A 114,649-nucleotide genomic window follows, 5' to 3' on the forward strand; every position below is an offset into this window, starting at 1 on the left:
TTGCAATGCTCCAACAAATTTATATGAACAAGATATAACATTTAATGGCGTAACTGATATTTTGTTGTCAGGCATTAGTATTGATAGAGCCTATAAAAGCGTAAAATTTAGAATTTCTCATCTTGATCCAGTGACAAATACTACAAAAGTTGAATGCGAAAAATTAGATGATTTTGCCATAAGACCAAGCCACTTTAGAATATGGGATACTAAGAAGAATACGATCAATAATAACAATGTTTTAATAGGCGGCAAAGTTTATAATAACATTGCTCTTGCGGCTATGAAACCTCTTGATAGTGGCTTAGCAAATGGTTATATAAATAACATAAGTGGCTCAAATGGAGAGATAAAACTTGTACCAGCATATAGTGCGACTTGTGATCCTAGCATTATAGAGAGTGAGAACAAACTAAGCGTAGATTTTAACGATCCAAATAAAGCATTGGGTAAAATTTTCCGTCACACATCAAGTGGACCTGTTGGCTTTTCTTACTCAGATATAGGCGATACATATTTTTATGTATTAGACAAAGACTATACAATAACTGATCAACATGGGCCATCAAGAGCTGATGATTGTGTAAAAAACTCAATTAGCAACGATCCATCACAAGATACTGCTCAAGAAGGAAGGATCGGATGTAGTATAAAGCTAGAAGGCAATAGAGATTATCTATTTAGGCCAAAAGATATACAAATAAGCAAGTTAAAGATAACAAAAGATAGCGATATAACATACCTTGATAATGAAGGCATACAAAAAGCAAAGCTTGACTTTGAAGTAACTGCTAGGTTGTTTAACGATGACCCTGCAAAACTTTATAATGAAGATTGCTATGCAAAGAATATGAACTTTGACATAAAGCTAGATAGAGTTCCTTTAAATTTTACAGATAATGATGGTAATGCCGGCACATTAGCAAAAGCAAATGAAGAAATTTTGTTTTTTGAAATTCCTGGCTCAAATACTCGAAAAGCGATAGATCCAAGTGCCACAAAATCAACATTTTATGTAGAGAAAAACACTTTTGTAAATGGCGTAGGCAAAGGTGAAGTATATTTTAATTTTGAAAGAAAAGTAAATCATGCTAAAAATCCTTTTACTATTTCAAGTAATGATTTTAGCTTTAGCGGCATGTCAGATAGCACCGATACAGTAAAAAAATATGAAAAACCAGCAACAGAAACAACGGCAAAATTTTACTTTGGTAGGGTTTATGCACCATTTTATGAAGGGCTTTATAGTGGCTTTTACGCCAAAATTTATTATGGTGCCTACTGTGATGGATGCAATAAAAATATCTATATGAAAGATAATGGCAAACTATGGCAAGACTTTCCAGCTGCACCATTTTGGGCTACCAATCCAAAACACAATGCAGGAGTACTTAACTATCATGACTTTAGCTTTACAAATACTTACAGCGGTACTGTTTTAAGAAATGATGTAAGTAGCATAAGCAATGGCAAGCAAATAATTTTTATAAGAAACCCTTCGGCAGTTACTGATGTGGCTAAAATGAGAGCACCTAGTTGGCTTCTTTATAGTGAATTTGATGAGAAACCTGAAACAAATAATTTCAATCTAAATTTTCTAGTACCAAATGGCGAATGGGCTGGTAAAGTCCTAAAGAGCAATAATATAGAGGATAAGACAAGCGGCGCAGTTGGAGGTTTTATAGGAGTAAAATCTAATAGTGATAGTAACCTAGATATAAGCGACAAGACAAACAGGAGAATAGAGTGGTAAAAAGGGGCGGCTTTTCATTGATAGAGCTTATCTTGTCAGTGCTTGTAGTAGCCATAGTAAGTGCAAGCCTGCCACTAGCGGTAAGAACTACTTCAAATTTAAGCGAGCAGTCCTTAATGCAAGAAGGACTAATGAATGCTAAAACTTATATGTCATTAATATTAAAAGCACCATTTAGCGATCAAGTCTTAATAGCCGGTAAAAATACCATGCCATCATCTATAACCACTCAAGAGGCTATAATTTTTCCTCTTATTATCTGCGATCAAGGGGCAAATCCGGATTTTTATGAAAAAAGCGGTGTAAAAGGAGAGGGACATAGGATACTTGCATATCCAGTGCAAAATTCATCTGCATGTGCCACAAGGCCTAATGATTCAAAGCTTCCAGAATCAATCAAAAGCGTAAATTTTAAAGTAAAATCTATCAAAAATTTTAATACCCAAAAATCCATCTCACCAACTGCTAGCACTACTAAACGCGACTTTATCATAGATACAGAGACGACTCCAACTATAACAAATGGAGCTGATAAATTTGTAGTTAGCACTCCTTTAAATGATAGTGACGTTTTACAGATAAAGCTAGATACGACTATGAAAACTACAAAAGAGAGCAAAAGCGTACTTTATGGATATGCCTTTAATATAGGTGAAAGCAGTACTCTAAGTGTAAAAGAATGGAAATGAAAAAAACAAAAAAAGCTTTTACATTAATTGAGCTAATAATAGTCATCACCGTACTTGGTGTTATCTCACTTATGAGCTTTAACACGCTTATGAATTTATATCAAAACTATTTTCAAAGCAAAGTAATAAACGAACTAGAAACACAAAGCGAAATCGCTCTAGAGCAAATTTCAATACTACTTAGCCACAGAATCAAACAAAGCGTTATCGCTAGAAAAAAAAATGGAGATTACCTAGCTCTAAATGATAGTGGCGTAAATTTAAGTAGCGACTTTGAAATTTTAGAATTTATCCCAGCTGCTTATGAGCTATTTGATGGCATCAACGAATATAAAGGAGATGATACTAACGGAGATCCTATCATCGAAGAAGGCATATATAGCGGATATGTAGATCTTGCAAATAGTTCTATTGCAAATGGATTAAAAAGCCCTGGAAGCAAATTTAATGACGCTTTTAGAAACGGCGTAATGGACTTGACCTGCGAAAATGATAGCAATGAAGAAGATGTAAATAGCGGCTCTAGGTGTATAAACGCCGATAATGAAAATGGTGGTTTAGTGGCGATATTTTCTAGCATACTTTATAGAGTTGGTAGCAGCTTTGGCTATCAAGAAAATTTAGACCAAAGGCACTTAGATATTGCAAAAGTTGGCATACAATCAATCGATACGCTTAAGATTTCAAGTGATTTTAAAAATAAAAAAATTTCAGAGCAGTATAAGCTAGCTTACACAGCTATTGCCATAGCGCCAGCTGAGCAAAGTGCCGAGGATATACAAAATGGCTCTTTTGACCTTAAAATTTACTACAACTATAGGCCATGGCTAAATGAAAGCTTTAAAAAATTTAGCTCAACATCTACAAAGGATATCAAAGCCGAAAGTGCAACACTAGCTAAACACGTAACAAGATTTGTCTTCACGGAAAAAAATGGTGTCATCGCGCTAAAGCTCTGCCTTAAAGCAGAAAAATTAGAAATAACCATTTGCAAGTCAAAGGCGGTTTATTAATGAGAAAAGGATTTACGTTAATAGCAGCGATATTTTTTCTAGTTGTAGCAGCTTCTATAAGCACTCTTGCCCTTTCGATAGCTAGCACATCAGCTAGACAAAGCAGTGAAATTTATCTAAGAGAGCAAGCACAACTCGTTGCTCAAGCAGCAGCAGAGTATGCAATGTTTGAAATTTTTAGAACCGATTTCTCAAATAAATGCCTAGATAAAGTAGATGGAGAATTTAACGATATGTTCGACTTTAAAGTAAAAATAACTTACTTTGGCGATATCGGCATATGCACTCCACCGACCATCATGCCAGGAACAAACGGAGTCGCAAGTACTGGCAACATGATCTTTGATGTTTTTGTAACATCAAAAGATAAAAAAACGCCAAATCCTATAAATTTTTACAAACGAACTCTTCAGAAACTTTAAAATTTTATAAAGATTTTAGTTTAATTTGTTTTTAGTTTTAGCGTGTTATAATCATCTTACTTTCTATAAAGGAGATTACGATGAACATAAGCATTGTAGGAAAACAATTTGAGCTAACAGAGCCAATCAAAAACTATATCCAAGACGCTTTTGATACGCTTGGCAAATACAATCTCGATATCATCTCAGCAAGATGTGTTGTAGCAGCCGATGAAAAACAAGGAAAAAAAGGCTTTAATGCAGAATTTTCTCTAAATATGGCCCATAAAGACACCATAGTCGTTCGCCAAAAAGATAAAGACCTTTACGCTGCGATCGATCTTGCTATCGAAAAAGCATCAAAAGTTTTAAGAAGAGAGCATGATAAGAAATTTACTGTTAAAGGCAAGGCTGACGACAAAGAATTTCGCTCAAGAATAGGCGAAGAAAAGATCGAAGGTGTTGAAGAAATCGTGCCTATGGAGCTTGAAATTTATAAACCACTTGAAGTCGAAGAAGCACTTGAGAAACTAAAATCAAGTGATAAACAATTTTACGTATTTAACGATGTTGATGCCAAAATGCGTGTGATCTACAAAAGAACAGACGGAACTTTTGGTCTTTACTAAAAATAGGGGCAGCTTTGCCCCTAAAATTTAAGCTAATTCACTATAAAATTTCTTTCTGAAATCTAAGAAATCTTGTTACAAAAACTGCTACGCCAGCAAATGGCTTTAAATTTTCAAAAATAGAATAGATATCCTTGCGTGAGATAGACGTAGATACAAGAAGGCTTCCCTGTAAGCCATTTTAAGAAGATCTTGGCGAACCAATAAACTAGGTTGTAGCTAGTGAAGAGCGTAGCAAAAAAGTATATGCCATAAAAAAGTGGGCGATTTTCTTAAAAATAATTGCAAGCATCAAGATGTGGAATTTTACTTTACAAGCTGGAAAAACGTAGATGAATGTGACAAATAATACAACAGAGCAAACGAGCTAAAAATGCTTGATATTACTAGAAATTTTTAAAGATAAAAGAGAAACAAAGCTCTCTTTTTGATTTTTAAAATATCAAATAACTAAAACAAATGCTATCTATTTCTCTAAATTTTCACTAGTTTTTGGTCTAAAGGCCTTATTTATCTTTCTTATCCAAATGATTAGTGAGATAAACAAGATAAAGTAAAATACATAGCTAGCTACCGGCCAACTAGTATCTGTGCCGCTTTCTTTTAGTGAGATGACATTTCTAAACTCTTGAAGCATAGAAATTCTATATCCATAATATTTTACAGTTACGTTTTTATCGCTATTTGCAAAGCCTTGAGCCTTGGCTTGTACATCAGCTGAGTTAAATTTAAAATAAAAAGGAAAACCCCATGCAGTATCTTCATTTCTATAAGCCATGACTTTATTTGAATTATTAGAATCTTTAGTGTAGATAAAATAAACATCTCTGGTAGGGCCATCAGCCGGATTTTTAGCATCGATGATGCCATCTTTGTCCATACGTTTGACATCGCCACCTGTGATTTGCACATTTGCATAGTGTGGAAACGAATAATCAACTACAAGAGCCAAAAAAGAGTGTAAGAGTACGATAAAAATAACGCAAATTCTTTTAAAAAATGTAATCATTTCTTTCCTTTTAAATTTGCGTTATTTTATGAAAAGATAGCTTAATAAAGGGGCAAAATACCCCTTTAGTTTTAAGCTTTTTTATTAAGCATAAATTTTAGAAGTTGCGCAAGGAAGCTGATTCCACCGATTATTAAAATCGTGTCGCCAATCATTCTTACCCATCTTAAATTTTGTAAGTGTGATTGTTGTAAAAGCTCAGCGCTTCTTGCATACCACATACCATGCTCTAGGCTTGCAAATGCTTGATAAATTCCTATTGGAAGTAGTGAAAGCACGATCATTAGCATAAGGCCTATATTTAAGCCCCAAAAGCCTACTTTCATAAGTTTCTCATCAAATTCTTGACCTTTGAATAGATAAGTAGCTACTAACCAAACAAATCCAAGTGCCAAAAATCCATAAACACCAAATAGTGCTGCATGTCCGTGAACTGGAGTCGTATTTAGGCCTTGGATATAAAATAGTGAGATCGGAGGATTGATTAAAAATCCAAATACACCAGCGCCTAACATATTCCAGAAAGCAACTGCGATAAAGCAGTAAAGTGGCCATTTTAATGTCTTAGCCCAAGTTTGAGCAAACTGAAGTCTATAATGCTCATAAGCTTCAGCTCCAAGCAATACAAGAGGAACTACCTCAAGTGCTGAGAAGCTAGCGCCAACTGCCATTATCGGTGTTGTAGTGCCCGCAAAATATAAGTGGTGGAAAGTTCCTGGAATTCCGCCTACTAAGAAAAGTGATGCACTCGCAAGTGTTGAAAATGTAGCAAATCTCTTTGAAACAAGACCAAGACTAACAAATACAAAAGCAAGTGAAGCGGTAGCAAAGACCTCAAAAAAGCCTTCAACCCAAAGGTGTACAACCCACCAGCGCCAGTATTCCATCACTGGAAGTGGACTTCTTTGACCGTAAAATAATCCTGCTCCGTAAAATAATCCAACTGCAACGGCTGAAGCTGCAAAGATAGCAAGTAAATTTTTGTCACCTTTGTTCTTAAATCCGCCGATAAATCCGCGAAGCAAAAGTAGCATCCAAATGACAAGGCCAACAAATAAAATAATTTGCCAAACACGTCCAAGCTCGATATATTCATATCCTTGGTGTCCAAACCAGAAGCTTAAATTTATAGGCATAATATTTGCGATCGCTAAATACTCGCCAGCAAAACTGCCAACTACAAGGATTAGTAGTGCGTAAAATAATAAATCTACGCCAAGCTTTTGGAATTTTGGATCTTTGCCACCATTTATAATAGGTGCTAAGAAAAGACCGCCTGCTAAAAATCCTGTCGCAATCCAGAAGATACTAGCCTGAATGTGCCATGTTCTAGCAAGTGAATAAGGAATATAAGCTGATAAGTTTATACCGTAAAATTCTTGTCCTTCGACTGTATAGTGAGCCGTAAAGCCACCTATTAAAATTTGGAATGCAAAAAGAGCCAAAGTTACAAAAAGATATTTTTTAAGAGCTTTTTGAGATGGAGTTAAGCTTAATTTACTAAGTGGATCTTCGCTAATAGCTTCCAACTTTTCATCATCTTTTTTACCATAAAAAGAGCTAAACCAAACAAGAAATCCAATACCAGCAATAAGTATTACAACACTTGCGATTGACCAAAAGATATTTTCGCTTGTTGGTACATTATCGATTAGTGGCTCGTGTGGCCAGTTGTTTGTGTATGTAGCATCGCTATTAGGTCTGTTTGCTGCGGTTGCCCAGGCTGACCAGAAGAAAAAGTTATTAAGATCATCTCTATCAGAAGCATTTGGAAGAGTATTTTCTTTCATCGCATAAGCTTCTCTTAAAGATTTAAACTTAGGGTCATTTCCAAAAAGTGATGAATACTCTTGGCTTACTTGTTTCATAGCCTTTAATCTATCGCTGCTAAGTACGATTTTATCGTCTTTTACGCCATTTTCTCGGTACTCTTTTTTAAGTAGAACTTTTAGATTTGCCTTTTGCTCATCATTTAAGTCAGCATATTTTGAGTGGTAAATTTCATCTGCTTTTAACTCTAAAAATATAACTAACTCTTTGTGAAGCCAGTCCGCGCTCCAATCAGGTGCTTGATATGCGCCGTGTCCCCAAACAGAGCCAACTTGCATACCTCCTATGCTTTGCCAGGCCTCTTGACCTTTATAGATGCTCTCTTTGTCGATCACGACATTGCCATTCTCATCTGTAAAATTTACAACTGGTGGCGAGCTTCTATAAACTTCAACGCCGTAGTAGCCTAAAATACTAAAGCAAATTACTAGTACTGCAACAAGTGCTAGCCAATACTTTTTGTATTCACGCATTGATTCTCCTTTTTTTAAAAATTTTAAGGCTAAGTTTATCTCATTTTAAAAAAGCAGCTAATGATATATGTCAATAAAAGATATATATTGTCTTAATAAAAATTTTAAAAAATTTATGAAATTGGCGGAATTTTACATAGAATTAACCTAAAAATTATTAATATACAACTTTATATTTTTAAAGTAAAGGAAAAAAATATGCAAAGAATTTTTTTGCAAAAAATGGCTAAATTTAGCCTTGTTGCTTCACTTTTTATGGCTCTTAGCCTAAACGCAGCTGAGTCTGCTAGAAGCATAACAGATATGCAAGGCGTCAAAGTAGGCGTGCCTGAGAAGGTTGAGAAGATCGCTGCTCTTTGGCACGCAAACAACGAGATCATCCTAGCGCTTGGCGGTATGGATAAAGTTGTAGCCACAACCGATCAGATCAAGAAAAACAAGTGGTTCGCCCTCGTCTATCCAAGACTTAAAAATTTACCAGCCGCGCTTGATGGCAAAGATCTTCAGATCGAAGAGCTTGTTAAGCTTGCTCCTGATGTTGTCGTAGTCTCAAGCAAAAACTATCAAGATGAGCTTAGTAAAAATGGTTTTAGCGCTGTAAATTTAATCTTTAGAGACTATCCAGATATGGAAAAAAGCATCTATGCAACAGCTGAAGTGATCGGTACTGACAAGGCTAGAGCTATGGCTGATAAACTTACAAAAAATATCCAAGATAACACTAAATTTGTAACTGATAGGACAAAAAACATCCCTGATGCTAAACGTCCAAAAGTGCTTCACTTGCTTGGCGGAGCAAATTTATTAAAGGTTGATGGCACAAAAACTATCATAAATACTTGGATAAATTTAGCTGGCGGCAAAAACGCAGTCTCAAAAGAAGGCTCTATGATCGAGCTAACAGCTGAAGAGCTCATCAACGCAAACCCAGATATCATCATCGTTGGCGGTGCTGATACAGACGCACAGATCAAAAGCATAAAAGAAAACCCTGCATACTCAGGCTCAAATGCTGTTAAAAACGGCAAAGTTTATGGCAACCCAAAAGGCGTTTTTGGTTGGGATAGATACGGTGCAGAGAGTGCTCTTCAAATTTTATGGGCAGCAAAGACTATCCAACCAGATCTATTTAAAGATGTAGATATAAAAGCTAAGACAAAAGAGTTTTACAAAGAGTTCTTAAACCACGATCTTAGCGATACAGAATATGACTATATCCTAAAAGGTCTAAACCCAGACGGTAGCAAAAAATAATATATGAAAAACGCAAATTTTTCATTAGTTACCATTTTTTTAGCTCTGCTAACGCTTCTTTGCGCCTTTGTCGCACTTTGTGTTGGCAGATTTTACATATCATTTGGCGATGTATTTAGCGTACTAGCTCATAGCATTGGTCTAGGAGATGGCGCAGCTAGCAACATCACAAACGTAATAGAAAATTTACGCATCCCGCGCATCATCGCAGCTATACTTGTCGGAGCCGCTCTTAGCGTGAGTGGTGCTGCTTACCAAGGCGTCTTTAAAAACCAGCTAGTAAGCCCCGATCTTCTAGGCGTCTCAGCTGGTGCTTGCGTGGGGGCAGCAACTGCTATCATCTTTGATCTATCGCTATTTTGGATACAAATTTTTGCATTTGGCTTTGGCCTAGCAGCCGTTGCTATCACACTAGCCATACCTAAAATGATGGGGCGCTCAAGCACGCTTATGCTAGTTCTTTCTGGTATCATCGTAAGTGGTCTAATGGGCTCAGTGATCGGCTTTTTAAAATATGTCGCTGACCCTGAGACTAAGCTTCCTGACATCGTCTACTGGCAGCTTGGAAGCCTAGCAAAGCTTGATAGTGAGAATTTAAAATATATAGCACCTGTGATGATCATCTGCGCCATTTTGCTAATCGCAATGAGCTGGCGTATAAATTTGCTCTCTCTTGGCGACGAGAGTGCGGCTAGACTTGGCGTAAATGTGGCTTACGAGCGCTCTATCATCATCATCTGCGCCACGCTTCTTACGGCTTGCAGCGTCTGCATAAGCGGTATAGTGGCCTGGGTGGGACTTTTAATGCCTCACTTAGCTCGCATGCTAGTTGGCGCAAACAACATAAGAAGCATGCCTGCAAGCATATTTATGGGCGCTATGTTTTTGCTTTTTGTTGATACCTTAGCACGCAGCATAAGCGTGAGCGAAGTGCCTCTTGGCGTGCTTACTGGCTTTATCGGCACGGTATTTTTCGTCTGGGTCTTGTGGCGAAATAAAAAGGTTGCATGATGCTTGAAGTTAGAAATTTAAACTTTAGCTACCCAAATGGGGCTGGCAAACTAGAAAATGTAAATTTAAAGATAGGCACTGGAGAAATTTTAACTATTCTTGGTCGAAATGGAGCTGGCAAATCAACCACTCTTGGGCTAATAAGCGGCTCGCTAAAGCCAGTTTCAGGAGAAATTTTCCTTGATGGCAAAAACGTAGATAGCCTAAGCAACAAAGAGCGCGCTAAGATCATGGCGTATGTAGCTCAAAGCGAGGTAACTGAGTATGAATACACCGGACTTGAGTTCATCACGATGGGACGTGCGGCACACCTTGGTATCTTTGCAAGACCTAGTAAAGAGGATGAGCAGATCGCTAAAATTTACACCAAAAAGCTTGAGATCGAGCACCTTGAAGATAAATTTATCACTCAAATGAGTGGCGGTCAAAAGCAGATGTGTATGATCGCTCGTGCGATGGCCGCGCAACCAAAGATGATCATATTTGACGAGCCAACAAGTGCGCTTGATTTTGGCAACCAGTATAAATTTTTACGCACACTCAAGTGGCTAAAAGAGCTTGGCTACTCGGTCGTGCTAACCACTCACAACCCTGACTTTGCCGTGCTTCTTGGCGGATATGTCGCACTTGTAAAAGGTGATGGAAATGTTGAGTTTGGTACGGTTAATGAGATTATCAGAAGCGAAAATTTAAGCAAGCTTTATGGGCTAAGCTTAAACGTAAGCTACATCGACGAAGTAAAAAGAGAGTGCTGCTTAACATATCCTCTTTAAATTTATCTGCTTTCAAAAGAATTTATCCTTTTGAAAGCACTTTTGTATTTTTGCTATTTCATACATACTGCCTTTGGAGTAAAAATAAAAAAAGTAGTTTTGATTTTATTTTTTGCATTGATAGCAAATGCGGCGGATAAATTTAATTGTTTTAAACGCTACTGCAAAGAGATGAAAAGTTGCGAAGAAGCATATCACTATCTAAGAAAATGCGGACGCAGTGGCTTTGATCGTGATCGTGACGGCATACCATGCGAGAATGTATGCAAAGAGCGAAGAGTAGAAAAATAATTTTATTAAAATTTACTCCGCTAAATTTTAAAGCCAACAAAATCAAAAATTTAGATTAAGCCAAAAGCAACTAGGCATTATTTTTAGCAAGTGTCGCCACTCTAGCCTTTGCGGCCTGCGTGATATCATCCTCGTAGTCGTAGAAGTTAAAGGTCGCCCCGTGCTGAAAAAAGCCATTTAATATATCACCGCTTTGGCGGTTTTTCAGATCAAGCTCCGCCACCTTAAAGCCGTCATTTGTCGCACAAAATTCTTTTAGTCTTGCTGGCGTCTCTTTTAGCTTGGTAAATAAAAAGCAGTATCCATCGCCGCCGTTTCGCCCCACTCTGCCGCGCAGCTGATGAAGCGTGGCAAGCCCTAATCGCTCAGCGCCCACTATGACGATGGTATTTAGCCTTGGCAGCGAAATTCCGACCTCAACAACGGTGGTTGAGAGCAAAATTTCGCCCTCTTCTCTAAATCGCCTTAAAATTTCCTCTTTCTCTTTATCCTTGCCGTGCGTGACGAAGACATTTTTGAAATTTTTTAACCAAAAGCCCTGCGCCTCGCTTAGACTTTGGTAATTTGAGCTCTCGCTGCTCTCAACTAGCGGATAGATGATAGCCACTTGAAAGCCGCCCGCAAGCTGCTTTTTGATGTGAGTTAGTAAAAAGCCAAACTCGCTAGCGCCTAAAATTTGGCTCGTTATATTTTTCTTAAATGGCATCTGCTTTAAAAAGCTAAAATTTACGATCTCAGACTGGATTAAACTTAGCGTTCTTGGTATAGGCGTAGCTGAAAACTGCACGAAATTTGCTCGCTCATCCTCACTTGAAGCCAGCTCCTCTATCTTTTTGCGCTGGTTTGAGCCAAAGCGGTGCTGCTCATCGACCATGACAAGCGGCGAGTTTGGCAGCTCGTGAAAGAGTAGCGCATGCGTGCCAACGATCAAATTTACCCCGCTAAAGTCTATCTTTTTCTCCCCGCTTCGCACCAGCATCACATTCATAAAAGGCGGCAGCAGCCTCTTTGCTTCATTATAAATTTGCTCGCTTAAGATGCTTGTTGGCGCCATCAAAACGGCACTTTGCGGATAGACACTAAGCGCAGCTGCTAGGATCACTAGCGTCTTGCCGCTTCCCACATCGCCCATTATGACGCGCCTTTTTGCCTGCACGGCGCTAAGGTCGTCTCTGATGTCATTTATGGCGTTTATCTGGTCGTTTGTCGGCGTAAATGGCAAGCCCTTAAGCCAAGAGCTTATGTCAAAAAGCTTGATCTTTGGACTTTTAAAGTAGGTTTTTTTGGCACTTAGCTTTTTTATGTAGTTAAAAATTTCTACAAATTTTAAAATTTCTAAGCCCTCGCCCTCGTTTTTTAGGCGGTATAAAATTTGCACGCTTTGCTCATCTAGCCTTTGCAGATCAGCTAAAAATTTAGCCTCTTTTTCGTTTAAACCTTCGGCCATTAAATTTTGTAAATTTAGATATTTTAAGATGAGTTTTTTTAGCTCTTCGTCTTTTAGCTCGGTCTTAAATTTAGGCACGATCTGGCCTATTTTTGTGGTTATTTTAGGATTAACGATCTGCCACGAGCCAAAGGCGTAGGAGCAAAGCCCATATATCGCCATCTCTTTACCCGTCTTAAAAGCGCCGTAGTGCCAAGACTTTGCGTTAAAAATGACGATCTTTACGCTACTTTGCCACTGCTCGCAAAAGGCAAGTGCTGTAAGCATGCCAGGGCGCGAGGCGAGCGATGTGATCTTTACATTTATGCAGACCTGCCCCTCTCTTGGGCTCTTGGCGATCGTCGTATCCTCAAAGCCCTTTGGTAGCACAAGAGCAAGGTCAAGCAGGCTAAGCACGCCTATTTTTAGAAGTTTTGCTCTGTCGCTTGCTTCAAATTTCATTTTTTAGGACGCAAAAACTTAGCTGATTGATCTCTGCGTGGGCTTTTATGAAGCTATTTAGCTCGCTTAGCGAAAGGGCTGAAATTTTATCCAGATCCTTTAAAAATGCCCCAAGCTCGCCATGCTCATAAAACTCACCTTGTGCTATGTCAAGGCGCTTAAATAGCGTCTCAAGTCTAAGTGGCAACGAGCCAAGTAAAAATTTCTTCGCCTGCTCAAGCTCAGCCTTGCTAACGCCTTTTTTACTAAATTTTAAAATTTCCTCTTTTATAACGGCGATCGCCTCATCTTTTTTCTCATTTTTTGTCTGCATGTAGCCGTAAAGCTGGCTGTAAGAGAGATTTAGCAAATTTCTAGCGTAGGCGCTGTATGCAAGCCCTCTTTTCACGCGGATCTCCTCCATGAGCCTCGAGCCAAAGCCACCTTCGCCCAAGATAAATGTCGCCACTGCGGCCTTGTATTTTTCTTCAGGTTTTACGTTAAATGGCGCACCAAAGTAGATGTAGGCCTGCTCGCTTTGTCTGATGATCTCGCTACTTTCGCACTTGTCACTTGGGCTAAAGCGCTCTAGTTTTCGCACCTTGCCAGGTTTTAAAATTTCTAAAACGCTAGCAAGCTCTTTTGTCTGCTTTTCGTCTATGTCGCCACCTAGCACGCAAAGCAGATTTGAAAGGTCTAAATGCTCGTTTAAAAATTTGCTTACATCTTCAAGCGTGATCGCTTTTATGCTCTTTTTTGTGCCGATGCTTGGCTGAGCAAGCACACTTTTTGGGTACAAAAGCTCAAAAAGCCCCTGCCTTGCCACGTAGTCAAAGTCGTTTTCATTTGCTGCGATCTCGCCAAGTGTGACGGTTTTGCACCTATTTAGAATTTCTTTTGTTAAATTTGGAGCGCTTATAAGCTCTTTTAGCTTGCCACACGCAAAGGTAAAGTGCTCTTTTAAGCAGTTTAGATCGATGCAAAATGTCTCAAAGCCACAGCTTGCATTTAGACTGATCGCTCTTACTTCAAGCTCTTTGGCAAATTTAGCCGAGCCTAGCTTTATATCGCCTTCGTTTAGTAAATTTGCACTTAGCCTTGCAAGGCCCGCTAGCTTGCCATTTTGTGAGCTACCAGCTGCTTTGAAAACAAGTCTAAGGCTCACTACTGGCATCGCTTTTGAGCTTTCAAAAACGACTGGAATTTTTACGTTTTTTACATTGATATCTAAAATTTTCATCTAAAATTTCTCCAAAATATCATAGTTTGTGTTACGCTTAGCTGGAATTTCTCCGACATCTTTTATAAGCTCGATCATCTGCTCTTGATTCATCCTAAAGCTTGCACCTGCCGCCTTTACGACGTTTTCTTCCATCATCGTGCTACCAAGGTCGTTTGCGCCAAAAAGAAGCGCTAGCTGGCCTACGTAGCTGCCCTGCGTGACCCAGCTGCTTTGGATATTTTTAAAGTTATCCAAAAAGAGCCTTGAAACCGCAAGAAGCCTTAGATAGACGTTTGAGCTTTGCTTTTTGATCTCAGGGAATTCTTGCATGAGCTTTGTGTTTAGCCCTTGAAAACTCCAAAGTATAAATGCCCTAAACCCAGCCGTTTCATCTTGTAAATTTCTGATGTGCTCCCAGTGCTCCACGATCTCACGAGTGCTCTCAACCGTGCCAAACATCATTGTCGCAGTCGTTTTTATGCCAAGCTCGTGCGCCTCTTTGTGTATGCGAAGCCAGTCTGCGGTGTCGCACTTTTTAGGGGCGATGATGTCACGCACTCTATCGCTTAAAATCTCCGCTCCAGCCCCTGGCATCGAGTATAAGCCCTTTTCGTTTAGGCGTCTTAAGACCTCTTTTGTAGAAATTTTTGAAACTCTTGCGATATAGTCGATCTCAACGGCTGAGAAGCCATGTATCGTGATGCTTGGATAGTGCTTGCTGATGTAGCTGACAAGCTCCTCGTACCACTCGATCTTTAGCTTTGGATGAACGCCACCTTGAAATAAAATTTGCGTGCCGCCAATGGCGATAAGCTCCTCGATCTTCTTGCCGATCTCCACAAAACTTAGCACGTAAGCGTCTTCTTCTTTTGCGTGGCGATAAAATGCGCAAAATTTACAATCCACCCAGCAGACGTTTGTATAGTTAATATTGCGATCTACGATGAAGGTCGTTATATTATCTGGATGAAGCTCTTTTTTTCTAGCTAGCGCCATCTTGCCAAGCTCGTGAAGCGGTGCATTTTCTATAAGATCGATGGCTTCATTTACACTAAGTCTTTTCAAATTTAACCTTTTATTTTGCTTATTTTTGGGCGAGAGTTTAGCCAAAAATGCTTTTAAATATGATAAATCAGGCGTTATGAAAAATTAATTTTTAAAGGCTAAAATGTGAGAAATTCTTTAAAGGAGCGAGTTATGAAAAAGATAGTATTTGCCGTTATTTGCGGACTATTTTTAGTTGGTTGTGCTAAAAATGAGCCAAAGCCAGCTGAGCCGCAAGGAGCAAGTTGTGGATGTGCTCATCATCAAAAAATGATGCAAGAAAATATGCCAAGTTGCCCTCATCACGGCATGCAAGGTGCTATGCACGAACAAATGCCAGCAGGCTGCCCAGCTCACGCAAAATAGTAAAAGTGCCAAAAAGGCACTTTTATTTTAATATTACCTTGTCACCTTTGGTGCCAAGAACCGTAACCTTCTCTCCGTTAGCTAAATTTCCGTCATATTTCCAAAGTGTACCTTTGAAATAGACCATATTTTCTCTGATCTCGCCAACTCCGGCTTCGTCTAAAAATTCCTCGTTAAAGCTCTCTTTTCTGGACATAAATTTACTCTTTAACGGCGCTTTTAAAAGCACAAGAAGTACAATCGCAATCGCTGCTGTAATTAAAATTTGATAGCTCCAAGCAAAACTAAAACCAAAATTTATAGCTCCAACTACGATAAAAGCTATGCCAAAAAATAGCAAATAAAACGAGAAAAAGATAAACTCGGTGATGCACAAAACCACACCAATTGCTATCATTATAAAAGGGCTGATCACGTCTTATCCTTAGCTAGGAAATTTTTCAAAACACTAAGGGAGCCAATAAGCTCAGTCGCCTCATAAGGGACTAAAATTTTATCTTTTGAGCTATTTTTAGCTAGCTCGCTAAATGCCCCAACTCTATCGCGCGCGAGCAAAAATTCTGCTGCATTTGCGTTTTTGCTCATGCTGTCATTTATCATATCCATAGCCTCTTTTTGAGCCGTTGCTATGGCGATTTGCTCGTATTTTTTCGCATCAGCCATACGCTCTATAGCCTCTGCTTGAAGTACTTTTTCTTGTTTTAGTGCTTCGGCGTTGCGTATTAGTGCCTCTTTTTCAGCCAAGGCTTTTAGCTCGATCGCACGTTTTTCACGCTCAGCTTTCATCTGCATATTCATCGCCTCTTCGATGCCAAGTGGGACAGAAATTTCAGAAATTTCTACACGCATGATCTTTACGCCCCAGTTGCCAGCAGCGTCGCCAAGAGCCACTTGAAGTGCGGCATTTAGGCGATCACGTGAGCTTAGTGTATCGTCAAGATTCATCGCGCCTATCTCACCACGAAGCGTTGTCATGGCTAAATTTGCAATGGCACGCTTGTAGTTATCTACGTTATAAACTGCCATTTTTGCGTCAAATACCTTTAAAAAAACGATACCATCGACGCTTATATTAACGTTATCTTTTGTGATGACTTGCTGTTTTGTAATATCTACAAGCTGCTCTTTTACGGTGATTATCGCTCTTATTTGATCGACAAATGGGATGATTATGTGAAATCCGCCATCAAGCACTTTGTTAAATTTGCCAAGTCGCTCGATGAGTAGATTATCAGCTTGTGAGACGATCTTGATGCCAGCCTTTAAAAACAAGAACGCAAAGATAACCAGAACTACGACTAAAACGCCAAATGCTTCGATTTGCATTTTTACTCCTTTAATTTATAATTTGTTATTTTCTTAAGTATTATAATACATTTTAAATTTTATTTTCAAAAAGGATTAGCATGAAAAATTTTATATTTGCACTAAGTGCGGCCCTACTTTTAGCAGGTTGTGCCCCATCTAGCCAAAATGCAAACGTCCCACAAGGCAAATGTGAAGTAAAAAGCAGCTGCGAAGCTCCAATTAGCAGCATCGAAGGCACTTATAAAGCATTTTTACCTTGCGCTAGTTGCATGGGTGTTGATTCACGCTTAACATTAAAAAAAGATGGCACATTTGAAAGCGTGATGGACTACAAGTCAAAAGACAACTACAAAGCCGTTAGCAAAGGCAAATACTCAATCAAAAATGGTGTGATAACAACGATTGATGAGTATAAAGAAAAAAGCTTTTATAAAATAGAAGGCGAGAACCTAAAAATGCTAGATATGGATCAAAAAGAGGTCACTGGCGAGTTAAAAGATAAATACATCTTTAAACGCGTAAAATAAATTTTAAAGGCAAAATGATATAATTTTGCAATTTTTAAGGAGTTGCAAATGAAATATCTTTTTGCCATACTTATCTCATTTTTCATCCTTGGCTGCGCAAAAAATGAAAATTTAGAGCCAAAACAAAGCACACAAAATACAGTAAAAGAAGACAAGCCACTAGTTCAGGCAAATACACCCAAAAAGCCAGAAAAGCTAATACTTCCAAACTCAATTTATAGTAGTTTTCACACTATTTTGCCTTGCCCAAACTGCGAAGGCATAAAAACTATCATTACGCTAAATAAAGATAAAACCCACACAAAGACAATGCTTACTATGGATAAAGAAGTAAGCTTGGTTGAAAAAAATGGCACATTTGATGTTGATGATAGTGCTATCATTTTAAAAGATGAAAATGGCAATCTTAGCTACTTTGCACCAAATAAAAATTCCCTTCTTCAACTTGATGATAAGAAAAATAAGCGAGTTGGCGTACTAGCTCAAATTTATAATTTTGAACCGGTAAATAAATCTTACAAAGATAGTTTTTTTGCTAAATTTTATAAATTTAAAAACAAAGATAACTTTTTAGATATCGTAATCGTGCCAAGCAAAAATGGTGCGAAAATAAGTTTTTATTCATCATTAAAAAATGGCTCGCCACTTTGCGAGTTTAGCTCTGAGCTACTTTACGACAAAGGAATTTTTTACCTTTTAGATGAAAAAGGTATTGCCCTAAGCATACACAGAATAAATAATGCAATTTTTCTAGTAGCAAATGACAAAATTTGTAAAAATGCTCACATAAGCGGGCGATATAAAAAAGATAAAGATCAAAAAAATCTCTTTGGTAAAGGCTTTTTTGCAGAGCTGACAAACGAATCAGCAAATAGAGATGTGATAAAAATTTACGGCTCAAAAAACATAAAACGGGATAACACAAAAAAAGAAAACAGCCACATCGTAACAAACAAAAATGAAAGAATTTTTGAATACACCTTGCTAAATGGCATCATCACAAGCATTGAAATTTATTCAAACGAGTTTAAAACTCCAGAAAATATCAGCCTTAAATCAAATTTCAAAGATATAAAAAATTCTCTCGTTATCTCTAAATTTAGTAGCGATAAAAACAATATCTATCTAAAAATAGATAGCCACGATATGCTAATCACACTAAAAAATACACTTGCCAAAGAGATAACAAGCCTAAACGATATACCAGATGAAACAAAGATAGAGCAAATAACGCTAATGTGGAATCAATAAGTTGAAAGAATATCTTAAACTTTTAAAAGAAGAGAAAAATTTTCGCCTCTTAAGTATCATTCAGCTTATATGCTATTTTGGCGTATGGTTTTCGCACACAGGTATTTTTACCCTTCTTATTAAGCTTGACGCTCCTGTTTGGGCGATTACGCTAAGTGCAGCGATGGCATTTATCCCAGGTGTTGTCATAGCTCCTTTTAGTGGAATTTTAGTTGATAAATTTAGCCCAAAACCGATGCTTGTCATCATGATGGCAGTTGAGACGATAAGCGTTTTTATGCTTCTTTTTATAGACTCACTTGATTTTTTATGGCTACTTTTACTCATCATTTTTGTTAGAAATGGCACTGGCGGAATGTATTTTCAAGTAGAGATGAGCGTGCTGCCAAAAATTTTAAGCAAAGAAAATCTCAAACTCGCAAACGAGATCCACTCTATCATCTGGGCAGTCTCATACACCGCTGGTATGGGGCTAGCTGGAGTTTATATACACTTTTTTGGTATTAAAAGCGCATTTTTGCTTGATGGCATACTATACATTTTTAGCTTTGGATTTTTATATTTTTTAAATTTACAAGGTCTAAAGCCAGAATTTATAGAAAAACCACTAAAAATGCTAAAAAATGGCCTTGTGTATTTAAAAGAAAACAGGCTTATCGTGCATCTTATATTTTTGCACGCCTTTGTTGGCATTACCGCTTATGATGCATTGATCGCACTTTTGGCTGATTACAAATACGCAAATTTACTCTCAACATCGCTAGTTATAGGATTATTAAATACTTCAAGATCCATTTCGCTTATGTTTGCTCCAGCCATACTTAGTAAATTTATAAATAAAAATACGCTTATTTTCGTATATATCGGTCAAGGCCTTGGTATTATTATTTGGGCTTTATCGCTTTGGAATTTTTATCTATCGCTTATTGGCATTATCTTTGCTGGATTTTGCACATCAAGTCTTTGGAGCTACACTTATACAATGCTTCAGCAAAACTGCAAAAAAGAATTTTATGGCCGAGTGATTGCATATAACGATATGGTTTTTCTTGGCTTTAGCGCTCTCATTTCATTTATCATTGGTCTGCTTTATGATATTGGACTTAGCGTTGAGATGATTGCAAGTTTTATGGGAAGCCTCTTTTTTATAGGGGCTTTTTACTATCACATCGTATTAAAAAGCTACAAAATAAGGTGATTGATTTTAAATTAAGTCGCCTAAGTTAAAAGGCGACTTGGCAAATTTTTATTTTTTTAGATAGTATGTAGTTCCATTTGAAAAGCGCTTTTCATAAGCTGGAGTGTAAGGCACAAGATCAGCGTGCCCAGCGTAAAGCCTACCATCTGGCTTAAGCAATTTATGAAGCCTCTCAACACATTTTAATCTAAAATCATCATCAAAATAGATCATCATATTTCTTGAAAGCACGATATCAAATTTTCCTAGATTAAAAATAGCATCATCAAAAACATTTAAAATTTTAAACTCACACCTTGGTAAAATTTCTTTTTTTATCTTAAATTTATCATCGACTTTTGTAAAAAATCTCTCTTTTTGAAAATCGCTTAATCTATGTAAGCTCCTCTCACTAAAAATACCATTTTGACAGCTTGCTATGGCTTCTGAGTTTATGTCTATACCTACGATTGAAATTTCATGCTGTTTAAATCCCATCTCATAAGCAAGCATTGCAAGCGAATATGACTCATCTCCAGTAGAGCAAGGAGCACATAAAATTCTAGCTCCTCCAAGCTCCTTTGCGTAATAGATCACATCTTTAAGTTGAGGTAACTCTCTATAAAAATAAGTCTCATTTACAGTTACTAGATTTAAAATGTCTTGTCGCAAGCTTGAGTTATATCTTATCATCGAAACAAGATCTTTAAAGCTTTTTATCTGGCGATCTCTAATAAAAATGGTAATTCGTTGCAATGTAATATCTCTTTTTGGCTCAAGATCAACTCCGCAAAGAGTTTTGATAACGTTCATAAATTCATTAAAACTATCCATATCTTGTGAAGTATTTGTTTGCATTGTTTTTGTATCTTTTGCGTCATTAGTTAATAGCATTTAAAAAATCCTCCAGCTCTTTTTTTATCATAGTTAGATTTAATGATTTTAAGCTTTGATTTAGCTCTTTTGCACGTTTTGGCATACCATAAACTATCGCGCTCTCTTCATTTTCAGCTATACATTTTGCTCCAGCCTTATAAAGCTTATCAAGCCCAGATGCACCATCGTCTCCGATGCCAGTTAGCAAGATAGCTAGGACATTTGCGCTTTTGCAAATTCCTACTCCAGATTTAAACAACACATCAACATTTGGCGTATATATAGTCTTTTCTTCTGTATTTGGCTTTGCACTGATTGGTAAATTTGGTGATACCACTACATTTTGTTCACAGACATATACGGTATTTTCTTTTAAAATTTTCCTCTCATTTAAAATTTCAACATCTAAGCCACACTCTTTTCCGATTTGCATAGCGAAAGAGTTTATAAACATTTTATTCATGTGCTGGGCTATCACGATGATAGCTCCATTTAGTTTTACGTTTTTTAGTAACTTTTTTAAATGCCCAGGCCCGCCAGTAGATGCCCCTATTAATATTAATTTTTGTGCCACAAATAGCCTTTAAAATTTTAATTTAATATTTAGCTTACGCCACTTTTTGTATATCGTCAATATCCCTGCCACTCTTTATATGCCTTGCTAATTTTTAAGCAAATTTATAGATTATTTCTTTGTGATCTTATATAAAAAGCTAAAAATTTCAGCAACAGCTTTATATAAATTTGGTGGAATTTCTTGATCAACTTCAACCTTGCTTAAAATTTCAATAAGATCAGGATCCTCTTTGATCGGTATATCATGCTCTTTTGCTAGATCAATTATTCTATTTGCTATCTCACCAGCACCACTAGCCAGCACTCTTGGAGCATTGTCTTTAGATCTGTTGTAGCCAAGAGCTACTGCTTTTTTCTTATTTACTTGCATTAAATTTTCTTATCAAAGCCCACATCAAGGCCACCAAATTTTTTAAATCTATCATTTAGCTTCACTTTTGACAAAGTTTTGATATTAAAGTTTGAAACTATAAGCCCAAGCTTTGATATTGCTTGTTTTAATTCGCTAGAGTTTGAGAGGATTAGCTCCTTAAACTCATTTGTTTGCGTAGCTACCGAAAGATCAATATACCTTTTATCAATAAGTCCAACCATCACATTTATCTGTCCAAATTTCTTAAAATTCAGATCGATCTGAGCGTAAAATTTATCCTTTTTGCCTTGCTTAAATGCGATATTTCCACCCTCGACGCCGTCCCAAATATAAGGCATATAAGTTTGGATCCCGCCTTGAAGGCTTGATATCATTTGATGCATCTCGATCTGCGAAATCATCTTATTTGCAGCATTTACGCTTTGCGGGTTTTGACTCTTTTCACTGATATTTAAAAGCGTACTTTTTATATCTTGGCTTAGCACCTTTGAAATTTCGCCACTATTTTTAGTCGTAATATTATTTATATCATTTGTAGCGAGATTTAGTTGTTTCAAAAGTTCCTTGCTCTCACTTAGCTCATTTTTAGCCAAACTTGCCTTAGCATCAGCAAGACTTAGGCTATGAGCAAGACGTCTCGCCGCACTTTGGAGCTTATCTTGCAAGCTACCATCCTTTGAGATATCGCTCATCTCATTAAACGCTTTTACAAGCCCTGCTTCATCGCCTATATTATTTAGCGTTTTTAGATCGTTTTTTATGCTATCAAGGATAGTTTTTAGCTCTTTGTGATTTTGGCTAAAACCAAAATTTTGATTTAGTTTTTCATTTGCTAGGCTTGCGACTTTCTCGCTTAAATTTGAGATGAAATTTTGCATTTTGCCTATTTGATTTTTTACTAGCTCGCCATTTTGATCTTTTGAAAAATTTTTATCTAAAAATTTAACCACATTATCAAGCTTATCAACATCTTTTAAAAGCGTTTTTATGTTTGAGTTATCAAGAATGTTTTTTGCGCCATTGCTCGCTTTTTCAAGTATAGAAGCAAGCTTTGAAAAAGAGTTTTGATTGTCTAATTTTTCATCATTTAGGGTTAAAATTTGATTTAGCAAATTCCCGCTTGAGAGATTTTTTATATCACTTAGTAGCTTCTGAACCGAGCTTGGAAGCTTCTCTGGACTAAGTGCATCTTTTAAATTTGCTTCAAGCATTACGCCTGAGTTTTTGATCTGATCATTTAGCGAGCCGGCTTTTAGATCGGCTATTGGTTTTAGAAATTCTTTTAGTTTTAGTGCAAGGCTCTTTATCTCAGGGCTTTCATTTTGGGTTGCTTCAGCCTCTAAGCTTTTTGCAAGGTCTGATAGCTCACTGGCTAAATTTGGAGCGATTTTAGTATCTTTTGCCTGAGATAAAATTTGTTCAGCCTTGCTAAGACTTGAAGCACTTTTTAGATCATCAAGCACTCTTGCAACGAGTTTTCCAACATTATCAAGTGTCTCTGAAACGCTTTGCTCACTAGGCGTTTGTACGCTTGGCTGATTTTTAAAAAGCGAGCCTTCATTTTTACGAACTGGCACATTTTGAGTAGCATTTTGCCCTGTTTGAACCGAAGTATTTGATATATTCAAAGAATTTCCTATGTCCATTTTTCACTTTTTATTTTTTCTATCGGCAAAATTTCCATTTTGCTCAATAGTAGCTATGCCAGCCGTCCTTGCAACGAGCCTATCGTTATACTCTTTTCTCATGTGCTGTGGTATTGTCTTTTGCGTTAGTGCAAATAAAATAAGCCCAGCAAAAAGCACCAAATAAACATAGATAAAGCCAAATGCTCCAAAAATTTTCATCGCATAGCTCATAAGAAGCGGTGAGAAAAGCGAAGCCAAAGAGTAGCTAAATAGCAAGGCACGTGCGACTTGTACGCTTTTAGTTTTATCTGTGATCTCATCATTTGCTCTAGCTAAAGAAAGTCCATATGTGCAAAAAATTCCAGCCCCAAAAAAGAATGAAAGCATATATTCAACCATTAAATTTTTGCCATTTAGCAAAAACAAAACCGCACTTATTAAAGCCACGCTGCTACAAAGCAAAATAGCTGGCCTTCTGCCATATCTATCAGAGAAACTACCGATAAAAACTTGAGCTAAAAAGCCTCCGATCATCGCAACCGTCATAAAAAATGACGCCTCTTTTGTGCCGTATCCTTGAAGCAAGACAAAAAGGCTTGCCATCGAAAAAAAGCCATTTATTGCTAAGCCCGCAATTAGCGCTCCAACAAGAGCGAGCGGGACGATACCAAAAATTTTTGGGATATTTATGGGCTGACGCTCTGGGATTTGAGGCTGATTTATACGGATCAAATTTAATGGAATGCTTGAGAGCATGATAAAAGCTGCACTTATGATGAAAATTTCAAAGGTATTAAGATTAAGCGCCAAGATCAAAATGCCAAGTCCAAAACTCGTGTAAAAAACGCCTTCATAAAAGGCTATCACACGAGATCTTATTTTGTTTGGAATTTTCGCATTTAGCCAGCTTTCTATAACCATCAAAAGCGCGTAGTAGCAATATCCCAAAAATGCACGCAATATCGCCCAAAATACTAAATTTTGATTTACCGCATGAAGCATAGCTGAGACTGCAAAAATGGCTGAAAAGATGGCAAATGCTCTGATGTGGCCAGTAGTTGAGATGACTCTGTGAGCTGTAATGGTGCTAATTAACGCACCCACAAAAAAGCCTGTATTGATTAATCCAATCTCTAGCTCGCCCACTCCATTTTGCTTAAGAAGTGCGCTACAAGATGCGATGACTAGGCCATTTCCGATAAAAAGCAAACTCATGCCCAAAAATAGCGGTCCCATCGAGCGGATGATCCTAAAGCTACTTGCCATCAGTGTCCTTTGCAGTATTAAATTTATTCTCCATAAGTCCAAAAACAAATGCACCAATAGGCATCGGAGCAAGCCCCACTAAAAAGCCAGACACATTTAGTAAATTTTCATTTTTTAAAAAAATAAATCCAAAAAAAAGTATCGCATAAGCTACCAAGCGGTAAGGCATAAAGGCTGCTACAAAACTCTTATCTTTAAATGAAAATTTCTGCTTTTTTAGCCTTGCTTTCTCATCCTTTAGGCTAAAATCTTTTGCCTCATTTTGGGACAAAATTTCTTCGTCCTCTTCGTCCTCTTCTTCTATCTTGGCTAAAATTTCATCTCTAGCATTTTCTAGTCTAGAATTTATGCGGTTTTTATATGCAAAAAAGCTAGCCGTTAAGATGATAAGCGAAGCAAAAAATGAAATTTGTGAGCTTATAAAAAATGAAAATGATACAAATTTGCCAATCACGCTAAGAGCTAACCAAAGCACAAAATAGCAAATCAAAAGCCTACTAATCGTCCTCATCATCGTCTTTTGTGTAGCCTTTGTATCTGCTTTCATCTTTTAGCTCATCTAAGCTTTTTATCTGTGCTTTGTAAGCTTTATAGACATTTAAAATAGCAGCTGCGATGCCAATAGCAAAGCCTATCCAAAGAGCTGGCGTAAAATTTGTAGCCCTTTTTACAAAATACCCTAGTCCAGTGCCAAGCAAGATCGCAACTACGATTGAAACGCCAAGACTTAGCTGCTCAGCACCTGCTACGATATCTTTTATCTTAAATTTTGCCATTAAGCTTTTATCTCCAAAAACGCCTCTTTAGCTGCGCTTACCGCTAGATCGATATCCGCTTCACTCATCGCATCGCAGACAAATCCTGTCTCAAACTGACTAGGTGCAAGATAAATTCCACGCTTAAGCATCGCTTGGTGAAATTTAGCAAATAGCTTTGTATCGCTCTTTAGCGCATCGTCGTAGTTTTTCACAGCATGATCTGTAAAAAAGTAGCCAAACATCGAGCCACGAACATCAGTTTGGATGGTGATGCCAGCGCTCTTTGCAGCATCTTTAAAGCCAGCCATTAGTTTTAGGGCAAGCTTTTCGAGTCTGGCGTATAAATTTACGTCGTTATTTATCTTAGAAATCGCCGCTATACCAGCACTCATCGCTACTGGGTTGCCACTTAGCGTGCCTGCTTGATAGACAGCGCCATCAGGACTTAAGCAGTCCATTATCTTAGCCTTGCCGCCAAATGCAGCGACGTTCATGCCTCCGCCTATAACCTTGCCAAATGTGATGAGATCAGCGTCCACCTCATGAAATGAATATGAGCCAAGGCGTGACGCTCTAAAACCGCTCATAACCTCATCAAGGATAAGCACAGCGCCAAATTTATCGCAAAGCGCTCTAAGCTCCTCTAAAAATTTCTTATCAGCTGGCACAAGCCCCATATTTCCTGCAATTGGCTCGATTATGACGACGCCAATTTTGTCTTTATTGTTTTCAAAGATGGCTTTTACGCTTTCTATATCGTTATAAACTGCTAGATAAGTATTTTTCACAACATCTTGTGGCACTCCGCTGCTTGAAGCGTTGCCGTATGTCGTTGCGCCACTTCCTGCTTTGATAAGAAGTGCGTCGCTGTGTCCGTGGTAGCAGCCTTCAAATTTTATTAGTCCATCTTTTTTAGAATATCCTCTAGCCACTCTGATAGCGCTCATGGTAGCCTCTGTGCCAGAGCTAACGAAGCGAATTTTATCTATTTGTTTAAACTCATCGCATATTAGCTTTGCAAGAGCTGTCTCTTTTGGAGATGGCGCGCCGTAAGATACGCCTTGTTTTACAGCAGAGATGATCGCTTCTTCGATATCTTTGTCGCAGTGACCAAAGATGAGCGGTCCCCAGCTTTGGATGAAGTCAAGGTATTTTTTACCCTCGATGTCGTATAGATAAGCTCCCTTTGCGTGATCGATCATTACAGGCTCACCACCAACGCTTCCAAATGCGCGAACTGGTGAATTTACTCCACCTGGGATATATTTTTTGGCTTCGCTAAATGCCTCTTTATTTGTCATTTTTTATCCTTTTGATTTTGTGTTTTTAAATTTATTTTTTGATTATCTTTTGGGTTTGCAGCTGGTTTCACTACTGGCTTTGATGCTTGCGTAGTAGCGGTTTTTGCTGACTCAGCTGGCTTAGCTGTGGTAGTTTTAGCTGGCTCTGCTGGTTTTGTAGCAGGGGCGGCTTTGGCAGATTGCTCTGGCTGTTTTTGCGTCGTATCAGCAGTAACAGGCTTGCTTAAATTTTGTGCTTTTACTGCTTTTGAAGGAGTATTTATCTTATTTGTAATGTACTCATAAAGAATAGTTGTCTCCTCGTCTGTCAAAAAGTAGCTTGGCATGACGCCTTTTGGCTTAGTTAAAGCGGCTTTAAAGCTTTCAAAATCTATATCATTTATCTTTGGCGCTCTAAGCTCATCGTCAACCGTTTTGTTTGCCTTTTTATCAAAGTGTTTGTATTTAGAGATTAGACTGCCCTCGCCCTTTGTGCCGTGACATTTATCGCATCCTATGCCACGTGGATTTAGGTAGAGCATCTTGGCATATTCGGTCTTTGTGATAAAATCAGCACCAAAAATCGCCACACAAAAAAGCAAAAACAAAAAAACAGACCGCATAAACCTCTCTTTAAAATTTTTAATTTAATTTTAGGTATGATACCACCCTTGTGATTAAAAAAGCTTTTAAATAAGGATCCAATATGAAAATTTTAGACGGCAAAGCCGTATCTTTAAAGGTCAAAGAAAGCGTAAAAGTAAGAGCTGAAGAACTAAAAAAATTTGGCATAGAGCCAACCCTAGCTGTCATCTTAGTAGGCGAAGATAAAGCATCTCAAACATACGTTAGAGCCAAAGAAAAAGCCTGCAACGAATACGGCATAAAAAGTGTAGCTCACCGTCTAAGCGAAAATACAACCCAAGCAGAGCTTCTAGCGCTTATAAATGTGCTAAATTTAGACGATAGCATCCATGGAATTTTAGTACAATTGCCACTTCCAAAACATATAGATACAAACACCGTTTTAGCAACGATCGATCCACAAAAAGATGTAGATGGCTTTCATGCTGTAAATGTTGGCAAACTTGTTAGCGGACTTGATGGCTTTGTGCCTTGCACACCGCTTGGTGTGATGGAAATTTTAAAAGAGTATGACATTGATGTGGCTGGACTAAACGCGGTAGTGATTGGCAGAAGTAATATCGTTGGCAAGCCTATGGCAAATTTGCTTTTAAACGCCTCGGCAACCGTTACCGTGACTCACAGCAAAACTAAAAATTTAAAAGAAATTTGCAAAAATGCCAACCTCATCGTCGCAGCCATTGGCAAGCCATTTTTCTTAAAGGCTGACATGGTAAAGGATGGCGCAGTAGTCGTTGATGTGGGCATAAACAGACTTGATGATGGCAGGCTTGTGGGCGATGTAGATTTTGACGAGGTTGCACCAAAATGCTCATACATCACGCCTGTCCCTGGCGGCGTTGGTCCGATGACGATTGCGATGCTTTTAAATAACACAATCCTTGCAGCCCAAGCTAAGATAGCTAGCCACAAAAGAGCGTAATAATGAAAAAAATTTTTACTAAATTTTATGACTTTTGCTCGAGCTGGACTGGCACAGTCATCATCGTGCTTTTTGTTATATTTTTCATAGCTCAAGCCTTTGTTATCCCGTCTGGTTCGATGAAAAACACGCTTTTGGTTGGTGATTTTTTATTTGCAAAAAAATTTGTTTATGGCATACCAACACCAAGAATTCCATGGCTTGAGGTAAAAATTTTACCCGAGCTAAATGACAATGGGCATCTTATTACAGGTGGTGGCCCAGCAAGAGGCGATATAGTCGTCTTTCGTTATCCAAAAGATGAAAAAACCCACTTTGTAAAACGCTGCTTTGCCACAAGCGAAGATGAGATAGTATTTACCGAAAAAGCCTTATATTTGCGTCCAAAAGAGGGAGATAACTTTATAAAGGCAAACTGCCGTGAAAATTTAAACGGCAAAGAGAGTAAATTTGGCTACTCATGTAGCGATATAGCCGAGCTTGATGGCAAACTTTTCATAAAAGAGCCATATAGATTTAGCGGCATCCACTATGACGAAAATGTAAATTTATTTGAGCAGATGATTTTCATGCTAAATACAAATAAAGATAGTGTTTTTATGAAGCCAGTGCTAATTAGCTCACTACCGCAAAATCCAAATTTTAACCTTAATGCATTTTACGTCAAAGTACCAAAAGATGAATACTTCATGATAGGTGACAACCGCGATCACTCAAACGATAGCCGTTTTTGGGGAAGTGTGGCTTACAAGGACATAGTCGGTCAGCCTTGGTTTATATATTTTAGCTGGGACAAGAACTACAATGTGCGCTGGGAGCGTATCGGACGCTTTGTAGATACGATAGAAAATGACGAATTTTTCACTAACAAAGCTCTAAAAGAAGGCGAAGTAGATGGGCTTCATTGATAACATGGACATAGTTAAAATCGCCACTATCGTCATCTCTCTAATAATCGCCATCGTCGGCCACGAGATCGCTCATGGCTATGTCGCTTATAAATTTGGCGACAACACCGCAAAAAACCTTGGCAGGCTTAGCATAAACCCTATAAAACATATTGACCCAGTTGGCACCATCATCGTACCGCTGGTACTTTACCTAAGCACTGGTATGATGTTTGGCTGGGCAAAGCCAGTGCCTGTAAATACCTACACAGTCGTGCGAAATGGCGGCTACAAGGCAGCTATATACGTAAGTCTAGCTGGCATTTGCTACAACGTCATCTTAGGCATCTTGTCGCTTTTTGTGTTAAAGGCTCTGCTAAATATAGAAACCTTTGAAATTGTACTTCAGTTTTTATTTACGCTTGCGCTTTTAAATTTGATGTTAGCCATCTTTAATCTCTATCCGATCCCGCCACTTGACGGCTTTCACGCGCTCGAGTACGCACTTAGAAATTTTGGCTTTCACGCACTGGCTGAAAAGCTTGAGGGCATCTCAAGATATGGCTTTGTCATCCTTATTATCATCCTTGTTTCGCCGTTAAAAGATACTATCTTTTATCCGACAAGATACGTTTTAGATATCGCAAGTGCCTTTATAAATGGCTAAATTTAGAGCAAATTTGCTCTAAATTTTTGGCTTTGTGATCTTGTAAGAGTACTCTTTTTTAAATTCCTCTTTTGGTGCAAGGCTAAATTTAAGTTCCACCTTGCCATCTTTGCTGATATCTTTTTTGTCAAAGCCCTTTACCTCGACCTTTACCGCCTCATCAGCAGATACTGGCACGCGCTCCACCAAAGTGACATCAACGCTCTTACTTGAGTTATTTTTGACACTTATCTCATAGCCCTCTTCGCTTATGCGCTCCTTACCAAGAAGCGAACTCTTTTTAAATTTATTTAAGCGCTCTTTTTTAAGTTCGATTAGCTCGTTTTGTCCTAAAAAGAGCTGAGATGGCTCATCTTTAGCTTTCATCTCAAACTCACTTGGACTACCAACACTCACGCCATTAACGTAAAACTGCGTTTTAGCTGGAGTTAGATCATCATTTAGCTTAAAACTAGCTACGTTATATGCCTTTAGCGAGCCGTAAAAATCAGCAAAAACACTAAAATTTGCATCCATTTTTTGTGTGTCATAAGTTATATATTTGCTCTCACCTTTTGCTAAATTTATCCCATCTATCTTCCAAATTTTGGCAAACTCATTCTCATCTCTTTGCACACGCATATCAGCGACCTCAGCAGTGACTTTCGCGGCTTTTAGCATATTTTTTGAAGCGCCGTAACCATCAGCCTCCGCCTCACTCTCCTCGTACCAAGGGTAAAACTTGCTTGGAGCAAGCGCCTTTTGATATCTGGTCGGATAGATGGCGAGCTTTAAATTTTTAACTTCACTTGCAAAAGGATTAGTGAGCAAAATTTCTTGTTTTATCAAGATATTTTTGTTTTTTGTGTCTGCATAAATTTCATTTAGCGTCTTTGGGGCCTCATCATCCATGTATGATAGCGTCGCCTCTTTTGGGTCGCAAGCAAATTTCATATCAAGCTGCAAAAATCCAGCCATCTCGCTCTTTGGCTCATTTTCTTTAAGCGCTTCAAGCTCACTTTTAGCAGCTGAAATTTTCTCGATATTTTCTAGGCTAAATTTATAAAACTCCTCAGCTCTTTTTGTCACATCGTTACTTTTGTTTTCTTCTACCAAAGCTTGTTCTATAAACCTACCTCTTGCATTTAGCGCCTCAAGCTTATTGTTTAAATTTGCAACTTCTTGCTTCCATTTTATGTAACTTGGGCTATTTTCTTCGCTGATCTTTTTTAGATAAGCATTCGCGTCACAATCCCCATTTATAGTGATGTTCTCACTCTGCACACCCTCTGGCACAAAGGCGCTAAAAGAGCTATTTGCGTCGCTAAATTTTTGAGTGATGATGGTTTGATCTGTGTAGATCTCTATTAGATTTTCATTTGCAAAGGCTAGCGTAGAAGCCGCTAAAAAGAGCGCTTTTTTCACATTTTCTCCTTTAAATTTTTGGTAAATTATAGCTTCATTTTGGCTGAGAGTAAAATTTTATTTTAATGCAACTTTGACTATAATCAACAAAAAATTTAACGGACTTTTCATGAAGATAGACAAAGTTTTCTTAGCTAGCGATCACGCTGGTTTTGAGCTAAAAAACGAGCTTAAAGAGGCTATTAAAGGGCTTGGATACGAAGTAGTTGATCTTGGCACAAACGATAAAAATAGCGTTGATTACCCTGATTATGCGCATTTGCTAGCGAGCAAGCTTGAGCCTAACTGCTACGGCGTGCTAGTTTGTGGCACAGGCATAGGCATATCAATAGCCGCAAACAGGCACGAAAACGTAAGGTGTGCCCTTTGCCATGACGAATTTACCGCTAGACTTGCCAGAGAGCACAACGACGCAAACGTGATCGCTCTTGGCGCAAGAGTTATCGGCGCTGGCGTGGCTATCTCGGCGGTTGAAGCCTTTTTAAAGACTGAGTTTGCAGGCGGCAGACACGAAAGAAGAGTCAAAAAAATAGAGCTTGAGGAAGCCAAATGATAGGCGAGTGGATCGTTTTTACCGCTCTTGTTTGTGCTGCGATCTACCTAACCGTCATGGTTTTTTACTTCAAAACGCTTCTAAAAAAAGAGCGTGCTACAAAAGATTTTATGAAAAATAACCTCCAAGACACCGAGGTCGTCATAAGAAAATTTCAGATCCAACTTCAGCGAAGCCTCGGTAACATCGACATCTTGACTGACGAGCTAAACAAAACCAAAAACGACGTAACCTCACTTCGCACAAGAAACTCCCAGTACCGCTTAGAAAACGACAAGCTAAGACAACGCATCCGTGAGCTTGAAGGCAAGATCGAAGCGCTACTTTAACATCAAATTTAAGGAAATTTATGAAAATTTTAGATCAAAAAGGCAAAGAATTTTTACTAAACTCTATTCGCTGCATAAACGACTTTCCAAAGCCTGGCATAGTCTTTCGCGACATCACGACGCTGCTAAATAACAAAGAGGCATTTAACTTTTTGATAGATCATTTGGCTGATAGATATGATGGTGCTAGCATCGACTACATCGCTGGTATCGAGTCACGTGGCTTCATCTTTGGTGCAGCGCTCGCGGCAAGACTTAGGCTGCCTTTTGTGCCTATTCGCAAGCCAAAAAAACTGCCATATATCACGCTTTCTCAAAAATATAGCCTAGAGTATGGCGTGGACGAGGTGCAAATTCATATCGATGCCTTTGGCGAAAAAGCAGGCGCAAGAGTGCTTTTGATGGACGATCTCATAGCCACTGGAGGCACTGCAAAAGCATCAGTTGAGCTTATCAATCAAACTAACGCAACCTGCGTAGAAGCGTGCTTTCTCATAGATCTAGTCGATCTAAAAGGTAGCAAAAAGCTAAAGTCGCTTACTAAAATTTACAGCGTTTTAGAGGTTTAGAATGGAAGAATTTTTTATAGAACTGCTTAAAGAGTACGGCTACATCATACTTTTTGTCTGGTGCATCATGGAGGGTGAGATGGCCTTAATAATGGCTGGAATTCTCGCTCACACCACGCATATGCATATAGCACTTGCTATCTTTGTGGCTGGACTTGGAGGCTTTGTGGGTGATCAAATTTACTTCTACCTTGGCCGTTACAATAAAAAATACATCGCAAAAAGGCTTCACACGCAGCGGAGAAAATTTGCAGTGGCGCACATAATGCTGAAAAAATACGGCTGGCCGATCATCTTCTTGCAACGCTATATGTACGGCTTTCGCGTCATCATCCCGCTTTGCATAGGGCTTACTGGCTATGACGCTAAAAAATACGCCTTTATAAATTTGATCAGCGCTTGGTGCTGGGCGGCGATCACCACCATACCTGCTTGGATACTTGGCGAGCATATATTAGTGCTTCTTCAAAAGGCAAAAGAGCATTGGTATGTCGCTATCCCAGTGGTTGCCATATTTATGGGGCTTTTGATCTACACATTTAAGCGCATCGAAAATAAAATTTTAAATGAAAGGAGAGACAGAAGACATGCAGTTTCAAATAGTTGATAAAAAATTAAAAGATATAAAAGCTGATATTGAACTAATTTTTGTAGTAGATAAGGACTTAAAACATAAATTTATAGGCGATAAAGAGGCTATTAAATTTAACAATTACAAAGGCGATAGCGTCCTCATCCTAAGCGAGGCAAAAAGGGCTTACGTGCCACTTTCTAAGCTTGATCTTGACGAGCTTAGAGTTGCAGCTGCGAAAGCTTATAACGCGCTAAAATCGCTAAACATCAAGAGTATAAAGCTAGCTTCTTACGTAGCGGAGTGTCAAAAACTAAGCTTTGAAGCGCTAGCTGAGGGCTTTTTACTTGGAAGCTATGAATTTAACAAGTATAAAGAGAAAAAAGAAAAATACACCCTAAAAGAGATCATCTTTTCTACTGAAGAATTTTCTGGCAAAAAGGTCGATCTAAAGGCAGCAAACGAGGGCTTTAAAGAGGCGGAGATAATAGCAAGTGCTACAAATTTCACAAAAGATATCGTAAATGAAATCCCAGAAATTTACACACCGCAAAAGATGGCCGAGGATGCGCAAAATTTAGCCAAAAACATCACAAGCATAAAGTGCGAGGTCTATGACGAGAAATTTCTAGCAAAAGAGAATATGAACGCATTTTTGGCGGTAAATCGTGCAAGCGTGCATAAACCAAGACTCATCCACCTAACCTACAAGCCTAAAAAGTCTAAAAAACGCATCATCTTTGTCGGCAAAGGGCTAACATACGATAGCGGCGGACTTAGCTTGAAGCCGGCTGATTATATGCTAACAATGAAGTCAGACAAAAGCGGCGCAGCAGCAGCTCTTGGCATCATAAAGGGTGCGGCGGAGCTAAATTTACCATTTGAAATTCACGCCATTTTAGGTGCTACTGAAAATATGATAGGTGGCAATGCCTACAAACCTGATGACGTGCTTATTTCAAGAAGCGGCGTTAGCATAGAGGTTAGAAACACCGATGCAGAGGGACGCTTGGTGCTAGCTGACTGCCTAAGCTACGCACAGGACTTCAAACCAGATATCTTAATCGACATGGCAACCCTAACTGGCGCTTGCGTCGTGGGGCTTGGCGAGTACACGACTGGCATCATGGGCAACAGTGAGAGTCTAAAAAACGAGTTTAAAAGCAAGATAAAAGATAGCGGCGAGCTAGCGACTACGCTTGATTTTAATCCTTATCTTAGCGAGCTTATCAAAAGCCAGATCGCAGATGTTAGCAACTGCGCTTCAAGCAGGTATGGCGGTGCGATCACAGCTGGCATGTTTCTAGCTAAATTTATCAAAGATGAGTATAAAGATAAGTGGCTACACCTCGATATCGCTGGCCCAGCATACCGCGAAAAGGCTTGGGGATACAACCAAGCAGGTGCGAGCGGAGCTGGCGTTAGGATGAATTTATACTTTTTACAAGCACTTAGCAAGGAGAATTGATGGGACTTTCAGTTGGAATCGTAGGCCTACCAAATGTGGGCAAATCAACGACATTTAATGCACTTACAAAGGCGCAAAATGCCGAGAGTGCAAACTATCCGTTTTGCACTATCGAGCCAAATAAAGCCATCGTGCCAGTACCTGATAAACGCCTAAATGAGCTTGCAAAGATAGTAAGTCCTAATAAAATTCAATATTCAACCATCGAATTTGTAGATATCGCTGGTCTTGTGAAGGGTGCAAGTTCTGGTGAGGGACTTGGCAATAAATTTTTATCAAACATCAGAGAGACCGAGCTTATTTTACACATAGTTCGCTGCTTTGAGGATGAAAACATCACCCACGTCGAGGGTAGCGTCGATCCAGTAAGAGACATCGAGATCATCCAAACTGAGCTGATACTAGCTGACATCGAGCAGCTAAACAAAAAGATAGAAAAGCTCACAAGAGAGGCGAAAGCAAATGCAAAAGGTGCTAAAGAGGCGCTTGAGATAGCAAATTTACTCCTTGCTCACCTAAATGAAGGCAAAAGTGCAAGTAGCTTTGAGCAAAGAGATAGCGAGGCATTTTTGGCACTTAACAAAGAGCTAAGACTTCTAAGTGCAAAAGAGGTAGTTTATGGCGCAAATGTCGATGAAGAGGGACTTAGCGAAGATAATAAATTTGTAAAAGCGCTAAAAGAGTACGCAAAAGCCTCAGATCACGAGGTAATCAAGCTTTGCGCCAAAGTAGAAGAGGAACTAATCGGACTAAGCGACGAGGAGGCTCACGAGTTTTTAGCCTCTCTTGGCACGAGCGAAAGCGGTCTTGAAAAGATCATAAGAACGTCTTTTGCAAAGCTAAATTTGATAAGCTATTTCACCGCTGGCGTCGTTGAAGTAAGAGCTTGGACGATCACAAAGGGCTGGAAAGCACCGAAAGCAGCAAGCGTCATTCACAACGACTTTGAGAGGGGCTTTATTAGAGCTGAAGTGATAAGCTATGACGACTATATCGCACATGGCGGTGAAAACGGAGCCAAAGAGGCTGGCAAGATGAGACTTGAGGGCAAAGACTACGTCGTGCAAGATGGCGACGTGATGCACTTTAGGTTTAATGTCTAAATTTAGCCCTTTTTTGGGCTAAATAGTCAAAAAATATTTAATCCTTGGGCTGTATAAGGTAAATTAAAACCTCCTTATTATAAGTCAATAAAAATTCTTTTGAAAAATATACTAAGTTATCTTATATCTTATTAATATCTTTATTGATACATAAGCTTCTCTATACAAGCAATGATGTAAATACCATCTCGGCTTTGTGATATAAATATGGGCTTTATGGGTAAGCCAATTAAATCTTAGGACAAAGTACTAAGTCGAGAGAAATTTCGATAGATAAAATAATGTATTCATCATCTTTTACAAACTTTTAAATCTATAATATTTTTTTAAAGACTATATAAAACTTACAACCAAAGTCTGAGCAATAAGACACCAGCCAAGTAAGGTATAAAAATTTTACTTATATGCCAAGCGTATTTATTTTATAAGCCCGATAGTCTCAGCAAATTTAAGCTCTTTGTTTTCAAAAAGATTGTATTCGATCGTATCTTTTTCGCTAAGTATCACAATAGTTGAGCCAAGTTCGAAATTTCCAAGTCGCTCACCTTTTTTGATATGTAAATTTTCATACTCGTAAATTTGTGTGAAATTTGCCATCGCATTTGTCTGAATACGCTCATCAAAGCTAAATTTCATCTTTCCAACGTTTAGCGCACCTACAAAAACAAGCCAAAGTTTTTTACCATTTTTCGTCTCACAAGATAGCGCTACGCGTTCGTTCTTTGTATAAAGGCTGTCTACTTTTGCAAGCCATTTTGCAGCCACGCTGTAAAGTTTACCCGGAATATATATGGCTTTTTTAATGGCAATATCGCAAGGCGCATGATAATGATGATAATCTTTTGGGCTAAGATAGATATTTGCAAAGTCATATTCGCCCTCAAGCTTGTTCTGCCCCAATAGTTCACTTACACTATACTCCATACCTTTTATGCTAAAGGCCTTTAGTTCCTTTGTGCTGCCAAAACTAAGACAAGTACCATCAACTGGGCTTATAAACATCTCATCTGCTGCATCAAAATCTCTTGGTTTTATGAGCCTTCTAGTAAAAAGCTCATTTAAATTTTTATATTCATTTGCTGACTTAAACTCGCTCATATCTATCTTAAATAGCTTTATGTAAAAAGAATTTATGGCCTCTTGAAGTGGTTTGTAAAAGTTAATCCTTGCAACCTTTCCAAAAATTTGAGAAAACAGATTGTCTTTATTCATTTTATTCCTTACTTAAATTTAATATTGCAATCTCGCTTGGAGCAAAAATTCTAACAGGAGGCCCCCAAAATCCAGCACCACTGCTAACATAAGCTTGCATTTTATCATTAATCTTATAAAGGCCATGTAAAAATCCCTGATCAAGTAAGACCAAAAGGCCAAAAGGAAAAATTTGACCAGCGTGTGTATGACCGCAAAGCACCAGATCAACGTCTTGCTGCATTGATTTTATAAATTTTGGCTGATGAGAGAGCAAGATAGTAGGTAGCGATGGGTCACGTCCTGTCAATGCCTCATCTAAATTTGGCTCTAAATGTTTAAACCTAATGCCAGCCAAATCGTAAACGCCAGCTAGATTTATACTCGCAATTTTTTTGTTTTTATTACCTAAAATTTCTATGCCAAGAGAACTGATCTTTTCTAAAATACCATCTACCCCGTGATAATACTCATGATTGCCAGGGACATAAAAAGTCCCATAAGTGCTTTTAAGACTTTTTAATGGCTCCAAAAAATCTCCTATAAAAGCAACATTTACATCAACTAAGTCGCCCACTATCACTACGATGTCAGGATTTGCCAAATTTATGTCATTGACGAGTTTTTTCATAAAATCTTTCTGCAGAAATTCTCCTATATGCACGTCCGTTATCATGGCTATTTTTAAGGTGCTTTGTAAATTTTTTATTTTTATATCTACTTGTCTGATCTTTGGTGGTGTTAAAGCATTGAAAATACCTTTTAAAAAACAAGCAATTACAAAAATAACAAATGTAATATCAAAACAAAATTTTATAAATTTTCGTCTTGTTGGACTAAAATTACTCTTAGAAAAAATACTACGTAAAATATCGTAAAATAGACTAACAGCAAACAAAAATAGTGAAAATCCTATAAGCGTGCCAGCGATCAAATAAAGCTCAATGCTTAAGAATGAAAACCTGATCTGAAGAACAAATATAAACTCAAGAATACAAATAACATATAAAAGTATCCTGATTTTTGCAAGATGTGGTATAAAAAATGAAACCTTTTTTATGAAACGGTTATATGAATAAAAATTTATAAGAAAACTAAATATAAATGCTCCAATAATAATTCTCAAAAGTCCCAAAAATTCTCCTTGTAAAAATAAAAAATTATATTTTATATTTTTAAATTTGTACTATAAAAATTAATATCTTACTTTTAATGTTATTAGTCTTAAAAATTGTATAGTTTTGAACGTATAAAAAATGATTTAAGTTGAGTAAATCTAATAGTTATTTAAGAAAGTAAGGTGGGAGAAAACCCACCTTATAAAGAATTATTTAACTTTACCAGTTTCCATTCTTTGTTTGTGTATCTCACGAAGTTTTCTAATATCATTTTTAACTTCGAATACACCATGCCAGTGTGAGTAGTCAGGACCACCCATTAGAGCGCCTTGTCTCATACGACGACCTTCGTGGTGCCACATATGATAGTAAACATCTTGGAATTCATCTTCCCAAGCGTCTGCGAGTAGTAAGTTTTTAGCTTTCAACTCTTCAAGCATCTTAGTTGCTTCAGCATTGTAAACGTTATAAAGCTCTACTTGCTTATCACCCATAATGAAGAAGTTATCTGTATGAGTTGATGTATGGCAAGCTTTACAAACTAGCTTCATCTCAGCTCTTGCTGCTTCTGGTCCATTTGGATGACCTGCAAGTGGCGTTCCTATGGTTAGTTTGCCAGTTTTTTCGTAAACAACAGCAGCTTGTTCATCACCAGCTGTTCTTAGCTTACTGCTGACGCCCCATAGGTTCCATTTTAGTCTTCTTGAAACATTGTGAGTTGTTGTTGTTTCACCAACACCACTCATGTGGCAAGCTGCACAAGTTGGAGCTCTAAAGTCTGGTACATCCCATGTATCAGGAGCAGCATCAAAATTCCATTTGTGAGCTTCGCTATTATAGATATGTCCGTGCATTGAGTTGTTAAAGATCTCAATATCTGGGTGATCAGGTCCAAGGTGGCAAGATGCACAAGCAGCTGGTTTTCTAGCTTCAGCTATGCTAAATGTGTGTGCGCTGTGGCATGATTTACATCCGCCTACGCCACCATCAGGATAAACATTACCTATACCGTAGTTTGGCCAAGTCTCTTTTGTAGGTTTGTGATCAGCGTCTAGTTTGATGACGGTTCCGTGGCACTGTGTACAACCAGTAGCGTCTGGAGCCATTTTGTATTCTGGATGATCCATACCTTCATAGTGATACATTAGTTTTACCATCGCAGGGTTAGCATACATTTGCATAGCACCTCTTGCGTGACCACTCTTAACAAATTCTTCAACCTCATTTTCGTGACACTTAGCACAAGTTTTTGGGCTAACTAGCATTGAAACATGGTTGTTAGAATCTTTTGGATGCACCTTAACTGAAGCCATAGGATTATCTGCATTTACAGAGTGACAATCCATACAACTTACGCCAACGTGAGCGTGGCGACTATTTTTCCAATCGGCAACTATGCCGGGTGTCTCTTTAGCGTGGCACTCAACACAGCTTTTTGATAAGTCTGACATTTTGTGAGCAACTTTAATGTTTTTTACAACATTAAGGTTTAAAGCGTCAGATTTATTTGCATCCATGTTTGCGGCAAAGCCAAAAGACATTAGACAGGCTAATAACATTAGCGACTTTTTAAACATCTCTCCTCCTTACTTGGTTTTATTGTTTTCTTGTTTTTTAATTGCTTCAAATTTATCGATTTGTAGTCCTAAATTCTTGTGACCAACGTGCTCGTGGCAGTCAACACATGATTTTTTATTAGGATTTCCAAGAACGAAATAATCTCTATGTGGCAAGAATGATTTACCAGCTTGAATAACATTTTTTAAATTTGAGTGGCAAGTTAAACATCCACTATCATAGACAAAGTGAGATGCATGCTCGCGTTTTTTGCGCCAGTCGATCTTGTCCGTATCTGTAAAAAATGTCTTATAACCATCATTTATCGATACTTTAAGTTTTGTAAGTACATAGGTATAGGCACTTGTATGATTTAGGTGACAGGCTGAACATTCAGCTTTTATGCCAAGCTTGTTATTGCCACCGTGTACATCTTCATGATATGCAGCATTCATAGGATCCATAGTGTGGCAAATGGTACAGATGTAGCCGCTACCAGTTGCATGAAGTGCATCAGCAATACCCATAGACGCAATAAGTCCGATCACAATGCCGATAATAACAGATGACCAAACAAAAAATTTCTTCTTAACTTCAGCCAAAATCTCCTCCTGAATTTATCAATATATCGTAAATTTTTACGAAAATTTTAAGTGAATGTTATCTAAAAAAATATAAATTTTTTCTTTAAGTAAATAAAAATATTTATTTGATATTAACTTTCAATAAGAATAAATTTCTTGTAGGCCACCTACATCTTTTTCCAGAATTTGGTTCTTCTCATCAAGTTTAACCAAACCATTTGTTTTAAATTTATTTAAAATTCTCGAAAAAGTTTCTGGCGTCATATTGAGTATTGATGAAATTTTTGTATGCTTTAGCTCATTAAATAGATCTTCATGATTTAAAATGAACCTAGCCACCTTCTCTTCGGAGCTTAGTATTAGTTCTTGGTGGAGTAAATTTGTTGTTATTCTTATCTTTTGCGCCATTGATTTTAGAAATTTCATGCAAATTTCTGGCTTTGTTAAAAATTGTGCTTCAAATTTTTCATAATTTATCTTTAAAACCTCGCCAGAGATAGTAAAAATGGCGCTTGCTGGATAAGGGATATTTTCAAAATTTACGACTTCAGCTACAAAATTCATAGGCGCAAGCTGATGGATAAAAATTTCTTTACCATTTGCCGTAGTTTTATAAAGTTTAACCGAGCCAGTTATCAAAAATGTAAGCCACTTTGGCTCCTCGCCCTCTATAAATAAAAACTCGCCTTTTTTGTATTTTTTAACAACACTTATTGCTTCAAGTTTGGCTAGATCCTCGGCGCTAAGACCTTGGAAAAATGGGATTTGTTCTATCATATTTCACTCGCTTTTAAGATAAAAAAGCATTTTAGCATAAAAAATAGGACAAAATTTAACGGATTTCAAAGGGAGCTTTATCCCTTTAATTTAAGAATTTATTTTTTAAGAAGATCTCTGATCTCAGTTAAAAGTGCAATGTCGGCTGGAGTTTCAGGCTCTGCAGGAGCTGCCTCTTCTTCTTTTGGTAGTTTATTTTTAAGTGTATTTAAAGCTTTGATAACGCAAAAAATACAAAATGCAATGATTAAAAAATCAACCATTGTTTGTATAAATGAGCCATAGTTTATCGTAACAGCAGGCGCACTATCAACTGCTTCTTTTAGTGTTAGCTTAAGATCAGTGAAATTTACACCGCCTGTTATAACGCCAACCACTGGCATAATAATATCACCAACTAGCGATGAAACGATCTTTCCAAATGCCCCACCGATAACAACACCAACTGCCATATCTATGACATTTCCGCGCATCGCAAATTCTTTAAATTCGCTGATAAAACTCATTCTTTCTCCTATAAATAGTTAAATTTTCGTGCGGATTTTATAAAAAATATGCTTTGCTTAGCCTAAAAATTTAAAATTACATAACTTTAAATTTATCAAGCGAGTGTTATAATCCAAACTTCAAATTTAACGTAAGGAATGAGCTTATGTATCGTTTTGCACCCTCTCCAACAGGAGATATGCACATAGGAAATTTACGTGCTGCTATTTTCAACTATATTTGTTCTTTGCAAGATAAAAGTGGTTTTATTTTACGCATAGAAGATACCGACAAAGAGCGAAATATCGAGGGAAAAGAGAAAGATATCTTAGAAATTTTGAGCAAATTTGGCATAAAACCAGAGCAAATTTACATCCAAAGTGAAAATTTAAAATTCCACAGACAGCTTGCATCAAAGCTTCTCATCGATAAAAAGGCATTTGCTTGCTTTTGCACCGAAGAAGAGCTCGAAGCAAAAAAACAAAAAGCAAAAGAGCAAGGCGTGGCATATAGATATGACGGCACCTGCGAGAGGCTAAGCGACGCTGAAGTTTTAAACTGCGAGAAGCCATTTGTCATCCGCATGAAAAAACCAACACGTACGATGAGTTTTACAGACGCGATCAAAGGCGAGCTAAGCTTCGAGCCAGACGCTGTTGATAGCTTTGTCATCATGAGAGCAGACAAAACTCCAACTTATAACTTCGCCTGCGCGGTTGATGATATGCTTGAGGGCGTAACCTTTGTCATACGCGGCGAGGATCACGTGAGCAACACACCAAAGCAAGACCTCATACGTGAGGGGCTTGGCTACACTGGCAAGATGAACTACGCGCATTTGCCTATCCTTTTAAATATAGAGGGTAAAAAAATGAGCAAACGCGAGAACGAATCAAGCGTAAAATGGCTCTTTGAGCAGGGATTTTTACCTGAGGCGATCGCAAACTATCTGATACTTCTTGGCAATAAAACTCCAACTGAAATTTTTACGATCGAAGATGCGGTAAAGTGGTTTGATATAACCAAAATTTCACGCTCGCCTGCTAGATTTGACGTGAAAAAGCTTGAGCAGATAAATAGAGAGCACATCAAGCTTGCTTCAAAAGAGCGCATAAAAGAGATCTTTGGCGTGGATGATAGCAAGGTTGAGCTAGTTAAATTTTACACTCAAGAAAGCTCGCTAGTGCCTGAGATAAAGGCAAAAGTAGAGGCTATATACTCACCAAAAATAGCTCCAGATGAGTACAAAAACGAATTTGAGATCATCAAAAAAGCAGCTCATAATTTAAAACCGTGCGAGAGCTTTGATGAGTTTAAAAAAGAGCTTATGAGCGCTACAAATTTAAAAGGCAAAAACTTTTTCATGCCGCTACGTGCGCTGCTTACAAACGACCTTCACGGCCCTGAGCTTAGCGAGCTCTATCCACTCATCAAAGATGATCTAGCAAAAATTTTAATCTAGGAGCAAAAATGATACTTTCCACTCTATTTTCAGCGATTGCAAACATTTTGCACCTTATTATCACGGTCTATACTTGGGTCATCATCGCAGCAGCTCTGATTAGCTGGGTCAGGCCAGATCCTAGCTCGCCGGTCGTGCAGCTACTTTATAGGCTAACTGAGCCGGTTTATAGCTTTATTAGACGCTATATAAAAACAAATTTTAGTGGTATTGACTTTACTCCGCTTATAGTACTTTTAGCGCTTCAATTTTTAGATCAATTTTTAATAAGGCTTTTGTTTGGTTTTGCTGCGTCACTTTAGTATTTTCTCTCTTGCCTGTGTTGCTCTTTTGGGTAAAATTTACACCTACGAAGAGCTAAAAAAAGAGCCAAAAAGCCTAGCAAAAGACTACTACATCAACCGTCTTATTAACGAGGGCAGCTATACAAAAGAGCAGATCGCAGATCTTTCGCGTGATGTGTTTAGAAAAGCAGGCCTTGTTCAAAAATCAATCGATAAAATTTTACCTCCAAAAGTAGCTCCTAGCAAATGTCCTGGTGTAAATGCAAAAAATATCACCCAGGCAAATCTAACCTGCCAAAATTTGCTAACAACTATTGCTTTTAGCCTAAAGCTTGATAATCACGCTCGTGAAATTTTGGCAGCTAATCTTGCAAAGACAAATCCAGAAAAATCAAAAATTTTACTCGCATTAAATGAAACAAATCCGGCTAAAGCTTTTGCAAATTTAAACGATACAAAGAGCTTTTTAGAGCTATTTAACGCCTCTAGCCCGCAAAATAAAAGTATACTTTTTAGCGAAAGTTTTGATGCAAATTTCATGACCAAGCTCTACTCACAAAAGGGCTTTACAAATTTATTAAACGATATTGTTTTTAATAAAAAATATGAAGGCTTTAGGAGAAATTTGCTAAGCATCGATCCAGCCATCACTGAGAAAAATGACGCTTTTACACTTGGATTAAATGCGATTCTGCTAGGACAAGACGATATCGCTTTTAGTCTTTTTGCAAGGGCCAAGAGTACATTTGAAAGGGCGTGGCAAAGAGATAATGCGACCTTTTGGCAGTACCAGATAAGTAAAAACGAAAGCTTTTTAAAAGAGCTAGGTGCCAGCAAGGATGCAAATATCTACTCGCTTTACGCAAGAGATTTGATCGGTGGCGAACCACTTGAAGTCATCGTGCCAAGGCCTAGTAAGCAAAATATCGAAAATTTTGACGTGAGCGATCCGTTTTTATGGAACAAAACTGCAGCCCTTGCAAAAGATATGAATGCCACGCAAGCAAGCGAATTTGCGAAGAAATTTTATACAAACGAAAGCATCGGCGCCTATGCATACTTCATGCAAAAGGCGAATGGCTGGGGGAAGCAATACTTCTTGATGCCAAGTTCTCCTGAGCTTGATGGCATCAGCAACGAGAGAAAATCGATGATCTATGCTCTAGCTAGACAAGAGAGTCTCTTTATCCCAAGCGTAGTTTCTACTTCATACGCCCTTGGTATGATGCAGTTTATGCCATTTCTCGCAAATGCGATCGGTAAAAAAGAGCTAAAAATCCCAAATTTTGACCAAGACGATCTTTTTAAAACAGATATTGCATTTAAATTTGCAAATCACCACCTAAACTATCTTGATAAATTTCTCTACCATCCTCTCTTTACCGCATACGCATATAATGGAGGTATCGGCTTTACTAAAAAGCTTATCACAAGAGATGATATGTTTAAAGAGGGGAAATTTGAGCCGTTTTTATCGATCGAGCTTGTCCCAGTCGCAGAGACTAGAAACTACGGCAAAAAGGTGCTTGCAAACTACGTGATCTATATGGCGCTTACTGGTTCCAATATAAAGATTTCGCAACTTTTCGAAAATTTAACAAAACCGGCTTTGACTGATAAATTTCGAAACTAAGAGTGAGATCATCGCTTTGCTTGCTTGGTGCGGTCACTTCATAATAGAGCGCCCAAGGCATCGAAAATCCAGCAAATTTTAACATCTCATCATTTTCATCAAGTAGCCTTGCATTTGTGGCATTTGAGTCATTATTTACCTTGATATTATTTAGCTCGCTAGCGTGCTCTTTTGGGTTTATAGCCACCAAAAAGTGCTCTTTGCTTGCATCTAAATCTGAGTTATAAATAGGATTTAGATAAGTTGCTACAATTAGCGTTCTATCGGTGCCGTCAATGATCTCGCTCTTGCTTGTGTAAGCCAAAAGCTCGTTTTTTAAGGGTTCATGCACGATTACTTTTTCACCAGCACAACCAAATATCATCAAAATCAGGACAAAAAAAGATATAAATTTACTCATAAGAACTCTTAAATTTCTAAAATTTCTGCCATTTTAGCATTTTAATTTTTAAATTTCACTCATAAATTTTAAAGCCAACATAAGTTATAATCGCGAGAAATTTTAACAAAAAGGTTCTTATGAAAAGACTTGCTATCGCTTTTTCTGGCCCTTCAAATAGCGGAAAAACGACTCTTATTTTAAAGGTAGCAAAAAAATTTATAGATGATGGTTTGAAAGTCGCGATAGTAAAGCATGATCCAGGCGACAAGGCCAAATTTGATGTTGAAGGCAAGGATAGCTTTAGATTTTCTCAAACTGGAGCAGATGTGGTGGTGATGAGTCCGACTAGAACAACTTATTTTTCACAAAAACCACAAGAAATTAACGATGTCATTAAAATGCTAGGCGAGTTTGATATGCTCTTAGTTGAGGGTTTAAAGACGCTTCCACTACCAAGGTTAAGTGTTTTTAAAGATGAAATAGATGAAAAATATCTTAGCTTTTCAGATGCGATCGCAACATACAAAAAACAAATTCCTTACGAGATAAAAAATATAAATTTAGACGATATAGACGCTATTTGTGCGTGGATAATCAAAAATGCAAAGGCTGTATAATGCAAGAATTAAACCAAATTTTTAACACCATAAAAGAGATCGCAAAAGAGATAAGCGAAGTGATAAAATATGCCGATCTTGGCTACACAACTCACGAAAATGCAACCGGAGACACACAGCTAAAGCTTGACGTAAAGAGCGACGAGATCATCACAGCTAAATTTAAGGAGCTTTCCTGCGTAAAAGCGCTAATTAGCGAAGAGAAAGAGGACGAGCTTGAGATAAATAAAAATGCTAAATTTATAATCGCTTACGATCCACTTGATGGCTCAAGCTTAGTTGATGTAAATTTTGCCGTTGGCTCGATCTTTGGTATCTACGAAAATGAAGTAAAGCCAGAAAATTTAATAGCCGCAGCTTACAGCATATATGGCCCAAGACTTGAGCTTGTAATTACTGAGAAAAAGGGCGCTTTGCCTAAATTTTATAGGCTTGGCAAAGATGGCGAGTTTAAATTTGTAAAAGAGCTTGAGCTAAAAGAAAAAGGCAAGCTAAACGCCACAGGAGCCACACAAAAAGGCTGGAGCCAAACGCATAGAAATTTTATAAATGAGCTATTTAACGAGGGCTACAGGCTAAGATACTCAGGTGCGATGGTGAGCGATCTGCATCAAATTTTACTAAAAGGTGGCGGTCTTTTTAGCTACCCAGCAACGAGCGATCATCCAAACGGCAAACTAAGAGTAGTCTTTGAAGTGTTGCCATTTGCCTTCATATATGAAAACGCAAAGGGCGCAACGACAAACGGCAAAAACCGAACGCTTTTTGATATAAAAATAGAAAAAATTCACCAAACAACGCCATGCTTTTTTGGCTCACGTGATGAAATTTCTCTTTTACATAAATTTTACGAGCAAAAATAATGCAAGAAACACAAGCAAGCGAGTCACTTGACGCATTTGAACTAGCCTTAAAGCAAAAAGCAAAAATTTTGCAAGAGTGCCAAAGCCAAAAAGGGCAAAAAAGCTGCTTTAACTGCGAAGTATTTTTTGACTGCGAGACAAGAAAAGAGTACGTAAATAGCTGCTACAACTCGATGTCAAAGGGCAATACTGGCAGCGATGGCGGATTTGATTTTTAAAATTAAAGGAAAAATATGAAAGAAAAAGCTTATATAACGACCCCAATATACTATGTAAACGACGTGCCACACATCGGCCATGCCTACACGACTATCATCGCTGATACGCTTGCTAGATTTAACCGCTTGCAAGGCAAAGAGACCTACTTTATGACGGGCACAGACGAGCACGGACAAAAGATCGAGCAGGCAGCTCGTGCTAGAGGCAAGACTCCAAAAGAATATGCTGACGAGATCAGTGCGAAATTTAGGTCACTTTGGGATGAGTTTGAGATAAGCTACGATCATTTTATAAGAACGACCGACGAAGAGCATAAACAAACCGTACAAAATGTCTTTGAAAAGATGCAAGCAAATGGCGACATTTACAAAGGTGAATATGAGGGATTTTACTGCGTTAGCTGCGAGACATTTTTCAATCAAAGAGACCTGCTAGAAGACAATCACTGTCCAGACTGCGGCCGCGTGACGTCTTTGGTCAAAGAAGAGAGCTACTTTTTCAAGCTTTCAAAATATGAAGACGCGCTTTTAAAATGGTATGAAAATGACGAGCTTTGCGTCATCCCAAAAGGTAAGAAAAACGAGGTCGTAAGCTTTGTAAAAGGTGGACTAAAAGATCTTTCAGTAACAAGAACGAGCTTTGACTGGGGCATAAAGCTACCAAAGAGCGCAAACGATGAAAAGCACGTTATGTACGTCTGGCTTGACGCGCTTATAAACTACCTAACAACACTAGGATATTCAAGAGATGACGCTAGAATGGATCTTTGGCCATATACTACTCACATCGTTGGCAAAGATATTTTACGCTTTCACGCAGTTTACTGGCCGGCATTTTTGATGAGTCTTGGATTGCCATTACCAAAACATGTAGCAGCGCATGGCTGGTGGACCATAAATGGCGAAAAGATGAGCAAAAGTAAGGGTAATGTTATAAACCCAAGAGAGGTTGCAAATGCTTACGGACTTGAAAATTTCAGATACTTTTTGCTTAGAGAGGTGCCGTTTGGGCAAGATGGCGATTACAGCCAAAAGGCTTTGATTGAGCGTATAAACTCAGAACTTGGCAACGGACTTGGCAACCTGCTAAGCCGCATTGTTGGCATGAGTGCAAAGTATAGCGACTATAAAATCGACTCAAAAGATGTACTCAAATTTCATAAAGCCGAGCTTGATGAGGCGAAGGGCTGCCTTGATGAGGCTATTAAAAATTTAGAAAATTTAGCGACAAACCGCTATTTAGAGGATCTTTGGAAAGTCGTAACGCTTGCAAATGCAGCCGTTGCGAAGTATGAGCCATGGTCGCTTATCAAAGCTGGCAAAACTGACGAGGCAAACGCGCTTGTAGCACTTTGTGCGAATTTGCTAGCAAAAGTGGCGATACTGCTTAGTCCAGCCATGCCAAAAACTTGTGCTAAGATAGCTGACACGCTTGGCTTTAGCATAGATACGGCATCTTATGAAAGTCTTGTTTTGAAAAATGAAATTTCAAATTTTGTAGCAAAAGCTACCGAGCCGCTATTTCCAAGGATAGAAAAAGAGCTAATGAGCGAGGCAAATGAGCCAAAGGTTGAGGCAAAAGCTGAGCCAAAAGAGGAGAAAAAAGAGGACGAAATCATTAGCATTGATGACTTTGCAAAGGTAGTGATAAAAGTAGGCGAAGTGCTAGAGTGCGAGAGAGTCGAGGGTAGTGAGAAACTGCTTAAATTTAAGATAGATCTTGGCGAGGGGCAGCCGCGTCAAATTCTTTCTGGAATCGCCAAATACTACGAGCCTAGCTCACTTATTGGCAAACAAGTTTGCGTTTTAGCAAATTTAAAAGAGCGAACGATGATGAAAAAATATGTCTCACAAGGCATGATCCTAAGCGCATCTGATGGCTCGCTAACGCTTCTTGGTACGCAAGGCAAAGTTAAAAATGGTGCGATCGTTGGCTAAATGACAATAGAAAATTTAACACGCCTAATAAATGCCGAGGCTCTAAACGCGCCGACGATAACTAGCGTAAGCGAGTTTGTTTTCGAGCTAAAGCATGTAAGACGTGGCTTTGCGTATATTTGCTTAAACGCGAACGATAGCGACATAGAAACAGCGATTAAACAAGGCGCATACGCCATAATTAGCGAAGATAATGTGCCAATTATCGACAAAGAGATCGCCTTTTTAAAAGTTAGTAGCTTACAGACCGCCATGATAAAACTCATGAGATTTGAGGCTACTCACAAAGATTTAAAATTTTGCGCCGTAAATCCTTTTATAAATGACTTTTTAGAAAAATCAAAACTTGGCTCTAACGCACACGTCATGTCAAAAAATATCACTGAGCTTTTTAATCAAATTTTTCACGCAAAAGTCTTTGATGTCTTTTTCGGCGATGATACAAGAACACTTCAGCGAATATCGCCTCTTTTTGAGACCATTTACACAGATACGACTATGCGCGAGATAAATCCAAGCTCGATATTTTTTACAAGCACAGTCTTTAAGCAAACATACTATCAAAACTTAAACATACCACGAGTTTTTGCTGGGATGTTTTATGGGCTTTTAAAATTTCTTGATAGCAATAAAATTTCATTTAAGCCTTACGAAGGTAGGATTCACGGGCATTTTGATCCGATTTTTATAGATAAAAATTTTCTTCCTACTAGTTTTGGAAATAGCTTTAGAGCCATAATTACTGAAAGCGATGAAGATTTATACATAAGCCAAAGTATATTTTTAAATAAAAAATTTAGCCATGATGAGATAAAAATTTGCTTACCAGAAGGCTCGCTATTAAAAGTACAAAACGCAATCTACTTTAAAAATTTAAGCGAGATAAAAAAGCTTAAAAATTTTATCTATATATTGATTTTATGCCAAAAAGAGGAGCTTTTAGAAGAGCTTCACAAAACATCTGAAGAAAATCTACTCTTTTAAATTTTTATTATTTATAAGATCAATTAGCCTAACATCCTCACTTCTTACGATTAGACTTTTAGGCAGCTCAAATTTCTTGATAACCTCGCACTCTTTTTCTCTCATTTCGCCATCATCTTTTTCATGATCAAATCCCAAGATATGAAGTAATCCATGTGTAAAAAGTAGTGCGGTTTCGGCCTCTTCACTATGATTTAGCTCAGTGGCTTTCTCTTTTACCATATCTTTGTTTATAACGATTGAGCCAAGTGGGGCGTGAATGACAAGTTCAAGCGGAAAGCTTAAAACATCTGTCGTTTTATCAATGCCTCGCTCAGTTTTATTTAGTTCTCTCATTTCTTCCTTATTGACAAAAACTAGCTCGATTTCTCCTAGCGTCAAATATTCACAAATTTCATCTAAAATTTTTGGATAGCTCTCTTCGCAAAGTATCATTTTAGGCTCTTTCCTTAGTAACTTTTTGTATAATTCTAGCAAAAATAAAAGGCAAAATATGAAAAAAGCGGTTTGTATAATGAGTGGCGGCATGGATAGTACGCTTTGTGCTGTAATGGCAAAAAAGGCTGGATATGATATCGTAGCGCTTCATTTTGACTATGGCCAAAGAACGATGAAACGCGAAAAACGTGCATTTAACGAAATTTGCGAAAGACTAGGTATTACAAAAAAGATGAGTTTAGATGTTAGCTTTATTGCCCAAATAGGCGGAAATTCTTTAACCGATGAAAGCTTGCAAATAAGAAAAGATGGAGTAGAAAAAGATGTACCAAATACTTACGTGCCTTTTCGAAATGGCATTTTTATCTCGGTCGCTGCCGCACTTGCTGAAAAAGAAAATGCACAAGCTATATATATCGGTGTCGTAGAAGAAGATAGTTCAGGCTATCCTGACTGCAAAGAAAGCTTCATAAAAAGCATAAACGAGGCTATAAATTTGGGTACATCGCCTAGTTTCTCATGTGAGATAATTACTCCACTTGTAAATTTAAGTAAGGCTGACATCGTAGCAAAATCTCTTGAGCTTGGCTCGCCGCTAGAGCTAACCTGGAGCTGCTACGAGAGCGATGACGAGGCATGCGGACTTTGCGATAGCTGCAGACTAAGGCTAAATGGCTTTAAAAAGGCAAACGCCACTGATAAAATCGCATATAAAAATCAAAAATTTTCCTTATGAGTCTCTAAAACAAGGGCATTTAGTAAATTTAAAGATATATCAACGTTTAGACTCTTGCTACCTATCAAAAACATAAATTCTTAGTCAAGCTTGCCAAAATTTAATAAAGAAGATTAAAAAGTAGTTAATAAATTTAGCCAAGGGTACAGTAAAAACTTCTAAGTCAGTGGTCACTACCACGGCTTTTTAGTGATCTTATTTTTTCTTATTATCTTGTTTTTTATTTTGATCGCTTTGGATTTTTTCTAAATTTATATATCCCATTTCAACGAGTTTATTATAAATTTGAGCGATTTTTGGCCCAGCCGCACTTCCACCATGGCCACCATGCTCGATAACCATTGTAATGACATATTGCGGATCTTCATAAGGCGCATATGTAGTCATCCACGCATGAGATCTTTGTAAATACGCCATATCCTCTTCTTTCATACGTTTCTTTTCAGTTTGAGAAATTCCAACGACCTGGGCAGTACCGGTCTTTGCAGCAACTTTAACTAGGCTTCCAATAAAATGCCTATTTGCCGTGCCTCTTGGGTGATTTGCCACTTCATACATTGCATGCCTAATGGCTGGTAACTGTGATTTCTCAAACGGCGTAAAAGCATCATCTGTTGGTGTAAAATCAACATCCTTGTCATCAATGCTCTTTAAAAAATGTGGAGTCACATTTAGCCCAGTTGCAAGGCCTGCTGTATATTTTGCCACTTGCATAGGCGTGACTAAGAAATTTCCCTGGCCGATAGAAGTGATGAGAGTCTCACCTTGAAACCATGCTTTACCATACTTCCTCATCTTCCACTCTCTGCTTGGCAAAGTCCCCACAAACTCATTTGGCAAATCAACCTCGGTTTTTCTACCAAATCCCATACGCTCAAGTATCGGCACGATAGCGTCAATCCCTATCTTTTGACTACCTTTATAAAAATAATCATCACAGCTCTCTCTAATTGCCGTATTCATATTAACATTTCCATGTCCGTGAGAGTTCCAGCAGCGGAATTTACGCCCTCCAAGCTCATACGAGCCACTACAAAAAAAGCTATCGTATTTGCTCATGCCATTATCCAAAAACGCAAGTGCCATACCCATTTTTACGACAGATCCTGGCGGATAAAGGCCGTTTATTAGCTTATTTGTAAAAGGATGATCGACATTTTTTACAAGCTCTTCCCATTCAGGCTGAGAAATTCCAAGCACAAATGGGTTTAGATCGTACTCTGGAAAGCTACCAGCAGCTATGATAGCACCGTCTTTTAGACTCATAACTATGACGCTTCCTGCATCCTTACCAAAGACATCAGCGACAAACTGCTGAAGCTCAAGATCGACTGCAAGCTTGATATTTTGACTTTGTGGTGCTTGATAGTTTATCTGTTCGATCTCTTCATTTAAGGCATTTACCTTTATCTTTTTAAAACCCTGAATTCCTTGTAAGATCGGATTATAAAACCGTTCCACGCCACTTCTTCCAATATAATTTGTAAGCTTTGTCAAAGGATCATTATCCATATCTTTTTGATTTGCCCTACCGACATAGCCGATGATGTGAGAAGCTAGATCGTTATACGGATAGTGGCGTTTTGAAGCGGGCCTTATCTCTAAATTTTCACGCAAAGAAAGTGATGCAAAAAATGGCAAAAATTTATCATAATCAATAAATTCAACCACATTTATAAAATCTTGGTTATAAGCTGAGTCATTTTTTATGTATTCATTTTTAAGCTTTGTGACATTTAGATCACTAAATAGTGAGCCAATGTAAGCTAGCTCATCATCTAAAATTTTTACTTTTTTATTGGCGCTTAAATGAGGTCTAATGGATACTGAAAAGCCAAGACGATTAACAGCCATTGGCTTATCATGTGCATCAAAGATGATACCCCTAACTGGCGGAATATAAATAGTCTTTATCGCGTTTTGTTCTGCGATCTCGTTGTAGTAAGTATTTGAGTTGATGCTTAGGTGATAAATTCGTCCCAAAAGTATAATCCAAAAAAGAGCGATCACACTAAAGACGATGCGCATCCTCATAGCACTTTATCCCTAAAAAGAACGATAGCAAGGATACTTTCAAATGCTATAAAAAATAGATATTCAGATGAAAATGCTAAATTTTGCTCATTTAAAACGTAAGCAAATAGATTATTTACAAGAAATGTTAAAGTATATCCAGCTGCTACAAAGATGATAAGTAGGCAGTTTCGCCACTTCATCGTGGTATAGAGCCAGTCTAAAATAAAATTATAAAAAAGCAAAAATGCAATAATCGTTGAAAAAAGATGAAATCCATGGATTTGCTCAGCAAATATTATAAAAATTATCGCAAAGTACCAATTGTGCTTAAACTCGTCGTATTGCTTTTGTTTTCTTGAATACTCCAAAATCATATAAGTAAAAAAAATACCAATGAGTGGTGGCAAAAAGCCAAATTGCGTAGTTGCGATCTCGTATGAGAATAAAAAAACAGCCCACCAAAATTCTTTAAAAATTTTAACATCTAAGCTGCTTATGGTTTGCATTTTATCTACCAAGAGCGTTATTTATGATAGCTTCTCTAGCCTTTTCGATACCGCTTTTATTAAGAGTTGAGACCAAGATACCACTTGGGTCAAATTTCATTACCGCACTCTTTTGGCTTTGATTTAGCTTATCACTTTTTGTATATAAATTTAAGATTTTCTGATCAGCCCTTAAAAAGCTTTTTAGATAAGCATCCACATTTACGTCTATATCTAAATCAAAATGCCTAGCATCAATTAGATGTATAAAAAGTCTTATGTCGCTTCTAAATTTCAAAAACTCATCTAAATTTTTACGCCATTCATCATGCTTTGACTTTGCCACTTTTGCATAGCCAAAGCCTGGCAAATCAACCAAAATGAGCTTAAATTTATCTTTTTCTTCCTGCTCATCTTTTTGCTCACAAAACTCGGCCTCAAAGAAATTTATAAGCTGCGTTTTGCCGGGAGTTGATGAGCTTTTGGCTAAATTTTTTTGATTTACAAGTGTATTTATGAGGCTACTTTTACCAACATTTGATCTCCCCAAAAAGACGACTTCGCTTGTTACGAAGCTTGGAGCCTCTTTTATACTTGGACTTGATGTGATAAATTTAGCACCTAGTGGCCTTATCACTTATCTTTTTCCTCTACCTGAAAGATAAACTTAACAGGCTTTTTCTCATCACTATTTACACTATATGTGCCATCTTTTTGGTTGACAACTATCTTTTCACCATAAACATTCTTATCAGTTTCTACCTCATGCAAATAGCCATTTCCACTAACAGTATAGACCTGTTTTGCTGGCTCGTATGTAAGAGTATTGCCTTTGCCATCGTAGTGCTTATCTTTTATAAAAATTTTTGCTCTAGCATTGCCAGTGGCCACATATTTTATAGGTTGACGTTTTTTGTCAAAATAGACGACCACTTTGTCTGCCTTAAGCTCATCAAATGAGCCCTTTTTGATATTTACATTACCTATAAATTCACTAGTTTGCTTATTCTCATCTGCAAAAAAATCATTTGATGTGATCTCGACTTGCTCTGCATTTAAAAATGTAAAACCCAATATCACCGCTAAAATCGCTGATTTTCTTCTACCCATGCCCTTAACCCTTTTACCTGCGTTTGTTTTTTAGCAAGATCATAGCTTCCACTCTCGCCCAGTGCCTTATCATTATTTCTTATGAGCGTGAAATTTGCTTCAGATCTTACTATTTTTGTTTTTGTTCCATATATCACTTCGTCACTTATAAATCTCAAACTATCGTTGTTTTCATAGTTCGCATTCTTTTGAAAGATGATTTCGTCATTTTGTGAGATTGCTTTGTCTGAGCTTAAAAAATGTTTTAAATTTCCTCTTAAAATTTTTGCCTTAAAACTCAAAAACTCATCTTTATCATTGTATCTATTTAGCTCGTCAGCCTCGTATACTCCGCTTATTTTCGTGGAATTTATCTCATAATCTATCACATCATTTATCTGCATATTTGATATCTTTGTGTCGATCTTTAAAACATTTGCAAGGTATGGATCTTGAGCTGCCAAAAATATCATCACGACACTAAAAATGGCCACGACGAAGTAGAAAATTTTTACAACCAACGCTTCGACCACTCGTCATATAAATTTTCTGATTTTATAATAAGCTCGATCATCTCTCTAACCGCGCCATTGCCACCTTTGTGCTTTAGTTTTGTCTTTACATCAAGCTCTTTTATCGCGTCTTTTGGCTTAAAGCTCCAAGCAACTGCATTTAAAATTTTATAGTCATTGTAGTCATCGCCGATAGCTGCTGCGTTTTTAAAGCTAAGCCCTTCAAATTTTAATATCTCACTCGCCACTTCAAATTTATTACCAACACCTTGATAGACGTGATTTATCTTTAGATCCTCAGCCCTTCGCTCAACGATGGCTGACTTTCTGCCAGTTATGATAGCTACTTTTTTGCCAAGCTTTAGCCAGCTTTCTATCGCGTAGCCGTCTTTTACATCAAAAAATTTAAGCTCTTCGCCGTTTGCATTGTAGATGATCTTGCCATCAGTCAGGCAGCCATCAACATCTAAAAATATAATCTCTATCATAAAACACCCTTTGTGCTTGGCGTGCCTATCCTTGCGTTTTTAGCAAGTGCTCTACGAAGTGCTACGGCAAATGATTTAAACGTTGCTTCGATGATGTGGTGAGTGTTTTTACCGCGAATTTGATTTAAATGAAGCGTGATACCAGAATTTATAGCAACTGCCCTAAAAAACTCCTCCACAAGCTCAGTGTCAAACTCCCCTACTTTGGCGTTTTCATTAAAATTTTCATAGACAAGATAGGCTCTATTGCTAAGATCTAGTGCACAAAAAACAGCCGCCTCATCCATAACAACGCTTGCCTCGCCAAATCTCTCAACGCCGCTTAGTGGATACAAGGCCTCTTTTAAAAGCTGACCCAAAACTATGCCAACATCCTCAACGCTGTGGTGAAAATCCACATGCGTGTCGCCCTTGCATGAAATTTCAAGATCAAGCAAAGAATGCTTTGTAAAAGCTTCAAGCATATGGTCAAAAAAACCAATACCTGTGCTTATCTTTGCAACCCCAGAGCCATAAATTTTAAGCTTCATTGAGATTTGTGTCTCTTTTGTATTTCTAGTTAGTTCTAAAATTTCTTCTCTCACGCCCTAACCTCTTACTATAAATGCACCTTGGAATTTACCGCTTCTTGCATAATCCCTGGCCTCGTCTTCACTTCTAAAGCCATTTAAAAATACTCTATAAATGGTAGATCCATCTATAGTAAATGTCCTAACTACCGACTTATAGCCATCTATGCTTTGATGCTCTCTTTGATATCTGTTTGCACCCTCGAGGTTTTTAAATGAGCCAATTTGCACCATAAAATCTCCACCTACGACCCGTTGCTCTGACGAAATAATAATGCCTCCAGTTGGAGCTGTCGGAGAGACTGGATTTGGCACTTTTATACCAGTACTTGTTGGTTTTGTTTGAGTATTAATGCTTGCAATAGCATTAATATCTTCATTAAAGCCTATGACTTCCATACTGACTGGAGCCGTGCCTGTACCGATAATATCAAGTTTAGTTGCAGCCGCCTTTGAAAGGTCTAAAACCCTATCAGCCACAAAAGGTCCGCGATCGTTTACACGCACAATGACGCTTTTTTGATTTCTTAAATTTGTTACCTTAAGGATCGTATTCATCGGCAAAGTTTTGTGTGCTGCAGTCATGTTGTACATATTATAAATTTCGCCGTTTGAGGTTGTTTTACCATGAAAATTTGGACCATACCAGCTTGCCGTGCCACTTGCCTTATCGCCCACGCTTACAACGGTTGGGTAGTATGTTTTGCCATTTATCGTGTAAGGTCTCATTGTTGCTTTTTGGATAGAAGCTGAGTTATTGCCCTTTACATTAGTTGGGCCACTTGGTGTAAATGGTGCCCCATTCCAAGAGCAACCAGTAACTAGAAGAGTAAAACTTAGTCCTATATAAAATTTTAGGCTCTTATGGTATGACAATATTTGCTCCAACATTTAAATTTGAACTAGCAAAAGAATTTGCATCTTTTAAATCTTTTTCACTCACATTAAATTTTTTAGATAAAGAAGCTATCGTGTCACCAGTTTGGACTATATAGTTTTGAGATTTATTTTGGGCAGAAAATGGAATAATTAGTTTTTGATTATAGCTTACGGCATTTGTGCTAAGCTCGTTGTAGTCCTTGATCGCTCTATGACTAACACCTGTTTTTTTAGAGATAGAAAGTAGTGTTTCGCCTTTTTTTACAACATAGGCATAAAAATTGTTTTTACCATTAAATGGCTTGAAATTTTCTGCAAAAAGCTGCTTTTTATTTTCAGGGATATAAACATAATAATCTTTTAGAGTTGGTGGAGTAAATACAAATTTTAAGTGCGGATTGTTGTTTTTCATTTTTTTTGTACTAAGGCCGATACTATCGCCTATTTGAGCTAAATTTGTACCGCCTGGAACTTTTACTTTTACAAGCTTTAGTCCTCCGTTTATATTCAATAAAGATGAATCTTTAGACATCAAGAAGTCCGCGTCTTTTGCGGTATATGCTGCTCTTAAAATTTTAATAACAAAATTTCTAGTTTCAGCTGGAAGGTATTTTTTCTCAGCATCAAGAAGTGTTACAAGATCATCTGTGCCAGCTTTTTGTATGGCTCTTTTTAAGGCTCCATCGCCGCAGTTATAGGCCATAGCTGCTAGATACCACTTGCCAAATTGATTTTTAAGCGACTTTAGATAATTTGTAGCTGCAATAGTAGACTCTACTGGATCTTTTCTCTCATCGACATACTGTCCTACCTTTAGACCATGCAGTCTAGCCGTTTGCTCCATAAACTGCCACATGCCAGTAGCTTTTGCGTTTGAGACTGTGTGATTTGAAAAGCCTGATTCTATCATAGCTAGATAAAAGAATGACTCAGGTACGCCTGATTTTTTGATCTGCTCTTTTACCATCGGTATATACATATAACCATTTTTTAGGGCTTCTGTAAATGTTTCAAGTTGCGATTGTTTGATACCTTGCCTCATCTTTGCATAGTGAGAAGTCTTCATAAAGCCAGCGTCAATATCCAGCTCTTTTAAAATTTTTACCTGAGTGTCGTATGAGCTTTTTTCAGGTGTATTTGCTAGTAGCAAGGTACTACATGCAAACATTAAAAATATTTTAAGCATTGCTTTCATTTCTATCCTTTTTCGTGTCAAAACTTAAGATGCTAGCATCTTAAACAAGTGCAACGCTCAAAATTTAAGCAAAGCACTTAAACAACCTTTTGGCATTATTTGAAGTTTTTTCACAAACAACTTCAAACTCAAGGTTTAAAATTTCAGCTATCTTTTTAGCAACAAATGTCGTAAACGCCGGCTCATTTCTCTTACCGCGATTTGGTTCTGGCGTGAGATAAGGAGCGTCAGTTTCAATAACTATCCTATCAAATGGGATTTTTGGCAAAATTTCGACTAAATTTTTAGCATTTTTAAATGTTAAAACACCGCCTATGCCAAAGTAAAAATTCCCAAATTTACAAAGCTCTAAAAGAAGTGGCGAAGCATTATAGCAGTGCAAAATTGCTCCAGCTTCAAGCTTTGGTGCATACTCTTTTAAGATATTAAAAGAGTCCTCATTAGCCTCCCTAATGTGAAGAATAACGGTTTTTTTTAACTCAACAGCTAAATCAAGTTGAGCTAAAAAAATACGTTTTTGATTCTCTTTTTCTTTTATCTTTTCATTTTCATCTTTTGGCAAGCGAAAGTAGTCAAGACCGCATTCACCAATCGCCACACACTTTTCATCTTTAGCAAAATTTCTTAAAATTTCAATGCTAAAACTCTCTTTATCATATGGATGAACTCCAGCGGCAAAGAAAATGTCAGAATTTTCACGCGCTATTTTAGCCGCTTTTGGTAAATCATTGATATCAGCTCCCGGGATAATAAAGCCTTTTAGCCCTAAATTTCTAGCTTCGTCTAAAATTTTATCAAGATCAGGATCATAAACTTTACTATCCAAATGACAATGTGTATCTATAATCATAAAGCTATTTCTACTCTATTTCTACCATTTTCTTTTGCGGTGTAAAGTACTGAATCGCAAGCTTCAAGCATATCGTCTATCTCGCAATGCCCATTGCCAAAAGATACGCCTATTGATATAGTAACTTTTACTTTTTCCTTTTTTATAGTTACTTTATTTTCAGCTACTTTGGCTCGCAAATTTACAAAAAATTTAACAGCTTCTTCTTTATTTATCTTTTTAAGGACAACGCAAAATTCTTCGCCACCAAATCTAGCAACGATGTCACTTCCTTTTGTGTTGTCATTTAAAATTTTTGCGATTGATTTTAGTACCTTATCTCCACCATCATGGCCATATGTATCATTTATCTTCTTAAAATAATCAACATCAATCATTGCAAAAGCATAAGGCTCATTGGTCTCTTCAGCTGCTTGGATATACTCTTCCACGTCGGAATAAAAAAATCTTCTATTATAAACTCCGGTCAAGAAGTCACGATTTGCAAAATTTGCTATCTTATTTATATTTTCCATCGCTTCAATCGTATTATTAACACGGCATATTAGCTCTTCTTTTGAAAATGGTTTTGCTATAAAATCGCTCGCACCATTTTTTAAAAATATTGACGCGTCAGTCTTTTCGCTAGGAGATGTCATAACGATTACGCCAAGACTATTTTTATCTTTTTCTTTTCTAACCTCTTTTAAAACTTCAAGACCGTCTTTTACCGGCATTCTATAATCAGTTATTATAAGATTTATATCAGGATTATCCGCAAAATAGTTCATTGCCTCTTCGCCGTGAGCTGCGGCCAAAACCTTAAACTGAAGGCTAGTTAATATCTTTTTTATCATATTTCTAAAAGGAAGCGAGTCTTCGACAACCAAAACCTTGTATTGTCTATTTTTGCTCAGTCTATTTATCATTTGAAAGATATAGTTGATATCGTCCATATTTCCTTTATAAACATAATCCACAATATCTTTATTTATGAAATTTTGCCTTGTTTCATCGTCAATGCTACCTGTTAAAACGATAGCCGAAAGCCCTTTGGAAAGCGCATAATCAACAATTTCGCCATTTGGAGCATCTGGCAAATTTAAATCCAAAATAGTCATAAAATAATCTTTGTCATGCTCGCTAATTAATGTCTTAGCCTCGGCAAAACTGTATGCGACATCAATTGTCATATCATCGATAGTCTTTTCCATTTGCATAACAATCAGTTTTGCTAACGCCTTATTATCATCAACTACAAGGATTCTTTCCATATTATTCCTACAAAAATTTTTATCAAATTAGTGGCGATTTTATCAAATAAATTTATTTATAAAGCTTAAATTAATAATTTAAATTAAGCTACTTTAAAAGCCCTTTAGCAAAATTTATTGCTTCTTCGCTTATATGTTCGCCACTTATCATACGCGCAAGCTCGTTTACACGCTCCTCTTTATCGAGCTCTCTTACGACCGAGTTTTCTCCGTGACGTTCTACCAAAAAGTGAGAATTTGCCTTTGAGCTAAGCTGTGGCTGATGTGAAATGGCAAAAATTTGATAAAAATTTGCAAGCTTAAGCAAGACATTTGCGATGCTCATCGCCTCTTTTCCGCTTAAATTTGCATCTATTTCATCTAAAATGATGACATCACCGCCAGTTTTTGTGATCTCACTAGAGGCAGCTATGAAGGCCAGTCTTAGACGGTTTAGCTCGCCTGAACTTAAATTTTTAAGCGAAGTCTCATTTAAATTTAAACAAATTTCATCAACGCCCAAAATATCAAGCTTTTTAGCCTCGATCCTCAGTGTGATATCTGGCATATAAAGCTCTTTTAAGTATAAATTTATCATAGCCTCAAGCTCTTTTAAATTTACGCCCCTGACTCTGCTTAGAATTCCAGCTAGCTCATTTGCCTTTTTGCTTAAAATTTCAAATTTCTTCTCTAGCTCACTCTTTTCAAAGCTTAAATTTTCATATCTGGCAAGCTCTTTTTCCTTTTTATCAAGCGCTTCTAACGCTTCTTCTTCACTGCCATATCGCCTAATGATGGCATTAAGAGCTTCTATTCTATCAAGCACACTCTCCACGTCGATATCGTCAAGCTCCTCCATATTTAAGCTATCTCTTGCGACTCTTAGCTCGTTCATCGCATCTTCAAAAAAGCCATTGTCAAGGTCGCTGATACTTAGCGCCTCATTTACGCTATGCTCTAGCTCAAATATCCGCTCAGCTCTAGCCCACGCCTCATTTATCTTATCCTTTTTACTAAGCCTTTTTTTAGTCTCCATAAGCTCTTCAAACTCGCCTTTTTTAGGCCCCACGCTTCTTATCTTCTCGATCTCAAAGCTAGCAAGCTCCTTTAGCTCCTCGACCTTTTTCTCTTCCTCTTTTATAGTGGCTAGCTCTTTTGAAATTTTAGAAAATTCTAAAAACGCCTCTTCAAATTCTTGTTTTATCTCTTTAAAATTCTCATTTTTTGAAATTTCCAGCCTATCAAGCAAATTTAGGAATTTCTCATTTTCAAACTCGTTTGCCTCTTTTGCCGAGAGATATTTGATGTGCTCACGCGCCACTTGAGCTAAATTTTTCTTTGAAATGGCTTGCTGATTTATAAAATACCTCGTGCTCTTATCTTTTAAAAGCTTGAAAATATTGACCTCTTCGTTTTCTATGCCAAACTCATCAAGCTCAAATTTATGCTCCACGTCAGCTTCTATCAGCCTTGCCTCGCTATCTTTTAGCCCAAAAACAGCCATGATAGCACTCATCAGTACCGACTTGCCAGCGCCGCTAATGCCCGTAAATACACTAAGACCCTCTTTGAAATTTAGCTCGATATTTTTAAAATTTAGATAATCCTTAATCAAAATTCGATCAATCATTATAACCCCAGTGAAGTTTCTCTTTTAAAATTTGAAAATAATCCCTACCAATATGGCGTATCAGCCTAGCTTTTTTGTTGCTAAGGCTCACGCTGACAGCTGAAATTTTACTCATATCAAACCTATCTTGACCATCAAGTACCAAAATCGCATCGCTATTTGTTCTAAATTTAACCGTATGATTTTTCGTAAGCACGACTGGACGCTGTGTAAGTGAGTGCGAGCAGATAGGAGTTACTGTAAAAACTTCGCTTAATGGATAGATAATAGGGCCATTTGCGCTCATGTTATATGCCGTGGTTCCAGCAGGTGTCGCTACTATAACGCCGTCACCAAAATATGAATTAAAATATTTTTCATTTAAAAGTGCCTCGATATGTGTCATCGAACCGCCATTTTTACTAACGATGACTGCATCGTTAAATGCTATCTTTTGCTCGGTTTTGCCATCATTTTTGTGAAGCGCGACGTCAAGCATAAAAGGCATTTCAACCTCAAATTTACCATCAAAAAAGTCTTTAAAAAATTTCTCACTCTCATTAATCATTATGTCGGTTAGAAATCCGAGTCTACCAGCGTGTATACCAAGTATAAGTGGCGAGATGTGAGCTAGCTTTCTACAAGTTGAAATGATCGTGCCATCTCCGCCAAGAGTGATCAAAAATTCGCACTCTTTGGCTAATTTTATAAGCTCAAAACCATTTTTTTCTATGCGCTTAGCACAATTTTTTTCAAGCAAAATTTCTGCGTTATACTTTTTTAAAATTTTTTCTAATTTTTCTAAATCTTGCCTAAATAATGGATAATCTTTAGCAATAAGTCCTACTTTTTTTGTGCAAAAAGTATTAAATTTTTGTTCATTTTTCATGTAAATGATTGTAACATATTTTATTTTAACAAAGCTTTTCAAAAGAAAAAAGCGATTATAATTGCCTAAAAAACATTGCAAAGGAGCATTTTATGCGAAGTCATTATTGCACCGATCTTAGCAAAGCTGACATCGGCAAAGAAGTAATACTTTGTGGCTGGGCAAACACATATAGAGACCATGGCGGTGTTGTTTTCATCGACTTAAGAGACGTTAGCGGGCTTATACAGTTAGTTTGCGATCCGGCTGATAGCAAAGAAGCACATGACGTGGCTGCAAAAGTAAGAGATGAATATGTCTTAAAAGCAAAAGGAAAAGTAAGAGCTAGAGGTGAAGGACTGACCAATCCAAAGCTAAAAACTGGCGAGATAGAAGTGATAGTAAGCGAGCTCATCATCGAAAATCCAAGCGAGCCACTACCATTTATGATAGGTGATGAGAGCGTAAATGAGGACATTAGGCTAAAATACCGCTTTTTAGACCTTAGAAGTGAACGCTTACAAAATATATTTAAAATGCGTTCTCGTGCGGCGATTGCGGCTAGAAATAGCCTAGATAAAATGGGCTTTATCGAGTTTGAAACTCCGGTTTTAACACGCGCAACTCCAGAAGGAGCGAGAGACTACCTAGTGCCAAGCCGTGTATATCCGGGTCAATTTTATGCGCTCCCACAAAGCCCACAGCTATTTAAGCAGCTTTTGATGTGTTCTGGCTTTGATAAATATTTCCAAATCGCAAAATGCTTCCGCGACGAAGATCTAAGGGCTGATCGCCAACCAGAATTTACTCAAATAGATATCGAAATGAGCTTTGTCGAACAAGAAGATATCATAAATATGGCTGAGACGATGCTAAAAGATATATTTAAAGCCTGCGGATACGATATCAAAACACCATTTAGACGCATGAGCTACAAAGAGGCGACTGAGACTTATGGTTCAGATAAGCCTGATCTTAGATACGATCTAAAAATGATCGATGTGATCGATATTTTCGAGCGCTCAAGCAATGAAATTTTTAGCTCTATCGCAAAAGATAAGAAGAAAAACCGCATCAAAGCGCTAAAAGTGCCAAATGGCGACAACATCTTTAGTAAGCGCGAGATGAATAGATTTGAGGAGTTTGTACGTAAATTTGGTGCACAAGGTCTTGGCTACTTCCAAATGAAAGAAGACGGGCTAAAAGGCCCACTTTGTAAATTTTTCGAGCAAAGCGATCTTGACGAGATCGTCTCAAGATGTGAGCTAAAAGTTGGTGACGTTGTATTCTTTGGTGCTGGCAAGAAAAAAGTCGTACTTGATTATATGGGAAGATTTAGAATTTTCCTAGCCGAGCAAATGAATATCATCGATCAAGATAAACTTGAGTTTTTATGGGTGCTTGACTTCCCAATGTTTGAGCAAAATGATGATGGCAGCTACTCTGCTATGCACCATCCATTTACAATGCCAAAAAATATAGACGAGCCTGATCTTGAGGACATCCTTTCTATCGCCCACGACGTCGTGCTAAACGGCTTTGAGCTTGGTGGCGGAAGTATAAGAATTCACAAAAACGATATCCAACAAAAGGTCTTTAAACTTCTTGGCATAGACGAAGAAGAGCAACGTGAGAAATTTGGCTTCTTGCTTGATGCCTTGACATTTGGTGCGCCTCCACATGGTGGTATCGCGATCGGCTTTGACAGGCTAAATATGCTCGTAAATAAAGCAAGCTCGATCCGTGACGTCATAGCCTTCCCTAAAACACAGCGCGCTCAGTGCCCACTAACAAAGGCACCAAGCCACGCCAGTAACGAACAGCTTAGGGAGCTAGGACTAAGGATAAGAGAAAAAGAGCAAAAGGCTTAAAATTTTTTGCAATAAATTTAGGCTTTTAGATGTCTAAATTTGAGTTATTTTATTTAAAGATTAAATTTTTGAGACAAATTTAGATGTTGTGCAGAAAATTTCATCCCAAAGCTAGACATGTAGTCTGATGTAGGGTAAAATTTTCAAACTCATTCAAAGGCACTCAAAAAATATAAAAAAGGGAAAGAATGAAAAATTTATTTTTAATCATCGGCGCTCCAGGCTCCGGCAAAACAACAGACGCATCAATCATCGCACAGCAAGATGAGAAATTTGCACACTTTTCAACTGGCGATCTTTTAAGAGCTGAAGTTGCAAGTGGTAGCGAGCTTGGCAAATTAATAGACGGCTTTATTTCAAAAGGAAATTTAGTCCCACTTGATGTCGTCGTAAATGCGATCGTATCAGCCATCAAAAGCTCAAATAAATCAAACATCATAATCGACGGCTACCCAAGAAGTGTTGAGCAAATGACTGAGCTTGACAAGGTCTTAAGCGAGCAAGATGAAATTTCTCTAAAAGGCGTCATCGAAGTAGACGTTAGCGAAGATGTGGCAAGAGCTAGAGTGCTTGGCCGTGCAAGAGGCGCTGACGATAATAACGAAGTCTTTAACAACCGCATGAAAGTCTATCTTGATCCGATAGTGCCTATCCGTGAATTTTACAGCGAAAAAGAGCTACTTCACGTAGTAAACGGCGAGCGTGGCATAGACGAGATCGTAGCTGATATCAAAAATTTACTAGCTAAACTTTTATAAACTCACAGACCTTGCATCAAAATGTGCAAGGTCCCAAAGAAATATCATTCAAATATACTTATTTTTAATTTTATTTTAAATGTAACTTCCCTACAATTCTAAATTTATTTTTAACAGACCTAAACAAAGATGAAATTATGCATAAATTTAAATTTATAATACTACTTGTGATCATGGCCATTTTTACTTTTACAGGATGTGCTAAAAAGTATATAGAGATGGTTGAAAAGGATACCACATATAAGTACAGCAGCGCTAAAGCGGTTTGTGGCGAAACTGAACTTGATAAAAAGCTAGAAGGACACATAAATACATTTTTAAAAAAGAAAAACCAATACGGTGACGATCTAATCATAAAATGCGATATACAAAGAACAAAAAATGGAGTTAGGATCCTTAGACACTTAACCCTAGGCATAGGTGGTGCTGGCAAATCCGAGACATTCGCAGTCATAAATTTAGTCGATCAAAGTGGCAAAGAGGTGGCCAAATTTAACGTTACTGTCGAGATTAGATATGGCTTTCTTGGTGGTAGCGCAGATAGAGCGCTACCGATTACCGCTAAAAACATCTATAAAATTGTTACAAAAGATTTTATGTAAAAACTTACCTTTTATTAATATCATAAATGTACTATCCTTTAAAATTTCACAACCGATTTTAAAGGATAAAAATGAAAAAGATCATAACCGCTGCAATATCTGCTAGCATCGCAATGGCTGGAGGCTTCATATCAAAGCACTCAAGCGAAACAATAAGCGTAAAAGATGCCTTAAAACTAAACGACGACACCAAAGTTGTGCTAGAAGGTAAGATAAAATCACATATAAAATCAGACAAATATGAATTTATCGATAAAAATGGTGATGTTATTGTTGTTGAAATCGACAATAACAAATGGGGCAACATAACAGTCAATGAAGATACACCTTTACGAATAAGAGGTGAGATAGATAAAGACTTTACAAAAACAGAGATCGACGTAGATAGCGTAGAGGTTATAAAGTAGTTAAATTTACGAGTATTTAATGCAAAAAATACTAAAATCACGAAAATTTCTAACACAAAGGACGAATATATGGACGTTTCAAAGATCAAATTTGGCTCAAACCCAGACAAAATCAATGCCGTAATCGAAATACCTTATGGCTCAAATATAAAATACGAGATCGATAAAGATAGCGGCGCAGTCGTTGTTGATCGCGTGCTTTACTCAGCGATGTTCTACCCAGCAAACTACGGCTTTGTGCCAAACACACTTGCAGCCGATGGCGATCCAGCTGATATTTTGGTGCTAAACGAGTATCCACTCCAAGCTGGTAGCGTAATCCCTTGCCGCTTAATAGGTGTTTTGGTGATGGAAGATGAAGCAGGCATGGACGAGAAGCTTTTGGCTGTTCCAGTTACAAAGATCGATCCAAGATATGAAGCGATAAAAAGCTACGAAGACTTACCAGTTGCAACGCTAAATAAAATTAAAAATTTCTTTGAAACTTATAAAATTCTTGAGCCAAATAAATGGGTAAAGGTAAAAGAATTTAAAGACGCAAACGCTGCAAAAGAGATTTTAGATGCTGCGATAAAAAATTATAAATAATTTATAAGCCCTATTTTAGGGCTTTTCTTTTTAAATTTGTTCGTTTTATACTCCACATAAAAAAGATCATTTTTATATTTAGATAAGCTTTTTCTTGTATAATACGATTTTCTTTCAACTGTGGGTTCATAGCTCAGTTGGTTAGAGCATCCGGCTCATAACCGGATGGTCCCAGGTTCGAGTCCTGGTGAACCCACCACTTTTTATTTTATTTATAATCTTTAATCTTCTAAAATCTAAACTTTGAGACTATTTTGCTTTTGATTTAAGAATCAAAGTGAAATTTTATTCACCTTGATCTAATATCTTAAAATTTATATTCTAGTTTCACACCGCCGCTTACGCCGTAGCTTTTGTCGTTATCTAACATTCCGCTAAGTTGATAAGAAAGCGCGAAATTTTCGCTAATTTTAGTATCCGCGACCAAATTTAGCTTATAGGCCGGTTTGTTATTGTCGAGCTTGTAGTCGACGTATTCGTTTGAGTTATTTAGCGAAACGTAAGATTTGTCGTCAGAGTTATAGACATTTTGTTTTACTAAAAATTGTGCCGCAAATGCATTTTTATCGCTATTTAACACATACTCGACGCCGACTCCTAAAGCTACGTTAAAGTCATTTATGTCTTTTTGATCGTATCTATCGTTCTTAAAGCCCTTTACGCCGTTTACGACAAATTCTAGCGCAAGTACGGGCTTGATAGCCTGAGCATATTCGCCGTTTGATCCGAGCGAAATTTTATATTTATAGTAGTTGCTCGAAAGGATACCCGTGCTTCTTACGCTGGCCTTTTGCAAATCGTTTAAGCTGCGCTTAGAATTTACGAAAGCTAAATTTAGATTGCTCTGTATCTCGTGAGCGTCTCGCTCAAAAAGTCCATACGCTCCAAAACTGTAAATTTTAGCATCGTCGGTTACGGTATTTGAGCTAAATTTGGACTTACTCATGCCCGCATTCACGCCTAAAATAAACTCGTCATAGCTCCTGTCGTAGCCTATATACGTGCCGTAAAATTTTAGATCACCGCCGCTATCCTTATCTTTAAAATACGCTCCGTTTACGTTCACCCAGAAATTATTTCTTTGTCTGCTAGCCTCGGCCGCTTCGTAGGCTATTGCGGCGGTCGGCTTAAAATCGCTCTCAAGTCCCGCTAGCCTAAACTGCGAAATATCGGCCTTTGCTCTTAACTGAGTAATTTGAGATAATCTTGAATTTATTAACTCATTGCCGTTTTGTAAGGCTTTGACGCTAACTTTTAAAGACGAAGCCGAAATTTCTTTCATATCGGATTCCGCCTTTAACGCCATTTGTCTTAAAGTCTCGGTGTCGCCGCTTTGGAGGGCGCTTTCATATTCCGGTCTATTTTTAAACATATTTAAAATTTTATTTTGGCGTTCGCTAAATCCGGTCAACCTTAGCTCCTGCTCAGATCCCGGCGTCGCAGACGGATTCTCGGCTTTTTTATCGCTTAATCTCATCGTAATTTTGCCGTCTTTTATGGCATAAGTCGTAAAAAGACCGTTGATTTTTTGTTCGGTATTAAATATCGCGCCTTTGTTTACGATACTTTCTGCGCTTACGAGCGTATAGGTTTTTTCAGCAGTCATCTCGCCTCTCAAAGCCGCCGCAAAATCGATGTTAAATTTCATCCCCGCGCCAAGCGTCAAAACCTTTTTAAAATCCAAAATAGGCCCATTTGCATTACTAAAATTTTTAATATTTAAATTTTTCGCTACGGTCGTATCGGGCTCAAAGGTTAGTTTGTTTGCTCCGCTAACGTCTAGATTTTCTATTTCTAATTTACCGCTTCCAGCCGCTATGCTGCGAGTAGGAGCCGTATTTTTGCCGTTTATTACGAGCTCTTTTAGCTTAGTCTTCGTGCCGCCGACTCTTAGCATGCTGTCGCTATCCATAACGATTCTATTTTTAAAGCTAACGTCTTTAACTAGCAAATTTCCTTTTTCTACGTTTTGGCGGTATTTTAAGCCGTCGTCGTAAGTATTTGAGCCGTCGAATTTATCGATATAGTGAGTTAATTCGCCGCTTAAATTTATAACGGAATTTTTCGCCTCTATATTGCTATTTACGTCTATGTCCTTACCTATCGTAAGTTCTGAAGAGTTTATTTTTATGCCCTCTTTCGCATTAAATTTACGCTTCTCCCAATCAGGCTGCGATAGCGTAGAGGGGCGAGTTAAATCCATATACGAAGGCTTGCTTAAACCGGCGGCGGCTATTTTATCCTTTACCGCCTGCGTTAAGACGCTGGCATCTGCCGTAGCATGAGCGGTCGGATGTCCTTGAAGCGTAACCTTGGCGTTATTTAGACTCAAACTTCCGTCTATATCAAAATCGCCGTCAAATACGAGCTCTCGCCCTTGCCCATCGTGTTTTACGTCTATATTTTTATCTACGCTCGCATGAAATATCGTATCCTTACCGCTTTCGCCGTTTATTTTAAGCGTTGCTTTTTGAGTGGATAAATTCGTGATTTTAGCGGCGTTTGAATTAGCCGAAACGTTACTAAAAATTTGATCGAATCCGTTTAAATCAAGCTTTCCTCCGCCGTTTCCAAAAAAAATTTTATCTTTTAGGCTATCGTCTACGCTAAGCCTTAATAGGCCTCTACCGCTCGTTAAATAAATTTTTTCAAAAGCGTTTACGGCTCTTAGATCCACTATACCGTCGCCTAATCTTAATGTTTTATTACCGCTAGAATTTACGATTAAACTTCCTTTGCCGACTTTATGTACGCTAGTATCGGCCGCTACGTTTAAGCTCAAACTTGCGCCGCCAGCTACGTCAAAGCCCGCAAGTCTAGTTATTTTATTGCTTCCGATACCGTTTAGAAGGGTAAAATTTCCGCTATTTACGACGATTCCGCCGTGGCCTAAGTCAAGGTTAGAATTTAGCGTAATGCTTGAACCGTTTGCGGCGTTAAATATATTATCTTTATTTCTTACGAGTTGGGCATTTGAGACGTTTAAACCGCTGACTAAATTTTCGTAATTTCTCCTATAGTCACTAAAATCTTTCATCGTTACGATTGAGGCGTAATTGCCATTATCGGCGACCGCCGATAAAACCCCTACTAGAACCCATTTTTGCGCTACCGTATCGTATACGAAAAATCCAGAACCGCTATCGCCGGGCAAAAGCCTGTTCCTAAAACCCCTATCAGAGGTCATAAACATATAAATGCCGGGCCTATTTATACTCGAGATATGCGTCTTATAATTAGCCGAATAATGCGTGCTTATTTCGTTTACGCTTCCGCCCAAAGCCTGATTAACGATATTTTGATCTTCAAATTCTCTTGCGCTTACGACGTCGCTATATCCGTCGGTATCGATTTTCGGTTTTTCTAGCCCGAGTGCTCCGGTGCCCGCTTGATAGGCAAGAACGTTATCGCCTCTAGCACCGCCGCTATTTTTTATATCATTTAAATAGTTTTGTATTTTATCTATATTAGCCTCATCAGTCGCCCTGCTATCGCCTGAAATATCTAAATTCGGTACGTCTATCGGATCTATTTGTCCCTCTACGATGTATTTTGTGGTTCGCATATAAGCGGTATCGGAATTATATAGCCTCTCGGTCGGGGTCGCCGTATGAGAGGTTAGATATTTGTATTTTGTATTGCCAAACCATCCTCTATTTTCGTTAAAATTACTAGCCGCGGTAGCATCTAACGTATGGTTAGCCGTTACGACGAAATTTCGTCCAAGCGAAGTAAAATTTCCTTTATTATTCCTAGCGCCGCTATTTGGGATTTTATCAAACGTAAATTTGTCGCCGTTTCTTTGCGCAAATTCTAGCGGAGTATCTTGCGGGGTAAAAGCGCCCTTATTTTGCGCGAAATCAAGATAATCCCTATAATAATTCGTCCCTATATCCATAACCTGCGCATTCGCGCAAGCGCATAAAACGCTTGCCAAAACGATAGAAATACCGAATTTGTTATTTTTCAAGATAAACCTCCATTTTGTGAATATAATTCCATTTAAATTAAGGGAAGCATTTTACAATATTTTTTATTGTTTAATGACTAAAACCTTAATTATTTTTTAGACATTAAATTTACAATATGAAATTTTTATCTAATTAAAATTATCTCGCTTTTTAAACTTACTTTTGGTTATAATTACACCAAATTTGGTCGCAGTTGCGATTTACATTTGCATAAATTTATCTTCAACTACCATTTTTGCAAATTTCAAAAGTCAAATTTCACAAGTTTCGCGTGCCGAAAATATCAAATTTACATTTCTTAAATCCCAAAAGGAGATTTCATGGAATTAAAACAAACCGGTATATCACGCCGTGGCTTTTTAAAAGGTGCTTTAGCCACAGCCGCTGTTGCCACGCCACAAACGATGCTGGCTGGCTTTACGCCATTTAAGTCTGACTCGCTTCAGGTTTGGTCGTGTGGAGGCCTATCTGAAGCATTTAATGAGCTAAATGCCATTTACGAGGCAAGAACAGGGCACAATATCCAATACACTGGCGCTTTTGCTGGTGCTCTTGGCAAGTCGCTTTTAGCACTTCAAAGCACGACCGAGCTCTTTGGAGCAAGGGTTTTAGAGCTTTCTAAAAAACTTCGCAAAGCTGGTCTTAGCCTCCACTTTAGACCGCTATGCTTTACCGACTACGTCCTAGTTGTGCCAAAAGGCAACCCTGCTGGCATTCGCGACTTAAAGGACCTTGCAGAACCAGGAGTTAGAGTGATGCTACCTCTTAGATCATCGCCCCCTGGCAGTGGCCCAGTCAAAGGGATCTTGAAAAACTCAAACCTCACTGATGCGGTGATGAAAAACATGGTCGCAAACGGATCATGCGTCATAAATATGATGTGCGAGCTAGTTGATGGCAAGGGCGACGCTTCGATCATCGAAAAACGCCTAACAACGCATGATAGGTTCAAAGACAAGATCGAGTACATGCCCATCGATGAAAAGCTTATCCCACCTGGACCGCTCACTTTTACGCTAAATATAATGAAATATGTAAAAGATGAAAGGCTCGCAAATGACTTTGCAGACTTTGTTTGCGGCACTGAGGGGCAAGAAATTTTTGAAAAACATGGCTTTACCTCCATTTATTCAGCGCGTGGGCTAGAGCTTATAGAAAGGTTTGGTGTAAAAGATGTGTAGTAGCTGTAATAGCGCATGCTCTAATAGCAGTGCATGCGGTAACGTAAATTTAAAAAAGAAAAGCAAAAACTCTCCCACAACAAAGATAAGACGCCTAGTACAGCTCATCTTTATAGCAGGCATCGGTCAATGGGCGTATTACGGCATTTTTAGATGCCCTTTTGTAGTGCCTTTTGTAAATTGCCAAAACTGCCCTATCATCACCTGTTGGGGGCGGATCACGTCGCTGTTTTTTGGATTTTGGCTATTTATCCCAGCGCTTGTCATCCTCTTTGGCAGGGCATTTTGTGGCTGGGTCTGTCCAGCAGGCTTTGTCAATCAAATGCTTGGTAAATTTGCCTTTTTCAAGCTAAAAATTCGCAGCAAAAAGCTAATATTCGCTCAAATAGGCATGCTAATTACCATAGCAATCAGCCTTTGGGTCTATTTCGTCTGGGGCAATCCACGCATGATGATACCTATAAGAACGAGCGATGAGTACCTAACTGCCGTTACTTTGTCACTTCGCTTTGGCGAGTGGGAGTGGGTCACACGCACAGCAGTCATCATCTCAGTCATGCTAGCCTCACTAATCGTAGCTAACCTTTGGTGCCGTTTCGTCTGTCCATCAGGTGGTGTGCTTGAAATTTTGCGTAAATTTTCGATATTTCGTGTCTATAAAACAAGTGCCTGTGACGACTGCGACGCATGCTTGCGCAAGTGCGAGATGGGGACGAGACCTGATGAGATAAACTGCACAAACTGCGGTGACTGCCTCAATGTCTGCCATGCAAATGCCATTAAATTTGGAAGGAAAAAGAGCTAATGATTTTTCGCACCAAAGCTGATCTTGATAACCACCCATGCTTTAACAAAAAGGCCTCCGCTAGCTACGGACGCGTGCATCTGCCAGTTGCCCCTCACTGCAACATCCAGTGCAACTTCTGCAACCGCATATATGACTGCGCTAATGAAAATCGCCCTGGCGTAACGGCAAAGGTGCAAACACCAGATGAATCGGTGAAATTTTTAGAAAAGCTCTTTAAATTTAGACAAGATATATCCGTCATCGGCATCGCTGGACCTGGCGATCCGATGTGCGATGCTGACAAGACGCTAGCGACCTTTGAAAAGTGCAAGTCCCACTTCCCAAACGCCCTGCTCTGCCTCTCGACTAATGGCTTAGCGCTGCCTGAGCATGTGGATGAGATCGTGCGTCTTGGCGTGAGCCATGTGACAGTGACTGTTAATGCCGTGACGCCAGATGTTGGCTCGAAGGTCTATTCGTGGGTGAGGTATGAAGGTAAAAACTACTACGGCGAAGAGGCTGCTAGGATACTGCTAGCGCGCCAGGACGAGGGCATCCGCAAGCTAAAAGAGGCTGGCATGCTAGTAAAGATAAACACCGTAGTCATCCCTGGGGTCAATATAGACCACGTCCAAAGCATCTCGGCAAAGGCAAAGCAGTGGGGAGCTGACATAATGAACTGCATGGCGATGATACCGGTGCATGACACCCCTTTTGAAAATTTAAAGTCCCCCTCAACCGAGGAGATCCACCGCATTCGCAGATCGATAGGCGGCGATATAGACCAGATGACGCACTGCAGTAGGTGCCGCGATGATGCATGTGGAAAGCTTAGCGAAAGATAGCGATAAAAGACACTAAATTTAGTATCTTTTTGGTTTTTGGGCTTTTTACTCGCGCGACTTTTGTTTTTTCTTGTATGGCTCGTGGCCCTTGGCTAAATTTTGTAAAGCTTGCTAGATATCAAAGTTATAAAAGGCATATAAAAAGGCGATTTATTCGTAGTCAGAGTAAGTTTTGCTCAAAGACAAGGTGGCGAAATTTTCTTTACATTATTTTACAAACCCTTTTAAAAGCCATTTAAATGGGCTTTAAATCGGACATCTTAATAACTTTGCTCAATATTCATCTATCTCATAGCTTTGATAGTTTTGTGTGAAATTTAAATTCGCTCTTATATTTGTTTTACTCTTGCGTAAATTTTATCTAGCAAACAGCTTAAATTTATGCTTCTTTTGAATTTACCAGATCAAATTCAGCCCAAAATTCGCTTCCAACTCCTGCTTCGCTTTTTACACCTAGCTTTGCGCCGTGAATTTTAGCTATATTTGCAGCGATAGCCAGCCCTAGTCCGCTGCCTCTGTTTTGGCTTTTGTTTCTTGAGCTTTCAACTTGATAAAATTTATTCCAGATTAGATCGATATCTTTTTTAGAGATACCGACACCATCGTCTTTTACAGACAAAAGCGCATGAGTTTTTGTGAGGGTTAAATTTAGCTCGATCTTAGCTTTTGCAAATTTTAGAGCGTTACTTAAAAAGTTATCCACCAGCCTTGAGATCATCAGCTCATTGCCAAGTATTTGGACATTTGGCGCTACAACGCAGCCAAATTTTAGCCCCTTTGCACTTGCTAGCTTCTCATAGTCGCTGGCCAAATTTTGCAAGATAGCGCTTAAATTTATATCTTTTAGCTCCAAATTTCTGCCAGCTTCTAGCCTTGAGAGCTCTAAAATTTGATCTATCAGTGAGGTTATCTTTCTTGACTGCCTAGAGATGACCTCCAGCGACTCCTTGGCCTCACCCAAATTTTGTGAGTAATTTTTAGCGTAGTCGCTCTCAGCCATGATGACAGATAGTGGCGTTCGCAGCTCGTGCGAGACGTCTGAGGTGAGCTGTTTCTCGCTTTGATAGACCTTTTCTAGGGAGTCGAGCATCTGGTTAAAAACACTTGCAAGCGCGTGCAGCTCGTCTTTGCCAGCAGGTAGGTCTATGCGCTTTGAAAAGTCACGGCTGCTGCCTATCTCAAGCGCAGTTTTTGACATCGTGGCGACTGGCTTCATCGCGTTTTTTATCGTTTTATAGCCGCCATAAAGCACAAAGAGAAACAAAACCGGCACAAAAACACCCAGCACTAGTAAAAATAGCCCCTCTTTTTTAAAAAATTTCTCCGCATTTATCACGCCTCTGATCCAGACACCTTTGCCTCTAGCTGCGATATCGTAGTAGTAAAAGCGGTTTTCGCCGTTTTCAAAAAGGCGCACTGCACCGCTATTCATTTTAAGTGAAATTTGAAAGTATTTTGGTGCTAGACCACCGATCACATCGCCTTTTGCGTTATATTTTATAAAAAATATCCCATCATCGTATGGCTCAAACTCATCCATATCATTGGCTATTTTGGTGACTGATTTGGCTAGCTTTTTTTGGCTCACGTCCTCAAAAACCTCATCCGCCACGACCGCCGAGATGGCAATGAGAGCCGCCACGATAACGATGATAAAAAACGAGTACCAAAGCGTTACGCGCGCCGTTATCGGGATGTTTGCAAGCGCTTGTTTAATCCTTAACAACATAGCCAAGCCCTCTTTTAGTCTGGATCACCTCGCACTCGCCAAGCTTTTTTCTTATGTTTTTTATAAGCACTTCGATGACGTTTGAGCCGCCCGTGTAGTCAAAGTCCCAGACGTGCTCTTTGATCTGGTCGCGAGTTAAAATTCTGCCCTTATTTAGCATCAAAAACTCTAAAATTTCATACTCTTTGCCAGTTAGCTCGATCTGCTCGCCGCTAAATTCGACTGACTTTTTAGAAAGGTCGATCTTTAGCTCGCCTGCGTAAATTTCATTAGCCACGTTACCGCTGTTTCGGCGAATGAGCGTGCGCACCCTAGCTAGCAGCTCCTTAAAGTCAAATGGCTTGACCAAGTAGTCATCAGCACCCGCGTCAAGCCCCTTTACAACGTCATCCACATCGTCTTTTGCCGTTAGTATCAGCACAGGGGTCGCTAGCTTTGCGGCGCGCGATCTTTGCAAAAATGTAAGTCCGTCCATCACTGGCATCATAAGATCAAGCACGATGAGATCGTAGTGCGCCACAGCGATAAAGTCCATCGCCTCCTCGCCGTTAAATGCGCTATCGACGCTATATCCGTTTTTCTTTAGGTGCCTTGTGATAACGCTATTTAGGTCTATTTCGTCCTCTACGACTAAAATTTTCATCCCTGCCTCACTTTATTTTGCCAGCTATTTTATCAAATTTAGCTTTTTATTTTTAGATTTAAAATTTCGCCATTTGCTGCGCCTATCTTAAAATCATACAAAAAGCCGTTAAATTTAGCCCTTGCCTCATAAAAATACTCCGCTCCAAGTGTGCCAAAGCTTTGTTTTTTAGCTAGATAGATCGGTGCAAATTCCACCTCTTCTGGCTTTGTTTTTAGGCGCTCTATGACGATCTCTTTGACTTTTTCTGGCAAGATGCAAGCCACTCTTTCAAATTTAGCCTGCTCTTCATTTATCTTTGATAGCTCCGCCCTTTGCGCCTCGTCTTTTAGGCAGTTTGTAGCGTTTATTAGCCACACTCCAGCCTTGCCAGTGTAGATGAGCGCATCCGCTACGCCTTGAAGCGAAAGTTCAAGCGTCTTTTTAAATAAATTCTGAACTTTGCATTTTGAGGTAGCTTGACTTAAAATTTCTGCGCCACTACTTTCTTCACTAGGATTTTTATCCAAATTTTCAGGGCTTTGCTCGCTCTTGCCTAAATTTTCGTAACTATTTTTATTAGTAACATTTTCACTTATATTTTCTATCTCGTTTTCGCTTAAATTTTTATTCAAATTTCTCTCTAAGACTTGCTTGCTAACTTTCTCGTTTAAATTTTGATCTAAATTTTCACTCATCTTTTTCACCTTTATAAAATTTAACGCCCAAAAAGGGCGCTAGATCACTTTGTATAGTTGCCCATTATCTCGCCTGTTTGAGCGTTTATGATCACTTTTTTCTCGCTCCTGTCGCGCTTAAGCTCTACTTTGTATATCCAAGCACCATTTTTATTATCAAGCTCTGCCTCATCAAGGCTCCAGCCAGCCTCGAGCGCTTGAGCTTTAGCCACAGCTTCGTCGATGCTAAGAGCAAATTTCGAAAAATCTACCACTTCGATCGGCAAGATATGTTTTTTATTTTTATTCTCCATTTTAACGATCTGACCGCTATTGGCATCGATCTTGATATCTTGTTTGACACCGTCTTTAAAAGACTCTATCTTATAAAATGTCACGCCATTTTTGACGTCTATCTCTATATCTTTGACGCTTGAGCCTGGGAAGTTTTTCTCAGCTATATTTAAAGCATCTTTTGATGTGATAGCTGCTTGCAAACCTGTCGCTCCCAAAACTGCTGCTAAAACTGCTGCACCTAATACTTTTTTCATTTTTGATCCTTTTATTTTTTATTTCCAACTTTCGTTTGGATGAGCGCATTATAAAAGCCTTAAATGAAGCTAGAATGAATAAAGGAAATTTATTTTAACTTCGTCCAAAGATGAATATCTAATCGCATTTTGATTACGAATCAGAACGATATACTTTGAAACAATAAATAAATCTGAAGGGAAATAAAGGGGAAAAATACAAAAAATAATAAAACTTAAAGTTCTTAAAACATCGTTAAAATCGGGATTTTAAAATGATTTTTGAAGAAGAATGGCTCCGGATGCTGGGTTCGAACCAGCGACCAAGTGATTAACAGTCACCTACTCTACCGCTGAGCTAATCCGGAACACTTGAAAAGAGCTCGTATTATAGACGAAAAGATATGTTTTGTCAATAAATTTTAGCTTAATTTATAAAAAATTGTACAGAGCCCAATAAATTTTTATAAAAGGCTACAACTAGCCTTTTATAAATCCACTTGCAATAACCTTATCGCCATCATACATAACACAAAGCTGGCCTTGTGCCACACCAAGTGCATTTTGATTTAGCGTTAGTTTTGCTGTTTTATTCTCTTTATCAACCTCAACAAAAGCATCAAGTTTAGGGCTTCTATATCTTATCTTGGTTTCGCAATCAAATTTATCTTTATCTATAAACAAATTTACGTTTTCAAGCTCGACTACTTTTTGAGCCAGGTCATCTTTTGTTCCCACAACGATCTCATTTTTATCGGCATTTATCTTTATAACAAAATGTGGCTCATGGGCGCCGAAAACCTCAAAACCACGGCGTTTACCGATAGTATAGTGCATATAGCCTTGGTGGCGGCCGATTATTTTGCCATCTTTATCAACTACGTTTCCTGGCAAATTTGTATTGTAATGCTTATTTAAAACTTCGATATAGGTATCTTCCACAAAGCAAATTTCACTACTTTCTGCCTGCGTAGCAAATTCTTCAAGCACTTTTACACTTCTTGCAAGCTCTTTTATATCTTTTTTAAATTTATCCCCAAGCGGGAAAATAACATCTTTTAATATCTCTTTTGGCACTTGGGCTAAAAAGTAGCTTTGATCCTTGCTAGGATCTTTTGCACATGTGATAAATCCATCAATAACTTGCACATAATGCCCAGTAGCAAGCTTCTCACAGCCATTTGCCTTTGCAAAATCAAGTAGCGCACCAAGCTTTATAAATTTATTGCACAAAGCACAAGGATTTGGCGTCTTGCCTTCTTTATAGAGCTTCACAAAAGGATCATAGACAAACTCATTAAATTTATCCTGCAGATCCAAAATATGCACCTTTATGCCAAGATACTCGCCTACTTTTTTCACTTTTCTGATATTTTCTTCATGATATCCTGGCTTTTGATGTAGCATCATATAGCAGCCTTGCACTTCATGACCAGCTTCTTGCAGAAATTTAGCCGTCATAGTGCTATCTACACCACCGCTCATTGCGACCATTACTTTCATATTTTTTTACCTCTTTGAAATTTAAAAGGGGATATTTTATATCTTATTTTTAAATAGCCAAAATTTCATCTACAATAAGCTTTAAATCATCGGTGATTTTGTATAAATTTATATCTTCTTTTTTTATTGTTTTTTGGCTAACTAGCGTATTTTTTATAAATTCATCAAGCCCTTGCCAAAATTCACTCCCAAAAAGAAAAATTTTTACTTTTTTACTACCAACTTGTGCAAGTACTAAAATTTCAAAAAGTTCATCAAGAGTGCCAAAGCCACCCGGAAAGACGACAAATGCGACTGAACGATCGGTAAGTGCAAATTTTCTTGGGCTTAAATTTGAAAAGAGATATTTTGCTGTGACGTAAGGATTTGTATTTTGTTCAAACGGAAGTCTCACATTCAGGGCTATACTTGGCGATTTTGCACTATCAAACGCGCCCTTGTTTGCGGCTCTCATTATGCCGTCCCCGCCTCCGGTTAAGATAGCATATCCTAGCTCGTTTAGCTTATAAGCTAGCTCATAAGCCTTTTTGCAGTAGAAATTTTCTTCATCAAATCTAGCCGAGCCAAAGAAGGTAACATTTTTATTTTTATATTTTAAGACGTTTGGAAAATTTAAAAGATCGCTAACTAAATCATTATTCATTATTTTAACTGCTGAAGCCTCTCGCGTTTTGAGCCTATCTGAGTGATCTGGATGCCAAAGTTTCCATCGATTATGACAACTTCGCCAAGGGCTATTACCTTATCGCCGATCAAAATTTCAAGCGGATCGTTTGCTAATTGATTTAGCTCAATAACTGAGCCAATATCCATGGTAAGTACATCTTTTAAGAGCATTCTTTTTGAGCCGATACGAACACGAATAGGCAGCCTAACATCCATTATAAGCCCAATATTTCTCATCTCTTCAGCGCTAAATTCACCTTTAGTTACATGAGGAGTACTTGCTGCAGGTGCAGCTGGTGCTTCAGTCTTTGTTGGCTCAAAAAATTTCATTAACGAATGATCGCAAGCAAAACCGATATGCTCACTTAGATCTTCGATTTTGACATTAAATAAAAATAGCTTTTCATAAACACTAAAATCAAGCGAAGAATTTTCATCTAAAAAATTTACATTTATTACTTCAAAATTTATCTTTGGCATACCCTTTTGAGCACCCAAAGATGTACTAAAAGCACTAAAAAGATTTGAAAATATCTCTTTTGCAGCGTCAAGCTCATCACTACCTAAATTTTCATTCTTTGAAATTTCCTCTTCGCCCATCATCCATTCGCTAATGGCACTTATTAAAACCGGAGTGCATACTATCTCTGTTTTAGCATTGATGTCGCCACTTAAAGAGATATTGGCCATCACTACTGGTGGCTTTATGCCATTTTGCGTTGGTGCATCAAATTCATTTCTTTCACCAACTTCTGGAGCTCTGCCCGTAAGTCCTTCGATAGTAGCTTTTAATTCATTAGAAAATATATTAAAAAAATCATTCATCATCTTCGTCATCCTCTTCTTCTTCCATTTTGCGCTCATTAGCTTCATACGCCATCAGCTTTGCTTTTCGCTCTTCTTCGTATTTTTCTAAGATATTTTTGATCTCATCTTTATCAGAGCGTATTAACTGCTCAATCCTTATAGATTTTCTAAATCTATGAAGTCCGACTTCGGCTAAGAAAACTTCTTTTTTATCGATACAAACGATCGCCTTATCATCAGCTCCTCTATCAAGCCTTAAAATATCGCCTTCTTTTAAATTTAAAAACTCATTTACGCTGATAATCGATTTGCCAAGTATGGCTTCATATAAAATTTCTGCTCGTCCAATAAGTGTTTTTAGCTCTTTGTTTCTACTTTTTTTTGCACTCGTTTCGCCAAGCATAATGTCTCTGTTTGCAAGGCGTGAGAGTATCGGTTCAAGGTAGATGACTGGATAGCATAAATTTATCATACCGCTTGATCCGCCAACTATGATCTCCATAACGACCATAATGACGATCTCATTTTGAGAGACGATCTGTACGACATTTGGACTGCTCTCTTTGGCTTCCACATTTGGGTACATATCAGTTATCATTGACCAGCTCTCTTTTAGACGCTGCATGATCATTCTAAGCACCGCATCAAGCAAATTTACTTCGATGTCGGTTAGCTCTCTATTTGCTTCAAAATTTTCACCAGTTCCGCCAAGCAAACGATCTATCATCGGAAAAGCAATGCTTGGATTTATCTCCAAAACACAGTTTCCATCAAGTGGCTTTATAGAAAAGACATTAAAACTAGTTGGACTTGGCAAGCTCATCAAAAATTCGCCATAAGTCATTTGATCAACACTGTGAAGTCTGATCTCGACGATACTTCTCATAACACTAGAAATTTGACTAGCCAAATTTCTAGCAAGCTTATCATGGATGCCTTTTATCGCACGGAGTTGCTCTTTACTAACGCGGTTTGGACGCTTAAAATCATAAATAATAATCTGTTTTTGTTCGCCTTGCGATCTCTCTTCGACCTCGATACTACTCGTATCGCCGTCTTCATCAACAACTTCAAGTAGCGCGTCTATCTCTTCTTGACTTAAAATATCAGCCATTAAACCCCCAAGCTACGCCTAATACGATCAAGCAAACGTTTATGAATTTGTGAAATTCTACTCTCGCTGATATTCATGATCTGGCTTATCTCTTTTAAATTTAGCTCTTCATAATAATAAAGCTGAACCAACATCTGATCTCTTTCGTCAAAATCTTTTAAAGCTTCCTCTATTTTTAAGATGAGATCCTCTCTCTCAATGCTTTTCTCGACATCATTTTGACCAATTAGCTCCATTTGCTCGTCTATTGGCAAAATAGTAATGATACCGCTAACGCCTCTTGCCTCTCTTATCTTCTCAATATCTTCATTAAGCTTTTCGGCCAAATACTCATCGCTTGGCTCTTCTTCAAATTCATTAAAGTAGTTATCTATCTCGCTATTTATGCTCTTTACTAGCTTTCTATCGCTTCTGCTAACAACATCAAGCGTCCTTAGATAATCAAGCATAGAGCCATAAATTCTCTTTTTGCCATAACCCCAAAAAGAGTCATTTTGCTCCTTGTCATACTTCCTGCTAAGCTTTATCATCTCTTCAACGCCAATGCTTATTAGGTCATTTGTATCTATACTTGATGGTAGCCTCTCTTTAAGTCTAAACGCCATTGCACGCAGTGCTGGCATATATTTTAAGACGATTTCGTCTTGTTCTTTTTTTATCGTGTTTTTATAAGCGTTAAGCTGCTTTTGCTTTAACTCGTGCATTTCGTTTACCAGAATCAAAATTTTCAGCAGTCATTTTTACCATTATATTTTCCATACGCTTTTCTCTAGTATTTAGCTCAGAGATGAGATAGTCTGCGATCTCTTCGTGTTTTTGTTTGTCAAAAATTTTAGTTAAAGCCCTTTTCACATCAATGTAGTTCATGATAACAATGTGAATTATAAGATAAAAAAACAAAGTAATAACTAGTGTATAAACTAGCATTTCGATAGGCTCACTCACCTTTAACAAGGTAAAAACTATACCTACAAAAAAACCACAAACCGTAAAAAATGCTATAAAATTTTCTGCACGCAAAGCTCAATCTCCATCAAAATTGTTCTATCAAACGCTTAAAGAAGCCCCCAAAGCTCCTGCTTTGCTCATCGTTAAGCACTTTTCGTTCCAACCTATAAAGTAAATTCGAAGCTATCTGTTTTATCTGGGCACTAGGCTCAGCATAAGCAGCGTCGTCTGTAAAAAGCGTTCGTTGTTTTATACTTCTTGAAACATTCTTATCAGAAGCCACAAATCCTATAAGCTCTAAATTTAAGCTAGGCCCGATATTTGCATTAGCAACGCGTTTGATATTTTCATAAATTCTAGTCGCTTCTGCTTCATTTTTCACCATATTTAAAAGCAAAAGCTCACTATTTTTAAACCTTGAGACGATCTTTATGACAGCGTATGCATCGGTTATCGCTGCAGGATCAGGCACAGTTACCACCACGACCTCATCAGCCGCTTCTAAAAATAGCTGCGTGCTGCCGCCTATGCCAGCTCCGGTGTCAATGATCAAAAAATCAAGCTCATCAAGCTCGCTCGCCTCGTCTAAAAACCTCTCAAATAAAAATTGATTGTTAAATTTTAAAATTTCATCACCGCTTTCACCAGGAATGAGGATCAAATTTTTATTTATAGGTATCAAGATATCTTTTAGGCTGCACTCGCCTTTTAGCACGTGAAGTAAATTTTTGCCCATTTTTACATTTAGGATGACATCAAGGTTTGCAAGGCCGATATCAGCGTCAAATAGTCCTACTTTATAGCCATTTTTTGATAAAACATTTGCCAAATTTGCACTTATCGTGCTCTTACCAACACCACCTTTGCCGCTAGTTATCGCAATAAAATGCGTATTTTTGCTCTTACTTTGAGACTGGACTAAATTTTGTAATTTTTGCGCTTGATTATTCATCGCTAGCCTTTTGCTTTGTAAAGCCGTCAAACACACACTCTACTAAAAATTCGCTCTTTGCCTCCACAAGATCATCAGGCACCTCTTGGCCCACGCTAAAGTAGCTAACCGGCGTATTTGTCTCATATATCAGCGAAAAGACGTTGCCAAAAATTTTTGTCTCATCAAATTTGGTGATTATCAGCGTGTCAATATCCAAAAATGAAAACCCATTATAAATTTCTATCAGATCTTCAACCTTTGAGCCAGCCGAAAGGACCAAATTTACATCGATCTTTGCGCCGCTATGCTTTAAAAATTTATCAAGCCTTTCAAGCTTTTCTTTGTCATACTGAGAATTTCCAGTCGTATCAATAAGTATCACATCACAATAATTAAGCTGCTTTATAGCATTTTGAAAGTCATCTATCTCGATAACATCGAGTATAGGTAGCTTCATCATCTTTGCATACTGAAATAACTGCTCAACCGCTCCGATACGGTACGTATCAAGCGTGATGATACCTGTTTTATAGCGCTTTTCATTGCCGTAAGCAAAACGAGCAGCTAGCTTTGCAAGAGTCGTAGTCTTACCAACCCCAGTTGGACCAACTAGCATCATGATACGTTGTTTTTTATCGCTTGGCTCTTTTCTACAAGGTAGCATATTTCGCAAAAGCGAGTAGAAATATCTTTTTACCGCGGTTGGATTACTCTTCATCGAAACTGGCAAATTTTCAAGCGTAGTTTGCATGATAGCCTCTAAATGCTCCTCTTTCATGCCGCTTTGTTTTGCGAGCTTATAGATGCTAGCAAACTCGGGCGGGATCGAAAGATTGTTGCGATTTGGGGCTTTCTCGTCCCAGATCATGTCAGTTATGAGCCCTATTTTCTCGCTTAGCGCGCTTACTTGCTTTGCCACATCGTCTATTTTTTTATTCATGCCGTTTGGTATGCTTGACTCTTTATCTTTGACATCATCGATATTTACATTTGCGATCGTGCTTATCTCTTTTGCAGCAGCTGAGATATTTAAAAGCACGCTCTCGTTTGGATCGTAAGGCTCTGGCGATGCTGTCTTTGCCTCAAATTTAGCCGGCTCTTCTTTTATCTCAAATTTTGGCTTAGCAGGTTCATAGTTTTTATTAAATTTAGAATAGGCATTTTCGTAGTTTATGGCTTTTGTATTTGGTTTTGTGGGTTGCTTTACGTCGTCCTCTTCGACGCTTACTAAAATTTCATAAAGCGGTTTTTTATTTATCGTTTTGGCTTGAATTTGTTTTGTAGTAACTAGTATGGCCTTCTCACCGCACGTTTCTTGAGCCTTTTTCAAAGCCTCGATGGTGCTCTCGCCTGTAAAAGTATGAAATTTTGTAGCCATTTATATCCTTTTAACCTCTCATAAGCCCTAGTGGCACGATCACGCTAAGCCTCTTATCGGCTCCTGGGTGCGGGACGATAAGGCGCGGCGTCTTATAGACTTTTTTACTAAAATATAAAATATCCAGATCAAGCGTGCGTGGCGCATTTTTAAATGTCCTCACGCGCTTAAATTTACTCTCATAGTGCCCCAAAATTTTTAGAGTTTCTCTAGGGCTCATAGAGGTTTGTAAATTTATAACAGCGTTACTAAAATCATCCTGCGCTTCATAGCCAAACGCCGCATTTATAAGGATCGGCGAGACTTCAACTACGTGAAAACGTCTATCTTCACTAATCGCTCTTATAAATTTATCAAACCTCTTTGCGCTATCGCCGATGTTTCCACCCATACCAACTAGCGCCTCATACTTAAACTCATCTCTTTTATGAAAAAAACTAGGGCAAAAACGGCTTTTAACGATCTTTCTTGCTCCAGCTAGCCTCATAAAATCTCGCACCCACCTTCTCTTGCGACCACCACGTCCTCGATACGCACACCAAATTCATTTTCTAGATAAATTCCAGGCTCCACGCTAAAGACCATACCCTTTTTTATGAGCGTTTCGCTCCTTGCTGAGATGACTGGAAGCTCGTGTATATCGACGCCCACGCCGTGTCCTGTCGAGTGAAAAAAGACCTTTTCATATCCAGCCTTTGCTATCACGCTTCTTGCTGCAAGGTCTATCTCGCACGCCCTAACGCCAGCTCTAGTGATCTTTATCGCAGCAGCCTGAGCCTCTTTTACGATCTCGTAAATTTCTTGCATCTTGGCGTTTTTAAATTTTTGCTCCTTTGAGAAGTTAAAATTTTCATCAAAGCAAGCAGTTCTGGTGCGATCAGAGCAGTAACGCTTAAATTTAACCCCAGCATCAAGTAGCAGCAAGTCGCCCTTTTTTAAAATTTTATCCCCAGGCAGCGCATGCGCCTTTGCGGCATTTTCGTTTATCGCCACGATAGGATCAAAGCTAAGACCTAGCTCGTTTTTTTGCCTAAAGATGAGCGAGGCGTTAAAATGAAGCTCTTTTTCGCTCATCCCTTCGCCATTTTCACGCACAAATTTAGCAAATTCATCAAAGCATTTTGCCCCAAATTCGCTAGCCTTTTTTAAAATTTTTATCTCATCTTCGCTCTTGCAAATTCTCTTTAGCCTAGAGAAATTTGCCTTTGGCTTGAAATTTATCTTAAAGCCCTTGCTAAGCTCGTTATACTCGCTTAAGCTTAGCTCATCAGGGTTAAAAACGAGGCTATTTGGCTTCATCTTTCTTAAAAATGCCCTAACCTCGTTTATTAAATTTCTCTGAGCTAAAAGAACGATCACGCCTGCATTTACGCAACTTTTTGCCTCGAAATAATACCTCGCATCCGTGAAAAAGTATTTCACGCCATCAACGCATAGTAAAAACTCATTGTCGCAGCTGTAGCCGCACTCGTAAAATACGGCGTTTTCGTCCTTTAAGATGAAATTCATTGTGCGTTTTGATTTGCTCTTACTGCTTTGATTTGCTCAAAAATTTGAAGCATGCCTATCATCGCCAAATGATAGCCAACTGGCCCAAAGCCCACGATCTGGCCTGCTGCAACTGGTGCGATGAGGCTTTTGTGGCGGAACTCTTCTCTTCTATAAACGTTGCTGATATGCACCTCGATAACTGGCAGTGCAACCGCACTTAGCGCATCACGGATAGCGATAGATGTGTGAGTGTAAGCAGCTGGGTTTATGATGATGCCATCAGCATCGCCCAAGCACTCTTGGATCTTATCGACTAGCTCGCCCTCAAGGTTGCTTTGAAAAAACTCGATCTCAACGTCATTCTGATCGGCAACGATCTTCATTTGAGAGTGGATATCCTCCATCTTCATAACGCCGTAAATTCCTGGCTCTCTAGCGCCAAGCATATTGATATTTGGGCCTTGGATAACCATTATTTTTAGCTTTTTATCCATGTCACTCCTTTTTGATTAAATAGCCCAAATTATACATTTTCGTTCCTAAATTTTCGCTACAATAACAAAAATTTAAGGCTCAAATGTGGAAATTTTAAAAGCAAAAAAGATCATCGCTGGCGGAGAAAATCCAAAAATTTTAAGAAATTCTTGTGTCGTTATTGATGATGATAAAATTTTAGAAATTTTAAGCGAAAAAACAGCGATTGAGAAATTTAAAGGGGCGAAAATTTGCGACTTTGGTGACAGTGTGATCACCCCAGCCTTTGTAAATACCCACGTTCATTTAGAATTTAGCTCAAACATCAGCACCCTAAAATACGGCGACTTCATAAAATGGCTTGGCTCTATCGTCGACAAAGGCGGCGAGCTAGCCAAAATGGACGCCAAAAAAGCGATGAGTGGGGCCATAAATTCGCTGCTAAGAAGCGGAGTTTGTACCATTGGCGAGATCTCTAGCTTTGGCTCGGAGCTTGAAATTTTAGCCGCTAGCCCGCTAAAAGTCGTACTTTTCAGTGAAATTTTGGGCTCAAGTGAGCAGATGACTCACCAAAATTTGCAAAATTTCTTAGCTAAATTTGAAAAAATAAAGAGCTATAAAAGTAAAAATTTTACCCCAGCTATCTCGCTGCACTCGCCCTACTCTGTGCACCCCAAGCTCGCCAAAGCCGCCCTTGAAATGGCTAAAAAAGATGATCTTCTTGTTAGCACGCACTTTTTAGAGAGCAAGGCTGAAAAGCAGTGGCTAGAGCACGGCAGCGGTGGCTTTAAAAAGCATCTTTTAAGATTTAGCCAAGATCCAAAGCCGATGTATGACGCACAGGGCTACTTTGCGATGTTTCGTGAGATAAATACTCTCTTTACGCACTGCATTTATGTGAGCGATTTTGCTAAATTTAAGCCTCATCACAGCGTGACGCACTGCGCCGTTTCAAATAGGCTACTTGGCAAAAAGGCGCTAAATTTAAAAGAAATTTTCAAAAATAACGTCAGTCTAAACATCGGCACAGACGGCCTTAGCTCAAATATCAGCCTAAATTTTTGGCATGAACTAAGAGCCGCCCTTTTTACCCACGCTAGCCTTGATCTAAATGAGCTTGCCAATAGGCTTTTTGTAGCTGCAACGCATGGTGGCGCAAAGGCGCTTAGGACAAATAACGGCGAGATAAAGGCAGGACGCGCGGCCGATCTTGCAGTCTATAACGACCTAGAGTGCGATGATAACGAGCTAATACTGCAACTCATACTTCACACAAATGAAGCCAAAAAACTATATATCGGAGGCAAAATTTGCAAATTTTAAGGCTTATTTTTAGAGGAATTTTGGGAATTTTTAAATTTATAAATAACTACTTTAAGGCGCTCATATTTTTACTGATACTATTTTTCATATTTGCGCCAAATGGCAAGATAAAAGAGCCAAATTTGGCCCGCATAGACATCACAGGCACGATAATGGACACAAGCGAAATTTTAGATGCGCTCGAAAAAGCAAGGTTTGATAGCAACATCAAAGGCGTGCTGCTCTACATCGACAGCCCAGGCGGCGCGCTAAGTCCTAGCGTGGAGCTAGCCATGGCGGTCAAGCGGCTAAAAGAGAGCAAAAAAGTGCTCGCATACGCAGCTGGCAACATGGCAAGTGGCAGCTACTACGCTGGCGTAAATGCCGACACTATCGTAGCAAACCCGGGCGCTTTCATAGGCTCGATCGGCGTCATCATGCAAGGGGCAAACATCGAAAATTTAGCCAAAAATTTAGGCGTGAGCGAGCAGGTGGTGAAGGCTGGCGAGTTTAAAGAGGCTGGCACCTTTATGAGGAGCTGGAGCAAGCAGGAGCGTGAGAGCTTGCAAGGGCTCGTAAATGATGCTTACATGCTATTTGTAAGCGACGTGGCAGAGGCTAGAAATTTAGATATCAAGAAAAAAGATGAGTGGGCAAATGCGAGAGTCTTTTTGGCACACAACGCCCTAAAGATGGGGCTAATTGACAGCCTTGGTAGCTACATAGACGCTCAAAACGAGCTAGCTAAAATGAGCCTCGTAGATGAGTCAGTTTGGCAAGAAAAACCGCAGATCGAAAAGATAATTGAGAAATTTACAAAGCAAGGCATAAACTCGCTTTTTAATGCATTTTTTGAGACAAGGCTCAAATAATCAAAGCAAAATATTAAGGCGGGGACAAACTGTATATATAGTATAAATTTAGCTCATACTTTGCAAAAAATTTTTGGCTATATTTTTTAGCTTAAACTCGTAAAGTAGATTTGAAATTTTATCTGTTGATTTGATGTCCAGCCCAAGATCATTTGCTAAAATTTTGTAATAAATTTGTGGGCTATCTTTTAGATTAATTGGCGGTGATTTCGAGCTTTTTGAGAGCTTTTTGCCATCTTTTAAAAGTAGCTTATGATGAATAAAATTAGCATTATAAAAGCTAAAATTTAGCCTTTTTGCAAGGTATCTTTGAGCTAGTGTGCAAGGTAGCAGATCTTCCCCTCTAACAACCAAATTTACGCCCATGTCTTCATCATCTATCACGCTTGCAAAGTTATAAGCCGGAGTAAAATCTTTTTTGTAAATCACAAAATCGCCCATTTGCTCTGCCACAAGCTTACCAAGAGGGTCGCCCTCATCTACGCTTAGTCTAATGGTAGTCTTGTCTTTTATAAATTTTAGATTTTTATTTTTACAAATTTTAGTGTAAATGCCGTTTTTATAGGCATTCTTTGTGGTTCTTGAACACTCGCAGATATAAATTTCATCTAGTTTTTCAAGTACATCTTCGTATCTTTTAGCTCTTATTTTGAAGCTAAAATTACACTCAAAGTCACTTACGCTAATTGGACCTTTATCGTATTCAAGCCCTAAAAATTCCAAAACATCAAAGATATTTTGAACAAATTCTTGCCGGTATCTACTAAGATCATAATCATCGATACGTAAGTGCAAAATACCATTTACCGAACGTGTCAAAAGATAAGTTAGGATGAAGTTATAAGCATTGCCAGCATGCAAAAAACCACTAGGAGTAGGAGCTATACGGGATGCTATGCCACCATTTGGTGGCAAATAGTCATTAATCCCTTGGTCTAGCCTCATTTACCCTTAAAGTACGTCCGCCTAGTTCCTTTTCATTTAGCGCGTCTATAGCTTTTTGTCCCTCATTTGCATCGTCCATTTCAACAAAGCCAAAGCCCTTTGAACGCTCAGTTTCTCTATCTTTTACTATTTTTGCTCGCCTTACTTCACCAAATTGTGCAAAGGCTTCCTTTAATTCTGCCTCTGTCGTTCTATACGACAAATTTCCTACATAAATATTCACAGGAGTGTTCCTTAAAAAAATTACCGATTTATTCGGTTAGTGTGATAATAGCTAATTTTCGTCAAAAAGATGTAAAAAATCAAAAATTTATTATATTTTTTTGAAAAATATTCTTAAAAGGTACAAGCTCGTATATATAGAACTTTTATAACTATCACTAAACAAAATCTAATCTTAAGTTTAAAAAGAATAATTAAATAAAAAACTATTTTATCTTTATAAGCTATTTATAAAGTAAATCATTCTTTACTTTAAGATACGCTTCATCGCCAAGTAAATTTTTAACTATAAAAAGTGCAAATTCCATTGAAAAAGCAGGACCTTTTGCTGTAATAATATTTTGATCCCTCAATACACTCTTGTCGTTATCATAGCCCCTTTTATTACTTCTTACATTTTCTTCAAATCCTGGATAACAAACAAAATGATCTTTTAGCACACCAGCACTCTCGAGCACCATAGGAGCAGCACAAATGGCACAAATAAGCTTATTGCTTTTATCAAAATTTTGCAAAATTGCTTTGAGCCTTGTATCGTTTGCTAGATTGCTAGCTCCTGGAAGTCCGCCAGGAAGGACGATCGCATCGTAGTCTAGCTCTTTCATCTCGCGAAGTGTCACATCAGCTTTTACGCATATATTGTGGCACCCTTTGATATTTACGTCATTTAACCCAACAATAGAAGCTATCGCTCCAGCTCTACGTAAAACATCAACAGAAGTTAGTGCTTCTATCTCCTCAAATCCATCAGCTAAAATCACAGCAACTTTTTTCATAAATTTATCCTTTACAATAATATGTTTTATTTGTTAAGTAAAATTTTATATAATGTTGGCTTATTTCACAAGAAAGGACAGAGCATGCAAGTAAAAATTATTTACTGCAACTCTTGAAACTATCGTCCGGTAGCTTCTCGTGTAGAAGATGAAATAAAAGCGAACTTTAGTGATGCAAGAGTCGAAAAGGTTGTAGGTGATGGTGGAAATTTCATCGTCGAGGTTGATGGAGATGTTATATTTTCTAAGAAAGATCGCATCGGAAATGATGAAGCGAGATTTCCTCACGGTGAAGAGATCACAACTCTTATAAACAAATATCTCAAAGAAAAGTCGGCTTAATGCTAGCTACCGAGACGGGAAACCGTCTCGTTTTTCCCTATTTTTGACTTATAGTTCTACTATCCTAATATAAAAATTTTATAGTTAAAACATTTACTTATCTCGCTAAGAATTTTCATTATTTTATATATTTTTTTGATTTTTGAAGATTTTATGAGCTGATATTTGGCTATATTTGGATTTTTATAAAATATAAAAATTTTGTGTATTTTATGCTAGTGCTACTTGAAATTTTACAATGTATGAAATGAAGTTTTTGCTAAAGCCAATACTTTTTAAATAGTGACTTTAGCTAAGCATTAGGCTTACTAAACGTAAATTTAGTAAGAAAGATTAAGCTGCTTTATTTATTCGCACGCTCGATATACTCGCCGCGAACAGTATCCACACGGATAACCTCGCCCTCAAGTACGTGAAATGGTATCTGAACTACCGCACCACTCTCAAGAGTAGCTGGCTTTTTACCGCCTTGCGTATCGCCCTTGAAATTTGGTGGAGTCTCAACTATCTTTAGCTCAACTACTTGTGGCACTTCAACGCCGATCGCATTGCCATTGTGAAATAAAATTTCAACCATCATGCCATCGATCATCCATTTTTTAACATCACCCACATCCTCGTCGCTGATAGCAACTTGTTCATAAGTAACCGTATCCATAAATTGACAATATTCACCATCATCATAAAGATACTGCATCTCTTTTTCTTCAAGATGTGGTTGCTCGCATTTATCGCCTGCATGAAAAGTCTTTTCAAGAACTTTTCCGTCGATAAAAGATTTGATTTTTGCACGAACAAAAGCTGCACCTTTGCCCGGTTTAACGTGTTGATATTCTACGATTTTATAAGGAACACCGTCGATTTCTATCTTTAATCCCTTTTTTAGATCGCCCATTGAATATGAAGCCATTTTTTATCCTTTCAAAATTTTATATAACTGCGTATTGAGCCCAAACGCAAGCTTCAAGTGCGTTTAGTCTCTCTAACGTTTCTGCTTTTATATGTTCATCAACCAAAATGACAGCAAGTGCCATATTGTGATCATCTCTACCAAGGCGGAAGTCTGCGATATTGATCTTTTCATCAGCCAAAATTTTACTGATCTGAGCGATAACGCCTGGCACGTCATGATTTTTAAAGATGATCATCTTACCTTTTGGTTTAAAGTCGGTCTTAAAACCATTTATCGTTACGATGCGTTGCTGATTTTCACCAAATACCGTTCCACCAACGGTTACAATGCCATTTTCAGTAGTTAAGCGAACTGTGATTTTATTTTTAAAAATGCTATCTCCGCCAAGGCTAGTTTCAGTCACTATTCCTTTTTCATCGCATAAAAATTTAGCATTTACGTAATTTATCGCATCACCAAGACTCTCTTTTAAAGCACCTACGATTGCAAAAGTTAGCATTGAATTTGCATATTCGCTAATCTGACCGTGAGTCTCGATACGAATGGCCTTGATAACGCTTTTATTTATCTGTGCAGCAAGAAATGCCATCTTGCTTGTAAGATCGATATAAGGCTCAACAAATGGCGGTAGATCTTCTGTTTTTATAGGTAAATTTAACGCATTTGGATAGCTTATACCGCGAGCTGCTAAAATAGCTTGTTCGACTGCCTCTACTGCGATATTTCGCTGTGATTCAAGCGTATTTGCTCCAAGGTGTGGGGTGACGCTTACATTGTTTAGATCAAGAAGTGGATGATCAGTTGCTGGCTCTCTTGTGAAAACATCAATACCGGCAAATGCTATCTTGCCACTTTTTAGTCCTTCATAAAGCGCTTCTTCATTATAAAGACCACCTCTAGCGCAGTTTATAAGTCTTACGCCATCTTTCATTTTTGCGATCTCTTTAGCGCCTATCATATTGGTCGTCTCTTTAGTCTTTGGCGTATGGATCGTGATAAAATCACATGCTAAAATATCATCAAAATTTTTAGTGTAAGTACCGCCCATATCGATAACTTTAGATGGGTCAATATATGGATCATAAGCGATGATCTCCATACCAAAAGCTTTTGCACGAACAGCTACTCTCGAGCCAATATTTCCAAAGCCGATCACGCCAAGCTTTTTCTTAAAAAGCTCAACCCCATACCATTTCTCACGCTTCCAAATTCTATCTAGCTTTAGATCATTATGAGCGTATTCAAGAGATCTAGCTGAAGCTAGCATATGCGCCATTGTTAGCTCAACTGCAGCAATAGTGTTTGCAGTTGGAACGTTCATAGCTATTATGCCACGCCTTGAGCATCCTTCTATATCGACATTATCTACACCAACACCAGCTCTAACAATAGCTTTTAGTTTTTTACCAGCGTTTAAAAAGGCCTCGTTTACTTCAGTTGAGCTTCTTGTTATAGCAACATCAGCCTCGCCTAAAATTTTTAAAAGTTCATCTTTGGGAGTATTAACTGCGTCTATTACGTTTATATCTTGCTCTTTTTTTAAAAGTTCAAAACCTACTGGATGTATTGCATCGCAAACAATGATAGTTTTCATAATTTTACCTCTCTCACACTTGAGTGGATATCATAAACTCTTAGTTCTAAAATGATATTTTGTAGAAGCTTAGAGTCTTGAGTATTTAAAAATATCTGGCTTTTTGCACCATCTTTTACAACAGTAAAATCGACCTCGCTTTTTCTTAAAGTCTGCATCAAACAAAACATTGAATAGATATCATTTTTATCTATCAAAAGCTCATATGCAGTAATCTTTGGTTTTTCTATTTTGGGTCGGTTGTATTCTATAAAAATTTCATTTACAGGCAGCACATAATCTCTTTTTCTAATAGTTGCTAGCTCACTCATCCAGTTAATATTGCTGGTTGTATTTTTGGTTAAATTTTGCTCATTTGTGATATTTTCTTCAGGTATTTGACTGAAATTTACACTTGCAAATTTAACAAGAGAAATTCCAACCAAACCCAATATTACAAATAGCAGGACAACTACTAATAAAAGTACGCGTCTGCCCATTTAAACTAAAGTAATTGTTCTTTTATAATATCGCCAAGTGTTACTTTATCATCGTTATCATTGATCTCATTTAACACTTCACGCTCTTTTTGTTTTGCTAAACGGCGTATACTTAGGCGTATTCTATTTTTCTTCTCATCGATAAATGCGATAGCTGCTTCGATCTCATCGCCGATCTTAAGTGTGCTAACATCTACACTGCCTAGATCTTCTTTGCGGATCAGCGCATCAACGTTATCACCAAGCTCTACAAATACGCCAAAGTCTTTAATGTCGCGAATTGTTCCTTTTACGATATCACCTACATTAAATTTATCAGCAAATGCTTGAACTGGACTTTGTTTTAGATCTTTTAGACTAAGTGAAACTTTTTGTTCAGCGCTATCGATTTTGATGATTTTTACTTCAAGCTCGTCACCAGCTTTAAACATGTCTTTGCATTTATCGTTTCTATCCCAAGATGCGTCTTCGTTATGCAACAAACCTTCAACGCAGCCTACTCTAACAAATGCACCAAAATTTGTGATAGTTGTCACAACGCCTTTTACTACGTCACCTTCTTTGTGTTTTGCCTTAAACTCATCAAATGGCTTTGGAAGTAAATTTTTAAGGCTTACTCTTAGGCGGTGTCCTTTTGCATCTATCTCAATAACCTCAACATCGATCTCTTGACCTTCATTGATGTGGTCTTTTGGATTTTTTATATTTTTGTCCCATGAAATTTCAGATATATGTAAAAATCCTTCAATATCATTTCCAAGATCAACAAATGCACCATAAGGCTCGATATTGCTAACTGTAACTTTGATAGTGTCACCAACTTCTAGCCCATCATTTATGATCTCTTCCCAAGGATCTGGAGTAGCTGCCTTGATAGATAAAGACAAGTGGCGTTTTTCGTTGTCATAGCTGATAACTCTAACTAAAACTTTATCGCCTTCTTTATATAGTGAGCTAGGGTTTACTGGGCCTTTATAGCTTATCTCGCTGTAGTGAACAAGTCCGTCCACGCCGCCAACATCAACAAACATACCATAAGTTGTGATTTTTTTAACTGTACCCTCTATAACGCTATCATTTTCTACTATGCTCGATAGAGCTTCTTTACGCTTTTTGCGGTCGTCATCTAAAATTTTTTTTCTAGAGACAACTATGCTATTTTCTTCTTTATCAATTTTTATAACTCTTACTTTATATGTTTTACCAATTACACCTTCAGCGTTTTTAAAGCCGCTGTGAGTTTTTGGCAAGAAAAATTCCACCCCATTTACATCTTGAGTTATAAAGCCACCTTTATTTTTTCCAACTACTTTTACATCTATTTCGCCAGAATTTTCAGGATCGTAAGCTTCGATGAAAGCTTTAACTTTCTCTTTTCTAAGTGCTTTTTTGTGCGACACTATAGGTCTTCCATTTCTTGATCCAGTTATTACAACCTTGATCGTATCGCCAACTTTATGCGTAAGGTTGCCATTTGTATCAGTGATTTCAGAAACATTTAAAATGCCTTCTGACTTCTTGCCAACATCAATTAAAACCTCATCACCATTGATACTGACGATTTTTGCGTCACTATCTTCTTCAGTCTTTTTAAAAGACTCCTCTAACATCGCAGCAAAATCGATATCTTCGATATCTTCGTCTTTTGCTTTTCCTAATTGAACACTTTTGTTCACAGCCATCTTGATCCTTTAAATTTTATTATGCCAGTAGAGGCAAATTGGCTTATTATAGTTAATTGTGGCTTTAGCTAGGATAAATTTTATACTTTTTTGATTCTGTCAACGACTTTTTGTATGATCCAGTCAGGCGTACTTGCACCCGCACTTATACCACACAAATTTTTGCCATCAAACCATGACTTTTCAAGCTCTTCTTCGCTTTCAATGAGGTAGCTATCTTCGCAGAAATTTTTAGATATTAGATAGAGTTGTTTTGTATTTGAGCTATTTTTTCCACCGATTATTATCATCACGTCAGCCCTTTTTGCCAAATTTTTAGCAGCCTCTTGGTTTTCAAATGTCGCGTTGCAGATGGTGTTAAAAACACGCACCTCTTTTACGTGAAGCATAAGGTAGTTTGCAATTTGCATAAATTTCTCGACTTTTCTAGTTGTTTGGCTAACAAGTGCGACCTTTTGTTTAAATTTAATGCCCTCCAGCTCGCTCTCCTCAAGCACGACATAGACATTACCCTTTGCGTATGACTTCACGCCCTTTACTTCAGGGTGATGCATGTCGCCATAAATTACCACATCATAGCCCTCTTCGCTCATTTTTTCACAAATTTGCTGTGGCTTTGTCACAAACGGACAAGTTGCGTCGATCACTTTTATATCTGTCTTTTTTAGCTCTGCAAGGTCGTTTTTAGTGATGCCATGAGTGCGAATGATCGCCTTTTTCTCATCTTTTAGCTCGTCTATACCCTCAAGTGTTTTTACATTGTAGTTTTTCTCAAGCCTGTTTATCTCTTCATTATTATGGATGAGTGGCCCAATGGTCGCAGCATCTCCTGCATTTTCAGCAATCTTTATCGCCCTTTTTACACCAAAGCAAAATCCATAACTACTAGCAAGCTCAATCTTCAACTCTAGCTCCCATTTTCTTTAAAATTTCAGCAAAATTTGGAAATGAAGTGGCGATAAATTCGCTCTTTTCTATCTGTATGCCGCACTTTAGTCCAAGCACGGCAAAGCTCATCGCAATCCTATGATCTCCGTGACTATCGATCGTGGCAAATTTGGCCTCAGAGCCATTTATGATAAAGCCATCTTCAAGCTCGCTAGCATCAACGCCGCACTGCTTTAACGCATTTATCGTGACGGCTATCCTATCGCTCTCTTTTACACGAAGCTCTTTGGCATTTATTAGCTTACTTTGCCCCTTAGCGCAGGTAAATGCGATGGCTAAAGCTGGGGCTTCATCGATAAGCCACGAGATATTTTCACCAACTTCCACGCCTTTTAAGTTTGGTGAGTATTTAACCTCGATATCGCCGATATCTTCATATTTGCTTGAAGTTTTGTGAAATTTTATCTCAGCTCCCATTTTTTCTAGAATTTTATAAGCTTCGATGCGAGTTTTATTTAGCAAGATATTTTTTAAAATAATGTGTGAGCCCGGAATGATAAGTGCTGCGACTGCAAAGAAAAATGCAGAGCTCGGATCATTTGGCACGTCTATATCAAGTGGCGCAAGTGGGGCTTTCATCGGCTCCAGTGTGATCTCTAGGTCATCACGCCTTATATCAGCTCCCATGCCAGCAAGCATTCGCTCAGTATGATCTCTGCTTAGCTCTGGCTCGCTAAATTTGCAGCCATTTGAGTAAAGAGCCGCTAGTAAAAGCGCACTCTTTACCTGAGCCGAGGCGATCTTGCTTTCAAAACTAAATCTTTCAAATTTTGTCCCTCTTATGCAAAGTGGAGCGTTGTTTGCGTTGTTTGTGCCATCTATCTTTGCACCCATATCGTTTAGAGGTTTTGCTATTCTAGCCATTGGACGTGAGTTTAAATATCTATCGCCACTTAGCACGAAAAAGCCATCCTGTGCGGCTAGTAATCCCATAAAAAGCCTCATCGCCGTACCTGAGTTGCCACACTCTAAAATTTCATTTGGCTCTTTTATCTTTTGCGGCGGTGTGATCATTATTTCAGAGCCATTGTCCTCAACTTTTGCGCCTAAAAGCTCGACTATCTTTAAGGTATTTAGCGTATCGCCTGCTCTTAGATAGTTTCTAACGCGAGATGGTTTGTCGCTTAAAAGCGAAAAGATCGCGCATCTATGCGAGATGGACTTATCCGCTGCGATGTCGTCAATAGTTAAATTTAGACTTTTTTCTAATGGATAAATTCTCATCTTATTCCGATATTTAGTTTCTCTTTTAGCTCACCTAAAATTTTATCCATAAGTGCGTTTATATCGTCATCTTCAAGCGTTTTTTCCATATCTTGGAATATAAATTTGAGGCTAAGGCTGATTGCGCCATTTAGTTTCGCATCTTTATAGATATCAACCGGCAAAAACTCTTTTAGCTCTTTTAAATTTAGCCCTCTTATGCATTCATAAATTCGTCCAGCCTCGAAATTTTCAGGCACGATAAGGCTAAGATCCCTTGTTGTGCTTTGAAATTTAGAGTAAGGCACTGCTAAGACCGGTTCAAATTTAAGCTTTGCAAAATCAATCTCACAAACATAAGTTTTTGGCAAATCTCTCTTTGCCTCAACTCTTGCATCGACTCTACCGATATAACCGATATTTTCGCCATTTTGATAGATGTGTGCTTGTTCGTATGGGCTAAGGTATGAGATGCCCTGACAAGGTTTTAGTTCAAATTTGCCTATGACATTTTGCACCATTGATGCGAATGCATAGAAATTTGCCTCCTCGCCCTTTGCACCGTTTATAAGTGTTGGCTCTTTTAAAAGCCCAGATACGACAAAGCCTAAATTTAAGCCCTGGTTTGCATTTTCATCAAAAACTTCGCCAAGCTCAAAAAGTCTAACTGAGCGTTTTGAGTTTTTGATGTTTTTCTCGCTTGAGCTTAGAAGGTGATTAACAAGTGCTGGTCTAAGCGTGTTTAGCTCGTTGTTTATAGGATTTAGTATCTTTATCTTGCAAGGTTTGAAATTTAGCTCACTTAGCTCATCAAGGCTGTCAAAAACATAGTGCACACTTTCAAAAAAGCCATTGTCAGCTGCACGGTGCCTTAAATTTAAAGCATTTTTATAGTCAAAATATGTCTTATTTAGCCTATTTTTCTCAGAGAAATTTAGTGGTTTTGAGGCGATATTGTCTATGCCTACTATCCTTACGATCTCCTCACAAACATCGTGAGAATTTACTATATCATGGCGAAATAACGGCACTTTTACGTTAAAGCTTTCTTGCTCAACATTTACTGCGATCTCAAAGCCAAGTTTCTTTAAAATTTTAACGACATCATTTCTAGCAATATCTTGACCGATCATATTTTTAAGCTCAAAAAGAGAGATACTTAGTGTTATAGGCTCGGTGTTTAAAAGCGACTGCTGTGAGCCAGCAAAGAGATTTAGTGTATCTTTAAAATTAGCAAGCCTTTTAAATAAATAATCCGCACCATAAGCTAAATTTGGCTCGCTACCACGACTTGAGCGATAAATTTGATCACCCTTTGGTAAATTTTTATTTTCAAAAATAGCTTTTGAAACAACATCTGGCTTTACGTAGCTAGCTTCTACTAGGATCACTTTTGACTTCTCATCTACTCTTGCTACGTCACTTTGGTAAATTCCAGCAATGCCTAAATTTTTATCCCCGCAATAAACGACACATTCACCATTTTCGCCATTTTTTATATCAAAAACAGCTTTTTCGCCTTCACTTACTAGTTTAGCGTGATCATAAGCTCTAAATAAAACACCTGTGCAAAATGTCGCGTATTCAAGCAGTCTCTCAACTAAATTTATCTTTTGGCACTCTATTAATGCTAGACGCATGCGAGTTATTAGATTTTCATATAGTCCTTCTTTTAGCTCAAAAGCCTTATATAAAAATGATCCATTTACTTTATCCTCTGCTCGCACAGAAGCTATTCTGCCAATACCTAGTAAATTTTCGCTTTCATCGTCTTCGTGGCTATCTTTCATATTTAGATCAAGCGCTGCACAAATTTCTCTTGCGATGCCATGTAAATTTTGGCAATCGCCTCTGTTTGCTGTGACATCAACTTCGATTATCGTATCTTTAAATATCTCAAATTCACTAAGGCTTGTACCAAGTTTTAGCTTGCCGATGCTCTCATCAAGCGGTAAAATTCCATCATTTACCTTTGGAAGCCCCAGCTCACTTGAAGAGCAGATCATACCACTTGACTCGATACCTCTTAGCTTTGCTTTTTTTATCTCAAGACCATTTGGCATAGTCGTGCCAATAAGTGCAACTGGCACAAACTGGCCAGCTTCAACATTTTTAGCCCCACATACGATCTGAAGCGTCTCTCCACCAACATCCACTTGACAAATGCTTAGTTTATCGGCATCTGGGTGTTTCTCTCTACTTTTTATGTAGCCAACCACAATACTCTTTGGTAAATTTATCTCTTTATAGCTATCAACCTCTAGCCCGATAGAATTCAATGTCTTTGAAAGTGTCTCGCCGCTAACGTCGCTAAGGTCGATCCACTCGTTTAACCAATGCTTTGAAATTATCATTTAAACTGCTCCAACAATCTTAAATCTCCCTCAAAAAGCGACCTTAGATCAGGCACTCTATGAAGCAACATCGCAAATCTCTCAACGCCAAGGCCAAAGGCGTATCCACTTACATTTTTATAACCAACTGCCTTAAATACATTTGGATCAACGACACCACATCCAAGTACCTCAAGCCAAGTAGTCTGCTTGCACACTCTGCAGCCCTTGCCGTGGCAGAATATACAACTAATATCAACCTCTGCGCTAGGCTCCGTAAATGGAAAGAAGCTAGGGCGAAAGCGTACTTCAACATCGCCAAACATGTGCTTTAAAAAGCCCTCTAGCATTGATTTTAAATTTGCAAAGCTAACTTTCTCAGCATCTTCCACCACAAGGCCCTCGACCTGGTGAAACATCGGTGTATGCGTTAAATCCATATCACGTCTAAAGACGGTGCCTGGCGCTATCATGCGAATAGGTGGCTTTTGATTTAGCATAGTTCGCACCTGAACTGGGCTCGTATGCGTCCTTAAAAGTCTAAAATCATCTAGATAAAATGTATCTTGCATATCCCGTGCTGGGTGGTATTTTGGTAAATTTAGCGCTTCAAAGTTGTGAAAATCATCTTCTATTAGTGGTCCAGTTTCAAGTGAGAAATTTAGAGCTAAAAAATACTCAATTATCTTATCCATCGTGGCCATCACAGGATGAAGTGCCCCGCTAGCAACAGGCTCATTAAATAGCGTGATATCAGCGGCTTCTTTTTTCATCTTGTTATCTATCTCTTGCTCGCTAAGCTCAGCCTTTTTAGCTTCTATTAGCACGCCAAGCTCGTCTCTTTGCTTGTTTAAATTTGCTGCAAATTCCTTTTTCTCATCTTCGCCAAGCTCTTTTAGCTTTGCAAAACCTTGCGCCAAGATGCCCTTTTTGCCAAAAATTTCTACCCTGACTTTTTCCAAATCATCAAGCGTTGAAATTTCATTTTTGATTTTATTAACGAAATCTTGCAATTTTTTGCCTTTATAAATTTTTGAGTCGATTTTATAGAAAAAGAGTTAAAATCAAGATAAAGAGCACGAAATTTAAGCACACTTTGATATAATTTTGCAAAATTTCAAAGGAGCTAAAATGACCATATTTGAAAAGATCGTAGCTGGTGAAATCCCTTGCAACAAAGTACTTGAAAGCGAGAAATTTCTAGCTTTTAACGACATAAATCCAAAAGCACCGATCCACATCCTAATCATCCCAAAAAAACACTATAAAAATTTCCAAGAGATGGATCCGGTCTTAATGGGAGAGATGACAAAATTTATCCAAGAAGTAGCGACCTTAATGGGCGTTGATAAGAGCGGATACCGCCTTATAACAAACTGCGGTGAAAACGGCGGTCAAGAAGTTATGCATCTACATTTTCACCTACTTGGCGGAGCGAAGCTTGGCTGGAGCGAAGGCGTAGCTGATCCACAAAGCACATTTTAATAGCTTATAAATCTTAGACTCAAAGCCTGAGTCTAAAATTTTATTTTCTTGCAGACTTAATAGCTTCAAGCAACTCTTCAAAACCTACTTTACTTGAGTTTTCAACATCTTTTAATATTTCAACGCCAGGTAGATTTCCTTTATCTTTATCAGCAAAAATAACCATCGCTTTTTCTAGTCCATGATGAACATTTTCATGATGAGCTGCGATACTTGAGAGAATTTTGGCATCTTTTACAAGAGTATTTTTCACATCTTTTTCATACCATTTGCCAAATCTACACTCATGAACATCTTGAATCTTATTAAACTCATTTAAAAGTACGCCTCTATATCCATTTAGCTTCATATTTATATGATCTATTTTTCCATTGCTTACATAGACTTCATTTGTAACATTTAAAGCCTGATTTAGGATATTTTGCGTATTTGCGTTTACACTTGAGATATTTCCTTCAAATCCACCTAAAATTTTCATAGCATTTGCAGAAATTTTTGAGAAATTCTCACTCATTTCGATCATCGTATTCGCACTTTGCTTAAGTCCATTTATATTTACTTCTACTTCAAGTGTCGCCTTTTGCGTGCGCTCAGCAAGCTTTCTAACCTCATCTGCCACGACAGCAAAACCTCGTCCATGCTCACCAGCACGGGCCGCCTCAATAGCAGCATTTAGAGCTAGCAAATTTGTCTGATCTGAGATGTCTTTAATTAGATTTATAATCTCAACAATAGAATTTACGCTTCCATCAAGCGAAGAAGCGTCATTTGAAAGGTCATTACTCATCTGGCTTACTTGCTCGATCGAGTTTAAAATTTCAGCCGTTTGCGACTTGAGTTCGCCCGTCTCTTTGAAAGTCTTTTCATTTAGTCCGTTTATACTTTCAAGCATTTTTAGGTTTTCTTCCATTGTTAATTGCAAAAAATTTATACCATCTTGATAACTTGAAAGCAATAAATTTACAGCTTCTTGCTTATCCTTAGCTTGCTCTTTTGGCTCGCAAGTTTTAACGTTTTTTAGCTCATTTTTAAGTGCTAAAATTTCAGCCTTTAAAGCTTCATTTTCTCTCTCTAAAGCTTCATTTTTACTAGAAAGCTCTTTATTTTTGCCATCAAAAAACATTTTTCATCCTTTAAAATTTGTAGATTTCGCGTAATTATAACTCTTTTTTCTTAAGCCAGTAGTCCAAAATTTCTATCTGCTCATCAACGCTTTTATTTGCCGTGCCGCCCTGCGAACAACGTGCCTCTTTTGAAGCATGAAGATCTAAAAATTTAATAGCATTTGCATCTAAATTTTCATCCACACTTTTTAGCTGCTCTTCGTTTAGTTCACTCAAATCAAGGCCCAAACTTTCAGCTTTTGCGACAGCTTTGCCTGTGATAAAATGTGCTGTTCTAAATGGGATGTTTTTTTCACGCACTAGATAATCCGCCAAATCAGTCGCACTTAGATGGCCAGTTTTTGTAGCTTTTAGCATATTCTTTTCATTAAATTTAGCCGTTTTTATCATCTCATTTAGGATGATAGCCGAGCTTAAAATGGTTGAGACACTGTCAAACACACCCTCTTTATCTTCTTGCATATCTTTATTATAAGCAAGTGGCAGACCTTTCATCGTAGTTAGTAGCGCTACCAAATTTCCATTTACACGCCCCGTTTTGCCGCGTATGAGTTCAGCGACGTCTGGATTTTTCTTTTGAGGCATAATGGAACTTCCTGTGCTATAAGCATCGCTAATGCTTATAAAGCCAAATTCTTGCGAGCTCCAAAGTATGAGCTCCTCGCAAAGCCTAGAAGCGTGCGTCATAAAAACGCTAATGTTAAATAAAATCTCAAGCGCAAAATCACGGTCGCTCACGCTATCCATCGCATTTCGCGTGCAACCTGCGAAGCCAAGCTCACTTGCAACGATAGTTCTATCTATCTTATGAGGAGTGCCTGCAAGGGCTGCTGAACCAAGCGGACTTAGGTTGTTTCGCTCATATGAGCTAACAAAACGCTCGAAATCTCTTTTAAACATAAATGCATATGCTAGCAAGTGATAGCTAAGGCTTACTGGCTGAGCGTGCTGAAGATGTGTGTAGCCTGGCATTAACGTATCTTTGTGGTTTTTTGCCAAATTTGTAAGCGTGGCGATGAGCTCTTTGATGAGAGATGAAATTTCTAAATTTTTCTTCAATACGTAAAATTTAAAATCAAGCGCAACTTGGTCGTTTCTGCTTCTGGCTGTGTGCAGTCTGCCTCCAAGCTCGGCGCCGATGATCTGGCTAAGGCGCTTCTCAACTGCCATGTGTATATCTTCATCTTCTAGCTTAAACTCAAATTTACCTGCTCTTATCTCAGATAAAACCTCATCAAGCCCCTTTATGATCGCCTCTGACTCATCTTTTTTCAAAATTCCGCAAACCCCAAGCATCTTTGCGTGAGCCTTACTTCCAGCGATATCTTCTTCAAAAAGATTTTTATCAAAATTTATAGAAGCATTAAATTCCTCAAGTAGCTTCGAGCTAGCCTCGCTAAATCTGCCCTCCCACATCTTTTTGTGTACGTTTTTCTCTTCTTTCATAGCTTTGCCTTTAATTAGTTTTGCGTGATTTTAACAAAATAGCACTTAACTGGGTATTTTAACTATAAAGTTGCAAAAAAGTTATAAATATAATTTATCTTTAAGGATATAGAAATATAATTCAAAATATAACTTTTTAAAAACTATTTTAATTTTCTATTGAATATAGTTTAAAATAAAAATAATCTATAAGAGGAAGGATGATATGCAAATAGATGCGAACATGAACTCAAACATTTTCTATCATGATGGCTATACATCTATCTCTTCAAATAGCTCAAAAACAAGCATGCTAGTATCTTCTGGCTATGACAAGAAAGATATTGTTAGAAGCAATGAAGTACATGTAGAACAAAGAGAAGATGCTAAAATTTCCCCTATAATTATTAATAAAGCAAGTGCCATACAGTTACAAAAGGACTTAGAAAAATTACAAGATCAAAAGCTAGATATTTCACATCAAATTTCAAGCATCCAAAGCCTAAAAGATCGTAATTCTATGCAAATGCTTCATTACTTAAATTTAGAGCAGTCAGCCATTCAAAATAATATTTTAAGTATTAAAACTCAAATGATAGAAATGGCACAGGCTTAAAACTAAGCCTTGCCAATAATAGTTTCTAAAACTAGGCAAAAATCCTCTAAAAAATATCCCATTGATTTATAAAAATTGCTAGTTGCGTCTTTTTGGATATCTCTTGAAAGCTGTTTAGCATAAGGCGAGAAAAATGAGACACTAAAAGCTGCAAGAAGTCTCATAGACTCCTTAGATGCTTTGCTTTTTAAAATATTTGCTATTAAAATTAGCTGATTTGAGATGCTATCAACCTCGCCCATTTTTGGCTGAAAATTTATAGCCTTATAAAATTGAGCTAGATCATCTTTTGCAGAAGAAAAATAGTAACTTGCCTCAAATTTTGACTTTAAAATGACAAAATCGTCACATAAAACAGCACTACTTTCATCTTTGATAAATTTGGTATAAAGCTCATTGCCTTTTTTATTTGCTTCGCTATTTGTCTGCGTTATCCACGCATTTGTCTTTTTGATACGCATAAAAGATGAAACATCCAAAATGCCACTAAAATTTGTAGCAAGCGCAGCCGCTACAACGCTATAAAGTTCTCCAAGTTTCAAATTTTAATCCTTAAGTCGTAGATATCTAAGTCTAACTGCATTTAAAACGACAGTAACAGAGCTAAGACACATCGCCATTGAGCCATAAACTGGGCTTAAAAGTAGTCCAAAGACCGGGTAAAGCACACCAGCAGCCACTGGGATACAAATCGCGTTATACATAAACGCCCAAAATAAATTTTCTTTTATGTTTGCCATAGTAGCATTTGCCAGTCTAACCAGCCCGGTCACTCCACGCAAATTATTTTTAACAAGCACGATATCTCCAGCACCTTTTGCTATATCTGAGCCTGAGTTCATAGCGATACCAACACTTGCCTCTTTAAGCGATGGTGAATCATTTACGCCATCTCCAACAAAGATAACGCCACCGTGGCTTGCAAGCTCTTTTATCTCATTAAATTTATCTTCAGGCAACATATTTGCGTGATATTTGCTTACATTTAGCTTTTTAGCGATGCTTGCAACTACTTTCTCGTCATCGCCTGAGAGGATCACACTTTGTAAATTTAGACTAGTAAGCTCATTTATAATATCGCTCGCCTCGTCTTTTAGCTCATCACTAAGCGTTAAAAAACCAACAAATTTTTTATTTATAGCACAAAGTATTACGCCACTTCCATCATTTGTAGCCTCTTTTATAGCGTTACTTTCATCTAAATTTAAACTAACTTCATTTGCCGAAAGCAGCTTTTCGTTTCCGATTATTATATGATTATTCTCATCTTCATAGATGATGCCTTGCCCGACAACATTTTGAAATTTTCCATTTAGCTTTTGTAAATCTATACATTTTTGCTTTGCATATCTAACTATAGCTTTTGAGATGAGATGCTCACTTAAATTTTCAGCAGAAGCGATAAGTGCTAAATCTTGCTCACTTAAATTTGAGCTTTTGACGCTGATTTGCCCTTTACTAAGTGTGCCAGTTTTGTCAAATGCTACAAATTTAGTATCTTTTATTAGCTCTAAAACTTCTGGATTTTTTACTAAAATTCCAGCTTTTGCACCACGTGCAAGCGAGCTTACTATTGCTATTGGCGTAGCAAGTCCAAGAGCGCATGGGCATGAGATGATGAGAACACAGATCGCACAAGAGATCGCATAAGCAAAATTTCCACCAAAAATGATCCAAGCTAAAAACGTGAGCACTGATATTGCCACCACGCTTGGCACAAAAATATTTGCTATCTTATCAGCAAGCCTACCTATTGGCATTTTTTTCGTACTAGCATCATTTAGTAAGCTTAAAATTTGAGATAGCAAGCTTTCAAACGAGCCTTTTGTCATCTTGACACTTATGTAACCATTTGTATTTAGTGTACCTGCAAATACATTGTCGCCCACCTCTTTATAAACTGGCAGGCTCTCGCCCGTTAGCATCGAAGCATCGATTTCGGCTCCGCCTTGGACTATCACACCGTCACATGGAACATTGTAGCCATTCTTTACAACGACGATATCACCTATTTTTAGCTCATTTACTGGCACTTCTTTACTTCTTCCATCTGGCATAAGTAAAAATGCGGTTTTTGGAGAAATTTTAAGTAGTCTCTTTAGATAATCCCCTGCTTTTGCCTTTGAACGCTCTTCAAGATACTTGCCAAGAAGCACAAAAGCTATTATCATCGCCACGCCTGAAACATAGATATTTTTCAGATCATTTGGTAAAAATTTTTCAAAAAGCACTACAAAAAGCGAGTATAAAAACGCGCTACCACTTCCAAGAGCGACAAGCACATTCATATCGTAATTTCTATTTTTTACCGCTTCGTAGGCATGAGTAAAAAAGCCTTTGCCACTAAAGATAAGAACTAAAAATGCCAAAGCTAGCATAGCTAAATTTACTAGCATGCTGTGCGGTGCGAACATCTCAAGTGCCATTATTACGATACTTGCGACAAATGCAAATATAAATTTATTTCTAATATTTCTAATGTGAGCTTTTCTTTTTGCTTCAAACTCATCAATATCAGTTGCCACAAAGTAGCCAAGCTTCTTTATCTTTTGCTCTAAAATTTCACGCACACTAGCGTCTTTTAGGACAAACTCGCCGCTTGCGTTTGCAAAATTTACATTTGCTTCAAGTACTCCATCTATCTTTTTTGAAACCTTTTCGATAGCATTTGAGCAGTTTACGCAGCTCATTCCCGCTATATTTAGTTTGACTTTTAAAGACATATCAGAGCTCTTTTATTATGTCAAATCCCAAATCAGCCATTTCAGACTTAAATTTCTCAACTTCACTATCTTTAAGATCAACTCTAACTTGTCTTGGCTCTTTGCTAAGATCAACTTCTATCTTGCCAAAGTCATCTTCAAGTGCGTTTTTTATTGTATTTGCACAATTTTGGCAGTGGATATTGTTTGCTTCAAATGTTTTCATATTATCTCCTTTATCATATGGTCGTATTCATGTAAATTTACAATTTTCTTGACATTAAATTTAAAGCCCAAACTCTCGTAAAATTTACGAACTTTTGGCTTATTTGTATCTACTATTAATGAAACCTTTTTATGCCCTAGCTCTTTTGCCTTGACAAATGAATGCCTTATGAGCTCTTTTGCAAGCCCTTGGCCTCTAAAATTTTCATCAACAGCGATACTATCTATATAAAACTCATCGTCAAAACACTCTTTTTCTACCTTGTCATCTTTGCCAAGAGCCATTAAATGTTGCGAAATTTCTCTATCAAGCTGCTCCGCGTCGCCACCAAAGTAAGCACACATCGCAGCGATAATTTCCTCATTATATTTATAAACAAAGACATTTTTATAGCTAAGTCTATTTGTCTCACTTTTGAAAAAAATTTCTAAAATTTCATCACTTTTAATAGGATCGTCATAGCCACTTAGCTTGTAGGCGATATCTTCCATTGCTAGATTTAGTAGCTTTATGCAGCTTTTTGCATCTTGTTTTTGAGCATTTTTTATCATGGCATGATTATATGCCTTTAGCTTAAATTTTTACCAAATATTTTTTTTAAATTTACAAAGTTAGGCGCTTTGGCTAGCAAACTAAAAATGTTTTAAAAAAGTATAAAATTTTTTTAGTTATAATCCGTAAAAAATTTATTTAAGGATATTTATGGGACGAGCATTTGAGTACCGAAGAGCCGCAAAAGAAGCTAGATGGGATAAGATGAGCAAGGTATTTCCAAAACTTGCAAAAGCTATAACAGTAGCCGCAAAAGATGGTGGTTGTGATCCAGATATGAACCCTAAACTTCGTGCAGCTATCGCAGCAGCAAAAGCTGAAAATATGCCAAAAGACAACATCGACGCAGCTATAAAAAGAGCAAATGGCAAAGATAGCGCCGATATCAAGACTATTTTTTATGACGGCAAAGCAGCTCACGGCGTGCAGATCATCGTTGAGTGTGCGACTGACAATCCAACTAGAACAGTTGCCAATGTTAAAGCTATATTTAGCAAAAATGGCGGAGAAATTTTGCCAAGTGGTAGCCTTAGCTTTATGTTTACAAGAAAGAGCGTTTTTGAGCTTGAAAAGCCAAGCGCAGACATCGAAGAGATCGAGCTTGAGCTGATAGATTATGGTCTAAGCGATATCGAGGCTGACGATGAGACGCTATTTGTCTATGGCGATTATGCAAATTTTGGTACACTTCATGAAGGTATCGAAAAGCTAAATTTAGTAGTTAAAAAAGCTTCACTTCAATACTTACCAAATCAAACTGTGAATCTAAGCGAAGAGCAAATGCTTGAGGTTGAAAGGCTTCTTGATAAGCTAGAAGACGATGATGACGTTCAAGCAGTTTATACAAATATCGAATAAAAGGGAGATACATGCGTTTTGATGAATTAAAAGTTTATGATATAAATTTAGACGAGCTTAAAAAAGATAAATTTGCAGTTTTAGAGACAGACAAAGGCGAGATCAGACTTGAACTTTTTGCAGAAGAAGCTCCACAAACTGTCGCAAATTTTATCCATTTGATAAAATCAGGCTTTTATAATGGACTAAATTTTCACAGAGTTATACCAAATTTTGTCATCCAAGGTGGCTGCCCAAATGGAACAGGCACAGGCGGTCCTGGCTGGAGAATAAAATGCGAATGCGATAAGCAAAAGGTAAAACACGAGCGCGGTAGCCTTAGCATGGCTCACGCAGGACGCGATACTGGCGGATCACAGTTTTTCATCTGTCACAGCAAGCAACCTCATCTTGATGGCGTGCATACAGTCTTTGGAAAGTGCGTTGATGAAGAGAGTCTAAAGGTGCTTGACGCTATAAGACAAGGCGATAAGATCATCTCTGCTAAGATCAGAGAAAGCCTATAAAGGGGAAATTTATGAATAATACTAAAAAGCAAGGAAATCTTGCTGTAAGATTATTTACCAATCTTGCCTTTTGGGTTGTGATCGGTATTGTTGGTGGCGTTATCGTTGGCATGGTTGCACCTGAGCTTGGTATAGCTAGCAAACCAGGCATTGATTATTTTATAAAAGCACTTAAAATTTTAATCGGCCCTATTATCTTTTTAACGATCGTTTCAGGTATCGTTGGGCTTGAGAGTTTAAAAGATCTTGGATCTATTGGATTAAAGGCATTTATCTATTTTGAGATAGTTAGCACACTTGCGCTTGCTGTTGGTATCATCTTTGGCGAGACACTTCGTCCAGGACATGGCATGAATCTTGACTACACTCAGCTTGATGCCTCAAGTGTGGCTAAATTTACATCTCAAGCTGCAAATATGGACGCAAATAGCGGATTTGTAGCACATACACTTCATCTTTTAAGAGGTGCTGTGCCAGTAGATGATATTTTCCCTTACGTACATATACTTGATCCATTTATAAAATCAAACACACTTCAAGTACTTTTCATGGCTATTATCGTTGCCATCGTACTTTCACTGCTAGCTCATGATAAAAAACAAGCTTGCCTAAAGCCACTTGAATTTATTCAGCACTATGTCTTAAAACTTCTTAGCTGGCTTATGCTCTTTAGCCCAGTGGCTGCATTTTCAGCTATGGCTTATCTGATCGGCAAATTTGGTATCGGAACGCTTCTTGGCATGATGGAGCTTTTGGTTGTTATGGCACTTGCAAGCTGCTTTTTCATATTTGTCGTGCTTGGTGTTATCTGCTATTTTGCAAAAATCAATGTCTTTAAATTTATGCGTTTTATCTCAAAAGAGGTATTGGTAGTCTTTGCGACAAGCTCGAGCGAAACAGCTCTTGCGCCACTTATGCAAAAGCTAGAATCAGCTGGTATAAATAGAGGCGCTGTTGGACTTATCATTCCAACTGGCTACTCATTTAACCTTGACTGCACCAACATCTATCTAAGTTTAAGCGTTATTTTCCTAGCTCAAGCTTTCAACATCCCGCTAAGCTTTGAGCATCTAATAAGTATACTAATCGTACTAATGATCACAAGCAAAGGCGCTGTTGGCGTGACAGGATCAGGCTTTGTCGTCCTTGCTGGAACACTAAGCGCACTTCCAAGCACTGGCATACCAGTCGTCACCGTAGCCGTGCTACTTGGCGTTGATAAATTTATGTCAGAAATGCGTGCTGTTGGCAATCTCTGCGGTAATGCCGTTGGCTGCATGATAGTTTCTATCTGGGATAAAAAAGTAGATATGGATAAATTTAGATACGCACTAGATCATCCAGAGGAATTTCACTTCCACTCATAATATACATTTATAACTATAAGGGCAACTTTGCCCTTATTTTTCTCTTTTTATTCTAAATTTATCCGATCTATCTCCTCCTCTCAAACCTATAAAAATTTTTAGAAAACAACACAATAAATGATATTTGATAACTGGTTCAAGCGCAAAAAGAAAAACTAGGGACTAAGTGTAATAGGAAAATTTTGTTAGTAACTCATATATTTGGCAATATCTAATATTTTGTTACTTACTAGAATAAATTTACAAATGTAATAACTTGAGCTTATAATTTAGAAGAGAAATACTTTAAATTTAGTCATATAAAAAATATTAACTAACAATTCTTGTAAGATATTAGGAACAGCCTTGCAAACTCTTTGCAAGGCTATATAAATTAAGCTTTTGGACCAGCTTTAGCGTATTCAACACCCTCTTTTACATCTTCGTAACGTTTAAAATTTTCAACAAACATTTTAGCTAGCTTATCGCGTGAAGCGTTATACTGAGCTGGATTTGCCCATGTGTTTATAGGATTTAATAGTTTTGTCTCGACACCATCAAGCTCTTTTGGTATAGCAAAGTTAAATTTATCAAAATTTTCAAATTCGCATTTTGTGATGCTGCCATCAAGGATCGCATTTATGCAAGCACGAGTTGCTTTTATGCTCATACGTTTACCAACGCCGTAAGCACCACCGCTCCAGCCTGTATTTACAAGATAGACATTAACGCCGTGCTTATCGATCTTCTCGCCAAGCAGTTTTGCATAGACAGTTGGGTGAAGTGGCATAAATGGCTCGCCAAAGCAAGCACTAAAAGTAGCGACTGGCTCGGTGATACCGCGCTCTGTGCCAGCAACTTTTGCTGTGTAGCCACTTAAGAAATAATACATCGCCTGCTCTTTTGTGAGCTTTGCAACTGGAGGAAGCACGCCAAAAGCGTCAGCGCTTAAAAAGATGATATTTTTTGGATGGCCAGCGCTTGAGCTTGGCTCGTAGTTGTCGATGTGATAGATCGGATAGCTCACGCGTGTGTTTTCAGTCTTTGAGCCGTCTTTATAATCAACCACACCCTTTTCGTCAGCCACGACATTTTCAAGTAGCGCGTCACGCCTGATCGCTGCATAAATTTCTGGCTCGCTGCTTGGATCAAGGTTGATACATTTTGCATAGCAGCCACCCTCAAAGTTAAACACGCCATCATCGTCCCAGCCGTGCTCGTCATCGCCTATTAGTTTGCGTTTTGGATCGGTTGAAAGTGTCGTTTTACCAGTACCAGATAGGCCAAAAAATAGCGCCGTATCGCCCTTCTCACCTACGTTTGCAGAGCAGTGCATACTTAGTTTACCCTCAAGTGGCAACCAGTAGTTCATCATAGAAAAAATGCCCTTTTTCATCTCGCCGCCATACCATGTGCCACCGATCACTGCGACATTTTCCTCGACGTTAAATATGACAAAAACCTCTGAATGTAGCCCGTCAGCCTTGTAGTCTTCATTTTTTGTTTTACAAGCGTTATATACTACAAAATCAGGCTCAAATTTAGCTAGCTCTTCCTTGTTTGGACGGATGAACATATTTTTTACAAAATGTGCTTGCCACGCTACTTCAGTGACAAAACGGACTGATTTTTGGCTCTTTTTACTAGCTCCACAAAATGCGTCTTGGATGAAAATTTCCTTGCCACTTAGCTGCTCTTTTGCTTTTTTAAGAAGCTTATCAAATAGCTCTTTTGTGATAGGCTGATTTATTTTGCCCCAAGCGATGTATTTTTGGCTTGGATCTTGCTTGACGAAATACTTATCTTTTGGGCTTCTACCTGTAAAAATTCCTGTATCAACCATAAATGTGCCGTTGCTTGAAACCCTACCCTCGTTGTTTGCCTTTTCAAGCTCAAAAAGCTCGTCGTAGCTTAGATTGTGATTTATCTTTTTGATCTCTTTTAGACCTAGTTCGTCTAGTTTATTTATCATGTTATTTCCTTTTAAAATTTTCATTTTTTATAAATTCTGACCTAAAAGTCATCAAAATGTTAATCAAATTTCGCTTAACACTCTCTTTTTAAAATGGGCAAATTTATTTAAATTTAGCCACCACTTGATTGTTCGCGACGCTTTGACCTTTGCTAACCTCTATAGAGCCTATCACACCATCTTTTGGGGCTTTGACCTCTATCTCCATCTTCATTGCTTCAAGCACGACTACAGCTTGCCCTTTTTTGACGATATCGCCAGGACTTACTAAAATTTTATGCACAGCGCCTGGCAAGCTAGCAACGATATCATTTGCTGTTGCGCCTGCTGCTGCACTTTTGGCATTTTTTACGCTCTTGCCTTCAACTTCAGTGATTGATTTTACTTGGATACTATCGTTAAAGCCTTCGCTCACTTCGACATTGTAGCGGCTACCATTTACGACGACACTATATCTACCACTTTGAGTTTGTCTGCCCTCGTTTGCTTTAGCATTTGGATCGATCTTTCTTACATTTACTTTGGCTTCACCTTTTAAAAATGCGATGCCTTTTTCTTTACAAGCAGCTGCTATAAATATATTTTCTTCGGTAGTTTTTATATTGTTTTGCTTTAGAATTTCTTTTACATGAGCAAGCGACTTGCTCTCATCTTTATCGGCTATATCAACTGCGTGTTTTGTAGTTGGTTTTAAGCCTAGCTGCTCGCTTGCAAGCTTAATGATCTCTTTATCAGGCGTAACTGGGGTCTTACCAAAGTAGCCAAGCACCATTTTGCCGTATCCCTCGGCGATCTTTTTCCACTTGCCAAACATCACATTATTAAATGCTTGTTGGAAGTAAAACTGGCTAACAGGGGTCACTGAAGTACCGTATCCACCCTTTTGCACCACTTCACGCATCGCAAGGATAACCTCTGGAAATTTATCTAAGATATTATTATCTCTCATCATCTGGGTATTTGCTGTAAGCGCGCCACCAGGCATCGGTGAAAATGGTATGAGTGGGCTTACTTGTACGGCCTCAGGTGGCAAGAAATACTCTTTTAAGCAATCATTCAAAACGCTTTCATATTTTAAAATTTTCTCCACGTCAAGTCCGCCAAGATCGTAGTTTTTGCCTTTTACTGCGTGAAGCATAGTTAAGATATCTGGCTGACTTGTACCACCACTTACTGGGCTTGCGGCTAGATCTATGCCATCAACGCCGGCTTCAAGCGCTGCAAGATAGCAGGCCACACTTACGCCTGCAGTTTCATGAGTGTGGAGTCTGATGTGAGTTTTTTCTGGCAGCAGCTTTCTAGCCATTTTTATGGTTTCATAGACCTTTTGTGGGCTACTTGTGCCGCTTGCATCTTTAAAGCAAACGCTGTGATATGGGATATTTGCATCTAAAATTTCTCTTAAAATTTTCTCATAAAATTTAACATCATGAGCTCCCACACAGCCACTAGGCAGATCCATCATCGTAACTACAACTTCATGCTTTAGTCCGTGATGAGCGATCCTCTCTCCTGAATAT

At 38.1% G+C, this 114,649-nt stretch carries 120 protein-coding genes, 2 tRNA genes and 1 pseudogene (2 of these 123 running past the window's edge); 48 read left to right on the forward strand and 75 right to left on the reverse strand.

Annotated elements, in window-relative coordinates:
• The 5 genes from ATCC51562_RS02775 to hpf form a co-directional block, all read left to right on the forward strand.
• Positions 1–1,753, forward strand: the final stretch of a protein-coding gene (locus ATCC51562_RS02775) for a hypothetical protein (protein WP_155242240.1). Its footprint begins 2,465 nt before the window's first position; only the last 1,753 of its 4,218 coding nucleotides appear in the window; its start codon lies off the left edge, out of view; it ends in the stop codon at positions 1,751–1,753.
• Positions 1,747–2,442 (forward strand): type II secretion system protein, encoded by a 696-nt coding sequence (locus ATCC51562_RS02780; protein ID WP_021090495.1) that lies wholly within the window; start codon positions 1,747–1,749, stop codon positions 2,440–2,442. Before ATCC51562_RS02775 ends, ATCC51562_RS02780 begins: the two co-directional genes overlap by 7 nt.
• A complete protein-coding gene (locus ATCC51562_RS02785) occupies positions 2,439–3,455 on the forward strand; it encodes a type II secretion system protein (protein ID WP_035167213.1) in 1,017 nt (338 codons plus the stop codon). Before ATCC51562_RS02780 ends, ATCC51562_RS02785 begins: the two co-directional genes overlap by 4 nt.
• A complete protein-coding gene (locus ATCC51562_RS02790) occupies positions 3,455–3,877 on the forward strand; it encodes a hypothetical protein (protein ID WP_021090451.1) in 423 nt (140 codons plus the stop codon). Before ATCC51562_RS02785 ends, ATCC51562_RS02790 begins: the two co-directional genes overlap by 1 nt.
• An 80-nt stretch (positions 3,878–3,957) precedes the next feature.
• Positions 3,958–4,485 carry a ribosome hibernation-promoting factor, HPF/YfiA family gene (gene hpf, locus ATCC51562_RS02795; protein WP_021090930.1) on the forward strand — a complete coding sequence of 176 codons (528 nt, stop codon included), beginning with the start codon at positions 3,958–3,960 and terminating at the stop codon, positions 4,483–4,485.
• A 466-nt stretch (positions 4,486–4,951) separates the two neighbouring features.
• Here the strand turns inward: hpf and ATCC51562_RS02800 are convergent, their stop codons facing one another.
• Positions 4,952–5,494 carry a DUF1523 family protein gene (locus tag ATCC51562_RS02800; protein ID WP_021090645.1) on the reverse strand — a complete coding sequence of 181 codons (543 nt, stop codon included), beginning with the start codon at positions 5,492–5,494 and terminating at the stop codon, positions 4,952–4,954.
• A 71-nt stretch (positions 5,495–5,565) separates the two neighbouring features.
• Complete coding sequence (locus tag ATCC51562_RS02805) at positions 5,566–7,797, reverse strand: nitric-oxide reductase large subunit (protein ID WP_021090748.1); 2,232 nt, start codon at positions 7,795–7,797, stop codon at positions 5,566–5,568.
• 222 nt (positions 7,798–8,019) lie between these two features.
• Between ATCC51562_RS02805 and ATCC51562_RS02810 the strand changes: the two genes are divergently transcribed.
• The 4 genes from ATCC51562_RS02810 to ATCC51562_RS02825 are packed head-to-tail and all read left to right on the forward strand — an operon-like array spanning position 8,020 to position 11,126.
• Positions 8,020–9,051: an ABC transporter substrate-binding protein gene (locus tag ATCC51562_RS02810; RefSeq protein WP_035167319.1), complete on the forward strand. Its 1,032-nt coding sequence runs from the start codon at positions 8,020–8,022 to the stop codon at positions 9,049–9,051.
• Between the two features lie 3 nt (positions 9,052–9,054).
• Positions 9,055–10,062, forward strand: coding sequence for a FecCD family ABC transporter permease (locus ATCC51562_RS02815; RefSeq protein ID WP_021090844.1), 1,008 nt, complete (start codon positions 9,055–9,057; stop codon positions 10,060–10,062).
• Positions 10,062–10,835, forward strand: coding sequence for an ABC transporter ATP-binding protein (locus tag ATCC51562_RS02820; RefSeq protein WP_021090615.1), 774 nt, complete (start codon positions 10,062–10,064; stop codon positions 10,833–10,835). Before ATCC51562_RS02815 ends, ATCC51562_RS02820 begins: the two co-directional genes overlap by 1 nt.
• Positions 10,836–10,865: 30 nt before the next feature.
• Positions 10,866–11,126 (forward strand): excalibur calcium-binding domain-containing protein, encoded by a 261-nt coding sequence (locus tag ATCC51562_RS02825; protein ID WP_021090547.1) that lies wholly within the window; start codon positions 10,866–10,868, stop codon positions 11,124–11,126.
• Between the two features lie 70 nt (positions 11,127–11,196).
• Here the strand turns inward: ATCC51562_RS02825 and recG are convergent, their stop codons facing one another.
• The 3 genes from recG to ATCC51562_RS02840 are packed head-to-tail and all read right to left on the reverse strand — an operon-like array spanning position 11,197 to position 15,280.
• On the reverse strand, positions 11,197–13,014 hold the full coding sequence (recG, locus tag ATCC51562_RS02830; protein WP_021090446.1) for an ATP-dependent DNA helicase RecG: 1,818 nt from the start codon (positions 13,012–13,014) through the stop codon (positions 11,197–11,199).
• Complete coding sequence (locus tag ATCC51562_RS02835) at positions 13,004–14,233, reverse strand: M16 family metallopeptidase (protein ID WP_021090482.1); 1,230 nt, start codon at positions 14,231–14,233, stop codon at positions 13,004–13,006. The genes recG and ATCC51562_RS02835 overlap by 11 nt, the downstream gene beginning before the upstream one ends.
• Positions 14,234–15,280, reverse strand: a complete 1,047-nt coding sequence (locus ATCC51562_RS02840; protein WP_035167216.1) for a dehypoxanthine futalosine cyclase — start codon at positions 15,278–15,280, stop codon at positions 14,234–14,236.
• A 132-nt stretch (positions 15,281–15,412) separates the two neighbouring features.
• Here ATCC51562_RS02840 and ATCC51562_RS02845 point away from each other — a divergent pair, with 132 nt between their 5' ends.
• Positions 15,413–15,625, forward strand: coding sequence for a hypothetical protein (locus ATCC51562_RS02845; RefSeq protein ID WP_021090749.1), 213 nt, complete (start codon positions 15,413–15,415; stop codon positions 15,623–15,625).
• Between the two features lie 22 nt (positions 15,626–15,647).
• Here the strand turns inward: ATCC51562_RS02845 and ATCC51562_RS02850 are convergent, their stop codons facing one another.
• Both ATCC51562_RS02850 and ATCC51562_RS02855 read right to left on the reverse strand, forming a co-directional pair.
• Positions 15,648–16,040, reverse strand: coding sequence for an NfeD family protein (locus ATCC51562_RS02850; protein WP_021090625.1), 393 nt, complete (start codon positions 16,038–16,040; stop codon positions 15,648–15,650).
• Positions 16,037–16,951, reverse strand: a complete 915-nt coding sequence (locus ATCC51562_RS02855) for an SPFH domain-containing protein (RefSeq protein WP_021090532.1) — start codon at positions 16,949–16,951, stop codon at positions 16,037–16,039. The genes ATCC51562_RS02850 and ATCC51562_RS02855 overlap by 4 nt, the downstream gene beginning before the upstream one ends.
• Positions 16,952–17,031: 80 nt before the next feature.
• Between ATCC51562_RS02855 and ATCC51562_RS02860 the strand changes: the two genes are divergently transcribed.
• The 3 genes from ATCC51562_RS02860 to ATCC51562_RS02870 are packed head-to-tail and all read left to right on the forward strand — an operon-like array spanning position 17,032 to position 19,909.
• On the forward strand, positions 17,032–17,460 hold the full coding sequence (locus ATCC51562_RS02860) for a copper resistance protein NlpE (protein WP_021090458.1): 429 nt from the start codon (positions 17,032–17,034) through the stop codon (positions 17,458–17,460).
• A 48-nt stretch (positions 17,461–17,508) separates the two neighbouring features.
• On the forward strand, positions 17,509–18,711 hold the full coding sequence (locus tag ATCC51562_RS02865; RefSeq protein WP_021090521.1) for a copper resistance protein NlpE: 1,203 nt from the start codon (positions 17,509–17,511) through the stop codon (positions 18,709–18,711).
• Between the two features lies 1 nt (position 18,712).
• Positions 18,713–19,909, forward strand: coding sequence for an MFS transporter (locus tag ATCC51562_RS02870; RefSeq protein ID WP_021091027.1), 1,197 nt, complete (start codon positions 18,713–18,715; stop codon positions 19,907–19,909).
• Between the two features lie 48 nt (positions 19,910–19,957).
• Here the strand turns inward: ATCC51562_RS02870 and ATCC51562_RS02875 are convergent, their stop codons facing one another.
• From ATCC51562_RS02875 to ATCC51562_RS09970, 9 genes are all read right to left on the reverse strand, one after another.
• Positions 19,958–20,782 (reverse strand): CheR family methyltransferase, encoded by an 825-nt coding sequence (locus ATCC51562_RS02875; protein ID WP_021090925.1) that lies wholly within the window; start codon positions 20,780–20,782, stop codon positions 19,958–19,960.
• The gene (locus tag ATCC51562_RS02880; RefSeq protein ID WP_021090732.1) at positions 20,769–21,338 is read right to left on the reverse strand and encodes a CheB methylesterase domain-containing protein; all 570 of its coding nucleotides are present in this window, start codon (positions 21,336–21,338) and stop codon (positions 20,769–20,771) included. Before ATCC51562_RS02880 ends, ATCC51562_RS02875 begins: the two co-directional genes overlap by 14 nt.
• A gap of 111 nt (positions 21,339–21,449) precedes the next feature.
• A complete protein-coding gene (locus ATCC51562_RS02885) occupies positions 21,450–21,710 on the reverse strand; it encodes a FlhB-like flagellar biosynthesis protein (RefSeq protein WP_021090972.1) in 261 nt (86 codons plus the stop codon).
• Positions 21,710–23,341, reverse strand: a complete 1,632-nt coding sequence (locus ATCC51562_RS02890; protein ID WP_200862422.1) for a flagellar hook-length control protein FliK — start codon at positions 23,339–23,341, stop codon at positions 21,710–21,712. Before ATCC51562_RS02890 ends, ATCC51562_RS02885 begins: the two co-directional genes overlap by 1 nt.
• Positions 23,342–23,362: 21 nt before the next feature.
• On the reverse strand, positions 23,363–24,607 hold the full coding sequence (locus ATCC51562_RS02895; RefSeq protein ID WP_021090897.1) for an MFS transporter: 1,245 nt from the start codon (positions 24,605–24,607) through the stop codon (positions 23,363–23,365).
• Entirely contained in the window at positions 24,597–25,154 is a 558-nt protein-coding gene (locus ATCC51562_RS02900; protein WP_235044177.1) for a hypothetical protein, read from the reverse strand. Before ATCC51562_RS02900 ends, ATCC51562_RS02895 begins: the two co-directional genes overlap by 11 nt.
• The gene (locus ATCC51562_RS02905; RefSeq protein WP_021091044.1) at positions 25,105–25,383 is read right to left on the reverse strand and encodes an AtpZ/AtpI family protein; all 279 of its coding nucleotides are present in this window, start codon (positions 25,381–25,383) and stop codon (positions 25,105–25,107) included. The genes ATCC51562_RS02900 and ATCC51562_RS02905 overlap by 50 nt, the downstream gene beginning before the upstream one ends.
• Positions 25,383–26,666, reverse strand: a complete 1,284-nt coding sequence (gene hemL / locus ATCC51562_RS02910) for a glutamate-1-semialdehyde 2,1-aminomutase (RefSeq protein WP_021090598.1) — start codon at positions 26,664–26,666, stop codon at positions 25,383–25,385. Before hemL ends, ATCC51562_RS02905 begins: the two co-directional genes overlap by 1 nt.
• A complete protein-coding gene (locus ATCC51562_RS09970) occupies positions 26,663–27,268 on the reverse strand; it encodes a c-type cytochrome (RefSeq protein ID WP_035167222.1) in 606 nt (201 codons plus the stop codon). Before ATCC51562_RS09970 ends, hemL begins: the two co-directional genes overlap by 4 nt.
• 83 nt (positions 27,269–27,351) lie before the next feature.
• Between ATCC51562_RS09970 and folD the strand changes: the two genes are divergently transcribed.
• From folD to ATCC51562_RS02930, 3 genes are read left to right on the forward strand one after another with little or no spacing between them, the layout of a single operon-like run.
• Positions 27,352–28,212: a bifunctional methylenetetrahydrofolate dehydrogenase/methenyltetrahydrofolate cyclohydrolase FolD gene (gene folD / locus ATCC51562_RS02920; RefSeq protein ID WP_021090792.1), complete on the forward strand. Its 861-nt coding sequence runs from the start codon at positions 27,352–27,354 to the stop codon at positions 28,210–28,212.
• 2 nt (positions 28,213–28,214) lie between these two features.
• Positions 28,215–29,120 carry a signal peptidase I gene (gene lepB, locus ATCC51562_RS02925; protein WP_021091012.1) on the forward strand — a complete coding sequence of 302 codons (906 nt, stop codon included), beginning with the start codon at positions 28,215–28,217 and terminating at the stop codon, positions 29,118–29,120.
• Positions 29,107–29,766 (forward strand): site-2 protease family protein, encoded by a 660-nt coding sequence (locus ATCC51562_RS02930; RefSeq protein WP_021090922.1) that lies wholly within the window; start codon positions 29,107–29,109, stop codon positions 29,764–29,766. The genes lepB and ATCC51562_RS02930 overlap by 14 nt, the downstream gene beginning before the upstream one ends.
• Positions 29,767–29,784: 18 nt before the next feature.
• Here the strand turns inward: ATCC51562_RS02930 and ATCC51562_RS02935 are convergent, their stop codons facing one another.
• On the reverse strand, positions 29,785–31,170 hold the full coding sequence (locus tag ATCC51562_RS02935) for a DUF4139 domain-containing protein (protein ID WP_021090491.1): 1,386 nt from the start codon (positions 31,168–31,170) through the stop codon (positions 29,785–29,787).
• Positions 31,171–31,279: 109 nt separating this feature from the next.
• Between ATCC51562_RS02935 and rpiB the strand changes: the two genes are divergently transcribed.
• Genes rpiB through ychF form a run of 6 tightly spaced genes read left to right on the forward strand, consistent with a single transcriptional unit; the run spans position 31,280 to position 35,763 of the window.
• Positions 31,280–31,723, forward strand: a complete 444-nt coding sequence (gene rpiB, locus ATCC51562_RS02940) for a ribose 5-phosphate isomerase B (protein WP_021090456.1) — start codon at positions 31,280–31,282, stop codon at positions 31,721–31,723.
• Positions 31,720–32,052, forward strand: a complete 333-nt coding sequence (locus ATCC51562_RS02945) for a hypothetical protein (RefSeq protein ID WP_002939538.1) — start codon at positions 31,720–31,722, stop codon at positions 32,050–32,052. Before rpiB ends, ATCC51562_RS02945 begins: the two co-directional genes overlap by 4 nt.
• Before the next feature lie 20 nt (positions 32,053–32,072).
• Positions 32,073–32,621, forward strand: coding sequence for an adenine phosphoribosyltransferase (locus tag ATCC51562_RS02950; RefSeq protein ID WP_021090782.1), 549 nt, complete (start codon positions 32,073–32,075; stop codon positions 32,619–32,621).
• Position 32,622: 1 nt separating this feature from the next.
• A complete protein-coding gene (locus ATCC51562_RS02955; RefSeq protein ID WP_021083652.1) occupies positions 32,623–33,228 on the forward strand; it encodes a DedA family protein in 606 nt (201 codons plus the stop codon).
• Entirely contained in the window at positions 33,209–34,660 is a 1,452-nt protein-coding gene (locus tag ATCC51562_RS02960; RefSeq protein WP_021090860.1) for a leucyl aminopeptidase, read from the forward strand. Before ATCC51562_RS02955 ends, ATCC51562_RS02960 begins: the two co-directional genes overlap by 20 nt.
• On the forward strand, positions 34,660–35,763 hold the full coding sequence (gene ychF / locus ATCC51562_RS02965) for a redox-regulated ATPase YchF (protein WP_021090914.1): 1,104 nt from the start codon (positions 34,660–34,662) through the stop codon (positions 35,761–35,763). The genes ATCC51562_RS02960 and ychF overlap by 1 nt, the downstream gene beginning before the upstream one ends.
• A gap of 417 nt (positions 35,764–36,180) precedes the next feature.
• On the opposite strand, the gene ATCC51562_RS02970 is transcribed toward ychF, so the two are convergent.
• The 6 genes from ATCC51562_RS02970 to mscL form a co-directional block, all read right to left on the reverse strand.
• Positions 36,181–36,975 (reverse strand): phosphatidylserine decarboxylase, encoded by a 795-nt coding sequence (locus ATCC51562_RS02970; protein WP_021090466.1) that lies wholly within the window; start codon positions 36,973–36,975, stop codon positions 36,181–36,183.
• A gap of 1 nt (position 36,976) precedes the next feature.
• Positions 36,977–38,089, reverse strand: a complete 1,113-nt coding sequence (locus tag ATCC51562_RS02975; RefSeq protein ID WP_021090817.1) for a metallophosphoesterase — start codon at positions 38,087–38,089, stop codon at positions 36,977–36,979.
• Between the two features lie 192 nt (positions 38,090–38,281).
• The gene (locus tag ATCC51562_RS02980; protein ID WP_021090702.1) at positions 38,282–39,649 is read right to left on the reverse strand and encodes a multiheme c-type cytochrome; all 1,368 of its coding nucleotides are present in this window, start codon (positions 39,647–39,649) and stop codon (positions 38,282–38,284) included.
• Positions 39,650–39,658: 9 nt separating this feature from the next.
• Positions 39,659–40,231, reverse strand: a complete 573-nt coding sequence (locus tag ATCC51562_RS02985) for a cytochrome c3 family protein (RefSeq protein ID WP_009294580.1) — start codon at positions 40,229–40,231, stop codon at positions 39,659–39,661.
• A 120-nt stretch (positions 40,232–40,351) separates the two neighbouring features.
• Positions 40,352–40,990 (reverse strand): Crp/Fnr family transcriptional regulator, encoded by a 639-nt coding sequence (locus ATCC51562_RS02990; RefSeq protein WP_021086389.1) that lies wholly within the window; start codon positions 40,988–40,990, stop codon positions 40,352–40,354.
• A gap of 98 nt (positions 40,991–41,088) precedes the next feature.
• Positions 41,089–41,496, reverse strand: a complete 408-nt coding sequence (gene mscL, locus ATCC51562_RS02995) for a large-conductance mechanosensitive channel protein MscL (protein WP_021090696.1) — start codon at positions 41,494–41,496, stop codon at positions 41,089–41,091.
• A gap of 146 nt (positions 41,497–41,642) precedes the next feature.
• On the opposite strand from mscL, the gene gltX reads away from it, so the two are divergent.
• The 3 genes from gltX to ATCC51562_RS03010 are packed head-to-tail and all read left to right on the forward strand — an operon-like array spanning position 41,643 to position 44,855.
• The gene (gltX, locus tag ATCC51562_RS03000; RefSeq protein ID WP_021090909.1) at positions 41,643–42,938 is read left to right on the forward strand and encodes a glutamate--tRNA ligase; all 1,296 of its coding nucleotides are present in this window, start codon (positions 41,643–41,645) and stop codon (positions 42,936–42,938) included.
• A gap of 8 nt (positions 42,939–42,946) precedes the next feature.
• On the forward strand, positions 42,947–43,240 hold the full coding sequence (locus ATCC51562_RS03005) for a YggT family protein (RefSeq protein ID WP_021090481.1): 294 nt from the start codon (positions 42,947–42,949) through the stop codon (positions 43,238–43,240).
• A complete protein-coding gene (locus ATCC51562_RS03010; RefSeq protein WP_021090766.1) occupies positions 43,218–44,855 on the forward strand; it encodes a lytic transglycosylase domain-containing protein in 1,638 nt (545 codons plus the stop codon). Before ATCC51562_RS03005 ends, ATCC51562_RS03010 begins: the two co-directional genes overlap by 23 nt.
• Here ATCC51562_RS03010 and ATCC51562_RS03015 read toward each other — a convergent pair.
• Positions 44,776–45,255 carry a hypothetical protein gene (locus ATCC51562_RS03015; protein ID WP_035167224.1) on the reverse strand — a complete coding sequence of 160 codons (480 nt, stop codon included), beginning with the start codon at positions 45,253–45,255 and terminating at the stop codon, positions 44,776–44,778. The genes ATCC51562_RS03010 and ATCC51562_RS03015 overlap by 80 nt on opposite strands.
• Positions 45,256–45,374: 119 nt before the next feature.
• Here ATCC51562_RS03015 and mobB point away from each other — a divergent pair, with 119 nt between their 5' ends.
• From mobB to ATCC51562_RS03040, 5 genes are read left to right on the forward strand one after another with little or no spacing between them, the layout of a single operon-like run.
• Entirely contained in the window at positions 45,375–45,854 is a 480-nt protein-coding gene (gene mobB / locus ATCC51562_RS03020) for a molybdopterin-guanine dinucleotide biosynthesis protein B (RefSeq protein ID WP_021090903.1), read from the forward strand.
• Positions 45,854–46,717 carry a class 1 fructose-bisphosphatase gene (locus ATCC51562_RS03025; protein ID WP_021090593.1) on the forward strand — a complete coding sequence of 288 codons (864 nt, stop codon included), beginning with the start codon at positions 45,854–45,856 and terminating at the stop codon, positions 46,715–46,717. The genes mobB and ATCC51562_RS03025 overlap by 1 nt, the downstream gene beginning before the upstream one ends.
• Positions 46,717–46,935, forward strand: a complete 219-nt coding sequence (locus ATCC51562_RS03030) for a hypothetical protein (protein ID WP_021090564.1) — start codon at positions 46,717–46,719, stop codon at positions 46,933–46,935. Before ATCC51562_RS03025 ends, ATCC51562_RS03030 begins: the two co-directional genes overlap by 1 nt.
• A gap of 15 nt (positions 46,936–46,950) precedes the next feature.
• The gene (gene metG / locus ATCC51562_RS03035; protein WP_021090791.1) at positions 46,951–48,873 is read left to right on the forward strand and encodes a methionine--tRNA ligase; all 1,923 of its coding nucleotides are present in this window, start codon (positions 46,951–46,953) and stop codon (positions 48,871–48,873) included.
• The gene (locus tag ATCC51562_RS03040; RefSeq protein ID WP_021090657.1) at positions 48,874–49,857 is read left to right on the forward strand and encodes a hypothetical protein; all 984 of its coding nucleotides are present in this window, start codon (positions 48,874–48,876) and stop codon (positions 49,855–49,857) included.
• On the opposite strand, the gene ybeY is transcribed toward ATCC51562_RS03040, so the two are convergent.
• Positions 49,846–50,292: an rRNA maturation RNase YbeY gene (ybeY, locus tag ATCC51562_RS03045; RefSeq protein WP_021090574.1), complete on the reverse strand. Its 447-nt coding sequence runs from the start codon at positions 50,290–50,292 to the stop codon at positions 49,846–49,848. The genes ATCC51562_RS03040 and ybeY overlap by 12 nt on opposite strands.
• A 25-nt stretch (positions 50,293–50,317) precedes the next feature.
• Here ybeY and queC point away from each other — a divergent pair, with 25 nt between their 5' ends.
• Positions 50,318–51,031, forward strand: coding sequence for a 7-cyano-7-deazaguanine synthase QueC (gene queC, locus ATCC51562_RS03050; RefSeq protein WP_258033307.1), 714 nt, complete (start codon positions 50,318–50,320; stop codon positions 51,029–51,031).
• 195 nt (positions 51,032–51,226) lie between these two features.
• Here the strand turns inward: queC and mrdA are convergent, their stop codons facing one another.
• The 13 genes from mrdA to ATCC51562_RS03115 form a co-directional block, all read right to left on the reverse strand.
• Positions 51,227–53,065 carry a penicillin-binding protein 2 gene (gene mrdA, locus ATCC51562_RS03055; RefSeq protein ID WP_021090644.1) on the reverse strand — a complete coding sequence of 613 codons (1,839 nt, stop codon included), beginning with the start codon at positions 53,063–53,065 and terminating at the stop codon, positions 51,227–51,229.
• Positions 53,062–53,553: a hypothetical protein gene (locus ATCC51562_RS03060; RefSeq protein WP_021090516.1), complete on the reverse strand. Its 492-nt coding sequence runs from the start codon at positions 53,551–53,553 to the stop codon at positions 53,062–53,064. The genes mrdA and ATCC51562_RS03060 overlap by 4 nt, the downstream gene beginning before the upstream one ends.
• A 1-nt stretch (position 53,554) precedes the next feature.
• A complete protein-coding gene (yihA, locus tag ATCC51562_RS03065; RefSeq protein ID WP_021090939.1) occupies positions 53,555–54,169 on the reverse strand; it encodes a ribosome biogenesis GTP-binding protein YihA/YsxC in 615 nt (204 codons plus the stop codon).
• Positions 54,166–54,642: a lipopolysaccharide transport periplasmic protein LptA gene (gene lptA / locus ATCC51562_RS03070; protein ID WP_021090473.1), complete on the reverse strand. Its 477-nt coding sequence runs from the start codon at positions 54,640–54,642 to the stop codon at positions 54,166–54,168. The genes yihA and lptA overlap by 4 nt, the downstream gene beginning before the upstream one ends.
• On the reverse strand, positions 54,615–55,154 hold the full coding sequence (locus tag ATCC51562_RS03075; RefSeq protein ID WP_230853312.1) for an LPS export ABC transporter periplasmic protein LptC: 540 nt from the start codon (positions 55,152–55,154) through the stop codon (positions 54,615–54,617). Before ATCC51562_RS03075 ends, lptA begins: the two co-directional genes overlap by 28 nt.
• The gene (locus ATCC51562_RS03080; RefSeq protein ID WP_021090575.1) at positions 55,133–55,621 is read right to left on the reverse strand and encodes a KdsC family phosphatase; all 489 of its coding nucleotides are present in this window, start codon (positions 55,619–55,621) and stop codon (positions 55,133–55,135) included. The genes ATCC51562_RS03075 and ATCC51562_RS03080 overlap by 22 nt, the downstream gene beginning before the upstream one ends.
• Positions 55,618–56,193 carry an imidazoleglycerol-phosphate dehydratase HisB gene (gene hisB, locus ATCC51562_RS03085; RefSeq protein WP_035167325.1) on the reverse strand — a complete coding sequence of 192 codons (576 nt, stop codon included), beginning with the start codon at positions 56,191–56,193 and terminating at the stop codon, positions 55,618–55,620. Before hisB ends, ATCC51562_RS03080 begins: the two co-directional genes overlap by 4 nt.
• Positions 56,194–56,208: 15 nt before the next feature.
• Positions 56,209–57,066, reverse strand: a complete 858-nt coding sequence (locus tag ATCC51562_RS03090; protein WP_021090717.1) for a septal ring lytic transglycosylase RlpA family protein — start codon at positions 57,064–57,066, stop codon at positions 56,209–56,211.
• The gene (locus tag ATCC51562_RS03095; protein WP_021090846.1) at positions 57,053–58,264 is read right to left on the reverse strand and encodes a lytic transglycosylase domain-containing protein; all 1,212 of its coding nucleotides are present in this window, start codon (positions 58,262–58,264) and stop codon (positions 57,053–57,055) included. The genes ATCC51562_RS03090 and ATCC51562_RS03095 overlap by 14 nt, the downstream gene beginning before the upstream one ends.
• Before the next feature lie 64 nt (positions 58,265–58,328).
• On the reverse strand, positions 58,329–59,114 hold the full coding sequence (locus ATCC51562_RS03100; protein ID WP_035167227.1) for a TatD family hydrolase: 786 nt from the start codon (positions 59,112–59,114) through the stop codon (positions 58,329–58,331).
• Positions 59,111–60,367, reverse strand: coding sequence for a diguanylate cyclase (locus ATCC51562_RS03105; protein WP_021090832.1), 1,257 nt, complete (start codon positions 60,365–60,367; stop codon positions 59,111–59,113). Before ATCC51562_RS03105 ends, ATCC51562_RS03100 begins: the two co-directional genes overlap by 4 nt.
• An 88-nt stretch (positions 60,368–60,455) precedes the next feature.
• Positions 60,456–61,976, reverse strand: a complete 1,521-nt coding sequence (locus ATCC51562_RS03110) for an AAA family ATPase (protein WP_035167229.1) — start codon at positions 61,974–61,976, stop codon at positions 60,456–60,458.
• Complete coding sequence (locus tag ATCC51562_RS03115; protein WP_021090671.1) at positions 61,969–62,844, reverse strand: NAD(+) kinase; 876 nt, start codon at positions 62,842–62,844, stop codon at positions 61,969–61,971. The genes ATCC51562_RS03110 and ATCC51562_RS03115 overlap by 8 nt, the downstream gene beginning before the upstream one ends.
• Before the next feature lie 92 nt (positions 62,845–62,936).
• Here ATCC51562_RS03115 and aspS point away from each other — a divergent pair, with 92 nt between their 5' ends.
• The 6 genes from aspS (at position 62,937) to ATCC51562_RS03145 (ending at position 67,248) form a co-directional block, all read left to right on the forward strand.
• Positions 62,937–64,694 carry an aspartate--tRNA ligase gene (aspS, locus tag ATCC51562_RS03120; RefSeq protein ID WP_021091025.1) on the forward strand — a complete coding sequence of 586 codons (1,758 nt, stop codon included), beginning with the start codon at positions 62,937–62,939 and terminating at the stop codon, positions 64,692–64,694.
• Between the two features lie 188 nt (positions 64,695–64,882).
• Positions 64,883–65,452 carry an adenylate kinase gene (locus ATCC51562_RS03125; RefSeq protein WP_021090638.1) on the forward strand — a complete coding sequence of 190 codons (570 nt, stop codon included), beginning with the start codon at positions 64,883–64,885 and terminating at the stop codon, positions 65,450–65,452.
• A 137-nt stretch (positions 65,453–65,589) separates the two neighbouring features.
• On the forward strand, positions 65,590–66,054 hold the full coding sequence (locus ATCC51562_RS03130) for a hypothetical protein (protein WP_021090948.1): 465 nt from the start codon (positions 65,590–65,592) through the stop codon (positions 66,052–66,054).
• 71 nt (positions 66,055–66,125) lie between these two features.
• On the forward strand, positions 66,126–66,461 hold the full coding sequence (locus ATCC51562_RS03135; protein WP_021090514.1) for a NirD/YgiW/YdeI family stress tolerance protein: 336 nt from the start codon (positions 66,126–66,128) through the stop codon (positions 66,459–66,461).
• A 69-nt stretch (positions 66,462–66,530) separates the two neighbouring features.
• A complete protein-coding gene (ppa, locus tag ATCC51562_RS03140; protein WP_021090924.1) occupies positions 66,531–67,049 on the forward strand; it encodes an inorganic diphosphatase in 519 nt (172 codons plus the stop codon).
• Positions 67,050–67,171: 122 nt separating this feature from the next.
• Positions 67,172–67,248 (forward strand) — tRNA-Ile (locus ATCC51562_RS03145).
• 108 nt (positions 67,249–67,356) lie between these two features.
• On the opposite strand, the gene ATCC51562_RS03150 is transcribed toward ATCC51562_RS03145, so the two are convergent.
• Positions 67,357–71,019: a S6 family peptidase gene (locus ATCC51562_RS03150; protein ID WP_021090560.1), complete on the reverse strand. Its 3,663-nt coding sequence runs from the start codon at positions 71,017–71,019 to the stop codon at positions 67,357–67,359.
• A 321-nt stretch (positions 71,020–71,340) separates the two neighbouring features.
• Between ATCC51562_RS03150 and ATCC51562_RS03155 the strand changes: the two genes are divergently transcribed.
• From ATCC51562_RS03155 to nifB, 3 genes are read left to right on the forward strand one after another with little or no spacing between them, the layout of a single operon-like run.
• On the forward strand, positions 71,341–72,201 hold the full coding sequence (locus tag ATCC51562_RS03155) for a substrate-binding domain-containing protein (RefSeq protein WP_021090879.1): 861 nt from the start codon (positions 71,341–71,343) through the stop codon (positions 72,199–72,201).
• Positions 72,194–73,006: a 4Fe-4S binding protein gene (locus ATCC51562_RS03160; RefSeq protein WP_021090848.1), complete on the forward strand. Its 813-nt coding sequence runs from the start codon at positions 72,194–72,196 to the stop codon at positions 73,004–73,006. The genes ATCC51562_RS03155 and ATCC51562_RS03160 overlap by 8 nt, the downstream gene beginning before the upstream one ends.
• A complete protein-coding gene (nifB, locus tag ATCC51562_RS03165) occupies positions 73,006–73,833 on the forward strand; it encodes a nitrogenase cofactor biosynthesis protein NifB (protein WP_021090485.1) in 828 nt (275 codons plus the stop codon). The genes ATCC51562_RS03160 and nifB overlap by 1 nt, the downstream gene beginning before the upstream one ends.
• Positions 73,834–74,212: 379 nt before the next feature.
• Here the strand turns inward: nifB and ATCC51562_RS03175 are convergent, their stop codons facing one another.
• The 16 genes from ATCC51562_RS03175 to aroQ form a co-directional block, all read right to left on the reverse strand.
• Positions 74,213–75,562 (reverse strand): sensor histidine kinase, encoded by a 1,350-nt coding sequence (locus ATCC51562_RS03175; RefSeq protein WP_021090933.1) that lies wholly within the window; start codon positions 75,560–75,562, stop codon positions 74,213–74,215.
• On the reverse strand, positions 75,546–76,205 hold the full coding sequence (locus ATCC51562_RS03180; protein WP_021090965.1) for a response regulator transcription factor: 660 nt from the start codon (positions 76,203–76,205) through the stop codon (positions 75,546–75,548). Before ATCC51562_RS03180 ends, ATCC51562_RS03175 begins: the two co-directional genes overlap by 17 nt.
• Before the next feature lie 38 nt (positions 76,206–76,243).
• On the reverse strand, positions 76,244–76,882 hold the full coding sequence (locus tag ATCC51562_RS03185; RefSeq protein WP_021090683.1) for a hypothetical protein: 639 nt from the start codon (positions 76,880–76,882) through the stop codon (positions 76,244–76,246).
• Between the two features lie 44 nt (positions 76,883–76,926).
• Complete coding sequence (locus ATCC51562_RS03190) at positions 76,927–77,412, reverse strand: PepSY domain-containing protein (RefSeq protein ID WP_021090950.1); 486 nt, start codon at positions 77,410–77,412, stop codon at positions 76,927–76,929.
• 272 nt (positions 77,413–77,684) lie between these two features.
• A tRNA-Asn gene (locus ATCC51562_RS03195) sits at positions 77,685–77,759 on the reverse strand.
• A 112-nt stretch (positions 77,760–77,871) separates the two neighbouring features.
• Entirely contained in the window at positions 77,872–78,894 is a 1,023-nt protein-coding gene (gene mnmA / locus ATCC51562_RS03200; RefSeq protein WP_021090839.1) for a tRNA 2-thiouridine(34) synthase MnmA, read from the reverse strand.
• A 49-nt stretch (positions 78,895–78,943) separates the two neighbouring features.
• Positions 78,944–79,537 (reverse strand): TIGR00730 family Rossman fold protein, encoded by a 594-nt coding sequence (locus ATCC51562_RS03205; RefSeq protein WP_021090483.1) that lies wholly within the window; start codon positions 79,535–79,537, stop codon positions 78,944–78,946.
• Positions 79,537–80,388 carry a flagellar motor switch protein FliY gene (fliY, locus tag ATCC51562_RS03210; protein WP_035167232.1) on the reverse strand — a complete coding sequence of 284 codons (852 nt, stop codon included), beginning with the start codon at positions 80,386–80,388 and terminating at the stop codon, positions 79,537–79,539. The genes ATCC51562_RS03205 and fliY overlap by 1 nt, the downstream gene beginning before the upstream one ends.
• Positions 80,378–81,481 carry a flagellar motor switch protein FliM gene (fliM, locus tag ATCC51562_RS03215; RefSeq protein ID WP_021090912.1) on the reverse strand — a complete coding sequence of 368 codons (1,104 nt, stop codon included), beginning with the start codon at positions 81,479–81,481 and terminating at the stop codon, positions 80,378–80,380. Before fliM ends, fliY begins: the two co-directional genes overlap by 11 nt.
• Positions 81,481–82,185 (reverse strand): RNA polymerase sigma factor FliA, encoded by a 705-nt coding sequence (locus ATCC51562_RS03220; protein WP_021090868.1) that lies wholly within the window; start codon positions 82,183–82,185, stop codon positions 81,481–81,483. Before ATCC51562_RS03220 ends, fliM begins: the two co-directional genes overlap by 1 nt.
• Positions 82,157–82,501, reverse strand: coding sequence for a hypothetical protein (locus ATCC51562_RS03225; RefSeq protein WP_021090750.1), 345 nt, complete (start codon positions 82,499–82,501; stop codon positions 82,157–82,159). The genes ATCC51562_RS03220 and ATCC51562_RS03225 overlap by 29 nt, the downstream gene beginning before the upstream one ends.
• 13 nt (positions 82,502–82,514) lie before the next feature.
• Entirely contained in the window at positions 82,515–83,381 is an 867-nt protein-coding gene (locus ATCC51562_RS03230; RefSeq protein ID WP_021090665.1) for a P-loop NTPase, read from the reverse strand.
• Positions 83,374–84,741, reverse strand: coding sequence for a flagellar biosynthesis protein FlhF (gene flhF / locus ATCC51562_RS03235; protein WP_021090526.1), 1,368 nt, complete (start codon positions 84,739–84,741; stop codon positions 83,374–83,376). The genes ATCC51562_RS03230 and flhF overlap by 8 nt, the downstream gene beginning before the upstream one ends.
• A 10-nt stretch (positions 84,742–84,751) precedes the next feature.
• Complete coding sequence (gene folK / locus ATCC51562_RS03240; protein WP_021090539.1) at positions 84,752–85,228, reverse strand: 2-amino-4-hydroxy-6-hydroxymethyldihydropteridine diphosphokinase; 477 nt, start codon at positions 85,226–85,228, stop codon at positions 84,752–84,754.
• Positions 85,225–86,250, reverse strand: a complete 1,026-nt coding sequence (locus ATCC51562_RS03245; RefSeq protein WP_021090709.1) for a M24 family metallopeptidase — start codon at positions 86,248–86,250, stop codon at positions 85,225–85,227. Before ATCC51562_RS03245 ends, folK begins: the two co-directional genes overlap by 4 nt.
• Positions 86,247–86,726: a type II 3-dehydroquinate dehydratase gene (gene aroQ, locus ATCC51562_RS03250; protein ID WP_009294223.1), complete on the reverse strand. Its 480-nt coding sequence runs from the start codon at positions 86,724–86,726 to the stop codon at positions 86,247–86,249. Before aroQ ends, ATCC51562_RS03245 begins: the two co-directional genes overlap by 4 nt.
• Before the next feature lie 85 nt (positions 86,727–86,811).
• On the opposite strand from aroQ, the gene ATCC51562_RS03255 reads away from it, so the two are divergent.
• Positions 86,812–88,029, forward strand: a complete 1,218-nt coding sequence (locus ATCC51562_RS03255; protein WP_021090902.1) for a metal-dependent hydrolase — start codon at positions 86,812–86,814, stop codon at positions 88,027–88,029.
• Positions 88,017–88,880 (forward strand): signal peptide peptidase SppA, encoded by an 864-nt coding sequence (gene sppA, locus ATCC51562_RS03260; protein WP_035167236.1) that lies wholly within the window; start codon positions 88,017–88,019, stop codon positions 88,878–88,880. Before ATCC51562_RS03255 ends, sppA begins: the two co-directional genes overlap by 13 nt.
• Before the next feature lie 48 nt (positions 88,881–88,928).
• Here the strand turns inward: sppA and ATCC51562_RS03265 are convergent, their stop codons facing one another.
• The 3 genes from ATCC51562_RS03265 to ATCC51562_RS03275 form a co-directional block, all read right to left on the reverse strand.
• On the reverse strand, positions 88,929–89,825 hold the full coding sequence (locus ATCC51562_RS03265; protein WP_035167239.1) for a glutamate--tRNA ligase family protein: 897 nt from the start codon (positions 89,823–89,825) through the stop codon (positions 88,929–88,931).
• Entirely contained in the window at positions 89,803–90,048 is a 246-nt protein-coding gene (locus tag ATCC51562_RS03270) for an RNA recognition motif domain-containing protein (protein WP_021090713.1), read from the reverse strand. The genes ATCC51562_RS03265 and ATCC51562_RS03270 overlap by 23 nt, the downstream gene beginning before the upstream one ends.
• A 223-nt stretch (positions 90,049–90,271) precedes the next feature.
• Positions 90,272–90,823 (reverse strand): DJ-1 family glyoxalase III, encoded by a 552-nt coding sequence (locus ATCC51562_RS03275; protein WP_021090891.1) that lies wholly within the window; start codon positions 90,821–90,823, stop codon positions 90,272–90,274.
• Between the two features lie 84 nt (positions 90,824–90,907).
• Between ATCC51562_RS03275 and ATCC51562_RS09895 the strand changes: the two genes are divergently transcribed.
• Positions 90,908–91,165 (forward strand): SelT/SelW/SelH family (seleno)protein, encoded by a 258-nt coding sequence (locus ATCC51562_RS09895; protein ID WP_257640185.1) that lies wholly within the window; start codon positions 90,908–90,910, stop codon positions 91,163–91,165.
• A 343-nt stretch (positions 91,166–91,508) separates the two neighbouring features.
• Here the strand turns inward: ATCC51562_RS09895 and efp are convergent, their stop codons facing one another.
• From efp to pheS, 8 genes are all read right to left on the reverse strand, one after another.
• Entirely contained in the window at positions 91,509–92,075 is a 567-nt protein-coding gene (gene efp, locus ATCC51562_RS03280) for an elongation factor P (protein WP_021090997.1), read from the reverse strand.
• 19 nt (positions 92,076–92,094) lie between these two features.
• The gene (gene serA, locus ATCC51562_RS03285) at positions 92,095–93,675 is read right to left on the reverse strand and encodes a phosphoglycerate dehydrogenase (protein ID WP_223154202.1); all 1,581 of its coding nucleotides are present in this window, start codon (positions 93,673–93,675) and stop codon (positions 92,095–92,097) included.
• Positions 93,669–94,151 (reverse strand): hypothetical protein, encoded by a 483-nt coding sequence (locus tag ATCC51562_RS03290; RefSeq protein WP_035167241.1) that lies wholly within the window; start codon positions 94,149–94,151, stop codon positions 93,669–93,671. Before ATCC51562_RS03290 ends, serA begins: the two co-directional genes overlap by 7 nt.
• Before the next feature lie 5 nt (positions 94,152–94,156).
• Complete coding sequence (locus ATCC51562_RS03295; RefSeq protein ID WP_021090731.1) at positions 94,157–95,833, reverse strand: 30S ribosomal protein S1; 1,677 nt, start codon at positions 95,831–95,833, stop codon at positions 94,157–94,159.
• Positions 95,834–95,913: 80 nt separating this feature from the next.
• Entirely contained in the window at positions 95,914–96,738 is an 825-nt protein-coding gene (locus tag ATCC51562_RS03300) for a 4-hydroxy-3-methylbut-2-enyl diphosphate reductase (RefSeq protein WP_021090890.1), read from the reverse strand.
• Complete coding sequence (gene aroA, locus ATCC51562_RS03305; RefSeq protein ID WP_021090831.1) at positions 96,728–98,005, reverse strand: 3-phosphoshikimate 1-carboxyvinyltransferase; 1,278 nt, start codon at positions 98,003–98,005, stop codon at positions 96,728–96,730. Before aroA ends, ATCC51562_RS03300 begins: the two co-directional genes overlap by 11 nt.
• Positions 98,002–100,338 (reverse strand): phenylalanine--tRNA ligase subunit beta, encoded by a 2,337-nt coding sequence (gene pheT / locus ATCC51562_RS03310; RefSeq protein ID WP_021090822.1) that lies wholly within the window; start codon positions 100,336–100,338, stop codon positions 98,002–98,004. Before pheT ends, aroA begins: the two co-directional genes overlap by 4 nt.
• Positions 100,335–101,330: a phenylalanine--tRNA ligase subunit alpha gene (pheS, locus tag ATCC51562_RS03315; RefSeq protein WP_021090995.1), complete on the reverse strand. Its 996-nt coding sequence runs from the start codon at positions 101,328–101,330 to the stop codon at positions 100,335–100,337. Before pheS ends, pheT begins: the two co-directional genes overlap by 4 nt.
• Positions 101,331–101,448: 118 nt before the next feature.
• Between pheS and ATCC51562_RS03320 the strand changes: the two genes are divergently transcribed.
• A complete protein-coding gene (locus ATCC51562_RS03320) occupies positions 101,449–101,802 on the forward strand; it encodes a histidine triad nucleotide-binding protein (RefSeq protein ID WP_021091047.1) in 354 nt (117 codons plus the stop codon).
• Between the two features lie 40 nt (positions 101,803–101,842).
• Here the strand turns inward: ATCC51562_RS03320 and ATCC51562_RS09975 are convergent, their stop codons facing one another.
• The 3 genes and pseudogenes from ATCC51562_RS09975 to argH form a co-directional block, all read right to left on the reverse strand.
• Entirely contained in the window at positions 101,843–102,151 is a 309-nt protein-coding gene (locus ATCC51562_RS09975) for a CZB domain-containing protein (protein WP_374048490.1), read from the reverse strand.
• A gap of 84 nt (positions 102,152–102,235) precedes the next feature.
• Positions 102,236–102,514, reverse strand: a pseudogene (locus ATCC51562_RS09980) (methyl-accepting chemotaxis protein); the annotation flags it as partial.
• Between the two features lie 445 nt (positions 102,515–102,959).
• Entirely contained in the window at positions 102,960–104,372 is a 1,413-nt protein-coding gene (argH, locus tag ATCC51562_RS03330; protein ID WP_021090853.1) for an argininosuccinate lyase, read from the reverse strand.
• A 205-nt stretch (positions 104,373–104,577) separates the two neighbouring features.
• On the opposite strand from argH, the gene ATCC51562_RS03335 reads away from it, so the two are divergent.
• Positions 104,578–104,967, forward strand: a complete 390-nt coding sequence (locus ATCC51562_RS03335; protein WP_021090651.1) for a hypothetical protein — start codon at positions 104,578–104,580, stop codon at positions 104,965–104,967.
• A 2-nt stretch (positions 104,968–104,969) separates the two neighbouring features.
• Here ATCC51562_RS03335 and ATCC51562_RS03340 read toward each other — a convergent pair whose 3' ends face one another.
• Genes ATCC51562_RS03340 through ATCC51562_RS03355 form a run of 4 tightly spaced genes read right to left on the reverse strand, consistent with a single transcriptional unit; the run spans position 104,970 to position 108,446 of the window.
• Positions 104,970–105,509: a hypothetical protein gene (locus ATCC51562_RS03340; RefSeq protein WP_021090880.1), complete on the reverse strand. Its 540-nt coding sequence runs from the start codon at positions 105,507–105,509 to the stop codon at positions 104,970–104,972.
• A gap of 3 nt (positions 105,510–105,512) precedes the next feature.
• A complete protein-coding gene (locus tag ATCC51562_RS03345; protein ID WP_021090454.1) occupies positions 105,513–107,690 on the reverse strand; it encodes a heavy metal translocating P-type ATPase in 2,178 nt (725 codons plus the stop codon).
• Between the two features lies 1 nt (position 107,691).
• Positions 107,692–107,895, reverse strand: coding sequence for a heavy-metal-associated domain-containing protein (locus tag ATCC51562_RS03350; protein ID WP_021090803.1), 204 nt, complete (start codon positions 107,893–107,895; stop codon positions 107,692–107,694).
• The gene (locus tag ATCC51562_RS03355) at positions 107,892–108,446 is read right to left on the reverse strand and encodes a GNAT family N-acetyltransferase (RefSeq protein ID WP_021090588.1); all 555 of its coding nucleotides are present in this window, start codon (positions 108,444–108,446) and stop codon (positions 107,892–107,894) included. Before ATCC51562_RS03355 ends, ATCC51562_RS03350 begins: the two co-directional genes overlap by 4 nt.
• A 151-nt stretch (positions 108,447–108,597) precedes the next feature.
• Between ATCC51562_RS03355 and ATCC51562_RS03360 the strand changes: the two genes are divergently transcribed.
• The 3 genes from ATCC51562_RS03360 to ATCC51562_RS03370 are packed head-to-tail and all read left to right on the forward strand — an operon-like array spanning position 108,598 to position 111,178.
• Entirely contained in the window at positions 108,598–109,305 is a 708-nt protein-coding gene (locus tag ATCC51562_RS03360) for a YebC/PmpR family DNA-binding transcriptional regulator (RefSeq protein ID WP_021090734.1), read from the forward strand.
• An 11-nt stretch (positions 109,306–109,316) separates the two neighbouring features.
• Positions 109,317–109,811 carry a peptidylprolyl isomerase gene (locus ATCC51562_RS03365; RefSeq protein ID WP_021090938.1) on the forward strand — a complete coding sequence of 165 codons (495 nt, stop codon included), beginning with the start codon at positions 109,317–109,319 and terminating at the stop codon, positions 109,809–109,811.
• A gap of 11 nt (positions 109,812–109,822) precedes the next feature.
• The gene (locus ATCC51562_RS03370) at positions 109,823–111,178 is read left to right on the forward strand and encodes a cation:dicarboxylate symporter family transporter (protein ID WP_021090779.1); all 1,356 of its coding nucleotides are present in this window, start codon (positions 109,823–109,825) and stop codon (positions 111,176–111,178) included.
• Between the two features lie 373 nt (positions 111,179–111,551).
• Here the strand turns inward: ATCC51562_RS03370 and pckA are convergent, their stop codons facing one another.
• The gene (gene pckA / locus ATCC51562_RS03375) at positions 111,552–113,126 is read right to left on the reverse strand and encodes a phosphoenolpyruvate carboxykinase (ATP) (RefSeq protein WP_200862425.1); all 1,575 of its coding nucleotides are present in this window, start codon (positions 113,124–113,126) and stop codon (positions 111,552–111,554) included.
• Positions 113,127–113,232: 106 nt separating this feature from the next.
• Positions 113,233–114,649, reverse strand: partial view of a biotin/lipoyl-containing protein gene (locus ATCC51562_RS03380; protein WP_021091058.1) — the 3' portion only. It continues 386 nt past the right edge of the window; the window shows 1,417 of its 1,803 coding nt (coding positions 387–1,803); its start codon lies off the right edge, out of view; its stop codon occupies positions 113,233–113,235.

This window comes from Campylobacter concisus ATCC 51562 (assembly GCF_000466745.1).
In the GTDB taxonomy this organism is placed as follows: domain Bacteria; phylum Campylobacterota; class Campylobacteria; order Campylobacterales; family Campylobacteraceae; genus Campylobacter_A; species Campylobacter_A concisus_B.

What these genes read in the sequence shown, in the direction of transcription:
- ATCC51562_RS02785 (WP_035167213.1), top strand. Translation starts at nt 2,439, where the DNA reads ATGAAAAAAACAAAAAAAGCTTTTACATTAATTGAGCTAATAATAGTC.
- ATCC51562_RS02790 (WP_021090451.1), top strand. Translation starts at nt 3,455, where the DNA reads ATGAGAAAAGGATTTACGTTAATAGCAGCGATATTTTTTCTAGTTGTA.
- hpf (WP_021090930.1), top strand. Translation starts at nt 3,958, where the DNA reads ATGAACATAAGCATTGTAGGAAAACAATTTGAGCTAACAGAGCCAATC.
- ATCC51562_RS02800 (WP_021090645.1), bottom strand. Translation starts at nt 5,494, where the DNA reads ATGATTACATTTTTTAAAAGAATTTGCGTTATTTTTATCGTACTCTTA.
- ATCC51562_RS02805 (WP_021090748.1), bottom strand. Translation starts at nt 7,797, where the DNA reads ATGCGTGAATACAAAAAGTATTGGCTAGCACTTGTTGCAGTACTAGTA.
- ATCC51562_RS02810 (WP_035167319.1), top strand. Translation starts at nt 8,020, where the DNA reads ATGGCTAAATTTAGCCTTGTTGCTTCACTTTTTATGGCTCTTAGCCTA.
- ATCC51562_RS02815 (WP_021090844.1), top strand. Translation starts at nt 9,055, where the DNA reads ATGAAAAACGCAAATTTTTCATTAGTTACCATTTTTTTAGCTCTGCTA.
- ATCC51562_RS02820 (WP_021090615.1), top strand. Translation starts at nt 10,062, where the DNA reads ATGCTTGAAGTTAGAAATTTAAACTTTAGCTACCCAAATGGGGCTGGC.
- recG (WP_021090446.1), bottom strand. Translation starts at nt 13,014, where the DNA reads ATGAAATTTGAAGCAAGCGACAGAGCAAAACTTCTAAAAATAGGCGTG.
- ATCC51562_RS02835 (WP_021090482.1), bottom strand. Translation starts at nt 14,233, where the DNA reads ATGAAAATTTTAGATATCAATGTAAAAAACGTAAAAATTCCAGTCGTT.
- ATCC51562_RS02845 (WP_021090749.1), top strand. Translation starts at nt 15,413, where the DNA reads ATGAAAAAGATAGTATTTGCCGTTATTTGCGGACTATTTTTAGTTGGT.
- ATCC51562_RS02855 (WP_021090532.1), bottom strand. Translation starts at nt 16,951, where the DNA reads ATGCAAATCGAAGCATTTGGCGTTTTAGTCGTAGTTCTGGTTATCTTT.
- ATCC51562_RS02860 (WP_021090458.1), top strand. Translation starts at nt 17,032, where the DNA reads ATGAAAAATTTTATATTTGCACTAAGTGCGGCCCTACTTTTAGCAGGT.
- ATCC51562_RS02865 (WP_021090521.1), top strand. Translation starts at nt 17,509, where the DNA reads ATGAAATATCTTTTTGCCATACTTATCTCATTTTTCATCCTTGGCTGC.
- ATCC51562_RS02875 (WP_021090925.1), bottom strand. Translation starts at nt 20,782, where the DNA reads ATGCTATTAACTAATGACGCAAAAGATACAAAAACAATGCAAACAAAT.
- ATCC51562_RS02885 (WP_021090972.1), bottom strand. Translation starts at nt 21,710, where the DNA reads ATGCAAGTAAATAAGAAAAAAGCAGTAGCTCTTGGCTACAACAGATCT.
- ATCC51562_RS02895 (WP_021090897.1), bottom strand. Translation starts at nt 24,607, where the DNA reads ATGGCAAGTAGCTTTAGGATCATCCGCTCGATGGGACCGCTATTTTTG.
- ATCC51562_RS02900 (WP_235044177.1), bottom strand. Translation starts at nt 25,154, where the DNA reads ATGAAAGCAGATACAAAGGCTACACAAAAGACGATGATGAGGACGATT.
- ATCC51562_RS02905 (WP_021091044.1), bottom strand. Translation starts at nt 25,383, where the DNA reads ATGGCAAAATTTAAGATAAAAGATATCGTAGCAGGTGCTGAGCAGCTA.
- hemL (WP_021090598.1), bottom strand. Translation starts at nt 26,666, where the DNA reads ATGACAAATAAAGAGGCATTTAGCGAAGCCAAAAAATATATCCCAGGT.
- ATCC51562_RS09970 (WP_035167222.1), bottom strand. Translation starts at nt 27,268, where the DNA reads ATGCGGTCTGTTTTTTTGTTTTTGCTTTTTTGTGTGGCGATTTTTGGT.
- folD (WP_021090792.1), top strand. Translation starts at nt 27,352, where the DNA reads ATGAAAATTTTAGACGGCAAAGCCGTATCTTTAAAGGTCAAAGAAAGC.
- lepB (WP_021091012.1), top strand. Translation starts at nt 28,215, where the DNA reads ATGAAAAAAATTTTTACTAAATTTTATGACTTTTGCTCGAGCTGGACT.
- ATCC51562_RS02930 (WP_021090922.1), top strand. Translation starts at nt 29,107, where the DNA reads ATGGGCTTCATTGATAACATGGACATAGTTAAAATCGCCACTATCGTC.
- rpiB (WP_021090456.1), top strand. Translation starts at nt 31,280, where the DNA reads ATGAAGATAGACAAAGTTTTCTTAGCTAGCGATCACGCTGGTTTTGAG.
- ATCC51562_RS02945 (WP_002939538.1), top strand. Translation starts at nt 31,720, where the DNA reads ATGATAGGCGAGTGGATCGTTTTTACCGCTCTTGTTTGTGCTGCGATC.
- ATCC51562_RS02950 (WP_021090782.1), top strand. Translation starts at nt 32,073, where the DNA reads ATGAAAATTTTAGATCAAAAAGGCAAAGAATTTTTACTAAACTCTATT.
- ATCC51562_RS02955 (WP_021083652.1), top strand. Translation starts at nt 32,623, where the DNA reads ATGGAAGAATTTTTTATAGAACTGCTTAAAGAGTACGGCTACATCATA.
- ATCC51562_RS02960 (WP_021090860.1), top strand. Translation starts at nt 33,209, where the DNA reads ATGCAGTTTCAAATAGTTGATAAAAAATTAAAAGATATAAAAGCTGAT.
- ychF (WP_021090914.1), top strand. Translation starts at nt 34,660, where the DNA reads ATGGGACTTTCAGTTGGAATCGTAGGCCTACCAAATGTGGGCAAATCA.
- ATCC51562_RS02970 (WP_021090466.1), bottom strand. Translation starts at nt 36,975, where the DNA reads ATGAATAAAGACAATCTGTTTTCTCAAATTTTTGGAAAGGTTGCAAGG.
- ATCC51562_RS02980 (WP_021090702.1), bottom strand. Translation starts at nt 39,649, where the DNA reads ATGTTTAAAAAGTCGCTAATGTTATTAGCCTGTCTAATGTCTTTTGGC.
- ATCC51562_RS02990 (WP_021086389.1), bottom strand. Translation starts at nt 40,990, where the DNA reads ATGATAGAACAAATCCCATTTTTCCAAGGTCTTAGCGCCGAGGATCTA.
- mscL (WP_021090696.1), bottom strand. Translation starts at nt 41,496, where the DNA reads ATGAGTTTTATCAGCGAATTTAAAGAATTTGCGATGCGCGGAAATGTC.
- gltX (WP_021090909.1), top strand. Translation starts at nt 41,643, where the DNA reads ATGTATCGTTTTGCACCCTCTCCAACAGGAGATATGCACATAGGAAAT.
- ATCC51562_RS03005 (WP_021090481.1), top strand. Translation starts at nt 42,947, where the DNA reads ATGATACTTTCCACTCTATTTTCAGCGATTGCAAACATTTTGCACCTT.
- ATCC51562_RS03015 (WP_035167224.1), bottom strand. Translation starts at nt 45,255, where the DNA reads ATGAGTAAATTTATATCTTTTTTTGTCCTGATTTTGATGATATTTGGT.
- mobB (WP_021090903.1), top strand. Translation starts at nt 45,375, where the DNA reads ATGAAAAGACTTGCTATCGCTTTTTCTGGCCCTTCAAATAGCGGAAAA.
- ATCC51562_RS03025 (WP_021090593.1), top strand. Translation starts at nt 45,854, where the DNA reads ATGCAAGAATTAAACCAAATTTTTAACACCATAAAAGAGATCGCAAAA.
- ATCC51562_RS03030 (WP_021090564.1), top strand. Translation starts at nt 46,717, where the DNA reads ATGCAAGAAACACAAGCAAGCGAGTCACTTGACGCATTTGAACTAGCC.
- metG (WP_021090791.1), top strand. Translation starts at nt 46,951, where the DNA reads ATGAAAGAAAAAGCTTATATAACGACCCCAATATACTATGTAAACGAC.
- ATCC51562_RS03040 (WP_021090657.1), top strand. Translation starts at nt 48,874, where the DNA reads ATGACAATAGAAAATTTAACACGCCTAATAAATGCCGAGGCTCTAAAC.
- ybeY (WP_021090574.1), bottom strand. Translation starts at nt 50,292, where the DNA reads ATGATACTTTGCGAAGAGAGCTATCCAAAAATTTTAGATGAAATTTGT.
- mrdA (WP_021090644.1), bottom strand. Translation starts at nt 53,065, where the DNA reads ATGAGGATGCGCATCGTCTTTAGTGTGATCGCTCTTTTTTGGATTATA.
- ATCC51562_RS03060 (WP_021090516.1), bottom strand. Translation starts at nt 53,553, where the DNA reads ATGCAAACCATAAGCAGCTTAGATGTTAAAATTTTTAAAGAATTTTGG.
- lptA (WP_021090473.1), bottom strand. Translation starts at nt 54,642, where the DNA reads ATGGGTAGAAGAAAATCAGCGATTTTAGCGGTGATATTGGGTTTTACA.
- ATCC51562_RS03080 (WP_021090575.1), bottom strand. Translation starts at nt 55,621, where the DNA reads ATGATAGAGATTATATTTTTAGATGTTGATGGCTGCCTGACTGATGGC.
- ATCC51562_RS03095 (WP_021090846.1), bottom strand. Translation starts at nt 58,264, where the DNA reads ATGAAAGCAATGCTTAAAATATTTTTAATGTTTGCATGTAGTACCTTG.
- ATCC51562_RS03100 (WP_035167227.1), bottom strand. Translation starts at nt 59,114, where the DNA reads ATGATTATAGATACACATTGTCATTTGGATAGTAAAGTTTATGATCCT.
- ATCC51562_RS03105 (WP_021090832.1), bottom strand. Translation starts at nt 60,367, where the DNA reads ATGGAAAGAATCCTTGTAGTTGATGATAATAAGGCGTTAGCAAAACTG.
- ATCC51562_RS03110 (WP_035167229.1), bottom strand. Translation starts at nt 61,976, where the DNA reads ATGATTGATCGAATTTTGATTAAGGATTATCTAAATTTTAAAAATATC.
- ATCC51562_RS03115 (WP_021090671.1), bottom strand. Translation starts at nt 62,844, where the DNA reads ATGAAAAATGAACAAAAATTTAATACTTTTTGCACAAAAAAAGTAGGA.
- aspS (WP_021091025.1), top strand. Translation starts at nt 62,937, where the DNA reads ATGCGAAGTCATTATTGCACCGATCTTAGCAAAGCTGACATCGGCAAA.
- ATCC51562_RS03125 (WP_021090638.1), top strand. Translation starts at nt 64,883, where the DNA reads ATGAAAAATTTATTTTTAATCATCGGCGCTCCAGGCTCCGGCAAAACA.
- ATCC51562_RS03130 (WP_021090948.1), top strand. Translation starts at nt 65,590, where the DNA reads ATGCATAAATTTAAATTTATAATACTACTTGTGATCATGGCCATTTTT.
- ATCC51562_RS03135 (WP_021090514.1), top strand. Translation starts at nt 66,126, where the DNA reads ATGAAAAAGATCATAACCGCTGCAATATCTGCTAGCATCGCAATGGCT.
- ppa (WP_021090924.1), top strand. Translation starts at nt 66,531, where the DNA reads ATGGACGTTTCAAAGATCAAATTTGGCTCAAACCCAGACAAAATCAAT.
- ATCC51562_RS03155 (WP_021090879.1), top strand. Translation starts at nt 71,341, where the DNA reads ATGGAATTAAAACAAACCGGTATATCACGCCGTGGCTTTTTAAAAGGT.
- ATCC51562_RS03160 (WP_021090848.1), top strand. Translation starts at nt 72,194, where the DNA reads ATGTGTAGTAGCTGTAATAGCGCATGCTCTAATAGCAGTGCATGCGGT.
- nifB (WP_021090485.1), top strand. Translation starts at nt 73,006, where the DNA reads ATGATTTTTCGCACCAAAGCTGATCTTGATAACCACCCATGCTTTAAC.
- ATCC51562_RS03175 (WP_021090933.1), bottom strand. Translation starts at nt 75,562, where the DNA reads ATGTTGTTAAGGATTAAACAAGCGCTTGCAAACATCCCGATAACGGCG.
- ATCC51562_RS03180 (WP_021090965.1), bottom strand. Translation starts at nt 76,205, where the DNA reads ATGAAAATTTTAGTCGTAGAGGACGAAATAGACCTAAATAGCGTTATC.
- ATCC51562_RS03185 (WP_021090683.1), bottom strand. Translation starts at nt 76,882, where the DNA reads ATGAGTGAAAATTTAGATCAAAATTTAAACGAGAAAGTTAGCAAGCAA.
- ATCC51562_RS03190 (WP_021090950.1), bottom strand. Translation starts at nt 77,412, where the DNA reads ATGAAAAAAGTATTAGGTGCAGCAGTTTTAGCAGCAGTTTTGGGAGCG.
- mnmA (WP_021090839.1), bottom strand. Translation starts at nt 78,894, where the DNA reads ATGAAAGTAATGGTCGCAATGAGCGGTGGTGTAGATAGCACTATGACG.
- ATCC51562_RS03205 (WP_021090483.1), bottom strand. Translation starts at nt 79,537, where the DNA reads ATGAATAATGATTTAGTTAGCGATCTTTTAAATTTTCCAAACGTCTTA.
- fliY (WP_035167232.1), bottom strand. Translation starts at nt 80,388, where the DNA reads ATGATGAATGATTTTTTTAATATATTTTCTAATGAATTAAAAGCTACT.
- fliM (WP_021090912.1), bottom strand. Translation starts at nt 81,481, where the DNA reads ATGGCTGATATTTTAAGTCAAGAAGAGATAGACGCGCTACTTGAAGTT.
- ATCC51562_RS03220 (WP_021090868.1), bottom strand. Translation starts at nt 82,185, where the DNA reads ATGCACGAGTTAAAGCAAAAGCAGCTTAACGCTTATAAAAACACGATA.
- ATCC51562_RS03230 (WP_021090665.1), bottom strand. Translation starts at nt 83,381, where the DNA reads ATGAATAATCAAGCGCAAAAATTACAAAATTTAGTCCAGTCTCAAAGT.
- flhF (WP_021090526.1), bottom strand. Translation starts at nt 84,741, where the DNA reads ATGGCTACAAAATTTCATACTTTTACAGGCGAGAGCACCATCGAGGCT.
- folK (WP_021090539.1), bottom strand. Translation starts at nt 85,228, where the DNA reads ATGAGGCTAGCTGGAGCAAGAAAGATCGTTAAAAGCCGTTTTTGCCCT.
- ATCC51562_RS03245 (WP_021090709.1), bottom strand. Translation starts at nt 86,250, where the DNA reads ATGAATTTCATCTTAAAGGACGAAAACGCCGTATTTTACGAGTGCGGC.
- aroQ (WP_009294223.1), bottom strand. Translation starts at nt 86,726, where the DNA reads ATGGATAAAAAGCTAAAAATAATGGTTATCCAAGGCCCAAATATCAAT.
- ATCC51562_RS03265 (WP_035167239.1), bottom strand. Translation starts at nt 89,825, where the DNA reads ATGAGGCTAGACCAAGGGATTAATGACTATTTGCCACCAAATGGTGGC.
- ATCC51562_RS03275 (WP_021090891.1), bottom strand. Translation starts at nt 90,823, where the DNA reads ATGAAAAAAGTTGCTGTGATTTTAGCTGATGGATTTGAGGAGATAGAA.
- efp (WP_021090997.1), bottom strand. Translation starts at nt 92,075, where the DNA reads ATGGCTTCATATTCAATGGGCGATCTAAAAAAGGGATTAAAGATAGAA.
- ATCC51562_RS03290 (WP_035167241.1), bottom strand. Translation starts at nt 94,151, where the DNA reads ATGGGCAGACGCGTACTTTTATTAGTAGTTGTCCTGCTATTTGTAATA.
- ATCC51562_RS03295 (WP_021090731.1), bottom strand. Translation starts at nt 95,833, where the DNA reads ATGGCTGTGAACAAAAGTGTTCAATTAGGAAAAGCAAAAGACGAAGAT.
- aroA (WP_021090831.1), bottom strand. Translation starts at nt 98,005, where the DNA reads ATGAGAATTTATCCATTAGAAAAAAGTCTAAATTTAACTATTGACGAC.
- pheT (WP_021090822.1), bottom strand. Translation starts at nt 100,338, where the DNA reads ATGATAATTTCAAAGCATTGGTTAAACGAGTGGATCGACCTTAGCGAC.
- ATCC51562_RS03320 (WP_021091047.1), top strand. Translation starts at nt 101,449, where the DNA reads ATGACCATATTTGAAAAGATCGTAGCTGGTGAAATCCCTTGCAACAAA.
- ATCC51562_RS09975 (WP_374048490.1), bottom strand. Translation starts at nt 102,151, where the DNA reads ATGAAGCTAAATGGATATAGAGGCGTACTTTTAAATGAGTTTAATAAG.
- argH (WP_021090853.1), bottom strand. Translation starts at nt 104,372, where the DNA reads ATGAAAGAAGAGAAAAACGTACACAAAAAGATGTGGGAGGGCAGATTT.
- ATCC51562_RS03335 (WP_021090651.1), top strand. Translation starts at nt 104,578, where the DNA reads ATGCAAATAGATGCGAACATGAACTCAAACATTTTCTATCATGATGGC.
- ATCC51562_RS03345 (WP_021090454.1), bottom strand. Translation starts at nt 107,690, where the DNA reads ATGTCTTTAAAAGTCAAACTAAATATAGCGGGAATGAGCTGCGTAAAC.
- ATCC51562_RS03350 (WP_021090803.1), bottom strand. Translation starts at nt 107,895, where the DNA reads ATGAAAACATTTGAAGCAAACAATATCCACTGCCAAAATTGTGCAAAT.
- ATCC51562_RS03355 (WP_021090588.1), bottom strand. Translation starts at nt 108,446, where the DNA reads ATGATAAAAAATGCTCAAAAACAAGATGCAAAAAGCTGCATAAAGCTA.
- ATCC51562_RS03360 (WP_021090734.1), top strand. Translation starts at nt 108,598, where the DNA reads ATGGGACGAGCATTTGAGTACCGAAGAGCCGCAAAAGAAGCTAGATGG.
- ATCC51562_RS03365 (WP_021090938.1), top strand. Translation starts at nt 109,317, where the DNA reads ATGCGTTTTGATGAATTAAAAGTTTATGATATAAATTTAGACGAGCTT.
- ATCC51562_RS03370 (WP_021090779.1), top strand. Translation starts at nt 109,823, where the DNA reads ATGAATAATACTAAAAAGCAAGGAAATCTTGCTGTAAGATTATTTACC.